This is a genomic window from Nocardioides abyssi (genome assembly GCF_030412915.1).
GTDB lineage: Bacteria > Actinomycetota > Actinomycetes > Propionibacteriales > Nocardioidaceae > Nocardioides > Nocardioides abyssi.
On the sequence record NZ_JAUHJR010000001.1, the window covers coordinates 789,792 to 903,794 of the forward strand.

The 114,003-nt window shown below is 74.4% G+C and carries 107 protein-coding genes and 2 tRNA genes (2 of these 109 running past the window's edge); 73 read left to right on the plus strand and 36 right to left on the minus strand.

Going from position 1 to position 114,003, the window contains the following annotated elements:
• Positions 1–267: the final stretch of a TIGR03960 family B12-binding radical SAM protein gene (locus tag QWY29_RS03905; RefSeq protein ID WP_300959337.1), read on the plus strand. It extends 1,725 nt beyond the left edge of the window; only the last 267 of its 1,992 coding nucleotides appear in the window; its start codon lies beyond the left edge, outside the window; it ends in the stop codon at positions 265–267.
• 46 nt (positions 268–313) lie between these two features.
• Here QWY29_RS03905 and QWY29_RS03910 read toward each other — a convergent pair whose 3' ends face one another.
• Genes QWY29_RS03910 through QWY29_RS03920 form a run of 3 tightly spaced genes read right to left on the minus strand, consistent with a single transcriptional unit; the run spans position 314 to position 3,945 of the window.
• Positions 314–1,672: a glycoside hydrolase domain-containing protein gene (locus tag QWY29_RS03910; RefSeq protein WP_300959338.1), complete on the minus strand. Its 1,359-nt coding sequence runs from the start codon at positions 1,670–1,672 to the stop codon at positions 314–316.
• A 33-nt stretch (positions 1,673–1,705) separates the two neighbouring features.
• Positions 1,706–2,917 (minus strand): MFS transporter, encoded by a 1,212-nt coding sequence (locus QWY29_RS03915; RefSeq protein WP_300959339.1) that lies wholly within the window; start codon positions 2,915–2,917, stop codon positions 1,706–1,708.
• A complete protein-coding gene (locus tag QWY29_RS03920; protein ID WP_300959340.1) occupies positions 2,914–3,945 on the minus strand; it encodes an endonuclease/exonuclease/phosphatase family protein in 1,032 nt (343 codons plus the stop codon). Before QWY29_RS03920 ends, QWY29_RS03915 begins: the two co-directional genes overlap by 4 nt.
• Before the next feature lie 18 nt (positions 3,946–3,963).
• Here QWY29_RS03920 and QWY29_RS03925 point away from each other — a divergent pair, with 18 nt between their 5' ends.
• The 12 genes from QWY29_RS03925 to QWY29_RS03980 all read left to right on the plus strand — a co-directional run bounded on the left by QWY29_RS03925 (position 3,964) and on the right by QWY29_RS03980 (position 17,981).
• Entirely contained in the window at positions 3,964–5,103 is a 1,140-nt protein-coding gene (locus QWY29_RS03925; RefSeq protein WP_300959341.1) for a winged helix DNA-binding domain-containing protein, read from the plus strand.
• Complete coding sequence (locus tag QWY29_RS03930) at positions 5,100–5,552, plus strand: DUF4190 domain-containing protein (RefSeq protein ID WP_300959342.1); 453 nt, start codon at positions 5,100–5,102, stop codon at positions 5,550–5,552. The genes QWY29_RS03925 and QWY29_RS03930 overlap by 4 nt, the downstream gene beginning before the upstream one ends.
• Positions 5,553–5,561: 9 nt before the next feature.
• Entirely contained in the window at positions 5,562–6,290 is a 729-nt protein-coding gene (locus QWY29_RS03935; RefSeq protein WP_300959343.1) for a TIGR03936 family radical SAM-associated protein, read from the plus strand.
• Positions 6,291–6,584: 294 nt separating this feature from the next.
• Positions 6,585–10,103: an Rne/Rng family ribonuclease gene (locus tag QWY29_RS03940; protein WP_300959344.1), complete on the plus strand. Its 3,519-nt coding sequence runs from the start codon at positions 6,585–6,587 to the stop codon at positions 10,101–10,103.
• Between the two features lie 164 nt (positions 10,104–10,267).
• A complete protein-coding gene (gene rplU / locus QWY29_RS03945; protein WP_300959345.1) occupies positions 10,268–10,576 on the plus strand; it encodes a 50S ribosomal protein L21 in 309 nt (102 codons plus the stop codon).
• 43 nt (positions 10,577–10,619) lie between these two features.
• Positions 10,620–10,874, plus strand: a complete 255-nt coding sequence (rpmA, locus tag QWY29_RS03950; RefSeq protein WP_166189404.1) for a 50S ribosomal protein L27 — start codon at positions 10,620–10,622, stop codon at positions 10,872–10,874.
• A gap of 98 nt (positions 10,875–10,972) precedes the next feature.
• Positions 10,973–12,502, plus strand: coding sequence for a GTPase ObgE (gene obgE, locus QWY29_RS03955; RefSeq protein WP_300959346.1), 1,530 nt, complete (start codon positions 10,973–10,975; stop codon positions 12,500–12,502).
• Entirely contained in the window at positions 12,495–13,631 is a 1,137-nt protein-coding gene (gene proB / locus QWY29_RS03960; RefSeq protein WP_300959347.1) for a glutamate 5-kinase, read from the plus strand. Before obgE ends, proB begins: the two co-directional genes overlap by 8 nt.
• A gap of 10 nt (positions 13,632–13,641) precedes the next feature.
• A complete protein-coding gene (locus tag QWY29_RS03965; protein ID WP_300959348.1) occupies positions 13,642–14,646 on the plus strand; it encodes an endonuclease/exonuclease/phosphatase family protein in 1,005 nt (334 codons plus the stop codon).
• Between the two features lie 34 nt (positions 14,647–14,680).
• Positions 14,681–15,868, plus strand: a complete 1,188-nt coding sequence (locus tag QWY29_RS03970) for a cysteine desulfurase family protein (protein WP_300959349.1) — start codon at positions 14,681–14,683, stop codon at positions 15,866–15,868.
• Positions 15,865–16,974 carry a tRNA 2-thiouridine(34) synthase MnmA gene (mnmA, locus tag QWY29_RS03975; protein ID WP_300959350.1) on the plus strand — a complete coding sequence of 370 codons (1,110 nt, stop codon included), beginning with the start codon at positions 15,865–15,867 and terminating at the stop codon, positions 16,972–16,974. Before QWY29_RS03970 ends, mnmA begins: the two co-directional genes overlap by 4 nt.
• On the plus strand, positions 16,971–17,981 hold the full coding sequence (locus tag QWY29_RS03980) for a uroporphyrinogen decarboxylase/cobalamine-independent methonine synthase family protein (protein ID WP_300959351.1): 1,011 nt from the start codon (positions 16,971–16,973) through the stop codon (positions 17,979–17,981). Before mnmA ends, QWY29_RS03980 begins: the two co-directional genes overlap by 4 nt.
• Before the next feature lie 10 nt (positions 17,982–17,991).
• Here the strand turns inward: QWY29_RS03980 and QWY29_RS03985 are convergent, their stop codons facing one another.
• Positions 17,992–19,647, minus strand: a complete 1,656-nt coding sequence (locus QWY29_RS03985; RefSeq protein WP_300959352.1) for an MFS transporter — start codon at positions 19,645–19,647, stop codon at positions 17,992–17,994.
• Between the two features lie 16 nt (positions 19,648–19,663).
• Entirely contained in the window at positions 19,664–20,272 is a 609-nt protein-coding gene (locus tag QWY29_RS03990; RefSeq protein ID WP_300959353.1) for a TetR/AcrR family transcriptional regulator, read from the minus strand.
• 178 nt (positions 20,273–20,450) lie between these two features.
• Between QWY29_RS03990 and ligA the strand changes: the two genes are divergently transcribed.
• Positions 20,451–22,565, plus strand: a complete 2,115-nt coding sequence (gene ligA / locus QWY29_RS03995; protein ID WP_300959354.1) for an NAD-dependent DNA ligase LigA — start codon at positions 20,451–20,453, stop codon at positions 22,563–22,565.
• 19 nt (positions 22,566–22,584) lie between these two features.
• Here the strand turns inward: ligA and wrbA are convergent, their stop codons facing one another.
• Positions 22,585–23,187: an NAD(P)H:quinone oxidoreductase gene (gene wrbA / locus QWY29_RS04000; protein ID WP_300959355.1), complete on the minus strand. Its 603-nt coding sequence runs from the start codon at positions 23,185–23,187 to the stop codon at positions 22,585–22,587.
• Positions 23,188–23,295: 108 nt separating this feature from the next.
• Here wrbA and gatC point away from each other — a divergent pair, with 108 nt between their 5' ends.
• From gatC to QWY29_RS04055, 11 genes are all read left to right on the plus strand, one after another.
• A complete protein-coding gene (gene gatC / locus QWY29_RS04005; RefSeq protein WP_300959356.1) occupies positions 23,296–23,595 on the plus strand; it encodes an Asp-tRNA(Asn)/Glu-tRNA(Gln) amidotransferase subunit GatC in 300 nt (99 codons plus the stop codon).
• A complete protein-coding gene (gene gatA / locus QWY29_RS04010) occupies positions 23,592–25,115 on the plus strand; it encodes an Asp-tRNA(Asn)/Glu-tRNA(Gln) amidotransferase subunit GatA (protein ID WP_300959357.1) in 1,524 nt (507 codons plus the stop codon). Before gatC ends, gatA begins: the two co-directional genes overlap by 4 nt.
• Complete coding sequence (gene gatB, locus QWY29_RS04015; protein WP_300959358.1) at positions 25,112–26,617, plus strand: Asp-tRNA(Asn)/Glu-tRNA(Gln) amidotransferase subunit GatB; 1,506 nt, start codon at positions 25,112–25,114, stop codon at positions 26,615–26,617. Before gatA ends, gatB begins: the two co-directional genes overlap by 4 nt.
• Before the next feature lie 215 nt (positions 26,618–26,832).
• Positions 26,833–28,245: a phospholipase D-like domain-containing protein gene (locus QWY29_RS04020; protein WP_300959359.1), complete on the plus strand. Its 1,413-nt coding sequence runs from the start codon at positions 26,833–26,835 to the stop codon at positions 28,243–28,245.
• 53 nt (positions 28,246–28,298) lie between these two features.
• Positions 28,299–29,039, plus strand: a complete 741-nt coding sequence (locus QWY29_RS04025) for a calcium-binding protein (RefSeq protein ID WP_300959360.1) — start codon at positions 28,299–28,301, stop codon at positions 29,037–29,039.
• 245 nt (positions 29,040–29,284) lie between these two features.
• Positions 29,285–30,658 (plus strand): phospholipase D-like domain-containing protein, encoded by a 1,374-nt coding sequence (locus QWY29_RS04030; protein ID WP_300959361.1) that lies wholly within the window; start codon positions 29,285–29,287, stop codon positions 30,656–30,658.
• 233 nt (positions 30,659–30,891) lie between these two features.
• A complete protein-coding gene (locus tag QWY29_RS04035) occupies positions 30,892–32,517 on the plus strand; it encodes a prenyltransferase/squalene oxidase repeat-containing protein (protein WP_300959362.1) in 1,626 nt (541 codons plus the stop codon).
• A complete protein-coding gene (locus tag QWY29_RS04040; RefSeq protein WP_300959363.1) occupies positions 32,517–33,467 on the plus strand; it encodes a hypothetical protein in 951 nt (316 codons plus the stop codon). The genes QWY29_RS04035 and QWY29_RS04040 overlap by 1 nt, the downstream gene beginning before the upstream one ends.
• Before the next feature lie 18 nt (positions 33,468–33,485).
• Positions 33,486–34,610 carry a CbiQ family ECF transporter T component gene (locus tag QWY29_RS04045; RefSeq protein WP_300959364.1) on the plus strand — a complete coding sequence of 375 codons (1,125 nt, stop codon included), beginning with the start codon at positions 33,486–33,488 and terminating at the stop codon, positions 34,608–34,610.
• Complete coding sequence (locus tag QWY29_RS04050; protein ID WP_300959366.1) at positions 34,607–36,181, plus strand: ABC transporter ATP-binding protein; 1,575 nt, start codon at positions 34,607–34,609, stop codon at positions 36,179–36,181. The genes QWY29_RS04045 and QWY29_RS04050 overlap by 4 nt, the downstream gene beginning before the upstream one ends.
• A 71-nt stretch (positions 36,182–36,252) precedes the next feature.
• A complete protein-coding gene (locus QWY29_RS04055) occupies positions 36,253–37,011 on the plus strand; it encodes an ECF transporter S component (protein ID WP_300959600.1) in 759 nt (252 codons plus the stop codon).
• On the opposite strand, the gene QWY29_RS04060 is transcribed toward QWY29_RS04055, so the two are convergent.
• From QWY29_RS04060 to QWY29_RS04075, 4 genes are all read right to left on the minus strand, one after another.
• The gene (locus QWY29_RS04060; RefSeq protein ID WP_300959367.1) at positions 37,001–38,233 is read right to left on the minus strand and encodes a PQQ-dependent sugar dehydrogenase; all 1,233 of its coding nucleotides are present in this window, start codon (positions 38,231–38,233) and stop codon (positions 37,001–37,003) included. The genes QWY29_RS04055 and QWY29_RS04060 overlap by 11 nt on opposite strands.
• Positions 38,233–39,159 (minus strand): alpha/beta fold hydrolase, encoded by a 927-nt coding sequence (locus QWY29_RS04065; RefSeq protein WP_300959369.1) that lies wholly within the window; start codon positions 39,157–39,159, stop codon positions 38,233–38,235. The genes QWY29_RS04060 and QWY29_RS04065 overlap by 1 nt, the downstream gene beginning before the upstream one ends.
• Positions 39,160–39,413: 254 nt before the next feature.
• Positions 39,414–39,632 carry a hypothetical protein gene (locus QWY29_RS04070; protein ID WP_300959371.1) on the minus strand — a complete coding sequence of 73 codons (219 nt, stop codon included), beginning with the start codon at positions 39,630–39,632 and terminating at the stop codon, positions 39,414–39,416.
• 111 nt (positions 39,633–39,743) lie between these two features.
• The gene (locus tag QWY29_RS04075) at positions 39,744–40,622 is read right to left on the minus strand and encodes an EamA family transporter (protein ID WP_300959372.1); all 879 of its coding nucleotides are present in this window, start codon (positions 40,620–40,622) and stop codon (positions 39,744–39,746) included.
• A 42-nt stretch (positions 40,623–40,664) separates the two neighbouring features.
• Between QWY29_RS04075 and QWY29_RS04080 the strand changes: the two genes are divergently transcribed.
• The 5 genes from QWY29_RS04080 (at position 40,665) to QWY29_RS04100 (ending at position 46,288) form a co-directional block, all read left to right on the plus strand.
• On the plus strand, positions 40,665–41,747 hold the full coding sequence (locus QWY29_RS04080; RefSeq protein WP_300959373.1) for a WD40/YVTN/BNR-like repeat-containing protein: 1,083 nt from the start codon (positions 40,665–40,667) through the stop codon (positions 41,745–41,747).
• A 59-nt stretch (positions 41,748–41,806) separates the two neighbouring features.
• The gene (ilvD, locus tag QWY29_RS04085) at positions 41,807–43,501 is read left to right on the plus strand and encodes a dihydroxy-acid dehydratase (protein ID WP_300959374.1); all 1,695 of its coding nucleotides are present in this window, start codon (positions 41,807–41,809) and stop codon (positions 43,499–43,501) included.
• A 110-nt stretch (positions 43,502–43,611) separates the two neighbouring features.
• Positions 43,612–44,550: an FUSC family protein gene (locus QWY29_RS04090; protein WP_300959375.1), complete on the plus strand. Its 939-nt coding sequence runs from the start codon at positions 43,612–43,614 to the stop codon at positions 44,548–44,550.
• A complete protein-coding gene (locus QWY29_RS04095; RefSeq protein WP_300959376.1) occupies positions 44,547–45,563 on the plus strand; it encodes an LD-carboxypeptidase in 1,017 nt (338 codons plus the stop codon). The genes QWY29_RS04090 and QWY29_RS04095 overlap by 4 nt, the downstream gene beginning before the upstream one ends.
• Positions 45,560–46,288: a GNAT family N-acetyltransferase gene (locus QWY29_RS04100; RefSeq protein ID WP_300959377.1), complete on the plus strand. Its 729-nt coding sequence runs from the start codon at positions 45,560–45,562 to the stop codon at positions 46,286–46,288. The genes QWY29_RS04095 and QWY29_RS04100 overlap by 4 nt, the downstream gene beginning before the upstream one ends.
• Here QWY29_RS04100 and QWY29_RS04105 read toward each other — a convergent pair.
• Genes QWY29_RS04105 through QWY29_RS04115 form a run of 3 tightly spaced genes read right to left on the minus strand, consistent with a single transcriptional unit; the run spans position 46,254 to position 49,689 of the window.
• Complete coding sequence (locus QWY29_RS04105) at positions 46,254–46,913, minus strand: response regulator (protein WP_300959378.1); 660 nt, start codon at positions 46,911–46,913, stop codon at positions 46,254–46,256. The genes QWY29_RS04100 and QWY29_RS04105 overlap by 35 nt on opposite strands.
• Entirely contained in the window at positions 46,906–48,912 is a 2,007-nt protein-coding gene (locus QWY29_RS04110; RefSeq protein ID WP_300959379.1) for a sensor histidine kinase, read from the minus strand. The genes QWY29_RS04105 and QWY29_RS04110 overlap by 8 nt, the downstream gene beginning before the upstream one ends.
• Before the next feature lie 57 nt (positions 48,913–48,969).
• Positions 48,970–49,689, minus strand: coding sequence for a hypothetical protein (locus QWY29_RS04115; RefSeq protein ID WP_300959381.1), 720 nt, complete (start codon positions 49,687–49,689; stop codon positions 48,970–48,972).
• 169 nt (positions 49,690–49,858) lie between these two features.
• Here QWY29_RS04115 and QWY29_RS04120 point away from each other — a divergent pair, with 169 nt between their 5' ends.
• The 7 genes from QWY29_RS04120 to QWY29_RS04150 all read left to right on the plus strand — a co-directional run bounded on the left by QWY29_RS04120 (position 49,859) and on the right by QWY29_RS04150 (position 56,138).
• On the plus strand, positions 49,859–50,275 hold the full coding sequence (locus QWY29_RS04120) for a VOC family protein (RefSeq protein ID WP_300959382.1): 417 nt from the start codon (positions 49,859–49,861) through the stop codon (positions 50,273–50,275).
• Positions 50,272–51,069, plus strand: coding sequence for a 4a-hydroxytetrahydrobiopterin dehydratase (locus QWY29_RS04125; RefSeq protein ID WP_300959383.1), 798 nt, complete (start codon positions 50,272–50,274; stop codon positions 51,067–51,069). The genes QWY29_RS04120 and QWY29_RS04125 overlap by 4 nt, the downstream gene beginning before the upstream one ends.
• A 364-nt stretch (positions 51,070–51,433) precedes the next feature.
• Complete coding sequence (locus QWY29_RS04130; RefSeq protein ID WP_439117382.1) at positions 51,434–53,197, plus strand: acetolactate synthase large subunit; 1,764 nt, start codon at positions 51,434–51,436, stop codon at positions 53,195–53,197.
• Positions 53,194–53,733: an acetolactate synthase small subunit gene (ilvN, locus tag QWY29_RS04135; RefSeq protein WP_300959384.1), complete on the plus strand. Its 540-nt coding sequence runs from the start codon at positions 53,194–53,196 to the stop codon at positions 53,731–53,733. The genes QWY29_RS04130 and ilvN overlap by 4 nt, the downstream gene beginning before the upstream one ends.
• Positions 53,734–53,831: 98 nt before the next feature.
• Positions 53,832–54,860 carry a ketol-acid reductoisomerase gene (gene ilvC / locus QWY29_RS04140; protein WP_300959386.1) on the plus strand — a complete coding sequence of 343 codons (1,029 nt, stop codon included), beginning with the start codon at positions 53,832–53,834 and terminating at the stop codon, positions 54,858–54,860.
• A 49-nt stretch (positions 54,861–54,909) separates the two neighbouring features.
• Complete coding sequence (locus QWY29_RS04145) at positions 54,910–55,629, plus strand: DsbA family oxidoreductase (protein WP_300959387.1); 720 nt, start codon at positions 54,910–54,912, stop codon at positions 55,627–55,629.
• A 41-nt stretch (positions 55,630–55,670) separates the two neighbouring features.
• Positions 55,671–56,138: an MSMEG_6728 family protein gene (locus QWY29_RS04150; protein ID WP_300959388.1), complete on the plus strand. Its 468-nt coding sequence runs from the start codon at positions 55,671–55,673 to the stop codon at positions 56,136–56,138.
• A gap of 13 nt (positions 56,139–56,151) precedes the next feature.
• Here the strand turns inward: QWY29_RS04150 and QWY29_RS04155 are convergent, their stop codons facing one another.
• Together QWY29_RS04155 and yczR are read right to left on the minus strand one after the other, a co-directional pair.
• Positions 56,152–57,675, minus strand: coding sequence for an ABC-F family ATP-binding cassette domain-containing protein (locus QWY29_RS04155; protein WP_300959389.1), 1,524 nt, complete (start codon positions 57,673–57,675; stop codon positions 56,152–56,154).
• Between the two features lie 159 nt (positions 57,676–57,834).
• Positions 57,835–59,271: a MocR-like transcription factor YczR gene (gene yczR, locus QWY29_RS04160; RefSeq protein ID WP_300959391.1), complete on the minus strand. Its 1,437-nt coding sequence runs from the start codon at positions 59,269–59,271 to the stop codon at positions 57,835–57,837.
• Between the two features lie 62 nt (positions 59,272–59,333).
• Between yczR and yczE the strand changes: the two genes are divergently transcribed.
• Positions 59,334–60,026, plus strand: coding sequence for a membrane protein YczE (gene yczE, locus QWY29_RS04165; protein ID WP_300959392.1), 693 nt, complete (start codon positions 59,334–59,336; stop codon positions 60,024–60,026).
• Between the two features lie 139 nt (positions 60,027–60,165).
• Here the strand turns inward: yczE and QWY29_RS04170 are convergent, their stop codons facing one another.
• Positions 60,166–60,735 carry an O-methyltransferase gene (locus QWY29_RS04170; RefSeq protein ID WP_300959393.1) on the minus strand — a complete coding sequence of 190 codons (570 nt, stop codon included), beginning with the start codon at positions 60,733–60,735 and terminating at the stop codon, positions 60,166–60,168.
• Positions 60,736–61,174: 439 nt separating this feature from the next.
• On the opposite strand from QWY29_RS04170, the gene QWY29_RS04175 reads away from it, so the two are divergent.
• From QWY29_RS04175 to cimA, 9 genes are all read left to right on the plus strand, one after another.
• Positions 61,175–61,300 (plus strand): hypothetical protein, encoded by a 126-nt coding sequence (locus tag QWY29_RS04175; RefSeq protein ID WP_300951678.1) that lies wholly within the window; start codon positions 61,175–61,177, stop codon positions 61,298–61,300.
• 11 nt (positions 61,301–61,311) lie between these two features.
• The gene (locus QWY29_RS04180) at positions 61,312–62,403 is read left to right on the plus strand and encodes a 3-isopropylmalate dehydrogenase (RefSeq protein ID WP_300959394.1); all 1,092 of its coding nucleotides are present in this window, start codon (positions 61,312–61,314) and stop codon (positions 62,401–62,403) included.
• 109 nt (positions 62,404–62,512) lie between these two features.
• Positions 62,513–63,598 (plus strand): branched-chain amino acid aminotransferase, encoded by a 1,086-nt coding sequence (locus QWY29_RS04185; protein ID WP_300959395.1) that lies wholly within the window; start codon positions 62,513–62,515, stop codon positions 63,596–63,598.
• 89 nt (positions 63,599–63,687) lie between these two features.
• Positions 63,688–64,800, plus strand: coding sequence for a FecCD family ABC transporter permease (locus QWY29_RS04190; RefSeq protein ID WP_300959396.1), 1,113 nt, complete (start codon positions 63,688–63,690; stop codon positions 64,798–64,800).
• Positions 64,797–65,888 carry a FecCD family ABC transporter permease gene (locus tag QWY29_RS04195; RefSeq protein ID WP_300959397.1) on the plus strand — a complete coding sequence of 364 codons (1,092 nt, stop codon included), beginning with the start codon at positions 64,797–64,799 and terminating at the stop codon, positions 65,886–65,888. Before QWY29_RS04190 ends, QWY29_RS04195 begins: the two co-directional genes overlap by 4 nt.
• A gap of 23 nt (positions 65,889–65,911) precedes the next feature.
• On the plus strand, positions 65,912–66,799 hold the full coding sequence (locus QWY29_RS04200; protein WP_336621821.1) for an ABC transporter ATP-binding protein: 888 nt from the start codon (positions 65,912–65,914) through the stop codon (positions 66,797–66,799).
• Positions 66,800–66,873: 74 nt separating this feature from the next.
• Positions 66,874–67,938, plus strand: a complete 1,065-nt coding sequence (locus QWY29_RS04205; RefSeq protein ID WP_300959398.1) for an iron-siderophore ABC transporter substrate-binding protein — start codon at positions 66,874–66,876, stop codon at positions 67,936–67,938.
• 97 nt (positions 67,939–68,035) lie between these two features.
• Complete coding sequence (locus tag QWY29_RS04210) at positions 68,036–69,640, plus strand: serine/threonine-protein kinase (RefSeq protein ID WP_300959399.1); 1,605 nt, start codon at positions 68,036–68,038, stop codon at positions 69,638–69,640.
• 205 nt (positions 69,641–69,845) lie between these two features.
• Complete coding sequence (gene cimA, locus QWY29_RS04215) at positions 69,846–71,438, plus strand: citramalate synthase (protein ID WP_300959401.1); 1,593 nt, start codon at positions 69,846–69,848, stop codon at positions 71,436–71,438.
• Here the strand turns inward: cimA and QWY29_RS04220 are convergent.
• Positions 71,419–72,024 carry a TetR/AcrR family transcriptional regulator gene (locus tag QWY29_RS04220; RefSeq protein WP_300959402.1) on the minus strand — a complete coding sequence of 202 codons (606 nt, stop codon included), beginning with the start codon at positions 72,022–72,024 and terminating at the stop codon, positions 71,419–71,421. The two genes, cimA and QWY29_RS04220, sit on opposite strands and share 20 nt — an antisense overlap.
• Positions 72,025–72,130: 106 nt before the next feature.
• On the opposite strand from QWY29_RS04220, the gene QWY29_RS04225 reads away from it, so the two are divergent.
• The 4 genes from QWY29_RS04225 to QWY29_RS04240 are packed head-to-tail and all read left to right on the plus strand — an operon-like array spanning position 72,131 to position 75,375.
• Positions 72,131–72,682 carry an NAD(P)H-dependent oxidoreductase gene (locus QWY29_RS04225; protein ID WP_300959403.1) on the plus strand — a complete coding sequence of 184 codons (552 nt, stop codon included), beginning with the start codon at positions 72,131–72,133 and terminating at the stop codon, positions 72,680–72,682.
• Positions 72,683–72,708: 26 nt separating this feature from the next.
• Positions 72,709–74,100, plus strand: a complete 1,392-nt coding sequence (locus QWY29_RS04230; RefSeq protein ID WP_300959404.1) for an amidase — start codon at positions 72,709–72,711, stop codon at positions 74,098–74,100.
• Positions 74,094–74,678 (plus strand): GNAT family N-acetyltransferase, encoded by a 585-nt coding sequence (locus QWY29_RS04235; protein ID WP_439117391.1) that lies wholly within the window; start codon positions 74,094–74,096, stop codon positions 74,676–74,678. The genes QWY29_RS04230 and QWY29_RS04235 overlap by 7 nt, the downstream gene beginning before the upstream one ends.
• A 37-nt stretch (positions 74,679–74,715) precedes the next feature.
• Positions 74,716–75,375: a hypothetical protein gene (locus QWY29_RS04240; protein ID WP_300959406.1), complete on the plus strand. Its 660-nt coding sequence runs from the start codon at positions 74,716–74,718 to the stop codon at positions 75,373–75,375.
• A gap of 37 nt (positions 75,376–75,412) precedes the next feature.
• Here QWY29_RS04240 and QWY29_RS04245 read toward each other — a convergent pair whose 3' ends face one another.
• The 5 genes from QWY29_RS04245 to QWY29_RS04265 form a co-directional block, all read right to left on the minus strand.
• Complete coding sequence (locus QWY29_RS04245; RefSeq protein WP_300959407.1) at positions 75,413–76,336, minus strand: NADP-dependent oxidoreductase; 924 nt, start codon at positions 76,334–76,336, stop codon at positions 75,413–75,415.
• Positions 76,337–76,517: 181 nt separating this feature from the next.
• Positions 76,518–77,780: an HNH endonuclease signature motif containing protein gene (locus QWY29_RS04250; protein ID WP_300959408.1), complete on the minus strand. Its 1,263-nt coding sequence runs from the start codon at positions 77,778–77,780 to the stop codon at positions 76,518–76,520.
• A 430-nt stretch (positions 77,781–78,210) separates the two neighbouring features.
• Entirely contained in the window at positions 78,211–78,822 is a 612-nt protein-coding gene (locus QWY29_RS04255) for a CbiQ family ECF transporter T component (RefSeq protein ID WP_300959409.1), read from the minus strand.
• A gap of 7 nt (positions 78,823–78,829) precedes the next feature.
• The gene (locus QWY29_RS04260) at positions 78,830–79,540 is read right to left on the minus strand and encodes an energy-coupling factor ABC transporter ATP-binding protein (RefSeq protein WP_300959411.1); all 711 of its coding nucleotides are present in this window, start codon (positions 79,538–79,540) and stop codon (positions 78,830–78,832) included.
• Positions 79,541–79,543: 3 nt separating this feature from the next.
• Positions 79,544–80,152: a biotin transporter BioY gene (locus QWY29_RS04265; RefSeq protein ID WP_300959413.1), complete on the minus strand. Its 609-nt coding sequence runs from the start codon at positions 80,150–80,152 to the stop codon at positions 79,544–79,546.
• A 102-nt stretch (positions 80,153–80,254) separates the two neighbouring features.
• Here QWY29_RS04265 and QWY29_RS04270 point away from each other — a divergent pair, with 102 nt between their 5' ends.
• Positions 80,255–80,815: a TetR family transcriptional regulator gene (locus QWY29_RS04270; protein ID WP_300959414.1), complete on the plus strand. Its 561-nt coding sequence runs from the start codon at positions 80,255–80,257 to the stop codon at positions 80,813–80,815.
• On the opposite strand, the gene QWY29_RS04275 is transcribed toward QWY29_RS04270, so the two are convergent.
• The 8 genes from QWY29_RS04275 to QWY29_RS04310 form a co-directional block, all read right to left on the minus strand.
• Positions 80,812–81,411, minus strand: coding sequence for a pentapeptide repeat-containing protein (locus tag QWY29_RS04275; protein WP_300959415.1), 600 nt, complete (start codon positions 81,409–81,411; stop codon positions 80,812–80,814). The two genes, QWY29_RS04270 and QWY29_RS04275, sit on opposite strands and share 4 nt — an antisense overlap.
• Positions 81,408–81,959 carry a 2'-5' RNA ligase family protein gene (locus tag QWY29_RS04280; RefSeq protein ID WP_300959416.1) on the minus strand — a complete coding sequence of 184 codons (552 nt, stop codon included), beginning with the start codon at positions 81,957–81,959 and terminating at the stop codon, positions 81,408–81,410. Before QWY29_RS04280 ends, QWY29_RS04275 begins: the two co-directional genes overlap by 4 nt.
• Complete coding sequence (locus QWY29_RS04285; RefSeq protein ID WP_300959417.1) at positions 81,956–84,325, minus strand: GNAT family N-acetyltransferase; 2,370 nt, start codon at positions 84,323–84,325, stop codon at positions 81,956–81,958. The genes QWY29_RS04280 and QWY29_RS04285 overlap by 4 nt, the downstream gene beginning before the upstream one ends.
• On the minus strand, positions 84,322–85,620 hold the full coding sequence (locus tag QWY29_RS04290) for a lysine N(6)-hydroxylase/L-ornithine N(5)-oxygenase family protein (RefSeq protein WP_300959418.1): 1,299 nt from the start codon (positions 85,618–85,620) through the stop codon (positions 84,322–84,324). Before QWY29_RS04290 ends, QWY29_RS04285 begins: the two co-directional genes overlap by 4 nt.
• Positions 85,617–87,077, minus strand: a complete 1,461-nt coding sequence (locus QWY29_RS04295; RefSeq protein WP_300959419.1) for a pyridoxal phosphate-dependent decarboxylase family protein — start codon at positions 87,075–87,077, stop codon at positions 85,617–85,619. The genes QWY29_RS04290 and QWY29_RS04295 overlap by 4 nt, the downstream gene beginning before the upstream one ends.
• 58 nt (positions 87,078–87,135) lie before the next feature.
• On the minus strand, positions 87,136–88,410 hold the full coding sequence (locus QWY29_RS04300) for a PP2C family protein-serine/threonine phosphatase (protein WP_336621825.1): 1,275 nt from the start codon (positions 88,408–88,410) through the stop codon (positions 87,136–87,138).
• Positions 88,335–89,144 (minus strand): alpha/beta fold hydrolase, encoded by an 810-nt coding sequence (locus QWY29_RS04305; protein ID WP_300959420.1) that lies wholly within the window; start codon positions 89,142–89,144, stop codon positions 88,335–88,337. The genes QWY29_RS04300 and QWY29_RS04305 overlap by 76 nt, the downstream gene beginning before the upstream one ends.
• Positions 89,145–89,341: 197 nt before the next feature.
• Positions 89,342–90,229 carry a 3-methyladenine DNA glycosylase gene (locus QWY29_RS04310; RefSeq protein ID WP_300959421.1) on the minus strand — a complete coding sequence of 296 codons (888 nt, stop codon included), beginning with the start codon at positions 90,227–90,229 and terminating at the stop codon, positions 89,342–89,344.
• Between the two features lie 32 nt (positions 90,230–90,261).
• Between QWY29_RS04310 and QWY29_RS04315 the strand changes: the two genes are divergently transcribed.
• The 5 genes from QWY29_RS04315 (at position 90,262) to QWY29_RS04335 (ending at position 93,799) form a co-directional block, all read left to right on the plus strand.
• Positions 90,262–91,071, plus strand: coding sequence for a fumarylacetoacetate hydrolase family protein (locus tag QWY29_RS04315; protein ID WP_300959423.1), 810 nt, complete (start codon positions 90,262–90,264; stop codon positions 91,069–91,071).
• 23 nt (positions 91,072–91,094) lie between these two features.
• Positions 91,095–92,534 (plus strand): glutamate--tRNA ligase, encoded by a 1,440-nt coding sequence (gltX, locus tag QWY29_RS04320; protein WP_300959604.1) that lies wholly within the window; start codon positions 91,095–91,097, stop codon positions 92,532–92,534.
• Between the two features lie 3 nt (positions 92,535–92,537).
• A complete protein-coding gene (locus QWY29_RS04325) occupies positions 92,538–93,467 on the plus strand; it encodes a type II CAAX endopeptidase family protein (RefSeq protein ID WP_300959425.1) in 930 nt (309 codons plus the stop codon).
• A 67-nt stretch (positions 93,468–93,534) separates the two neighbouring features.
• Positions 93,535–93,606 (plus strand) — tRNA-Gln (locus tag QWY29_RS04330).
• Between the two features lie 117 nt (positions 93,607–93,723).
• Positions 93,724–93,799: transfer RNA gene (locus QWY29_RS04335), tRNA-Glu, on the plus strand.
• Positions 93,800–93,849: 50 nt separating this feature from the next.
• Here QWY29_RS04335 and QWY29_RS04340 read toward each other — a convergent pair.
• Positions 93,850–94,923 (minus strand): LCP family protein, encoded by a 1,074-nt coding sequence (locus tag QWY29_RS04340; protein ID WP_300959426.1) that lies wholly within the window; start codon positions 94,921–94,923, stop codon positions 93,850–93,852.
• Between the two features lie 103 nt (positions 94,924–95,026).
• On the opposite strand from QWY29_RS04340, the gene QWY29_RS04345 reads away from it, so the two are divergent.
• Positions 95,027–96,550 (plus strand): DNA-3-methyladenine glycosylase 2 family protein, encoded by a 1,524-nt coding sequence (locus tag QWY29_RS04345; protein ID WP_300959427.1) that lies wholly within the window; start codon positions 95,027–95,029, stop codon positions 96,548–96,550.
• Positions 96,551–96,552: 2 nt separating this feature from the next.
• Complete coding sequence (locus QWY29_RS04350; protein WP_300959428.1) at positions 96,553–97,026, plus strand: methylated-DNA--[protein]-cysteine S-methyltransferase; 474 nt, start codon at positions 96,553–96,555, stop codon at positions 97,024–97,026.
• 60 nt (positions 97,027–97,086) lie between these two features.
• Here the strand turns inward: QWY29_RS04350 and QWY29_RS04355 are convergent, their stop codons facing one another.
• Entirely contained in the window at positions 97,087–97,809 is a 723-nt protein-coding gene (locus QWY29_RS04355) for an IclR family transcriptional regulator (RefSeq protein WP_154615004.1), read from the minus strand.
• A gap of 96 nt (positions 97,810–97,905) precedes the next feature.
• Between QWY29_RS04355 and leuC the strand changes: the two genes are divergently transcribed.
• The 3 genes from leuC to QWY29_RS04370 all read left to right on the plus strand — a co-directional run bounded on the left by leuC (position 97,906) and on the right by QWY29_RS04370 (position 100,842).
• Positions 97,906–99,330, plus strand: a complete 1,425-nt coding sequence (gene leuC, locus QWY29_RS04360; protein WP_300959429.1) for a 3-isopropylmalate dehydratase large subunit — start codon at positions 97,906–97,908, stop codon at positions 99,328–99,330.
• 17 nt (positions 99,331–99,347) lie between these two features.
• A complete protein-coding gene (gene leuD / locus QWY29_RS04365) occupies positions 99,348–99,953 on the plus strand; it encodes a 3-isopropylmalate dehydratase small subunit (protein WP_300959430.1) in 606 nt (201 codons plus the stop codon).
• 91 nt (positions 99,954–100,044) lie between these two features.
• Positions 100,045–100,842 carry an HU family DNA-binding protein gene (locus tag QWY29_RS04370; protein WP_300959431.1) on the plus strand — a complete coding sequence of 266 codons (798 nt, stop codon included), beginning with the start codon at positions 100,045–100,047 and terminating at the stop codon, positions 100,840–100,842.
• 8 nt (positions 100,843–100,850) lie between these two features.
• Here QWY29_RS04370 and cofC read toward each other — a convergent pair whose 3' ends face one another.
• A complete protein-coding gene (gene cofC, locus QWY29_RS04375; protein WP_300959432.1) occupies positions 100,851–101,507 on the minus strand; it encodes a 2-phospho-L-lactate guanylyltransferase in 657 nt (218 codons plus the stop codon).
• Between the two features lie 50 nt (positions 101,508–101,557).
• On the opposite strand from cofC, the gene QWY29_RS04380 reads away from it, so the two are divergent.
• Both QWY29_RS04380 and QWY29_RS04385 read left to right on the plus strand, forming a co-directional pair.
• Positions 101,558–102,337: a lysophospholipid acyltransferase family protein gene (locus tag QWY29_RS04380; RefSeq protein WP_300959434.1), complete on the plus strand. Its 780-nt coding sequence runs from the start codon at positions 101,558–101,560 to the stop codon at positions 102,335–102,337.
• Positions 102,334–103,353, plus strand: a complete 1,020-nt coding sequence (locus QWY29_RS04385; RefSeq protein ID WP_300959436.1) for an NAD(P)H-dependent glycerol-3-phosphate dehydrogenase — start codon at positions 102,334–102,336, stop codon at positions 103,351–103,353. The genes QWY29_RS04380 and QWY29_RS04385 overlap by 4 nt, the downstream gene beginning before the upstream one ends.
• Positions 103,354–103,496: 143 nt before the next feature.
• On the opposite strand, the gene QWY29_RS04390 is transcribed toward QWY29_RS04385, so the two are convergent.
• Positions 103,497–104,552 carry a trans-sulfuration enzyme family protein gene (locus QWY29_RS04390; protein WP_300959605.1) on the minus strand — a complete coding sequence of 352 codons (1,056 nt, stop codon included), beginning with the start codon at positions 104,550–104,552 and terminating at the stop codon, positions 103,497–103,499.
• Between the two features lie 87 nt (positions 104,553–104,639).
• Between QWY29_RS04390 and QWY29_RS04395 the strand changes: the two genes are divergently transcribed.
• Positions 104,640–105,761 (plus strand): D-alanine--D-alanine ligase family protein, encoded by a 1,122-nt coding sequence (locus tag QWY29_RS04395; protein ID WP_300959437.1) that lies wholly within the window; start codon positions 104,640–104,642, stop codon positions 105,759–105,761.
• Positions 105,762–106,008: 247 nt separating this feature from the next.
• Here the strand turns inward: QWY29_RS04395 and QWY29_RS04400 are convergent, their stop codons facing one another.
• Positions 106,009–106,245 carry an Lrp/AsnC family transcriptional regulator gene (locus tag QWY29_RS04400; protein ID WP_166190128.1) on the minus strand — a complete coding sequence of 79 codons (237 nt, stop codon included), beginning with the start codon at positions 106,243–106,245 and terminating at the stop codon, positions 106,009–106,011.
• A 116-nt stretch (positions 106,246–106,361) separates the two neighbouring features.
• Here QWY29_RS04400 and QWY29_RS04405 point away from each other — a divergent pair, with 116 nt between their 5' ends.
• Entirely contained in the window at positions 106,362–107,336 is a 975-nt protein-coding gene (locus QWY29_RS04405; RefSeq protein WP_300959438.1) for a thiamine-phosphate kinase, read from the plus strand.
• Positions 107,337–107,464: 128 nt separating this feature from the next.
• Here QWY29_RS04405 and rpmB read toward each other — a convergent pair whose 3' ends face one another.
• Complete coding sequence (gene rpmB / locus QWY29_RS04410; protein ID WP_028645381.1) at positions 107,465–107,650, minus strand: 50S ribosomal protein L28; 186 nt, start codon at positions 107,648–107,650, stop codon at positions 107,465–107,467.
• A gap of 161 nt (positions 107,651–107,811) precedes the next feature.
• On the opposite strand from rpmB, the gene QWY29_RS04415 reads away from it, so the two are divergent.
• From QWY29_RS04415 to rnc, 7 genes are all read left to right on the plus strand, one after another.
• The gene (locus QWY29_RS04415; protein ID WP_300959440.1) at positions 107,812–109,470 is read left to right on the plus strand and encodes a DAK2 domain-containing protein; all 1,659 of its coding nucleotides are present in this window, start codon (positions 107,812–107,814) and stop codon (positions 109,468–109,470) included.
• A gap of 28 nt (positions 109,471–109,498) precedes the next feature.
• Complete coding sequence (locus QWY29_RS04420; protein WP_300959441.1) at positions 109,499–111,733, plus strand: ATP-dependent DNA helicase RecG; 2,235 nt, start codon at positions 109,499–109,501, stop codon at positions 111,731–111,733.
• 7 nt (positions 111,734–111,740) lie between these two features.
• Positions 111,741–112,367, plus strand: a complete 627-nt coding sequence (gene rsmD, locus QWY29_RS04425; protein WP_300959443.1) for a 16S rRNA (guanine(966)-N(2))-methyltransferase RsmD — start codon at positions 111,741–111,743, stop codon at positions 112,365–112,367.
• Positions 112,368–112,387: 20 nt separating this feature from the next.
• A complete protein-coding gene (gene coaD / locus QWY29_RS04430) occupies positions 112,388–112,882 on the plus strand; it encodes a pantetheine-phosphate adenylyltransferase (protein WP_300959444.1) in 495 nt (164 codons plus the stop codon).
• A 120-nt stretch (positions 112,883–113,002) separates the two neighbouring features.
• On the plus strand, positions 113,003–113,539 hold the full coding sequence (locus QWY29_RS04435) for a YceD family protein (protein WP_300959445.1): 537 nt from the start codon (positions 113,003–113,005) through the stop codon (positions 113,537–113,539).
• A 64-nt stretch (positions 113,540–113,603) separates the two neighbouring features.
• On the plus strand, positions 113,604–113,789 hold the full coding sequence (gene rpmF, locus QWY29_RS04440) for a 50S ribosomal protein L32 (RefSeq protein ID WP_166189999.1): 186 nt from the start codon (positions 113,604–113,606) through the stop codon (positions 113,787–113,789).
• Positions 113,710–114,003: the start of a ribonuclease III gene (gene rnc / locus QWY29_RS04445; RefSeq protein ID WP_300959447.1), read on the plus strand. 546 nt of this gene lie beyond the right edge of the window; the window shows 294 of its 840 coding nt (coding positions 1–294); it begins with the start codon at positions 113,710–113,712; the stop codon falls past the right edge of the window. Before rpmF ends, rnc begins: the two co-directional genes overlap by 80 nt.

The window sequence follows — 114,003 nt, forward strand, 5'->3', positions numbered from 1 at the left end:
AGCGGGGTCGACCTCGGCTGGTACACCACCCGCGAGCGCGGCTACGACGAGGTCCTGCCCTGGGACCACCTCGACTCCGGGCTCGACAAGGACTGGCTCTGGGCCGACTGGGAGGACGCCCTCGCCGTCGCCGACGGCACCTCCGACGTCGAGGTCGAGGACTGCCGCTGGACGCCCTGCTACGACTGCGGCGTCTGCCCCGAGATGGGCACCGAGATCCAGATCGGTCCCACGGGCCGCCAGCTGCTCCCGCTCTCGGTCGTCTGAGGTCGCCGGTCGGTCGAGCACCGGCCGGCGACGGTGGCGGTCCGGGTCAGCGCCGCCCGCGGCGCAGGGCGGCCCAGGTGTCGGGAGCGACGACGCCGACGGCAGCGAGGCCGACCCGGCGCTGGTAGGTCGCGACCGCCCGTGAGGTGCGCCGGTCGAGCACCCCGGTGACGGGGAGCGTGGCGCCGGTGGCGACGAGCGCGCGCTGGAGGCGGCGCACGGCGTCCTCGGCCGAGCCCTCCTTCAGCAGGGGGGCCTCGCCGCGGGCGAGCAGCGTGATCCACGTGCGGCGGTCGACCTTGCCGGAGACGGGGAGGCCGGTAGCCCGCTGGTAGCGACGCACCACGCGGGCCACGTCGCCGTCGAAGCGACCGTCGACCTTGCCGCGGTAGGACGCCGACTTCCGCAGCAGGCACTGGGCGGTGCGGACGACCTGCCCGCGGCGGCCCTTGGCCAGGGCCGGGTAGGCGGAGCGGTCCAGGCGCACGCCACCGCAGGCCCGCGGCGCACGCGGAGCGGCCGAGCCGCCGCCCACCCGCAGGTAGCTGCGGTCGATGGTGAGCGTGACGCCGCCGTACGTCGCGGTCTCGTCGAGGGCGTACTGGTGCACGCGCTGGCCGGCCCAGCTCCCCGCGCGGACCTTGTCGGAGACGGCGGTGTCGGCGCGGCCGTTGGCCCAGGCGTACCAGACCTGGTCGGGCATCGTGTAGGAGCCGGGCGAGACGTTGTCGGCGTTGTCGAGGGCGTGGATCCCGGCCGCGATGTTGGAGTAGACCCCCGAGCGGTGGCCGAGGTCGTGCAGCGCCTCGGTCCAGCCGGAGAGGAACCGCAGCGCGGAGCGGCGGCAGTCGTCGCCGGCGAGGTCGAAGTCCTCGAGGTCGTACCAGAGCGTGCTGCGCCGGTCGATGCCCAGCGCGCGGGCGCGCTCGGCGGCCGCGGTGGCCTCGGCGCGGCCCTGCGCCTCGGCCGCGGCGTACGCCGCCGCGGGGGACGGGTCGATCCGGTCGGCGTACCCGGAGCAGGAGGCCTGCGGGCCCACCCAGATCGGCAGCACCCGCCAGCCGGCGGAGGTCTGCCGCCGCACCCAGGTTGCGTCGAGGTGCGGCTGCCCCGAGGTCGGGTCGGTCGGGTCGGCCCGGCACGACATCGTCGAGCCGCCGAGGTAGACCCCGACGCCCCAGAACGGCGAGTGCCGGCGCCAGACGTCCATCTCGGCCTGCGAGGGCGCGCAGCGGGCGTCGAAGGCGTAGCCGGTGAACGCACCCGGCGACGGCCGCGCAGCGGGGGCGGCCGCGGCAGCAGCCGGGACCGGGGCGAGCAGCCCGCCGACGAGAGCCACCGCGGCCACCAGGGCGGCGACGAGCGGAGCGAGCGCGGTGAGCAGGGGCCGGAGCGGACCGGTCATCGAAGCCTCCCGAGGGCCTGGGGTCGCGTCACCCTACGACGTGACCCGGGCCACCGGGCGGCGGTCGAGCTGGTCCTCGACGGCCTGCGGCCGCGCGACGTACGCCGCCAGGCCGGCCAACGGCAGGCTCAGCACCAGCAGCAGGGCGACCGGCCAGTCCCACCCGCCGGTGGCGTCGTGGACGATGCCGATCGCGAACGGCCCGGCCGCGGCCAGCAGGTAGCCGGCCGACTGGGTGAAGGCCGACAGCGCCGCGGTGCCCTCGGGAGTGCGGGCGCGCAGCCCGACCAGGGTGAGGATCAGCGGGAAGGTGCAGGCGGCCGTGCCGACGAGCAGCGCCCAGAGCGGGGCCAGCGACGCCGGCGTCAGCAGCATCCCGCCGTAGCCGACCGGGTAGCACGCGATGACGGCCAGCAGCACGCCGATCGGGTGCTCCCGCGAGGCGAGCAGGCGCGGCAGCCACAACGACAGCGGGATGCTGACGCCGGCGATGAGGGCGACCAGCAGGCCGGCCGCGGTCGCGGACCACCCGCTGTCGCGCCACAGCTGCGCGAACCAGCCGAAGACGGCGTACGCCTGCAGCGACTGGAGCCCGAAGAAGACCGCCATCGCGATGCCGAGCGGGGTGCGCGCGACCTCGGCGTAGCGGATCGCGCGGCGCTCAGTCCCGTCGTCGGGGCGCCGGTCGTGCGCGACGAGCCCGAGCCACGGCAGCGCGGCGAGCAGCGCCAGCAGGGCCCACAGGCCGAGCCCGGTCCGCCAGCCGCCGGCGGCCTCGGCCACCGGTACGGTGAGGGCGAGCGAGGCGGTCAGGCCGACGGCGAGGGCGGTCGTGTAGGCCGCGGTCATCGCCCCGATCCGGTCGGGGAAGTGCAGCTTGACCAGCGAGGGCAGCAGCACGTTGGCCATCGCCATGCCGGCCAGCGCGACCAGCGAGAGCAGCAGGAAGAGCGTCTCGCTGCCGGTGACCGCGCGCCCGAGCAGCCCGCCGCCGACCGCGAGCAGCGCCACCAGCGTCACCCGGTGCACGCCGACCCGTCGGGCCGCGGTGGGCGCCAGCGCGCCGAAGAACGCGAACGCCAGCACCGGCAGCGAGGTCAGCAGCCCCGCGGTCGCCCCGGACATCCCGAAGGCGTCACGGACCTCGTCGAGCACCGGCCCGACGCTCACCGCGGCCGGGCGCAGGTTGAGCGAGAGGAGCAGGACGCCGGCGACCAGGAGCAGGGAGGTACGCCGCGCGGTCACCGACCGCACCCGGGTCGCGGCAGGTCGAGGCTCACGCGCACGGCGCGGTGGTCGCTGATCGCCGAGCGCAGCACCTGGGCGCTCGTGGGAAGGAGGTGGGGGGAGTGCAGCACGTAGTCGATCCTCCGCCTCGGCACTCGCGGGGGAACCGTCAGCCCCCTCCCCTCGCCCACGACGGGCCACGGATCCAGGGCGAAGGTGCCCGCGACGGCCATCGCGGGGGAGTCGGGGGTGGCGTTGAGGTCGCCGCCGAGGAGGAACGGCACGTCCGGCCCGGACCGCTGCGCGACGATCCGCCGCACGGCGCGCAGCTGGACGATCCGGATGGTCCCGCGGGTGTGCTGGAGGTGGGTGCCGTAGACGTCGAGCGGCCGGCCGCCGAGGTCGAGGGTGGCGCGCAGCAGCCCGCGCTGCTCGTGGCCGCGCTGGCGGGGGAGCATCCGGTTCTCCCAGCGACGCACCGGGAGCCGGCTGAGCAGGGCCGTGCCGTACTCCGAGCGCGGGGCGCCGCGGCGCTCGGGGGCGCGGACGACGTTGCGGCCGAAGACGACGTTCATCCCCAGGCGGGTCCCGAGCCAGGTGGGCTGGTCGACGAAGCCGGACCGCTCGCGGAACCGGTCGACCTCCTGCAGCAGCACGACGTCGGCGTCGAACGCCTCGATCTCCTGCGCGATCCGCTCGAGGTCGGGGCCGTTGCCGCCGCCGAGAGCGCCGTGGATGTTGAAGGTCAGCGCGACCAGCCGGTCGGGGTCTGGGTCGACGCAGGTCTGGGTGGGCTCGGTCGGCAGCGTCGGTGCGCCCGGGCCGCCGGGACCGCTCGGACCGCTCGGGCCGCTGGGCCGGTCGGTGGGGGAGCCGCTGTCGGTGCCCGAGGGACCGGTGGCCGACGGCCCCGTGGGCTGGGGGATGCCGCTCGGCCGACCGGGCGAGCCGTCCGGCACCCGGTCCGGGCGGGGCCAGAGCACGACGAGCGCGACGATCGTCGCCAGGGCGACGAGCGCGAAGAGCCCGTGGACCCAGCGATGCACTCGTGCAGGATAGGGGCCGTGCGCCACGTGACCGACGCCGAGCGCCGGGCGCGCCTCGCGCTCCGCCACGGCCTGGCCGGGGAGGCGCGGCCCGCCGACGTCGAGACGGCCACCACCGCGATGACGGTGCTGCACGCGACCGAGCCGGCGACGCCGTACCTCTCCCTGTGGGCGCGGGTCCCCGGCTTCGACCGCGCCGACCTCGACCGCGCGCTGGAGGCGGACCGGTCCCTGGTCAAGCAGCTGGCGATGCGCCGCACGCTGTTCGTCCTGCCCCGCGAGCTGCTGCCGGCGGCCTGGGGGAGCGCGTCGGCCCGGGTGGCGGCCGCCGAGCGGGCGCGCCTGGTGAAGGCGGTCGTGCTCGAGGGCGTCGCCGCCGACGGCGAGGCGTGGCTGGCCGCGGTGCGCGCCGAGGTGCTGCGCCTGCTCGCCGAGCACCCCGCCGGGCTGACCGCCGCGGAGCTGCGCGCCGCCGTGCCCGACCTGGGCGGCGCGACCGTCACCGGTCGCGTGCTCACCGGGCTCGGCGCCGAGGCGCGGGTGGTCCGCGGCACCAACACCCAGCACTGGCGGGTCTCCCGGCCGCGCTGGACGTCGATGGCGCACTGGCTCGACGAGGTGCCCGACCCGTTGCCGACCAGGGAGGGGTACGCCGCGCTGGTGCGGCGCTGGCTGTGGACCTTCGGCCCCGGCACCGAGGCCGACCTGGTCTGGTGGCTCGGCGCGACCAAGGGGGCCGTCCGCGCCGCCCTGGCCGACCTCGCGGCGGTCGAGGTGTCCCTCGACGGCGGCGGCACCGGTTGGCTGCTGCCCGACGACCTCGACCCGGTCGCCGTCCCCGAACCCTGGGTCGCGCTGCTGCCGGTGCTCGACCCGACGGTCATGGGCTGGAAGGAGCGCGGGTGGTACCTCGGTCCGCACGCCCCGCTCCTCTTCGACCGCAACGGCAACGCCGGCACCACCGCCTGGGCGGACGGCCGGGTCGTGGGCTGCTGGGTCCAGGACACCACCGGGGCGGTCGCGGTGCGCCTGGTCGAGGACGTCGCACCGGCGGTGCGCGCCCGGTTGGACGCCGAGGCCGCACGGTTGGGGACGTGGCTGGCGGGGGAGCGTGTCGGCACGGTCTACCCGTCGGCCGCGATGAAGGAGAGTCCGTGACCGAGCCGCCGTACCCGTCGTACCCCTCGTCCGGCCAGCCGCAGCAACCGCCGCAGCACCCGCCGTGGGCGCCGCCACCGGGGACGCCGCCGCCCCCGACGCCCGGGCAGGCGACCACCGCGCTGGTGCTCGGGGTGCTCTCCCTGACCTGCTTCGGGTTCCTCACCGGCGTGCCGGCGATGGTGCTGGGCAAGTCCGCCGAGCGGGAGATCACGCGGTCCGGGGGCCGGCTGGGCGGGGCGGGCGTCGCGACGGCGGGGTTCGTGACCGGGCTGGTCGGCACGATCCTGTCCACCATCGGGCTGGTCGTGCTCCTCGCGGCCGTCGTCCTCTTCGGCGTCGCCGTGGACCGGACGATCACCGAGATCGGCGAGGTCGAGCCGAGCCCGGCCTGCGCCCAGGGCACCGACGCCCTCGGCGATCCGCTGCTGGAGGACTGCCCGCCGTAGGATCCGCCCGTGCGCAAGCAGCCCGAGCAGCAGGCCCCGCCCGTCCAGCGGCTGCGGATCCGGTACGCCAAGCGCGGCCGGCTCCGGTTCACCAGCCACCGCGACTTCAGCCGGGCCTTCGAGCGCGCGGTCTTCCGCGCCCGGGTGCCGATGGCCTACTCCTCGGGCTTCAACCCCCACCCCCGCATCTCGTACGCCGGCGCCGCGCCGACCGGGTCGGCCAGCGAGGCGGAGTACCTCGAGATCGGGCTGGCCGAGGTCGTCGACCCCGCCACGATCCACGCCAGCCTGGAGGAGGCGCTGCCGCCCGGCCTCGACGTCCTCGAGGTCGTGGAGTCGGCCGGCGGGTCGCTCGCCGACCTGCTCCACGCCAGCCACTGGTGGGCCGACGTCGCCGCGCAGCCGACCGAGGCCGCGGTCGCGGTCGACGCGTTCCTGGCCGCGGAGTCGGTGGTCGTCGAGCGGATGACCAAGAAGGGCCTGCGCGAGCTGGACTGCCGGGTCCCCGTCGTCTCGCTGGTCGCCGGGCCGGCGCCGGAGGGCTCGGCCGCCGGCGCGCGGCTCGACCTGGTGCTGCGACACGCCGTGCCGTCGATCCGTCCCGACGACGTGCTCAGCGGCCTCGTCGCGGTCTCCGCGCTGGCCGTCGGCCCGGCCCCGCTGCTGACCCGGGTCGCGCAGGGACCGCTGGACCCCACGACCGGAGAGGTCGGCGACCCGCTGCACTCGCGGGCATGACCGCAACGCCGGTGTGGTGTGCGATACTCGGCGACGGTCGACCCCGTCGACCCGACGACGTTCTCGCCTGGTCCGCAGCCTGCGGGCCGGCACGGTGGGTGCAGGTCGTCGCCAGACCGCGACGCGGCCGTGACAGGGCCCGGCGACCGCGGCAGGTGACCTCCCACACCCAGTGACGCACACCGCGGAGGGTGTCGCCGCCACCGAAGGCTTTGCGCCGTCGACCTTGAGCACGCGGGTCCGCGGCGTCTGACCGCCCGGGCACCCTGCGGGGGCCGGGCCGAGGAGCAGCACATGGCTGACGACGACCTGCAGGTCGCCCCCACCGACACCACCGCCGCGGGGGACGCCCCCGCAGACGCCGCGCCGGCCAGGAAGACGGCCGCGCGGAAGACCGCCGCCAAGAAGACGGCGGCCAAGACCACCACGGCCAAGAAGGCCACCGCGAAGAAGGCCCCGGCCAAGCGGACCACCAAGAAGGCCGCCGCTGCCGCGGCCGCCGAGGACACGCCCGCCGCGTCCGTCGACGTGCCGCTCGAGGCCCCGGCCGAGGCGCCCGAGGCGCCGGTCGCGGACTCCGCCGTCGACGCGCCGCTCGAGGTCCCCGGCGAGGCGCCGGCGAAGAAGGCCGCCGCCAAGCGGACGACCAAGCGGACCACCACCAAGAAGGCCGCTGCGAAGAAGACCGCGGCCGCGCCCGCCGAGGCGCCGGCCGACCAGCCCGCCGACCAGGCGCCTGCCGAGACCCCCACCGAGGCCGCTGCCGAGGCCCCCGCCGAGCAGCCGCGCTCGGCCGCCGTACCGCTCTTCCAGGCGCCCGAGCCGGTCAAGGCCCCCGCGCGCCGGACCCGCAAGAAGGCTGCCGCTCCCGCCCCGGAGCCCGTGCTCGAGGTCGCCGAGGACGAGGCCGACGAGGCCCTCGCCGAGGTCGCCCCCGGCGAGCCCACCGTCGAGCCGCCGGCCGAGGACGAGCAGGACGCCACGAGCGTCACCGACGACAGCCCTGCCGACGACGGCTCCACCGAGGACGCCGACGACGACAACTCCGACGACGACTCGGACGACTCGGACGACGACTCCGACGACCGGGACCAGGACGGCGAGGGCAGCGGCGGTGGCCGGCGCCGGCGCCGGCGTGGCGGTCGCCGTCGTCGCAAGTCCGGCGGCGGTGGTGGGGACGACTCCGCCTCCGGCGACCAGGACGGCTCCGACACCCAGGGCGGCGGCAAGGACGCCGGCAAGGACTCCAGCAGCAGCAGCAAGGACGCGGGCAAGGACGACAGCTCCGACGAGTCCGACCAGGGCCCCGACGACGACTCCGCGAGGAGCGACGACGACCAGGAGTCCGGCGAGGGCACGTCCTCGCGCCGTCGCCGCCGTCGCCGTCGCTCCGGCGAGGGCGGCGACAACGCCGACGGCGGCGGGAACGGCGGCGGCAACGGCGGCGGCGGCGAGAGCGACCGTTCCTCCGGCCGTGCGCGCCAGAGCCGCACCGGCGAGGACCAGATCACCGCGGTCTCCGGCTCGACCCGCCTCGAGGCCAAGAAGCAGCGCCGCCGGGAGGGCCGCGAGGCCGGCCGGCGCCGCGCGCCGATCGTGAGCGAGGCCGAGTTCCTCGCCCGCCGCGAGGCCGTCGACCGGGTCATGGTGATCCGCCAGCACGACGAGCTGACCCAGATCGGCGTGCTCGAGGACAAGGTGCTCGTGGAGCACTACGTCGCCCGCGAGTCGCAGACCTCGCTCATCGGCAACGTCTACCTCGGCCGGGTGCAGAACGTGCTGCCCTCGATGGAGGCGGCGTTCATCGACATCGGCAAGGGCCGCAACGCGGTGCTGTACGCCGGCGAGGTCAACTGGTCGGCCATGGGCCACCGCGAGGGCCAGCCCCGCAAGATCGAGTCGGTGCTCTCCTCCGGCCAGTCGGTCCTGGTGCAGGTCACCAAGGACCCGATCGGCCACAAGGGTGCCCGCCTGACCAGCCAGATCAGCCTGGCCGGCCGGTTCCTGGTCTACGTGCCGGACGGCACGACCAGCGGCATCTCCCGCAAGCTGCCCGACACCGAGCGCAGCCGCCTCAAGGCGCTGCTCAAGGAGATCGTCCCGGACTCCGCCGGCGTCATCGTGCGCACGGCCGCCGAGGGTGCCAGCGAGGACGAGCTGACCCGCGACGTGGAGCGGCTCAAGGCCCGCTGGGAGGACATCGAGAAGAAGGCCAAGGGCAGCGCTCCGCAGCTGCTGTACGGCGAGCCGGACCTCACCCTCAAGGTGGTCCGCGACCTGTTCACCGAGGACTTCTCCAAGCTGGTGATCGAGGGGCCGGACGCCTGGGACACCGTCCAGGGCTACGTCCAGCACGTCGCCCCCGACCTCGGCGAGCGCCTGGAGCGCTACGAGGCCTCCGAGCACGACGGCAAGGACGTCTTCGCGACCTACCGCGTCGAGGAGCAGATCGCCAAGGCGCTGGACCGCAAGGTCTGGCTGCCCTCGGGCGGGTCGCTGATCATCGACCGCACCGAGGCGATGACGGTCATCGACGTCAACACCGGCAAGTTCACCGGCTCCGGGGGCAACCTCGAGGAGACGGTCACCAAGAACAACCTGGAGGCGGCCGAGGAGGTCGTGCGCCAGCTCCGGCTGCGCGACATCGGCGGCATCATCGTCGTCGACTTCATCGACATGGTCCTGGAGTCCAACCGCGACCTGGTGCTCCGCCGCCTGGTCGAGTGCCTGGGTCGCGACCGCACCCGCCACCAGGTCGCCGAGGTCACCTCCCTCGGCCTGGTGCAGATGACGCGCAAGCGGATCGGCACCGGCCTGGTCGAGTCGTTCAGCGAGAACTGCGAGCACTGCCAGGGCCGCGGCGTGGTCATCCACGACGCCCCGGTCGCGCCGCGCAACGAGGACGACGGCCGCAGCGGTGGCCGCGGTGGCCGTCGCAAGGGCAAGGGCAAGGGCGACGAGGATTCCTCGCACCAGTCCGGCCGCGGTGGCCAGGGCGGTCAGAACGGTGGCCAGAACGGCAGCCAGGGCGGCGGCGGCAAGGTGCCGACCCCGGCCGAGCTCGCCGCGATGGCGCGCCACGAGGACAGGGCCGACGACCAGGCCGATGGCACGACCGAGGGCCGGGCCGACGCCACGACGGTGCCGCCGTCGGACGTGCAGCCCGACCAGCCGTCCGACCAGCAGCAGCCGGCCGAGCAGTCGGAGCCGGCCCCGCCCAAGGTCGTCACCCGCACGCGCCGCCGGCGCGGTGGTCGTGCGGCCGAGGCCGAGGCCGAGCAGGCCGCGATCGAGCAGGCCCGCGAGGAGCAGGCCCAGCCGGTCCAGGCCGAGCCGGAGCCCGAGCCGGTCCAGGTCGAGCCCGAGCAGGCCCCGGAGGCCCCCGTCGCGGAGGCACCGGCCGAGCCGGCGGCCCCGCGCGTGGTGACCCGCACCCGCCGCCGGGCGGCCAGCCGCCCGGCCGGCCAGCCGGCGACGGTGACCGTGACCGAGCCGGTGGCGATCAGCGAGCCGGCCACGCCCGAGGCCCCGGCGACCGCCGAGGCCGTCGAGCCGGTCGACACCACCACGCCCGCGCCGCCCAAGGTCGTCACCCGGACCCGGGGCCGCAGCGCCACCCGTCCGGCCGGCCCGCCGGCCGGCATCTCGAGCAGCACGGACAGCTCGGGCAGCTCGAGCAGCACCGGCGCCGCGGGCCACGACGGCCCGGCTGACGGCGTGCCCGCGACCGACGGGACCGAGTCGGCCGACGACGCGGACGCGTCCTCGGTCGAGCACGTGCCGGTGAAGAAGAGGGGCCCGCGCAAGCGCTAGGCCCACGGTGGCGGGGCGGCGTACCGACGTTTTGCGGTCGTCGCCCCGCGTCCGTAGTATTGACCCTCGGTGCGCGCTGGACGGCGCGCCCTCTCCCCGTGCGGCGCGCTAACGTGCGCGCCCGGGGACCCGGACGTAATGCACTACCGACGAAGGAGACCGCGGTGTACGCGATCGTGCGCGCAGGCGCCAAGCAGCAGAAGGTTGCCGTGGGCGACGTCATCGAGATCGACAAGGTCACGACGGCCGCCGGTGACTCCGTCACCCTGCCCGTCGTGCTCGTGGTCGACGGCGACACCGTCACCTCCGACGCCGCGGCGCTCGACAAGGCGTCGGTGACCGTCGAGGTCGTCGGCGCCACCAAGGGCCCGAAGATCATCATCCAGAAGTACAAGAACAAGACCGGTTACAAGAAGCGCCAGGGTCACCGCCAGAAGTACACCCAGGTCAAGGTCACCGACATCTCCCTCTGAGCCTCACCGCTCGAGGTCAGCAACCCACACCCAAGGACACGACATGGCACACAAGAAGGGCGCGGCGTCGACCAAGAACGGTCGCGACTCCAACGCGCAGCGTCTGGGCGTCAAGCGCTTCGGCGGCCAGGCCGTCAACGCCGGCGAGATCATCGTCCGCCAGCGCGGCACCCACTTCCACCCGGGCAGCGGCGTCGGCCGTGGCGGCGACGACACGCTGTTCGCGCTGGTTCCCGGTGCGGTCGAGTTCGGCACCCGCCGTGGTCGTCGCGTCGTGAACATCGTCCCGGGCGAGTGACCTGAGGCGACACATCGTCGGTCGGCACGCGCCGACCACCGTAGGGCGCCCCGGTTCCGGGGCGCCCTCCGTCATTTCTCCACGAAGTAGGTAGCACCATGGCCGTCCCCACGTTCGTCGACCGCGTGACCCTGCACGTCGCAGCCGGGCGCGGTGGGAACGGCGTCGCGTCCGTCCACCGCGAGAAGTTCAAGCCGCTCGGTGGCCCCGACGGCGGCAACGGCGGCCCCGGCGGGTCCGTCATCCTCCGCGTCGACCCGCAGATCACGACCCTCGTCGACTACCACCACAGCCCCAAGCGCCGCGCCGAGCACGGCGGCCACGGCGCGGGCGCGCACCGCAACGGCGGCCACGGCTCCGACCTGGTGCTCCCGGTCCCCGACGGCACGGTCGTCAGCCTCCGGGACGGCACCGTCCTCGCCGACCTGGTCGGCGGCGGCACCGAGCTGGTCATCGCCCAGGGCGGCCGTGGCGGGCTCGGCAACGCCGCGCTGGCCAGCAGCAAGCGCAAGGCCCCCGGGTTCGCGCTGCTCGGCGAGCCGGGCGAGGAGCTCGACATCGTCCTCGAGCTCAAGGTCGTCGCCGACATCGGCCTGGTCGGCTTCCCCAGCGCCGGCAAGTCCAGCCTGATCGCCGCGATGTCGCGGGCGCGGCCGAAGATCGCCGACTACCCCTTCACGACCCTCGTGCCGAACCTCGGCGTGGTCACGGCCGGCGACACCACGTTCACCGTCGCCGACGTCCCGGGCCTCATCGAGGGCGCCAGCGAGGGCCGCGGCCTCGGCCACGACTTCCTGCGCCACATCGAGCGCTGCGCGGCGATCGTCCACGTCATCGACACCGCCACCATCGAGCCGGGCCGCAACCCCCTCGACGACCTCGACGTCATCGAGAACGAGCTCACGCGGTACGGCGGTCTCGAGGACCGCCCCCGCCTGGTCGCGCTCAACAAGACCGACGTCCCCGACGGCTCCGACCTCGCCGACATCACCATCGACGACCTCCGCGCCCGCGGGCTGCAGGTCATCGCGGTCTCGGCCGCCTCCGGCGCCGGGATGCGCGAGCTGACCTTCGCGATGGCCGGCATCGTGGAGGCCGCCCGTGTGGCGACGCCGGTCACCGAGACCAAGCGGATCGTGCTGCGCCCGGCCGGTGCCGACGGCGGCGACGACTTCACGATCACCGCGACCAAGGAGGGCTGGCGCGTGCGGGGCACCAAGCCCGAGCGCTGGGTCCGCCAGACCGACTTCAGCAACGACGAGGCCGTCGGCTTCCTCGCCGACCGGCTCAACCGCCTCGGCGTCGAGGACAAGCTGGTCAAGCTCGGCGCGGAGGAGGGCGACACCGTCCTCATCGGCCACCCCGACAACGCGGTCGTCTTCGACTTCAAGCCCGGGATGGAGGCCGGCGCGGAGATGCTCGGCCGCCGCGGCGAGGACCAGCGCTTCGACGAGTCGCGTCCCGCGGCCCGCCGTCGCCGGGAGATCGACGAGCTGATGGACGAGCGCGGCGAGGGCGAGACCCGCGCCGACGTCGCCCGCCGCCTCGACCGGCCGGGCGGCCCGACGTCGTACGAGATCGGCGGCACCGACGACCCCGACTGGGCCGAGGACGACCCGGGTGAGTGAGGCGGTGGGCACCTCGGCGGCCCGCCCGGCGGTCACCGGGGCCAAGCGCGTGGTGGTCAAGGTCGGTTCGTCGTCGCTGACCACCGCCGCCGGCGGCATCGACCCCGAGCGGGTCAGCCGGCTGGTCGACGTGCTCGCGGCGACCCGCTCGCGGGGCACCGAGGTCGTGCTGGTCTCCTCCGGCGCCATCGCCGCCGGCCTGGCCCCGTTGGGCCTGCGCCGGCGCCCGCGCGGGCTCGCCGCCCAGCAGGCCGCGGCGTCGGTCGGGCAGGGCCTGCTGGTGCACCGCTACACCGAGGAGCTGGCCCGCCACGGCGTCGTCGCCGGCCAGGTGCTGCTCACCGTCGACGACGTGACCCGGCGCTCGCACTACCGCAACGCCCACCAGACCTTCGCCAAGCTGCTCGAGCTCGGCGTGCTGCCGATCGTCAACGAGAACGACACCGTCGCGACCACCGAGATCCGGTTCGGCGACAACGACCGCCTCGCCGCGCTCGTCGCGCACCTGGTCCACGCCGACCTGCTGTTGCTGCTCTCCGACGTTGACGGGTTGTACGACGCCGCGCCGTCCGCCCCCGGCAGCCGGCTGCTCACCGACGTGGTCGACGACGCCGACCTGGCTGCCGTCGACATCGGCGGCACGGGCTCGGCCGGGGTCGGCACCGGCGGCATGCGCACCAAGGTCGACGCCGCCCGCATCGCCACCGGCGCCGGCATCCCGGTCGTGCTCACCTCCGCCGACCAGGCCGGCCCGGCGCTGGCGGGGGAGCAGGCCGGCACGCTCTTCCACGCCACCGGCCGCCGCCGGCCGACCCGGCTGCTGTGGTTGGCCCACGCGACCGAGCCGATGGGCTCGCTCGTGCTCGACGCCGGCGCGGTCCGCGCGGTCGTCGAGCGGCGCGCGTCGCTGCTGGCGGCCGGGATCACCGGCGTGACCGGCTCCTTCCACGCCGGCGACCCCGTCGACGTGGTCGGCCCCGACGGTGCCGTCGTGGCCCGCGGCCTGGTCAACTTCGACGCCGAGGAGCTGCCCGGGCTGCTCGGTCGCTCCTCGCACGACCTGGCGCGCGAGCTCGGCGCGGCGTACGAGCGCGAGGTCGTCCACCGCGACGACCTCGTCCTGGTCTGAGGCCCCGCCGGTGGTCCGACGCGCGCTGGCGGCGCTCGGCTGGTGGCTGCGCGACCACGCCGGCCTCGTGCTGGTCGCGCTCCTCCTCCTGCCCGCCGCGGTCCTCACCGGCCTCCGGCTGACCGACGCGTCCTGGGGCCCGGCCGTCCGGCTGACCTCGTTCGTCCCCTACGCGCTGCCGTTGTACGCCGCCGCGCTGGTCGTCGCCGGCATCGGCCACGCCCGGTGGCGCACCCGCGGGCGGCTCGTGCCGGTGGTGCTCGCGGTGGCGGGCCTGGCCGCGCACGGCTGGTGGGTCGCGCCCTACTGGCTCGGCCCCAACCCGCCCGCGCCCGGCGGCGCCGACCCGCTGGTGGTCGTGACGGCCAACCTGTTCCAGGGCGAGGGCGACGCGCTGGGGCTGGTCGAGCTCGCCAGCGCCGAGCAGGCCGACCTGCTGGTGGTCAACGAGGTGACCCGGCCGGCGCTGCGGCAGATGCGCGCGGCCGGCGTGGCCGACGTGCTGCCCTACGCGGTCGGCGGGCCCGAGGCGGACCCCGTCGTCGGCACGATGGTGCTGAGCCGGGTCCCGCTGTCCGAGCCGGTCCGCCTGGACACCCCGCTGGCGTCGTACCGGGTGGACGTCGGGGGACCGGGCGGCCTGACCCTGCTCGCCGTCCACCCGTCGGCTCCGCTCGACGTCGCCGACTGGCGCCGCGACCACCGCACCGTGCGCCGCGCGGCCGTCCGGGTCGACGCCGACCTGGTCGTCGGCGACCTCAACGCGACCCTCGACCACGCGCCGGTGCGCCGGCTGGTGGAGGCGGGCTACCGCGACGCGGTCGAGCTCGCCAACGCCGGCTTCCAGCCCACCTGGCCGGAGAACGGGCTCTTCGGCCCGCTCGGCTTCCTCCCCGCCCTCGTCGCCATCGACCACGTCATGATCGGCGAGGACCTCGCCGCCCGCTCGGCCCGCACCGTCGCCCTCGGCGGCACCGACCACCGCGCCGTCGTCGCCGAGCTCGCCCGCAAGTGAGCGGCGCAGGGGTGCGCCGTAGGCTGGGGGCGTCATGACCAGCAGGACCGTCTACCTCGACCACGCCGCGACCACCCCGATGGTCCCCGCGGCGGTGGAGGCCATGACGAGGCGGATGCTCGAGGTCGGCAACCCCAGCTCGCTGCACGCCTCCGGCCGCACCGCCCGCCGCGTCGTGGAGGAGTCGCGCGAGACGATCGCGCAGGCGGTCGGCTGCCGGCCCGGCGAGGTCGTCTTCACCTCCGGCGGCACCGAGGCCGACAACCTCGCGGTCAAGGGGGTCTTCTGGGCCCGCCGCGACGCCGACCCGCGCCGCACCCGCGTGCTGACCACCGCGATCGAGCACCACGCCGTGCTCGACGCCGTCCACTGGCTCGAGGAGCACGAGGGCGCCGAGGTCGAGCTGCTCCCGGTCGACCACCACGGCGTGCTCGACGTCGAGGCCCTGCGCGCCGCGGTCGAGCGGGACCCCGGCACCGTCGCGCTCGTGTCGGTCATGTGGGCCAACAACGAGGTCGGCTCGCTGCAGCCGCTCGAGGACGTCGTCGCGGTCACCGGCCCCCACGGCATCCCCGTCCACACCGACGCCGTGCAGGCCGTCGGCCAGGTGCCGGTCGACTTCGCCCGGGTGGGCGTCGACGCGCTGACGCTGACCGGCCACAAGGTCGGCGGCCCCTACGGCGTCGGCGCGCTCGTCGTGCGCCGCGAGCTCGGCGTGACCCCGATCGTCCACGGCGGCGGGCAGGAGCGCGACATCCGCAGCGGCACGCTCGACGTGCCCGCGATCGCCGGCTTCGCGACCGCCGTCGAGCTCGCGGTCAAGAACCAGGCCGAGCACGCCGCCCGCGTCTCCGCGCTCCGCGACGACCTGGTCCGCCGCGTCGTCGCGCAGGTGCCCGACGCCCACCTCCACGGCGCCCCGATCGACGGGCCGGGGGTCCGCCGGCTCCCCGGCAACGCCCACCTCGGCTTCCCCGGCTGCGAGGGCGACTCGCTGCTGATGCTGCTCGACGCGCGCGGCATCGAGTGCTCCACCGGCTCGGCCTGCTCCGCCGGCGTGCCGCAGGCCAGCCACGTGCTGCTCGCGATGGGCTGCGACGAGGAGTCGGCCCGCCACTCGCTGCGCTTCTCCCTCGGCCACACCAGCACCGCGGCCGACGTCGACGCGGTCGTCGAGGCCGTCGCGCCCGTCGTCGAGCGGGCACGGGCCGCACGCGCATGAGGGTCCTCGCCGCCATGTCCGGTGGCGTCGACTCCGCCGTCGCCGCTGCCCGCGCCGCCGAGGCCGGCCACGACGTCACCGGCGTGCACCTGGCCCTCTCGCGCAACCCCGCGTCGTACCGCTCCGGTGCCCGCGGCTGCTGCACGATCGAGGACAGCAACGACGCGCGGCGGGCGGCGGACGTCATCGGCATCCCGTTCTACGTGTGGGACATGAGCGAGCGGTTCCACGAGGACGTCGTCGAGGACTTCATGGACGAGTACGCCGCGGGGCGCACGCCCAACCCGTGCCTGCGGTGCAACGAGAAGATCAAGTTCGCCGCGGTGCTCGACCGGGCGCTCGCCCTCGGGTTCGACGCGGTCGCGACCGGTCACTACGCGCAGCTGCGCACCGGGGCCGACGGCCTGGTCGAGATGCACCGCGCGGTCGACGGCGGCAAGGACCAGTCCTACGTGCTCGGCGTGCTCGACCAGGAGCAGCTGCGCCACTCGCTCTTCCCGCTCGGCGACACCCCCAAGGCGCTCGTGCGCGAGGAGGCGGCCCGCCGCGGGCTGCTCGTCGCGGACAAGCCCGACAGCCACGACATCTGCTTCGTCGCCGACGGCGACAACGCCGGCTGGCTGCGCGAGAAGCTGGGCGAGCGCGCCCCCAACCACGGCGGCGACATCGTCGACGACGCGACCGGCGAGGTGCTCGGGCAGCACGGCGGGACCTACGGCTACACGATCGGGCAGCGCAAGGGGCTGCGGATCGGCACGCCCGCGCCCGACGGCAAGCCGCGCTTCGTCCTCGACATCGAGCCGGTCTCCGGCACCGTCCGCGTCGGCCCGCGCGAGCGGCTCGCGGTCACCGGCCTGCACGGCACCCGCCCGCGCTGGTGCGGCACCGTCCCCACCGCGCTCGCGGGCCCCGGCGTGACCGTGCAGCTGCGCGCCCACGGCGACGAGCACCGGGCCCGCGTCGAGGTCACCCCCGACGGCGAGGTCGAGGTCGAGCTGCTCGACCCGGCGTACGGCATCGCGCCCGGCCAGGCCGTCGTCGTCTACGACGGCACGCGCGTGGTCGGGTCGGCCACCATCACCGCCACCGACCGGGTCGCCGCGTGAGGGCCACCGGCGTCGGCTCGCACCCGGGCGAGGACCAGCAGGCCCTCGACGAGGCCGTCCGCGTCGTGCTCGGCGAGCTGGGGGAGGAGCCGGGCCTGCCGTACCTCCCCGAGGTCCCCGGCCGCGGCGCCACGGCCACGATGACCGGTCGCGGCCTGGCCGTGCTCGAGGGCCTCGATGCCGACCTCCAGCCGGCCGGCTGGCGCCTGACCGGGTCGTCGGGCTCGCCGGGCGTCGACCACCGCCGCACCCGCAGCCTGCTGGCCCAGGACCTCGACACCCTCGAGGAGCGGGCCCAGGCCTTCACGGGCACCTTCAAGGTCCAGGTCTGCGGTCCGTGGACGCTCGCCGCGACCGTCGAGCGGCCGCGTGGCGACAAGCTGCTCGCCGACCACGGCGCCCGCCGCGAGCTGGCGCAGGCGCTGGCCGAGGGCGTGCGGGCCCACGTCGCCGACGTACGCCGCCGGCTGTCGTCGCTCGAGCGGCTCGTCGTGCAGGTCGACGAGCCGGCGCTGGCCGCCGTCGTGTCCGGCTCGGTCCCGACCGCCTCCGGCTTCGGCCGCCACCGCACCGTCGACCTGCCCGAGGCCTCGCAGGGCCTGGAGTGGGTGCTCGGCGCGATCGAGTCCTCCGGCGCCGAGCCGTGGGTGCACGCCTGCGCCCCCGGCACGCCCTGGGGGCTCGTGCGCGGGGCCGGTGCGCGGGGGCTGTCGGTGGACCTCGGCGTGCTCGCCGCGGCCGACCACGACGTGCTCGCCGAGGCGCTCGAGGCGGGGGAGTCCGTCGTGCTCGGCGTCGTCCCCGGAACCCGCCCGGCCACCGAGGCGGGCGACGCGCAGGTCACCGAGCGGGTGCTGCGCTGGCTCGACATGCTCGGCCTGGACCCCGAGGAGCTGCCCGGCCTGGTCGTGTCGCCGACCTGCGGGCTGGCCGGCGCGGACGCGGCGTACGCACGCGCGGCGCTCGCCCTGGTCAGGACGAGCGCCGCGAACGTGCAGGCGGGTTGAGCCCCAGCCGCTAGCCGACGTGGACCCCGCCCTCGGGGCCGTCGGTGGCCAGCTCGGTGTGCTTGACGTTGAGCAGCGTCCAGATGAGCGCCGAGCCGATCAGGATCATCACCGAGCCGGTGAGGAACGCCGCCGAGGCGCCGTCGGTGAACGACCCGACGAACGTCAGCCCGCCGATCGCCTCCGGGTCGAGCCGGCCGCCCGAGGCCTGCGCCAGCTGGGGTGCCAGGTCGTCGCCGGTGCGGGTCGCGAAGTGCAGCGAGACGGTGCTGAGGACCGCCAGGCCGAGCGCGCCGCCGACCTGCTGCATGGTGTTGAGCACGCCCGAGCCGATCCCGGAGTCCTCCGCCTTGACGTGGTGCACGGCGGTCAGGGTCATCGGCACGAAGGTCAGGCCCATGCCGACCGCCATCAGCAGGATGAACGGGAACAGCGAGGTCCAGTAGTTGAGGTCCGAGCCGACGTGGCCGCCGGACGCGGCGGCGTCCAGCAGCGCCTTCGCGGAGTCGTTGACGTCGAGCCGGGAGAAGCCGAACAGTGCGACCGCGGCCATCAGCGTGCCGGTGCCGGCGATGTAGCGGGCGTCGATCCGGCTGACCAGGTTCGAGGAGATGCCCGCGCCGAGCACGATGCCCAGCGAGAACGGCAGGAACGCGAAGCCGGTCCGCAGCGGGCTGTAGCCCACGACCTGCTGGATGAACAGGCTGAGGAAGTAGAACATCGCGAACATCGCCGCGGGGACCAGCATCATCACGACGAAGCTGGTGGCGCGGGTGCGGTTCTGCAGGATCCGCACCGGCAGCAGCGGGTGGCTGACCCGCGACTCGACGACCGCGAAGACGACGAGCAGCACGACGCCGGCCGCGAGCGAGGCGATCGTGGTGGGGTCGCCCCAGCCGTGCGCCTCCTCGCCGGCGCGGGTGAAGCCGAACACCAGGGCGAGCAGGCCCAGGGTGCCGGAGAGGGCGCCGGGCACGTCGAGCTGGCCGGGGTGCGACTCGGACTCGGGCAGGAAGCGCGGGGCGAGCAGCGCCGCGGCGATGCCGATCGGGACGTTGATGAGGAAGGTCAGCCGCCAGCCGTTGAGGTCGACGCCGAGCAGGCTGTCGACGCCGAAGACGCTGTCGAGGCCGGTCAGCCAGCCACCGAGGATCAGGCCGACCGCCGCGCCGGCGCCGGACATGGCGGCGTACACCGCGAACGCGCGGTTGCGCTTCGGGCCGGCCGGGAACGTCGTGGTGATCAGCGCCAGGGCGGCGGGCGAGGCGAGCGCCGCGCCGAGGCCCTGCAGGCCACGGGCGCCGAGCAGCAGCGGCTCGTTGGTCGCGAAGCCACCGAGCAGCGAGGCGACCGAGAAGACGAGCAGGCCGAGCATGAAGATCCGACGGCGGCCGTAGAGGTCACCGAGGCGGCCGCCGAGCAGCAGCAGGCCGCCGAAGGCGAGCGCGTAGCCGGTGACGATCCAGGTCAGGTTGGCCTCGTCGATGTCGAGGTCGGCGCCGATGTAGGGCAGGGCGATGTTGGCGATGCTCGCGTCGAGCACGACCATCAGCTGGGCGACCGAGATCAGCACGAGCGCCCAGCCGAGGTGATGGCTGCGTCCCGACGCGGGCTCGGCCACCGCGGTGCCGCCGGCGGCGGGCTCGGTGGTGGTGGGGTCGGACATGGGTGGTCCTTCTCTCTCAGCGGCCGCGGGTCGCGGCGGGCAGGACGATCTGGTCGATGACACGGGCGACGAGCTCGGGTGTGGGCTCGTCGCCGAGGACGAAGACGCGGTGGAGGACGATCCCCGGCAGGGCCGTCTCCAGGAGGTCGAGGTCGACGTCGTCGGCGACCTCGCCGCGCTCGCGGGCGCGCTCCCACACCTGGCGGGAGACGGCGCGCTTGGCGGTGACGACCTGCTCGCGCCATGCGGTGGCGAAGTCGGCGTCACGGGCGATGGCGGTGACCACGCTGCCGAGCAGCGCGACCTGTGCGGGGTCCATCAGCCCGTCGCCGGGGGAGGCCCCGCAGAAGAGCTGCTCGAGGTCGCCGCGCAGGCTCCCGGTGTCGGGCACCTCGGTCGGGGTCTTGGTGGCGTGCAGGGCGTCCACCACCAGCCGGGCCTTGTTGGTCCAGCGGCGGTAGAGGGTCGCCTTCGACGCGCGGGCACGGGTGGCGACAGCGTCCATCGTGAGGCGGTCGTAGCCGACGTCGCCGAGCACCTCCAGGGTCGCCGCGAGGATCTCCTGCTCGCGGTCGCCCTCGACCCGCGGGCGGGCTGCGTTGGCGTCGGTTCCGGCGGGGACCATGGGCTCCTCGTCGCTCTGGCTCGGTGTCTTGGTGGTGTCTTGCTGGTGTCGTGCTGCGGTGATGGAACGGAACCGTTCCGTTCCATCGGGGGTGCAACCGGGCCGCCGCCGCCCGTATTCCGCTGGTCTGGACCGGTGGGTCCGTCGGGTTGTCGGTGGTGACCGGCAGGATGTGCCCATGACCGATCCGACCCCGGCGAGCGAGGACGCGCGCGAGGAGCACCGGCGCCTGTCCGAGGAGATCGACGACGCCCGGTGGCGCTACTACGTGCTGGACTCCCCGACGCTCGCCGACGCCGACTTCGACGTCCGGATGCGCCGGCTCGAGGAGCTCGAGGAGGAGCACCCCGAGCTGCGCACGCCCGACAGCCCGACCCAGAAGGTCGGCGGGGCCGTCTCCACCGAGTTCACCGCGGTCGACCACCTCCAGCGCATGGAGAGCCTCGACAACGCCTTCTCCTTCGAGGAGCTGGAGTCCTGGCACACCCGCCTGCGCCGCGACGGCGTCGACGACCCGGCGCTGCTGTGCGAGCTGAAGGTCGACGGCCTGGCGATCAACCTGCTCTACGAGGACGGGCGCCTGGTCCGCGCGCTGACCCGCGGCGACGGTCGCACCGGTGAGGACGTCACCCCCAACGTCCGCACCATCGACTCGGTCCCCGACCGGCTCACCGGCACCGACGAGCACCCGGTCCCGCGGCTGGTCGAGGTCCGCGGCGAGGTGTTCCTGCCCGTGGACGCCTTCGAGCGGCTCAACGAGGCGATGACCGAGGCCGGCAAGCCCGTCTTCGCCAACCCGCGCAACGCCGCGGCCGGCTCGTTGCGCCAGAAGGACCCGCGCGTCACGGCCACCCGCGCGCTGGGCATGGTCTGCCACGGCCTGGGCAAGCGCGAGGGGTTCGAGCCGCGCGCCCAGTCCGCGGCGTACGACGCGTTGCAGGCGTGGGGGCTGCCGACCTCCGACCGGGTGCGGGTCGTGGAGTCCCTGGCCGAGGCGCAGGAGTTCATCGAGCACTACGGCGAGCACCGCCACGACGTGGAGCACGAGATCGACGGCGTCGTGCTCAAGGTCGACGACGTGGGGCTGCAGCGGCGGCTCGGGTCGACGAGCCGGGCGCCCCGCTGGGCGATCGCGTTCAAGTACCCGCCCGAGGAGGTCAACACCCGGCTGCTCGCCATCGACGTCCAGGTCGGCCGGACCGGCCGCGTCTCGCCGTTCGGGCTGATGGAGCCCACGCGCGTCGCCGGCTCGACGGTGGAGAAGGCGACGCTGCACAACGCCCACGAGGTCCGGCGGAAGGACGTCCGGCCGGGCGACACCGTCGTCCTGCGCAAGGCCGGCGACGTCATCCCCGAGATCGTCGGCCCGGTGCTGGCGCTGCGGCCCGAGGGGCTCGCCGAGTGGGAGATGCCCACCGACTGCCCGGCCTGCGGGACCCCGCTCTACCAGCAGAAGGAGGGCGACCGGGACCTGCGCTGCCCCAACCACCAGTTCTGCCCGGCCCAGGCGCGCGAGCGGGTCTACCACGTCGCCGGGCGCGGGGCGTTCGACATCGAGGGGCTGGGCTACGAGGCCGCGACCGCCCTGCTCGACGCCGAGGTGATCGGCAACGAGGGCGACGTCTTCGACCTGACCGAGGAGGCGCTGCTGCGGGCGCCGCTGTTCACCCGCGCCCCGAAGAAGGGGGAGGGGGACGGGCCCGTCCTCAACGCCAACGGCCAGCGGCTGCTGGCCAACCTCCACGACCGCAAGCAGGTCCCGCTGTGGCGGGTGCTGGTCGCGCTGTCGATCCGCCACGTCGGGCCGACCGCCGCGCGGGCGCTGGCCCAGGAGTTCGGGTCGATGGAGCGGATCCGTGCCGCGTCCGAGGCCGAGCTCGCGGCGGCGGAGGGCGTCGGGCCGACGATCGCCGAGGCCGTCATCGAGTGGTTCGGCGTCGACTGGCACGCCGACATCGTCGAGAAGTGGACGGCCGCCGGCGTCGCGATGGCCGACGAGCGCGACGAGTCCACGCCTCGCACCCTCGAGGGGCTCACGATCGTGGTGACCGGCTCGCTCGCCGGCTTCAGCCGGGACGAGGCCAAGGAGGCCGTCCTCGCCCGCGGCGGCAAGGCGGCCGGGTCGGTGTCGAAGAAGACCGACTTCGTCGTCGTCGGCGAGAACGCCGGGTCCAAGGCCGACAAGGCCGAGCAGCTCGGCCTGCCGATCCTCGACGAGGACGGGTTCCGGGCGCTGCTCGACGGCGGCCCCGCCGCGGTCCGTCCCGCCGACGACGCCGATCCCGGGGCCTGAGCCCCGGGATCGGACGGGCTCAGGCGGCGGCCAGCTTCTCGGCGACCGTCAGCGCGCGGACGACCAGGTGGTCGAGGGCGGCGTGGTCGGTGTCGTCGAGGTCGGTGGACTGGCCGGTGACCTTGCCGACGCCGTACGGGTTGCCGTCGTCGAACTTCAGCGGGTCGGTGTAACCCGGCGGGACGATGATGCCGCCGAAGTGGGCGAAGGTCGTGTGCATCGCGAGCAGCGTCGACTCCTGGCCGCCGTGCTTGGTCTGGGACGAGGTGAACGCGGTGTAGACCTTGTCGGCCAGCTTGCCCTGGCCCCACAGCGGGCCGAGCGTGTCGATGAACGCCTGGAGCTGGCTGGTGACGTGCCCGTAGCGGGTGGGGGAGCCGAAGACGACCGCGTCGGCCCAGTCGAGGTCGTCCGGGCTGGCGACCGGCTGGCCCTCGACCTCGCGGCGGTGGGCCGCCCACGCCTCCTGGCCCTCGACGACCTCGTCGGGGGCGGTCTCCGCGACGTGGCGCAGCCGGACCTCGGCACCGTGCTTCTCGGCGGCCTCCGCGACGCGCTGGGCCATCGCGTGGGTCGTGCCGTAGGAGGAGTAGTAGACGATCGCGAGCTTGGTGCTGGTCACTGGAGCGGTCTCCGTCCGATGGGGATCAGGTCAGATCAGTTCAACCTTCAACCTTCCGGTGCCCGACCGCCCTCCGGGCAAACGAGCCCGGCTCCTAAGATCGACCCCATGCCTGAGATAACGCGTGACGAGGTCGCGCACCTGGCGGACCTCGCCCGGATCGACCTGGACGACGCCGAGCTCGACCACCTCGCGCCGCAGCTGTCGGTGATCCTGGAGTCCGTCGCCTCCATCAGCGGTGCGGCCGGTGACGACGTCCCCCCGACGTCCCACCCGCTGCCCCTCACCAACGTCTTCCGGGAGGACGTCGTGACCCCCTCGCTCACCCCCGAGCAGGCGCTCGCGATGGCGCCCGCCGTCGAGCAGCAGCGCTTCGCCGTGCCGCGGATCCTGGGGGACGAGCAGTGAGCGCGCCCGAGACCCGCACCGCGGCCCAGCTCGCTGACGCGCTCGCCGCGGGGGAGACCACCTCGGTCGCCCTGACCCAGGCCCACCTCGACCGGATCGCGGCCGTGGACGGCGACGTCCACGCCTTCCTCCACGTCGACGCCGAGGCCGCGCTGGCCCAGGCCGCCGAGTCCGACGCCCGCCGTTCGGCCGGCGCGCCCGCCTCGCGCCTGGACGGCGTACCCGTGGCGGTCAAGGACGTGCTGACGACCGTCGGCATGCCCACCACCTGCGGCTCGAAGATCCTCGAGGGCTGGCTGCCGCCGTACGACGCCACTGTCGTCACGCGCCTGAAGCAGGCCGGCCTGCCGATCCTCGGCAAGACCAACATGGACGAGTTCGCGATGGGCTCCTCCACCGAGCACTCCGCCTACGGCCCCACCCGCAACCCGTGGGACCTCGACCGGATCCCCGGCGGCTCCGGCGGCGGCTCGGCCGCGGCCGTCGCCGCCTTCGAGGCCCCGCTCGCGCTCGGCACCGACACCGGCGGCTCGATCCGCCAGCCCGGCGCCGTCACCGGCACGGTCGGCGTGAAGCCGACGTACGGCGGGGTCTCGCGCTACGGCCTGGTCGCCATGGCCAACAGCCTCGACCAGGTCGGACCGGTCACCCGCACGGTGCTCGACTCCGCGCTGCTGCACGAGCTGATCGGCGGCCACGACCCGCGCGACTCCACCAGCGTCGACCAGCCGCTGCCGGCGCTCGTCGCCGCGGCCGAGCAGGGCGCCCTCGGCGACCTGACCGGCCTGCGGGTCGGCGTCATCAAGGAGCTGCAGGGCGAGGGCTACCAGGCCGGCGTCCAGGCGCGCTTCACCGAGGCCGTCGAGTTGCTGGTCAAGGCCGGCGCCGAGGTCGTCGAGGTGTCCTGCCCGAGCTTCGTGCACGCGCTGGCCACCTACTACCTGGTGATGCCGTGCGAGGCGTCCAGCAACCTCGCCAAGTTCGACGCCATGCGCTACGGCATGCGGGTCCTCCCCGACGGCGTCGACAACCCGAGCGCCGAGGAGGTCATGCGCGCCACCCGCGACGCGGGCTTCGGCGACGAGGTCAAGCGCCGGATCATCCTCGGCACCTACGCGCTGTCCAGCGGCTACTACGACGCCTACTACGGGCAGGCGCAGAAGGTCCGCACGCTGATCAGCCGCGACTTCGCCGCGGCGTTCGAGCAAGCCGACGTGCTGGTCTCGCCGACCGCGCCGACCACGGCGTTCAAGCTGGGCGAGAAGCTCGACGACCCGCTGGCGATGTACCTCAACGACCTCGCCACCATCCCCGCCAACCTCGCCGGCGTGCCGGGCATCTCGCTGCCCAGCGGGCTCGCCGACGAGGACGGTCTCCCGGCCGGCTTCCAGGTGCTCGCGCCCGCGCTCGCCGACGACCGGCTCTACCGGGTCGGCGCCGCGCTGGAGGCCGCGCTGCACGAGCAGTGGGGCGGCCCGCTGCTGGCGAAGGCCCCCACCCTCGAAGGAGGCACCCGATGAGCACGAGCACCCGCGAGGCGATGCTGCCCTGGGACGACGTGCTGGCGGCGTACGACCCCGCCCTGGGCCTGGAGGTCCACGTCGAGCTCAACACGGCCTCGAAGATGTTCTGCGGCTGCCCGACGGAGTTCGGCGCCGAGCCCAACACCCAGGTCTGCCCGACCTGCCTGGGGCTGCCCGGCGCGATGCCGGCGGTCAACGGCAAGGCGGTGGAGTCGGCGATCCGCATCGGGCTGGCGCTCAACTGCGAGATCGCCGAGTGGTGCCGGTTCGCCCGGAAGAACTACTTCTACCCGGACATGCCGAAGAACTTCCAGACCTCGCAGTACGACGAGCCGATCGCGTTCGAGGGCTACATGGACGTCGACGTGGACGGCGAGACCTTCCGCGTCGAGATCGAGCGCGCGCACATGGAGGAGGACACCGGCAAGTCGCTGCACGTCGGCGGCGCGACCGGGCGCATCCACGGTGCGGAGTACTCCCTCGTCGACTACAACCGCGCCGGCATCCCCCTCATCGAGATCGTCACCAAGCCGATCCGCGGGGCGGGGGAGAAGGCGCCGGAGATCGCCAAGGCGTACGTCGCGCAGCTGCGCGAGCTGATCGTCGCGCTCGGCGTCTCCGACGCCCGGATGGACCAGGGCTCGATCCGCGCGGACGTGAACCTCTCGCTCGCGCCGAAGGACTCCGGCGCCCTCGGCACCCGCACCGAGACCAAGAACGTCAACTCGCTGCGGTCGGTCGAGCGGGCGGTGCGCTACGAGATGCAGCGCCACGGCGCGATCCTCTCCGGCGGCGGCTCGATCCTCCAGGAGACCCGCCACTGGCACGAGGACACCGGCATCACGACCAGCGGTCGCGAGAAGTCCGACGCCGAGGACTACCGGTACTTCCCCGAGCCCGACCTCGTCCCCGTCGCGCCGTCGCGCGAGTGGGTCGAGGAGCTGCGCGGCACGCTGCCGGAGAACCCGACGCAGAAGCGGGCTCGCCTGCAGGCCGCGTGGGGCTTCTCCGACCTGGAGATGCGCGACACCGTCGGCGCCGGGGCCCTCGGCCTGGTCGAGGAGACCATCGACGCGGGTGCCACCCCGGCTGCCGCGCGCAAGTGGTGGCTCTCCGAGCTCGCCCGCCGCGCCAACGAGGCCGGCACCGAGCTCGCCGGCCTCGGCGTCTCCCCGCTCGACGTCGCCCGGGTGCAGGCCCTGGTCGACGCCGGCTCGATCAACGACAAGCTGGCGCGCCAGGTCTTCGACGGCCTGATCGCCGGCGAGGGCACCCCGGACGAGGTCGTGGAGAAGCGCGGTCTCGCGATCGTCTCGGACGAGGGCGCGCTCTCGACCGCCGTCGACAACGCGATCGCCGCCAACCCCGACGTCGCCGACAAGATCCGCGACGGCAAGGTCGCGGCCGCCGGTGCCCTCATCGGCGCAGTGATGAAGGAGATGCGTGGCCAGGCCGACGCCGGTCGCGTCCGCGAGCTCATCCTCGAGAAGCTGACGTAGGTCGCTGTGGCCGTGAGGTTCATCGGGGCCCCGATGAACCTCACGGTCCCCCGACGAAACTTCATCGGGGGACCGTCAGCTCCGACGGGGCCCCGACAAACCTGACGGCCCGGCCGCGTCCCGGCGTGTGACGCCTGTGACTGGAGTGACGACGGCGTACCCTGGCGGCCGCGGGCGTGGGGGCCCGTTCGTTCTCGCTTGCCGTCAGGAGTGAAGTGTCCGTCGTCCGTCGCACGGGGGGTCTGCTCGCGCTGAGCACGGTCCTCGCCCTGGTCCTCACGCTCACCGTGACGTTGGTGGGGGCGGTGCCGCTCGGCACCGCGGCGCACGCCGCGCCGACCCCTGCGGTCGCCACCGCGCCGCTGTCAGCCGGCCCGTCCCAGGTCCGGGTCCAGACGCGGGCCCAGGCGCTCGCGCCGCTGGTCCGCAAGGGCCGGGGCCAGGGTTGGAAGCCGCGGGCGGGGGTGCTGTTCAACAACCCGCTCGGCAAGCGCCAGCAGCGCCGGCGGATCGTGCGCCAGGTGATCCGGGCGATCGACCACACCCCGCCGCGGGCGGAGATCAAGATCGCCAGCTGGAACGTCCGCAACGCCGGCATCACCCGCGCGCTGGCCTCGGCCCACCGCCGTGGCGTCTCGGTGCGGCTGATCATGTCCCGCGGCAACCTCGGCACCAAGGAGGACCCCAACCCGGGCGTCCGCCGCCTGGTCCACGAGCTGTCGGTCAACGGCAACAAGGCGCGCCGGCAGGTGCGGCGCAGCCACGTGAAGTCCTGCGTGAGCTCCTGCCGCGGCACCACCGGCATCTCGCACTCGAAGTTCTTCCTCTTCAGCCGCACCGGCTCGGCGCGCTGGGTCGTGATGAACGGCTCGTTCAACGCCACCGACCTGGCCTCGAGCAACCAGTGGAACGACGTGTACGTCGTGCGCGGCAAGCCGCGCATCTACCGCGCGTTCCGCACGACCTTCGCCGAGATGTGGCGCGACAAGCCGGTCAAGAAGGCCTTCACCCGCACGCGGGTCGGCCCGGTGACCGCGTTCTTCTACCCCTACGCCGGTCCGCGGGCCAAGCGGCTCGACCCCGCGCTGAGTGAGCTGAAGGCGGTCCGTTGCCGCGGCGCGCGCAACACCTCCGACGGCCGGACGCGCGTGCGCATCGCGATGACGAGCTGGTTCGGCGAGCGCGGCACGCGCCTGGCCTGGCGGGTGCGCCGCATGCAGAACAACGGCTGCGACGTGAAGATCGTCTACGCGGTCATGGGCAACGAGGTGCTGCGCATCCTGCGCCGCGAGGGCCGGCGGCCGGTGCGGCTGCAGCAGGTCGTGCAGGACTTCGACGGCGACGGCGTGTACGACCGCTACCTGCACATGAAGGTGCTGACCATCAAGGGCCGCTACCGCGGCAACCGCAACGCGACCGTCGTCGTCAACGGCTCGGCCAACTGGTCGCCGGCGGTGCTCAACAGCGACGAGGCCGTGCTGCGGATCCGCCGGGCGCCGGTGCTGCGTGCCTACAACCGCCGGATCGACAAGCTCTACCGCAACCCGCCCGACCCCGGCCTGATCGCGCCCGTGCTCGGCCGCCGGCTCGGGATCATCGACCCGTACGCCGAGATCGAGGTCGACTGAGCCACGCGCCGCCGGTCACGGCCGGGGCTCGCGCCGCGGCGTACCGTGACCGCATGCGTGCAGCCCCAGCGGCCCTGGCCGTCGCCGCGACCGTCCTGCTCCTGCCGCTCGCAGCCGGGGCAGCCTCGCCGGCCCGCGTGCTGGCGGGCACGCCCGGCGACGACCGGATAGTCGGCACGAGGGCCGCGGACTCGATCAAGGCCAAGGCCGGCGACGACCGGGTGCGCGGCAGGGGTGGCGACGACGTGCTGCTCCTCAACGCCGGTGCCGACACCGGCGAGGGCGGGGCGGGGGCCGACAAGCTCAACGGGGGTCCGGGGATCGACCTCCTGCGGGGCATGGGCGGCGCCGACCGGCTCGTCGGTGGCCCGGATGCCGACCGCCTGCTGGGCGGCGGTGGTGCCGACTGGTTGCAGGGCAGCGACGGCGACGACGTGGTCGACGGTGGCCCGGGCGACGACCACCCGCAGGGCGGGCCGGGGCAGGACCGCGTCGTCGGGGGGACCGGCGACGACGAGCTCGACGGGGACAAGGGCGACGACCTGATCGACGCCGGCCCGGGCGACGACCAGGTGACCGGCGACGAGGGCGACGACGTGATCCGTCCCGGCGACGGCGCGGACGAGATCTACGGCGAGGAGGGCGACAACGAGGTCATCGCCACCGACGACGGCGTCCGCGACGACATCTGTTGCGCGGCGCTCGGCGGCCCGCCCGGACGGATGACGTACGTCGGCGCGCGCGACCCGCTCGACGTGCTGCGCAACTGCGTGGTCACCGTCGTCCCCGGCTGACCTCACGCGCCGCTCCAGCCCCACGAGCAACATCGCCACGGGCAGTCCTGCACATATCGGGGGAGATCTGCCCCGATATGTGCAGGGGTCACCGGTTAACCGGTGACTCCTGCACCCGCGACCACCCGCGACGCCCGCGGCCGACCTGCCCGGGGGCACCCTGGTCCGCGCGGTGGCGGGCGGCGCTTGTTACGGTCGATCGGCAGCCTTGCCCACGACCGAGCCGATCCCGGGGTGCCTCGTCGATGAACAGCCGCTCGCCCGTCCGACCCGTCCGCGCCACCGTGCCGGGCCTCCTCACCGCAGCGACCGCGGTCCTCGCGACCCTCGCGCTGCTGGTGGGGCCGCTCTCCGTGCCGGCCCAGGCCGCGAAGTACACGCCCAAGGCCGGCGTGCGGGTCAACAACCCGCTCGGTGACCGCGAGGCGCGCCGGATGGTCATCGGCCACGTCATCCGCTCCATCGACGCCGTGCCGAGGAAGGGGCAGATCCGCGTCGCGAGCTGGAACATCCGCAGCGATGACATCGTCGACGCGCTCATCCGGGCCCACAAGAACCGCAAGGTGGGCGTCAAGGTCGTGATGGACCGGCTCAACGCCAACCCCGAGAACCCCAACCGCGGCGTCAACCGGCTGCAGCGCGAGCTGGGCAAGGGCAACGGCTCCCGCAAGGCCGCGCTGCGCAGCGGGCTGCGCAAGTGCGTGAGCGCGTGCCGCGGCCCGGGAGGCATCGCGCACTCGAAGTTCTTCCTCTTCAGCCAGGCCGGCAAGGCCAGGTGGGTGACGATGAACGGCTCGTTCAACGCCACCGACCTCGCCGCCCACGGGCAGTGGAACGACATGTACACCGTGGTCGGCCGCAAGGCGGTCTACCAGGAGATGCGGACCGTGTTCAACCAGATGTGGAAGGACAAGAACGTCAAGCAGGGCTACCGCTACAAGTCCTTCACCAAGGGCCTGGAGACGATGGTCTACCCGTGGCGCGGGTCGGGGACGCAGGGCGACCCCGTGCTGAAGGAGCTGTCGAAGGTCTCCTGCAAGGGCGCCCGCAACACCGGCAACGGCCGGACCAAGCTCCGCATCTCGATGACCTCCTGGCACGGCGACCGCGGGAAGAAGATCGCCTGGGCGGTGCGCCGCAAGCAGAACAGCGGCTGCAAGGTGAAGATCATCTACGCCGTCGCCGGCAACGAGGTGCTGCGCATCCTGCGCCGCGAGGGACCCTCGCCGGTGCCGATGCGCCAGGTCACCCAGGACTTCAACGGCGACGGGGTGTACGACCGTTACCTGCACACCAAGGTGCTCACCGTCCGCGGCCACTACGGCAAGGACCGCAAGGCGACCGTCACCCTCAACGGCTCGGCGAACTGGTCGCCGGCGTCCCTGCCCAGCGACGAGGTCCTCATCCGCCTGCGCGCGCCCGGGCCGCTGAAGAAGTACAACGCCTTCGTCGAGCGGTGGTTCAACAACCCGCCGGCGCGCAGCGTCGCCGCCCGCGGCACGACCGCCCGGTCCGCCGGGCCGTCAGGGGAGGCCGCACCGGTCGAGCTGCCCGAGCACCTGCCGCTCGGCACCCGGATCAACGGCGTCGACCCGTACGCGAAGCTGCAGGCCGGCTGACGTGCAGTAGGCTCCCGCCGACAACCACACATCGTCCGCAACCAGGGGAAGCCGGTCCGAGTCCGGCGCTGACCCGCAACCGTAGGCCGACGGTCCCAGCTCCACGGGGACCACGCGGCGAGCCGGAGCACCTGCTGCGCGACGCCTGATCACACGCTGTCGAGGAACGCAGCGGGTGGCCGAAGCCGGTTCCCCGGCCGAGTCCTCCCGTTGTCGCAGCGGGAAGGACCACCGTGCACCAGCACCTCGCGCGCCGCACCGGCGCGCTGCTCGCCGTCACCGCCCTGGGGGCGGCCGGCCTCGTCGCCTCACCGGGCGCCGCCACCGCCGCACCCGTCCCGGGCGCCGACCCGGCACCCACCACCGCCGCTGCGGGCTGGCTCGCCGGGCAGCTCGAGGGCGGTCTGCTGACCTACACCTCGGGCGGGTTCGAGACCACCGACGTCGGGCTCTCGATCGACACCGCGCTGGCCCTGCGGGAGGTCGGCGGCCAGGACGCCGCCGTCACCGCGGTCCGCGACGCGGTCGCCGCCGGGCTCGACGGCTACATCTCCGGTGACGCGTTCGGCGACCCCGGCAGCACCTACTCCGGCGCGGCCGGCAAGGCGCTGGTCCTGGCCACCGCCACCGGCGGTGACCCGGAGGCGTTCGGCGGCACCGACCTGGTCGCCCGGGTCGAGTCCGTCACGGACGACGCCACCGGCCGGACCGCCGACGTCAGCCAGTACGGCGACTACGCGAACACCCTCGGCCAGTCCTTCGCGGCGCGGGGGCTGGCCGCGGCCGGCAGCCCCGAGGCCGCCGCGGCGACCGACTTCCTGCTCGACCAGCAGTGCGAGGCCGGGTTCTTCCGCCAGGCGTTCTCCGACGCGGATGCCGCTGACCAGACCTGCGACGGCACGGACGGCGCGGTGCCCAGCGTCGACGCCACCGCGACCGCGGTGCTGAACCTGCTGGCCCGGGACGACGCCGCCGACGAGGCGATCGCCGACGCGGTCGACCGGGCGGCCGCCTGGCTGGCCTCCGCGCAGCGCCCCGGCGGAGCCTTCGGCGCCGACGACCAGATCGAGACCCCCAACGCCAACAGCACGGGCCTCGCCGGCTGGGCGCTCGGCCTCGCCGGCAACGCGGAGCCCGCCGAGAGGGCCGCGGCCTGGCTGCGTGCCCACCAGCTGACCAACGTCGGGGCCTGCACGCCGTTCCGCGCCGCCGACGTCGGTGCCGTCGCCTACGACGACGGAGCGCTGGCGGGCGCCCGCAAGGACGGCGTCACGACCGGCACCGAGGGGCAGTACCTCCGCGCCACGGCGCAGGCCCTGCCGGCGCTCCAGTGGGCGCCGGACCGCGGGATGTACGGGGTCGTGGAGATCGACCGCACGCGCACCGTCCGCGCGGGCAAGAAGGTCCGGGTGCAGTTCCTCGACTTCGGGCCCGGCAGCAAGGTCTGCATCGCGCTCGGCAAGCAGCGGCGGCTCTCCGACGTCGGGTTCACCGGCCTCGCCTCTGTCGACCTGACCATGCCGCGCGGCACCGCGAAGCGGACCGTGACGGCGACGGCCGAGGACGGCAGCACGCTGCGCCGCACGTACCAGGTCCTCGACGCAACACGGCTCAAGGTCACTGCGAAGAAGCAGCGGGTCGCCCGCGGCGCCGTCCAGGTCGTCAAGGTCCGAGGCCTCACCGCCCGAGAGCCGGTGCGGGTCCTGGTCGCCGGCCGGACCGTCGACACGGGCCAGGCCAACGCCAAGGGGCGCTTCACCGCTCGCTTCAAGGCCGCCGGCAGCGGTCGCACGACGGTGGCCGTGCAGGGCCGGTTCGGCAACCGCAAGGGCACCGCGACGTACCGGGTGACCCGCTGATGCTCCGCGGCCTCCTGGCCCGCCTCGCCGCCGCGACCCTCGTGGTCGCGGCCGGCGGGGCGGTCGCCGCGCCCGCCCCGGCGTCGGCGGCCGCCTGCACGAGCAGCACGGGCGTCACCGTGGTCGTCGACCACAACGAGCTCGGCGGCGGCGTCCAGCAGGTCTGCGTCGCTGGCGGCGGCGGGGACACGGCCGCCGCGTCGTTCGGCGCAGCGGGCTACCCGCTCACCTACGCCCAGCGCCAGCCCGGCTTCGTGTGCCGCGTCGGCGGCGTCCCGGCGAGCGACCCGTGCGTGAACACCTCGCCGACCGACGCCTACTGGGCGCTCTACTGGTCCGACGGCACGAGCGGTTCCTGGACCTACGCCTCTCTCGGCGCCGGGAGCCTGACCGTGCCGGACGGGGCGTACGTCGCCTTCTCCTGGCAGGGCTCGTCGACCAAGAGCCCGCCGAGCGCCACGCCGGCGCCGCACCGCCCCGCGGCCTCGCCCACCCCCTCGACCGGACCGACCACGACGCCCGGCCAGGCCGGGCAGGGCGGTGGGTCGGGTGCCTCCGGTGGCTCGCGCGGGCCCCGGGGCTCGGGCACGACGCCGGCGACCCCGGCCGGCCCGGGCGCGACCACCCCGGCGTCGCCGTCGGCCTCGGCATCGACGGGGCCGGACGCCGGCACCGACGGCCGCGGCCAGGGCGGCCGGAAGGGCGACAAGACGAGCGACAAGGGCGGCAAGAAGGGCGACCGGTCCTCGGGCGACGCCCCGACCTCGTCGACCTCGGAGTCCCCGGGGGTCGACCCTGGCGAGCCGACCGAAGCCGAGACCGCGCCGGCGGCCGCGGTCGAGGACCCTGACGACGGGCTGCCCGCCTGGGTGCCGCTGGTCTTCGTCGTGCTGCTGCTCGGGGCGGTCGTCGTGGTCGTCCTGCGTCGGCGGGTCGGCACCGAGGGATGAGCTGGAGCTGAGCACGAGATGAGCGCGACGACGAGCGGGCTCCGCAGCCGGGTGGAGGTGGCGCGGCTGCCGCGCGACCTCCACCCGCTGGCGTGGTACGCCTGGGCGATCGGCCTCGCCGCCGCCGCCTCGTCGACGACCAACCCGCTCGTGCTCGGCCTGCTGCTCGCGGTGGCGAGCCTCGTGGTCGTGGCCCGCCGCTCCGACCAGCCCTGGGCAGCGTCGTTCCGGCTCTACCTCTGGCTGGCCCTGCTCGTGGTCGTGCTCCGCGTGGTCTTCCGCATCGTCTTCGGCGGCACCTATCCCGGCACGGTCCTGCTCGACCTGCCCGAGGTGCCGCTGCCGGACTGGGTGCTGGGGGTGACCCTGCTCGGCGCGGTCACGCGCGAGGGCCTGCTGGGCGGGGTGTACGACGGGCTCCGGCTCGCAACGATCATCGTCTGCATCGGCGCCGCCAACGCGCTGGCCAACCCCAAGCGGCTGCTCCGCTCGGTGCCGCCGGCGCTGCACGAGGTCGGCACCGCGCTCGTCGTCGCGGTGACCGTGCTGCCGCAGCTGGCCGACAGCGTCCGCCGGGTGCGGGCCGCCCAGCAGCTGCGGGCCGGCGAGCAGCGGCGGGTCCGCGGCCTGCGCCGCGTGCTGGTGCCGGTGCTCGAGGACGCCCTCGAGCGGTCCCTGGCCCTCGCCGCGGGCATGGACGCCCGGGGGTACGGCCGGGCGCCGGGTCAGACCCGGCGCGAGCGGTGGACGACCGGTGCCTTCCTGCTCCTCGGCCTCGGCGGCATCTGCGTCGGGGTCTACGGCGTGCTCGACCGGACGGCACCGCGGGTGCTCGCCGCCCCGGTGCTCGTGCTCGGCCTGGTCGCCGCCGTCGCCGGCCTGACGACCGCCGGCCGGCGGGTGCGGCGCTCCCGCTACCGCCCCGACCGCTGGCGCTGGCCCGAGCTCGCCGTGCTCGGCTCCGGCGTGGTCGTGGCCGCGGTCGGGGTGTGGGCGAGCCGCGAGCAGCTGACCATCGCCTACCCCGACCTCACCGGCGTGCCCGAGATCAGCCTGGCCCTGCTCGTCGGCGTGCTGGTCGGTGCCGTGCCGGCGCTCGTCGCCCCCGAGCCCGTCTCCCGCACCAGGGCGGTGGCCGCGTGATCGAGCTGCGCGACATCTCCTTCCGCTACGACGAGGCCTCCGCACCGGTGCTCGACGGCGTCGACCTGCTCATCGAGGAGGGCGAGCTGGTGCTGGTCAGCGGCCCGACCGGGGTCGGCAAGTCGACCCTGCTCGGTGTGGTGACCGGGCTGGTGCCGCGGTTCTCCGGGGGCGTGCTCTCCGGCGACGTCCTGCTCGACGGTGCCAGCGTCGTCCGCGCGGCCCCGCGCGACCGCGCCCACGTCGTCGGGTACGTCGGCCAGGACCCGGCCGCCGGGTTCGTCACCGACACCGTCGAGGAGGAGCTCGCCTACGGCATGGAGCAGCTCGGGCTCCCGCCGGAGACCATGCGCCGCCGGGTGGAGGAGACCCTCGACCTGCTCGGCATCGCCGCGCTGCGCGACCGCGACCTGCGCACCCTCTCCGGCGGCCAGCAGCAACGGGTGGCGATCGGCGCGGTGCTGACCATGCACCCCCGCCTGCTCGTGCTCGACGAGCCGACCAGCGCGCTCGACCCCACCGCGGCCGAGGAGGTGCTGGCGACCCTCACCCGGCTCGTGCACGACCTGGGCGTCTCGGTGCTGCTCGCCGAGCACCGGCTCGAGCGGGTCGTGCCCTTCGCCGACCGGATGGTGCTGCTCGACGGCTCCGGCGCGGTCCGGGTGGGGGAGACCGCAGAGCTGCTCGCGACCTCGCCGGTGGTGCCGCCGATCGTCGAGCTCGGCCGGCTGGCCGGCTGGCACCCGCTGCCGCTCAGCGTCCGCGACGCCCGCCGCCGCGCCCGGTCGCTCACCCTCGCCGCGCCGCAGCCGACCGCCGAGCCGCAGCCCACCGGCGTACCCCTCCTCGGCGCGCGGGCGCTCACCGTCGTCCACGGCCGCACCACCGCGCTGCGCGAGGTCGACCTCGACCTCGACGGCGGGCGGGTGACCGCGCTGATGGGACGCAACGGCGCCGGCAAGTCCTCGCTGCTGTGGGCGCTGCAGGGCAGCCGCAAGCGGCGTGCGGGCAGTGTCGACGTCGCCGGCCGCGACCCCCAGCGACTCGCGCCGGCCGACCGGCGGGCCGTGGTCGGGCTGCTGCCGCAGGACGCCGCCGACCTGCTCTACCTCGAGACCGTCGCCGAGGAGTGCGCCGCCGGCGGGCCCGGCACGCGGGCGATCCTCGCCTCGCTCGTGCCGGACGTGCCCGACGACGCCCACCCCCGCGACCTCTCCGAGGGCCAGCGCCTCGCGCTCGCGCTCTCGCTGGTGCTGGCCGCGCGCCCGCAGGTGCTGCTGCTGGACGAACCGACCCGCGGGCTGGACTACGCCGCGAAGAAGGTGCTGGCCGCGACCCTGCGCCGGCTCGCGGCCGAGGGCCACGCCGTGCTCGTCGCGACCCACGACGTCGAGTTCGTCGCCCAGGCTGCCGACCAGGTCGTCGTGCTCGCCGAGGGCGAGGTCGTCTCCTCCGGGCCCGCCGACCGGGTGCTGCCCGAGTCGCCGTCGTTCGCGCCCCAGGTCACCAAGGTCCTCGGCCCGCCCTGGCTGCGGGTCGACCAGGTCGCGGCCGCGCTGGAGTCGGCGTGAGCACGACCGGGGCGGTGCGGGTCTCCCGGCGCTCGGCGCTCGTGCTGGCGGTGGCGTCGCTGGCCGGGCTGATGATGCTGTGCTGGCCGCTGCTGCTGCAGGCGCCCGGCGAGGCGCGGGTCGACCCGCCGTTCCTCTTCGTCGCGCTGCTGCCCGTCGTGGTCGCGGTCGTCCTCGCCGAGCTCACCGAGGGCGGGCTCGACGCCCGAGTGCTGGCGATGCTCGGCGTGCTCAGCGCCGTGCAGGCGGTGCTCCGCGCGGTCTCCGCCGGTACGGCCGGGGTCGAGCTGGTCTTCTTCATGCTGGTGCTGGCCGGGCGGGTCTTCGGCCCCGGGTTCGGCTTCGTGCTCGGCTGCACGTCGCTGTTCGCCTCGGCGCTGATGACCGCCGGCGTCGGCCCGTGGCTGCCCTTCCAGATGATGTGCTCGGCCTGGCTCGGCATGGGGGCCGGGCTGCTGCCGCGGCGGGTGCGCGGGCGGTGGGAGATCGCGATGCTGGCGGCGTACGGCGTCGTCGCGGCGTACCTCTTCGGCGCGCTGATGAACCTCTCGTCGTGGCCGTTCCTGCTCGGCGTGCAGGTGCCCGGCCACGAGGGGTCGCTGGCGTTCGTGCCCGGGGCGCCGCTGCTCGACAACCTCTCGACGTTCCTCGTCTACACGCTGGTCACGTCGACCGGCAGCTTCGACACCGTCCGGGCGGTCACCAACCTGGTCGCGATCGTGCTGCTCGGGCCGGCGGTGCTCACCACGCTGCGCCGGGCCGCCCGGCGCGCCACCGTCGTCGGGACCGTGCGGTCCGCGGACGACGCGCAGGAGCCCGTCAGGGCTTGAGCACCAGGATCCGGTCGTCCTCGTCGGCCGGGTCGCCGCGCCCGTCGCGGTTGCTGGTGGTCAGCCACAGCCGGCCGTCGGGCGCGAGGGCGACGGTGCGCATCCGGCCGAGCTCGCCGACCAGGAACGCCTCCGGCTCGCCCGCGCCGTCGCCGTCCACCGGCACCCGCCAGAGCCGCTCGCCGCGCAGCGCCGCGAGGTAGAGGTGGCCGTCGGCGTACGCCAAGCCCGAGGGGGAGGCCTCGTCGGTGCTCCACTGGGCCTGCGGGTCGACGAAGTCGCCGCTCGGGCCGCCCTCGACGGTGCCCTCGGCGCGGCCCTCGGCGCGGCCCTCGACCTCGGGCCAGCCGTAGTTGGCGCCCTTCTCGATGAGGTTGAGCTCGTCCCAGGTGCTGTCGCCGAACTCCGAGGCCCACAGCCGACCCTCGCCGTCGAACGCGAGGCCCTGGACGTTGCGGTGGCCCCACGACCACACGGGGGAGCCGAACGGGTTGCCGGGCGCCGGGTCCCCGTCGGGGGTGATCCGCAGGATCTTGCCGCCGAGGTCGTCGCGGTCCTGCGCGCGTGCGGGCTCGCCGATCTCGCCGGTGGAGACGTAGAGGTGGCCGTCGGGGCCGAAGAGCAGCCGGCCACCGTCGTGGATGAAGCCATTCGGGATGCCGGTCAGCACGTCCTCGGTCGGGCCGAGGCGGTCGCCGTCGAGCTCGGCGCGCACCACCCGGTTGTCCTCGCCGGTGGTCACGTAGAGGTAGACCAGCCGGTCCTGCTCGAAGTCCGGCGAGAGCGCTACGCCGAGCAGCCCGGCCTCGCCCTCGGGCGCGGCGGCGTCGACGGCGCCGAGCTCGGTCACCTCGCCGTCCGGGGAGACCCGCAGGACGCGGGTGGTGTCGCGCTCGGTCACGATCGCGTCGCCGTCGGCGAAGAAGTCCAGGCCCCAGGGCGCCTCGAGCCCCGTGACCGCCGTGGCCACGACCCGCGGCCGCCTCGACGTCGGCAGCTCGACCTGCTCGCCACCGGCGGAGCCCGCGGACGGGTCGGTCGAGGGACCGGCGGAGGAGCTGCCCGACGAGCTCGCGGACGGGCTCGCCGGCGCGGTGCCGGTGACGTCGATGTCGACCTCGTCGCCGCCCTGGCCGCAGCCGGCCAGGACGACCGGCAGCACGAGCGCGCCGACGGCGTACGCCGCGAGCGTGCGGCGGGTGCGCCGGTGCGGGTCGCGCATCAGGCGGCCCGCTCGTCGCCGACGCGCGCGACCAGCTCGAGGAGCAGCCGGTGCACCTCGTCGGGGTGCTCCATCTGCACGAAGTGGGAGCCGGGCAGCTCGACGTAGGTGCCGTCGGCGACCCGCGCGGCGGCCGTCTCCATGTGCCGGGCGCCGGCCAGCAGGTCCCACCGGCCCGCGACGAAGACGCACGGCACGCCGACCCGGCTCAGCGGGACGCGGCGGTGCTGGGCGGTGGTGAGGGCCATGTGGAAGTACCAGTCGATCGGCGTGCTGAGGAACTCCTTGACCGCCGCGGCCGTCAGCTGCGGGTCGGCCACGGGGAACATGAAGCCGGTGTGGCTGAGCACCGCCACGGTCTTCTCGCCGATCGGCAGGCGGGACGTGACCGGCGTGATCGCGCGGCCGACGACCTTGACCGCCCGGGTGATGCCGGTCGTCGCGACGCGGGCGGCCACCCGCGGCAGCCGCAGCGGGCCGAGCATCGTGGAGAACGTGTCGCCCGGCACGCCGGCCACGGCGAGGAGCCCGCTGACCCGCTCGGGGTGGTCGACGGCGAGCTGGAACATCGTGTTGACCCCGATCGACCAGCCCATGACGACCGCGCGATCGAGGCCGAAGTGGTCCATCACCGACAACGCGTCCTCGACGAGCTCGTCGACGCCGCACGCGTCGGGGTCGGCCGGGCGGTCCGAGCCGCCGGTGCCGCGGTGGTTCCACGACACGACCCGCACGCCGCAGTCGGGCTCGAGGAGGGCCGGCCAGGCCAGCGGGTTGGTGCCCAGCCCGTTGCACAGCAGCACGGTCGGCCCGGCGATGCGACCCTCGGGGTCGTTGGTCCACGCGCGCAGCCGGGTGCCGTCGTCGGAGAGCACGTCGCGGAACGCGATGGTGGCGGCGGGCGCGGTGCGCGCGGTCGACTGCATGGCTCCAGCGTGCCAGAGCAGCCCTCCGCCCGGCCGCCGTTCGTGGTGGAGGTAACGGGATGGCCGCGGAGCGGGAACTTCCCAAGTTGACTTGGGATCCTCACGCTCCGCGGCCGATGCAGTGGCAGGGAAGCGGGAGGAATGGCCGCGAAGTGACCCCACCGGTCACACCAGCACCACCCAGCGCCGCCGGTCGAGCGAGGTCGGAAGAGGTCGCCGGCCCGAGGCCCCGAGAGCGGCCCCGGCCGGCGACCTCAGCCGTGCGCGACGCGACGGGTCGGGGCCGCCGGGGCGGCCGTCCCCGCCCGGGCGGCCAGGAACTCCTCCACCTCGGTGCGCTCGGCACGGCGTTGGGCCAGCGCGGTGGAGGCGACCATGGCGTTGCGCCTGGCCTGCCGCTGCGACTCCTCGGGCCACTCCCGGACCCGGCGGACGAGGGTCGGGAGGAGCGGGACGGTCGCGCGGAGGGCCATGGCTCGACGCTAGGAGGCCGCGGCGACGCCCGGGTCACCCGCGTGTGACGAGCCGGTGAACGGGCCCGGGCCGGCCGGGCGGGCGGCCGAGCGGGCGGCCGAACCGGGGAGCTAGTCGGGCACCGGATCGGCCAGCGTGCGGCCCGACCGGGTGGCCCCGACGCTCGCCACCACCACGCAGGTCATCGCGAGCCACTGCACGGGGGCCAGCAGCTCGCCGAGCACGAGGATGCCGGCGAGTGCCGCGGCGGCCGGCTCCAGCGACATCAGCACGCTGAAGACCGACGGGCTGATCGACCGGAGCGCCACGAGCTCGCAGGTGTAGGGCACGACTGAGCTGAGCAGGCCCACCAGCGCACCGATCGCGACGACGTGCAGGTCGGCCAGCTGGTCGCCGTACCTCCCCAGCGCGACGGGGGAGAGCAGCAGCGTCGCCACGACGCTCGCCACCGCCAGCCCGTCGAGGCCGCGCCAGCGCGCGCCGGTCTCCGCGCTGAGCAGGATGTACGCCGCCCACGCGGCGCCGGCGAGGACGGCGTAGGCCACGCCGGCGAGGTCGAGGTCGGTGCGCTCGAAGCCGAGCAGGAGCACCCCGATGCCGGCGAGGCCGACCCAGGCGAGGTCGCGCAGCCGGCGCGACCCGAGCACGGCGAGCGTCAGGGGGCCGACGAACTCGATGGTGACCGCCAGCCCGAGCGGGATGCGCTGGAAGGACTGGTAGATCGCCCAGTTCATGCAGCCCAGCGACGCGCCGTACCCCAGCACGACCAGCCAGTCCTGCCGGGTCTTGCCGCGCAGCGCCGGCCGGGCCACCGCGACCAGCACCAGCGCGCTGGTCACCAGCCGCAGCCAGACGATCGTGCTGGGCGAGACCTCGTCGAAGAGCGACTTGGCGACCGAGGCGCCGAGCTGCACCGAGGCGATGCCGACGAGGACGAGCCAGACCGGGGAGACCGACCGGACCGGCGCCGATGAGTTCGTCCGCGTCACCGGGTCAAGGTAGGGGACACGCCCACGGCGGGAGGAGCGGGGATGGCACGCGGCACGGTGGTGATGGTGGGGACCCGCAAGGGCCTCTGGGTCGGGCGCTCGGACGAGGCCCGCGAGCAGTGGACCCTCAGCGGTCCGCACTTCGCGATGGAGGAGGTCTACTCCTGCCTGGTCGACACGTGCGGCGGGCGGGTGCGGCTGCTGGCCGGCGCGTCGTCGACGTGGCTGGGCCCGCAGGTGTGGCGCTCCGACGACCTCGGCGAGACCTGGGAGCAGACGCCGGGCGGGGCGGTGCGCTTCCCCGAGGACGTCGACTCCTCGGTCGAGCGGGTCTGGCAGTTGGTGCCTGGTGCCGAGGAGGGCGTGGTCTGGGCCGGCACCGAGCCCGGCGCGGTCTTCCGGTCGACCGACCACGGCGAGACCTTCACGCTCGAGCGGGCGCTGTGGGACCACCCGCACCGCGCCCAGTGGGGCGAGGGCTTCGGCGGCCAGGCGTTCCACACCGTGCTGCCGCACCCGACCGACCCCGCGTCGGTGACGGTCGCGATCTCGACCGGCGGCGTCTACCAGACCTCCGACGGCGGCGCGTCGTGGCGCCCGCGCAACGTCGGCATCAAGGCGGAGTTCCTGCCCGAGGGCGAGCAGTTCCCCGAGCTCGGGCAGTGCGTCCACAAGGTGACCCGCCACCCGGCACGGCCCGAGCGGTTCTACCTGCAGAACCACGGCGGGGTCTACCGCTCCGACGACCACGCCGCGACGTGGACCTCGATCGCCGACGGCCTGCCCAGCGACTTCGGCTTCCCGGTCGTCGTGCACCCCCACGACCCCGACACCGTCTACGTCTTCCCGCTCGGCGACGGCCGGTTCCCGCCCGAGGGCCGGGCGCGGGTCTGGCGCTCGCGCGACGCGGGGGAGTCGTGGGAGGAGCTCGGCGAGGGGCTGCCCGACGGGGTGTGGGCCGCGGTGGTGCGCGACGCGATGTGCACCGACGAGCACGCCGAGGCCGGGGTGTACGTCGGCGCGCGCAACGGCACCGTGTGGTGCTCCACCGACGCGGGCGACACCTGGCGCACCCTCGTCGCGGACCTCCCGGACGTGGTGGTGGTCCGCGCCGCGGCCGTCTGACCGGTCACACCGGGTGGGACGGGCCGGGGGCCGTCGGAGGCCGCGACTAGGCTGCCGCCATGACCCAGCAGGACCCCCAGAAGCCCACGCCCGACATCAAGCCCCGCTCCCGCGACGTCACCGACGGCCTCGAGCGGGCCGCGGCGCGAGGGATGCTGCGGGCGGTCGGGATGGGCGACGACGACTGGGAGAAGCCCCAGATCGGCGTCGCGTCGAGCTGGAACGAGATCACCCCCTGCAACCTGTCGCTGGACCGCCTGGCGAAGGCCGTCAAGGGCGGCGTGCACGCGGCCGGCGGCTTCCCGATGGAGTTCGGGACGATCTCGGTCTCCGACGGCATCTCGATGGGCCACGAGGGCATGCACTACTCGCTGGTCTCCCGCGAGGTCATCGCCGACTCGGTCGAGGTCGTCATGAGCGCTGAGCGCCTCGACGGCTCGGTGCTGCTGGCCGGCTGCGACAAGTCGCTGCCGGGGATGATGATGGCCGCGGCCCGCCTCGACCTCTCCAGCGTCTTCCTCTACGCGGGCTCGATCATGCCGGGCAACGTGGACGGCAAGGACGTCACGATCATCGATGCCTTCGAGGCCGTCGGCGCCTGCTTGGCCGGCAAGATCTCCCGCGAGGAGGTCGACAAGGTCGAGCGCGCGATCTGCCCCGGCGAGGGCGCCTGCGGCGGGATGTACACCGCCAACACGATGGCCGCGGTCGCCGAGGCGATCGGCATGTCGCTGCCCGGCTCGGCCGCGCCCCCGGCCGTCGACCGCCGCCGCGACGGCTTCGCCCACAAGTCCGGCGAGGCCGTGGTCAACCTGCTGCGCCAGGGCATCACCGCCCGCCAGATCATGACCAAGGAGGCGTTCGAGAACGCCATCACCGTCGTCATGGCCCTCGGCGGCTCCACCAACGCCGTGCTCCACCTGCTGGCCATGGCCCGCGAGGCCGAGGTCGACCTGACCATCGACGACTTCAACCGCATCGGCGACAAGGTGCCGCACCTCGGCGACCTCAAGCCGTTCGGCAAGTACGTCATGTACGACGTCGACAAGGTCGGCGGCATCCCGGTCGTCATGAAGGCGCTGCTCGACGCGGGCCTCATGCACGGCGACTGCCTCACCGTCACCGGCAAGACCCTGGCCGAGAACCTCGCCGACCTGGCCCCGCCGGACCTCGACGACGACGTCATCCGCAGCCTCGACCGCCCGATCCACAAGACCGGCGGCCTGACCATCCTCAAGGGCTCGCTGGCCCCCGAGGGCGCGGTCGTGAAGTCGGCCGGCTTCGACGAGTCGGTCTTCACCGGCACCGCCCGGGTCTTCGACGGCGAGCGCGCCGCGATGGACGCCCTCGCCGAGGGCCGCATCGTCGCCGGCGACGTGGTCGTCATCCGCTACGAGGGCCCCAAGGGCGGCCCCGGCATGCGCGAGATGCTCGCGATCACCGGGGCGATCAAGGGCGCCGGCCTCGGCAAGGACGTCCTGCTCCTCACCGACGGCCGCTTCTCCGGCGGCACGACCGGCCTCTGCGTCGGCCACGTCGCGCCCGAGGCCGTCGACGGCGGCCCCATCGCGTTCGTCCGCGACGGCGACCAGATCACGCTCGACGTGCTCAACCGCAGCCTCGAGGTCGAGATCGACGACTGGGAGGACCGCAAGGTCGGCTGGACCCCCAACCCGCCGAAGTACACCCGTGGCGTCCTGGGCAAGTACGCCGCCACCGTCCGCTCCGCCGCGCACGGCGCGGTCACGAGCTGACGGGCGCCTCGACCGGGTCCCGGGCCGAGCGGCTCCTGCGGGAGCTGCTCGGCTTCGGGCCGCACGCCGGCGCGCACCGGGTCGCCGCCCGCGCCGGGGTCTCGGTGCTGGTGCCGCTGCTGGTCCTGCTCGCCGCCGACCGCGTCGAGTGGTCGATCTACGCCGCGTTCGGCGCGTTCACCTCGCTCTACGGCCGCGAGCGGGTCGGCCCCCTGCGGGTCCGCCTGCAGACCGAGGTCGGGGTCCTGCTCACCGGCGTGGTGGCCGCGGGCGTCCTCGTCGGCTCCTCGTCGCACCGCGCCTGGTTGGCTGTCCCGCTGGCCGCGCTGCTCACCGCCGGCGCTGCCCTGCTCTCGGACCGCCAGCGCTGGCACCCGCCCGGCGCCCTCTTCCCGGTCTTCGCCTTCACCGCGTGCGCGTCGATCCCCAGCGACCCGGCCGACGCGCTGGTCGCGGCGCTCGTCGCCGGCGCCACGGCGGCGTACGCCCTGCTCGTGGGGAACGCCGGCGCCTGGCTCCGCCGCCAGTGGGGGTACGCCGCCGTGCGGCCGCCCGCCGACCGGACCACGGGCCTGTGGCGCCACGTCGGGCCGAGCGCGCTCGCGGTGCTGCTGGCCGGGTCGCTGGCGACCGGGCTGGGGATCGGCCACCCCTACTGGGCGATGGTCTCGGCCGTGGTGCCGCTCGTGGCCGCCGACCCGCTGCGGCAGGTGGTCCGCGGGGTGCACCGCGTGCTGGGCACCGCGGCCGGGCTGGCGCTCTCCGGCATGCTGCTCGCCCTCGACCTGGCGCCGCTCGGCACGGTGCTGGTCGTCGTGGCGCTCCAGGTGGCGGCCGAGCTGCTCATCGGCCGCAACTACGCGGTGGCGCTGGTGGCCGTCACCCCGCTCGCGCTGCTGATGATCCACCTCGTCTCCCCGGTGCCGACCTCGACGCTGCTGCTCGACCGGGGCGTGGAGACCGTGATCGGCGTCGTCGTCGGCCTGGTCGTCGGTGGCGGCGCCCGCGCCCTGGCCCTCCGGGGGCGACGGGGCAGGATGGCGGGATGAGCCTGCGCTTCCCCCGCCCCCTGCGCCCCGGCGACCGGATCGGCGTGACCGCGCCGTCGGCGGGCGTCCAGCCCTCGATGCGCGGCCGTCTCGACGCGGCGGTCGCCGCGCTGGCCGACCGCGGCCTCGAGACGGTGCTCGGGGAGTGCCTCGGCACGCCCGGGGTGACCTCGGCGCCCAAGGAGCGCCGCGCGGCCGAGCTGACCGCGATGCTCTGCGACCCGACGATCGCCGCCGTCGTGCCGCCCTGGGGCGGCGAGCTCGGCATCGACCTGCTCGACCTCCTCGACTGGGACGCGCTGGCGCAGGCGGAGCCGACCTGGCTGGTCGGCTTCAGCGACACCTCGCTGCTGCTCGTCGCGCTCACCACCCGGCTCGGGTGGGGCACGCTGCACGGCGGCAACTACATGGACAGCCCCTACGACCCGCCCGAGGGGCTGCTGCACTGGGTCGACGTGGCGTCGGCGACCGGGCCGGTGGCCCAGCGCAGCCCCGGGCGCTACCGCTCGACCGGCTGGGACGACTACGAGGCCGACCCCGGCGTGCGGACGATGACGCTCGACGCCACCGGCTCCTGGTCGGTCCTCGGCGGGGGCGGCGCCGACGTGACCGGCCGGCTCATCGGCGGCTGCGTGGAGATCATGGGCCCGATTGCCGGCACGCCGTACGGCGACGTCGCGGCGTTCGGCCGCGAGCACGCCGACGAGGGGCTGCTGGTCTACCTCGAGGCCTGCGAGGACGGCCCGTTCACGATCGGTCGGATGCTGCACGGCCTCCGCCTGGCCGGCTGGTTCGAGCACGCCAACGCGGTGCTGGTGGGCCGCACGGCCGCGCCGGACCACCCGTCGATGAGCCAGCGCGAGGCGGTCGCCGACGCGCTCGGCGGCCTCGACGTGCCCGTCGTGCTCGACGTCGACCTGGGGCACGTCCAGCCGCAGGCCCCGCTCGTCAACGGCGGCCGGGCCCGGGTCGTCGTCGACGGCACCCGCCACGAGGTGGTGCAGGAGTGGTGAGCGAGCCGGCGCGTCCCGTCGGCGAGGTGGTCCCCGGCTGGACGCCCCGCCCGCTGCCGCAGTCGGTGACGATGACGGGCCGCTACGTCCGCGTCGAGCCGCTGGCCCTCGACCACACCGAGCCGCTGCACGCCGCGCTCGGCCGGCCCGAGCACGCCCCGCTGTGGACCTACCGCCCCACCGGCCCGCCCGACGACGCCGCCGGGATGCGCGACCTGCTGCGCCCGCTGGTCGAGCACCCGGAGGCGCGGACGTACGCGATCGTGCCGACCGAGGGTCCGGCCGCCGGCGAGCCGGCCGGCCTGGCGACGTACTGGCGCGTCGAGCCCGTCCACGGCGTCGTCGAGATCTCCAGCGTGCTCTTCTCCCGCCACCTCCAGCGCACCCGCGCCGCGACCGAGGCGATCCACCTGATGGTCGCGCAGGCGGTCGAGGAGTGGGGCTACCGCCGGGTGGAGTGGAAGTGTGACTCCCTCAACGAGCCGAGCCGGCGGGCGGCGGCGCGGCTGGGGTTCACCTACGAGGGGCGCTTTCGGCGGCACATGGTCACCCGGGGCCGCTCGCGCGACACCGACTGGTTCGCGGTCGTCGACGAGGACTGGCCGCACGTGCGGGCCGCCCACGAGCGGTGGCTCGACCCGGCCAACTTCGACGACGCCGGCCGCCAGCGCACCCGCCTGGCCGTCGAGCTCACTCCCCGCCCAGGCCCGCCCTCCGCGCGGTGATCATCGCCTGGGCGCGGTCGGGGACGCCGAGCTTGGCCAGCACGTTGGAGACGTGGTTGCGCACGGTCTTCGGGCTCAGCACCAGCCGCCGGGCGATGGTGGCGTTGTCGTAGCCGCGGGCCACCAGGTCCAGCACCTCCCGCTCGCGGTCGGAGAGCTCGGGGAAGGGCACCTGCACCGACGTCCGGCTGCCGGTCAGGCTCGCCATCGCCCGCGCCGCGACCTGCGGGCCCATGATCGCCTCGCCGTTGGCGACCGCCCGGATGCCCCGCTCGACCTCCTCGGGGGACGCCGACTTGAGCAGGTAGCCCCGCGCGCCGGCGCGGACCGCGGCCACCACCGACTCGTCGTCCTCGTCCATCGTGATGACCAGGACCGCGAGGTGCGGCAGGGCGCGGACGAGGGTGCGGGTCGTCTCGATCCCGGAGTCCTCGCCGAGGTGGAGGTCCATCAGGACCACGTCGACCTCCTCGGTGACCCGCTCGACGGCGCGAGCGGCGTCCTCGGCCAGGGCGACCACCTCGATGCCGTCGAGCGAGCCGAGCAGCCCGGCCATGCCGAGCCGGAAGACGGGGTGGTCGTCGACGACCGCGACCCGGATGGGGCGGGTGGTGGGCTCAGTCATGGCGCTCCTCCGGGTGGGTCGGCTCGACGGGCAGGACGGCGCGGACGACGGTGCCGCCGCCGGGCGCAGGGGTGACGTGGAGGCTGCCGCCCTGCTCGAGTGCGCGCTCGCGCATGGAGCGCGACCCGACGCCCGCGACGGCGTCCGGGGCGATGCCGCGGCCGTCGTCCACGACCTCGAGCACGAGCCCGCCGTCGCTGCGCTGCGCCATCACCCGGCAGCGGGAGGCGCCGGCGTGCCGCACGACGTTGGTGACGGCCTCCGAGGCGATGCCGTACGCCGCCGCGGCGACCAGCGGGTGCAGCTGGTCGAACCGGTCGGTCACCACCTCCACGCGCAGGTCGCCCGCGCCGTGGCGGGCGCCCAGCTCGGTGAGCGCCGCGCCGAGCCCCAGCTCGTCCAGCACGGGTGGGAGCAGGTGGTGGGAGAGGCTGCGGACGCCGGCGACCGCGGCGTCGACCTCGCCCTGGAGGTGGCCGAGCAGCTCGGTGGCCGCGGCCGGGTCGGTGGCCAGCAGGTTGCGCGCCCCCTGCAGCCCGAGCCGGATGCCGGCGAGCGAGGGACCGAGCCCGTCGTGGATCTCGCGGCGGATGACCCGCCGCTCCTCCAGCCGCACCGACGCCAGCCGCACCCGCAGCGCGTCGACGTCGGCCGCGGCCCGGGCGACGGCCACGGACGCGGCCAGCACGGAGCCGAGGTCGGCGAGGGTCGCGAGGTCGCGCGGCGCCAGCGACTCCCCGGGCCGCGGGGTCACCTCGAGCGAGCCGACCCGCTCGCCGCGGTGGCGCAGCGCCAGCTCCTGCGGCTGCTGGGTGGGTCGGCCCCAGCGGACCGGCTCCATCCCGTCGGCGAGCACCGCGACCGACTCCAGCCGGGCCGACCGGCCGACGTCCTCGGCCAGCGACGCGAGCAGCTCGGCGACCGGCGCGTCCCCGACCAGCTGCGAGCCGAGCCGCCGCACGACGCGATCGGGGTCGGCGGCGTCGCCGTACACCAGCCGGTGCACGCGGCGGGCCAGCACGATCCGCGCCGGCTGCACGGCCACCGCGACCGACGCGGCCGCCACCAGCTGGGCCGTGCCCTCGCCGGGCAGGACACGCGTGAGCAGCACCACCACCAACAGGTAGAGCCCGACCAGGCCGGTCGCCAGCAGGCCGGCGAGCACCGTCCGGCTGACGACGAGGCCGAGGCCCCACAGCCGGTTGCGCAGCACCACGACGAGGACCGCCGCGGGGAAGACGGCCTGCGAGGCCAGGTGCATCGCCGGGGTCACCCAGATCGGCAGGGTCACCGACGTGACCACCAGCGGCAGGAACGACAGCGCGAGCACGAGCGTGCCGAGCGCCAGCCAGCCCAGGCCGGTGCGCTCCTCGACCGGGCCGCGTCGCCGGCGCACCTCGACCGCCAGCGCGGCCACCACCCCGAGCGCGATCGCCAGGCGCACCCAGTCGAAGAAGTGCGGGTCCAAGCGGTAGGACGCGACCGGCAGCCACACCGCCAGCGCCGCACCGGCGGTCACCGCCACCCACTCGACCGGCCCCAGCGCGCGGTCGCGCACCAGCCAGGGCACCACGAGGAAGAGCGCGAGCGTGCCCGGCATCCACGCCGTGCCCTGGAGCGTCGAGACCTGCTCGACCCACGGCAGCCCGGCGTGGCGCAGGTCGAGCATCGAGTACGTCGCGCCGAGCGCGGCCAGTCCGCCGCCGACCGCCGCCACCGCGAGCAGCCACGGCACCGGGTGGGAGCGCCGGGCCAGCGTCACCGCCGCGACCGTGCCGTAGACGCCACCCACGGTCAGGTCGACCAGCAGGAACCACATCCGCTCGTCGACCGGCGGGCGGGCCAGCGCGAGGAGCACCAGCGCGGCCACGACCAGCGCCCAGGACACGACCGCCACGGCGCCGGCCACCAGCGGGCGCCCCACCGGCCGGGTGCCCGGCGCGGGCAGGGGGAGCAGCGGGGCGGTGGGCGGCTGCAGGCCCGTGTCGAGGGTCGACATGGCGCGCAGCGTAGGCGGCGCCGGGGCCGCCGCGCGGGGGTTCGGCACGTTCTTCCCTCAGGCGCGGCGTGGCCGGTCGCCGCGGTCGCCCAGCGCGAAGCCCAGCCCGAGGACCAGGACCAGGACGGGGCCGGGCATGCCGGCGAGGTACTGCAGCGGCGACATCCCGGCGACCAGCGTCAGCCCGCCCAGCACGGCGCAGACCCAGCCGAGCCACCGCGGGGCCGCGGCGTGGCGCAGCGCGGCCACCGCGACGGCGACGCCGGTGACCCCCGCGCCCACCCACAGCCACGGCACGGTGCCGACCCAGTGCGCCACGACGGCGGCGAACTCGGTGGTCAGCGGCCACTCCTCGTCGCCGACCGCGAAGATCGTCTCGGTCGTGAACGCGGAGCCCATCAGCGCGACGACGCTCGTCAGCAGCAGGCCGCCGGCCGCCACGTCCGGCAGCAGGCTGCCGGCCGGAGCCTGGTCCTGCAGCCGGCGGCGCAGGCCGGCCGCGACGACGAGCAGCAGCACGCACGCCACCATCGAGGCGACGTGCAGCACGACCAGCTGCGGCACCTGGTCGGCCAGCCGGTCGGCGATCGCCTCGGCGCCGCGGGCGTCGTCGGAGTACGCCGCGTCCACCCGCATCGAGGACTGCACCGCCACGACGCCGGCCAGGCCGGCCACCGCCCCGGCCGCGCCCCAGGCACGGCCGCCCCGCGGCGTACGTCGGGAGGGAGAGGTGGTGGGGCCGGGGGGCGGGGTGGTGAGGGCGTCGATCGCGGTCATGGTGGGCTCCTGGAGGCAGGGGAGGGGTGCTGCTCGGTCGCCCCGAGCCTGGTGCGCCTGCCGTCCCGGCCGGGAGGGCGGGGCGTCCCGAGTCGCTGGGCAGTGCCGGGAGGTGTGTCGGCCGGTGGTGTCGGCGGGTGCTGTCGGCGGGTGGTGGCAGGGTCGGCCCATGGACCAGCGGATCAGCTTCGTGACGCTCGCGGTGGCCGACCTCGGCGCGAGCCGCGCCTTCTACTGCGACGGGCTCGGGTGGGAGCCGGCGCTCGAGGTGCCCGACGACGTCGTGATGATCGGGGTGGGGGAGCGGCTCGTGCTCTCGCTCTGGGCGCGTGCGGCGTTCGAGGCCGAGGTCGGCCCGATCGCGACCGGGCCCGGGGTCGCCCCGTTCACCCTCGCCCACAACGTCGCGACCCCGGCGGAGGTCGACGCAGTGCTGGCCACCGCCCGCGCCGCCGGCGCCGACCCCGTGCAGCCGGCGCAGCCGCGGGCGTGGGGCGGTTACACCGGTTACTTCGCCGACCCCGACGGGTATCGGTGGGAGGTCGCGCACAACCCCGGACCCATCGGACTGAAGGTGCTGCCATGAGCGATCCCCGTGACGAGTCGGAGCCGGGCGCGCAGGGTGGCCCGCACCCCGGCGCCCAGGTCCACGGCGAGACCACGGTCGAGCCGACCACCCAGGCGATGAACGCCGCTCCCGGCGCCGGCGGGCAGGACGACCGCACGGTGCTGTCGGGCCACGAGGTGGAGGCCGAGCTGCTCGCCGACTGGCGGGTCATGTTCGACCAGCTCCACGCCCGCTTCGACACCGGCGACTTCGCGACCGGCCTGCGCCTGGTCGCCGCGATCGGCGAGCTCGCCGAGGCGGCCGACCACCACCCCGACGTCGAGCTGACGTACGCCGCGGTCGTGGTCCGCCTGGCCAGCCACGACGTCGGCGGGGTGACCCAGCGCGACGTGCGGCTCGCCCGCAGCATCAGCGACGCGGCCGGCCGGGTCGGCGCGACGCCCGAGCCGCACCGGCTGTCGGTCCTGGAGCTGGCCCTCGACACCCACGACCTCGAGGCGGTCCGCCCGTTCTGGGCGGCGCTGCTCGGCTACGAGGGCGACGACGAGACTCCCGACGAGCTGCGCGACCCCACCGGACACGGGCCCACCCTGTGGTTCCAGGAGTCCGAGCCGCGCACCCCTGGCGACGTCGAGCAGCGCTTCCACCTCGACCTGCGCGTCCCGCCGGAGGTCGCCGAGGCCCGCGTCCGCGCCGCCGTCGAGGCCGGCGGCACGCTCGTGGACGACGGTGCCGCCCCGCGGTTCTGGGTCCTCGCCGACGCCCAGGGCAACCGGGCGTGCATCACCACCTGGCTCGGCCGCGACGCCTGACGGTCGCCCGGGCACCCGTGAGGTTCATCGGGGACCCGATGGACCTCACGGTCCCCCGATGAAACTTCGTCGGGGGACCGTCAGCTTCGCCGGGGCCCCGACGAAGCTGACGCCCGCGACCCCGGCCCAACATGTGGGACTTGCGTCCCGTATGCTGGGACGGCAGCCGTGACCGGGTGACGGGCGCGGGGCCGGGCGGCTACCGTGGTCGCATGCGCCAGGACCTCCTTGTACGCACGCGACGCGTGGGCTGAGCCAGACGGCTCCCGCCAGCGCGTCACCCCTCGCCGCCTGCGGCCGAGGGGTTTTTTGTTGGGCAGGCACAGGCAGCACCAGGCACCACCACCGGAACGGGGAAGCAGGAATGACCGAGCAGATCACGGGCGCACAGAGCCTGGTCAGGTCGTTGGAGGCCGCGGGGGTCACCGACATCTTCGGCATCCCGGGCGGCGCCATCCTCCCGGCGTACGACCCGCTGATGGACTCCTCGATCCGCCACGTCCTCGTCCGCCACGAGCAGGGCGCCGGCCACGCCGCGCAGGGGTACGCCGCGGCGACGGGCCGGGTGGGCGTGTGCATGGCGACCTCGGGGCCGGGCGCCACGAACCTCGTCACGCCGATCGCGGACGCCCACATGGACTCCGTGCCGATGGTGGCCGTCACCGGCCAGGTCGGTGCGGCGATGATCGGGACCGACGCCTTCCAGGAGGCCGACATCCGCGGCATCACGATGCCGATCACCAAGCACAACTTCCTGGTCACCGATCCCGCGGACATCCCGCAGCGGGTGGCCGAGGCCTTCCACATCGCCTCCACCGGCCGCCCCGGCCCGGTCCTGGTCGACATCGCGAAGTCGGCGCTGGAGGCGGCGACGTCGTTCCGCTGGCCGACCGAGCTGCAGCTGCCCGGCTACCGCCCGGTGACCAAGCCGCACGCCAAGCAGATCCGCGAGGCGGCCAAGCTCATCCTCGAGTCGCGCCGGCCGGTGCTCTACGTCGGAGGCGGCACGATCCGCTCCGGCGCGTCGGCCGAGCTGCGGGCGCTCGCGGAGCTGACCGGCATGCCGGTCGTCACGACGCTGATGGCGCGCGGGGCGTTCCCCGACAGCCACCCGCAGCACCTGGGCATGCCCGGCATGCACGGCTCGGTCTCCGCCGTGGCCGGCCTGCAGAAGTCCGACCTGATCATCAGCCTCGGCGCGCGCTTCGACGACCGGGTCACCGGCCGGCTCGACTCGTTCGCCCCGGGCGCCAAGGTCATCCACGCCGACATCGACCCGGCGGAGATCGGCAAGAACCGGCACGCGGACGTCCCGATCGTCGGCGACTGCCGCGAGGTCATCGCCGACCTGGTCACGGTGCTCAAGGCGGAGGCCGACGCCGGGCACACCGGCGACTTCGAGGCGTGGGCGGAGTTCCTCTCCGGGATCAAGCGCCGCTACCCGCTGGGCTACGAGACCCCGGCCGACGGCAGCCTCGCGCCGCAGTACGTCATCCAGCGCCTCGGCGAGATCGCCGGCCCCGACGCGATCTACACCTCCGGCGTCGGCCAGCACCAGATGTGGGCCGCGCAGTTCATCGGCTACGAGAAGCCGATGACCTGGCTCAACTCCGGCGGCTTGGGCACGATGGGCTACTCGGTGCCGGCCGCGATGGGCGCCAAGGTCGGTGCGCCGGACACCACGGTCTGGGCGATCGACGGCGACGGCTGCTTCCAGATGACCAACCAGGAGCTGGCCACCTGCGCGATCAACGACATCCCGATCAAGGTCGCGATCGTCAACAACGAGTCGCTCGGCATGGTGCGGCAGTGGCAGACGCTCTTCTACAACGAGCGCTACTCCAACACCGACCTGCACTCCAAGCGGATCCCCGACTTCGTCAAGCTCGCCGAGGCCTACGGCTGCGTCGGCCTGGCCTGCGAGACCCCGGCCGACGTCGACGCGACCATCGAGAAGGCCATGTCGATCAACGACGTGCCCGTCGTCGTCGACTTCCGCGTCAACCGCGACGCGATGGTCTGGCCGATGGTCGCCGCCGGCAAGAGCAACGACGAGATCAAGTACGCACGTGACCTCGCACCCGACTTCGACCGGGTCGAGGACGACTGGGAGGTCCGCCCCGCATGAGCAAGCACACCCTGAGCGTCCTGGTGGAGGACAAGCCCGGCGTGCTCGCCCGGATCGCCGGCCTCTTCAGCCGCCGCGGCTTCAACATCGACTCGCTCGCCGTCGGCCCCACCGAGCACGCCGACGTCTCGCGGATGACCATCGTCGTCAACGTCGAGTCGTCCCCGCTGGAGCAGGTGACCAAGCAGCTCAACAAGCTGGTCGAGGTCATCAAGATCGTCGAGCTCGACCCGACCGCATCGGTCGACCGCGAGCTCGTCCTGGTCAAGGTCGCCGCCACCGCGGAGACCCGGGGCCAGGTGCTCGACACCGTCCAGCTCTTCCGGGCCAAGGTCATCGACGTCGCCCCCGACGCCGTCACGATCCAGATCACCGGCAACGCCGGCAAGATCGCCGACTTCCTGCGCGTGCTCGAGCCGTTCGGCATCCGCGAGCTCGTGCAGTCCGGGATGGTCGCGATCGGCCGCGGCTCGCGGTCGATCTCCGAGCGCAGCCTGCGCCCGGTCACCGTCCCCGCCCGCCCCGCCGCCGGCTGACCGCCGACCCCGGCCCGCCGGCGTACCCCTCACCGGACCAGCACCACCGACACCGACTGCCGCCAACCGGCAGGACCCAACCAGAAGGAGAAGCCCTCGTGGCTGAGATGTTCTACGACGACGACGCCGACCTGTCCCTGATCCAGGGCAAGAACGTGGCCGTCATCGGCTACGGCAGCCAGGGCCACGCCCACGCGCTGTCGCTCCGTGACTCCGGTGTCGACGTGCGCGTCGGCCTGCAGCCCGGCTCGAAGAGCCGTGAGAAGGCCGAGGCCGAGGGCCTGCGCGTCGTCACGCCGGCCGAGGCCGCGGAGGAGGCCGACGTCATCGTCATCCTCGCCCCCGACCAGCACCAGCGGAAGATCTACGCCGAGGAGATCGCCCCCCACCTCGCCGAGGGCGACACCCTGGTCTTCGGCCACGGCTTCAACATCCGCTTCGGCTACATCACCCCGCCCGAGGGCGTCGACGTCTTCATGGTCGCGCCGAAGGGCCCCGGCCACCTCGTGCGTCGTGAGTACGTCGACGGGCGCGGCGTGCCCGTGCTCGTCGCCGTCGAGAAGGACGCCTCGGGCACCGCCTGGGACCTCGCGCTGTCCTACGCCAAGGGCATCGGCGGCCTGCGTGCCGGCGGCATCAAGACCACCTTCACCGAGGAGACCGAGACCGACCTGTTCGGCGAGCAGGCCGTCCTCTGCGGTGGCGCCTCGCAGCTGGTGCAGTACGGCTTCGAGGTCCTCACCGAGGCCGGCTACCAGCCCGAGGTCGCCTACTTCGAGTGCCTCCACGAGCTGAAGCTGATCGTCGACCTGATGTACGAGGGCGGCATCGCCAAGCAGCGCTGGTCGGTCTCCGACACCGCCGAGTTCGGTGACTACGTCTCCGGCCCGCGCGTCATCGACGAGCGCGTGAAGCAGAACATGGTCGCCGTCCTCGAGGACGTGAAGAACGGCTCGTTCGCCGAGCGCTTCATCACCGACCAGGAGAACGGCTCGCCGGAGTTCAAGAAGTTCCGCGAGCAGGGCGAGCAGCACCCGATCGAGAAGACCGGGCGCGAGCTGCGCAAGCTCATGGCGTGGGTCAAGAGCCACGACTCGGACTACACCGAGGGCACCGCCACGCGCTGACGCGAGCCGCACCAGGAACAAACGCGGGCAGGCGACGCGTTCCGGTCTCATGCGCATCGAGATCTGGAGCGACGTCGTCTGCCCGTGGTGCTACGTGGGCAAGCGCCGTCTGGAGAAGGCCCTCGCGGGCTTCGAGCACCGCGACGCCGTCGAGGTCGTCTACCGCTCCTTCGAGCTGGACCCCTCCGCCCCGCGGCACGGCCACGAGTCGACGCTGAGCCAGCTGGCCAAGAAGTACGGCCAGTCCGAGGAGCAGATGCGCGCCGGCATGCAGTCGCTCATCGAGACGGCCGCCGGCGAGGGGCTGGACATGAAGCTCTTCGACAACGTCCACACCAACACCGTCGACGCCCACCGCCTGCTGCACCTGGCGCTCGAGACCGGCGGCCCCGCGCTGCAGCGCGAGCTCAAGGAGCAGCTGCTGGCGGCGTACTTCCTGCGGGCCGAGGACGTCGGCGACCACGACGTCCTGCGCGCCGCGGCCCGCACCGCCGGGCTCACCGCGGCGGCGGGGGAGGAGCGCGTGGACGCGGTCCTCGCGAGCCAGGAGTACGCCGACGCGGTCGCCGCCGACGTCGCCCAGGCCCGGGCGTACGGCGCCACGGGCGTGCCGTTCTTCGTCGTCGACCAGCGCTACGGCGTCTCCGGCGCCCAGCCCACCGAGGTCTTCGAGCAGGTGCTCACCCAGGCGTGGGCCGAGGCCAACCCGGTCCTCACGCCGGTCGGTGGCGACGCCGACGCCTGCGGCCCCGACGGCTGCGCCATCTGAGCGTCGGGTTCTCCCGGACGGCGGCGGGGCACCGGGGCGCCGTGCAGACCTTCCTCCCGTACGCCGACTTCGACCGCTCGGCCCGCGTGCTCGACCAGAAGCGCCTGGGGAAGCAGCGCGTTGAGTGCATCCAGGTCATCCGCGGCCTGACCTACCCGACGTACGGGTGGCGGAACCACCCGGCGGTCAAGATGTGGCGCGGCCACCTCGAGGCGCTGGGGCGCTACTCCTTCGCGTGCTGCGAGGCGTGGGTGGAGCTGGGGTACGGCGACACCTGCGCGGCCACGATCGGCACCGACCTGGCCTCCGCGGGCGTGCGCGACGTGCGCACCCAGGCCGAGCTGGCCGACGCGGGCGCGCTGCCGCCGTGGCTCGGCGACGAGGCGCTGCACCGCAGCCACCAGTCCAACCTGGTCCGCAAGGACCCCGACTTCTACGGCCCGCTCTTCCCCGAGGTGCCCGACGACCTGCCCTACGTCTGGCCGGGCGACCCGACCGCGGCGGCCTGACCCACGAGCCGGCTCAGGCCTGGGCCCCCAGGTCGACCAGCCGCTCGACCCCGAGGTCCTCGAGGAACCGCTGGTCGTGGCTGGCCACCACCAAAGCCCCGCGGTAGGACGCGAGCGCCGAGACGAGCGCGTCGTACGACGCCAGGTCCAGGTTGTTGGTCGGCTCGTCGAGCAGCAGCAGCTGCGGGGCCGGGTCGGCCAGCAGCAGCGCGGCCAGCGTCGCGCGGAACCGCTCACCGCCCGAGAGCACACCGACCGGACGCTCCGCGGCCCGGCCGCGGAAGAGGAACCGGGCCAGCCGCGCCCGCACCTCGCCCGGCTCGTGACCCGGCGCCCGGGCGGCGACGTTGTCGGCCACGCTGAGGGCGTCGTCGAGCAGGTCGAGCCGCTGGGTGAGGAAGGCGACCGGCACCAGCGCCTCCTCGGCCAGCTGGCGCAGCAGCGTGGTCTTGCCCGACCCGTTGGGCCCGACCACCGCGACCCGGTCCGGCCCGCTGACCGGCAGCACGCCGTCGAGCACGACCCGGCCGCGCGGCACCTCGGTCCCGGGCAGGTCGATCCGGATCTCCCGGTCCTCCCGCAGGCGGGACTCCGCCTCGTCGAGCCGCCCGCGGGCGGCGTCCAGCCGCTCCTCGTGCACCTTGCGGTAAGACGCCGCCGATCGCTCCGCAGCGTTGCGCTTCCTCCCCGCGAGGATCGGCGGCAGGCTGCCGGACAGCTGGACGGCCCGGCCCTGCCGCCGGCGCTGCGCCAGGACCCGCTCCGCCTCGACCCGGTCCGCCTGCTGACGCCGCAGGTCGGACCGGGCCGCGGTGACGGCCCGCTCGGCGGCCTCCTGCTCCGCGGCGACCTTCGCGGCGTAGGACGACCAGCCTCCGCCGTACCACCGCACGGAGCCGTCGCGGAGCTCGCCGATCCGGTCGACGCGCTCGAGCAGCTCGCGGTCGTGGCTGACCACGAGCAGGGTCCGGTTCCAGCCGGAGACCAGGTCGTGGAGGTGGCCGCGGGCCTCGGCGTCGAGGTTGTTGGTGGGCTCGTCGAGCAGCAGCACGTCGGGACGGTCGAGCAGGACGCGCGCGAGCCCCAGGCGGGTGACCTCGCCGCCGGAGAGCTCGCCGAGGCGGCGGTCGAGCACGTCGGCGGGCAGGCCGAGGCGGGCCAGCTCCGCCACCGCTCGGTCCTCGGCGTCCCAGTCGTCGCCGACGACGTCGTAGTCGGCCTGGTCGAGCGACCCGGCCTCGACGGCGCGGAGGGCACGCCGCAGCGCCGTGAGGCCGAGGAGGTCGGCGACCGGTCGGGCGGGGTCGGCGGTGAGGTCCTGGCGCAGGTGGCCGACCTCGCCCGCCACCGTGACGTGACCGCGGGTGGGTCGCAGCTCGCCGGCGGCGAGCCGCAGCAGGGTCGACTTGCCGGAGCCGTTGAGGCCGACCAGGCCGGAGCGGCCGGGCGGGACGAGCAGGTCGAGCCCCCGCAGCGCGGGGGTGCCGTCGGGCCAGGTGAGCTCGACGGAGGAGAAGGTGACGACGGACGCGGGCATGGTGCTCCCGGGGAGGCGAGGACGGTGCGTCGCAGCGGCCGGACGGCTCGGCAGCGGCGCGAGGATCCACCTCAGAGGAGCAACGGGGGTCCTGTCGTTCGGGGATGGGACGGGCCGAACCCTACGACCGCGTCGCCGGCCCCTCCACCGGTTTTCGGCTCAGGCCACCATCACCCGGCCGGTGCGCCGGCCCGCGGCACCGGCGGGGCGGTCGCGCACGGCCGCCCACGCCGCGGCCAGGCGGCGCACCGCCTCCTCCAGCTCCGGGGCGGGGCGCGTCCACGGGATGCGCACGAAGCGGTCGAGCCCGCCCGAGACGGCGAAGACCGGCCCCTCCGCGACGATCACGCCGCGCTGCTCGGCCTCGGCGGTGACGGCGGTGGCGAGCGGCCGCGGCAGCTCGCACCACACCGCGAGCCCGCCGCCGGGTAGCCGGAACCGCCACTCCGGCAGGTGCTCGGCGAGCGCCGCCGCGAGCGCGTCGCGCTGTTCGCGCAGCCGGGTGACGTGGTCGGGCAGCACCGGGCCGTCGGCCAGCAGGCGCGCCAGCACGAGCTGCTCGAGCACCGGTGCGCCGAGGTCCATCGCCACCCGGGCGTGGGTCAGGTCGGCCATCCGCTCGTGCGGCGCGCGGATCCAGCCCAGCCGCAGGCCGCCCCAGAAGCTCTTGCTCGCGCTGCCGATCGTGATCGTCCCCGGCGCGTGCGCGGCGAACGGCCGCGGCATCGCCTGCCCGTCGAGCGCCAGCGCCTGGTGCGCCTCGTCGACCACCGCGACCGTGCCCGCCCGGCGCAGGTGGTCGGCGTACTCCTCGCGCTGGGCGTCGCTCATCAGGTGACCGGTGGGGTTCTGGAAGTCCGGCACGAGGTAGGCCATCCCCGGCCGGGTCTGGCGCAGCACGGCGCCGACCGCGTCGAGGTCCCAGCCATCGGGGTCGACCGGGGCCTCGACCAGCCGCGCGCCGGTGCGCCGCAGCGCCTGCGTCGCGTTGGGGTAGACCGGCGACTCCACCAGCACCCGCTGACCGCGACCCGTGAACGCCGCCGCCACGATGCCGGCCGCGCTCAGCGCCCCGGGCGTGACCATCACCTGCGCCGGGTCGGTCGGCAGGCCGCGCGCCTCGTAGGTCGCCGCGATCGCCGCCTGCAGCCGGGGCAGGCCGGCGGGGAAGTAGCCGTGGCCGCCGAGGTACGCCGGCAGGTCGGCCGCCGCGTCCGCGTACGCCGCCGCGAGCCCCGCCGGGGCCGTGGCCGCCGCGCAGTTCAGGTCGATCGCCGCGTCGTCGCCGGGCCGGGGGAGCAGCGCCCGGTCGTGGGACCTGGCGCGCCCGCCCGGGACCCGGGTGAAGGTGCCCGCGCCCTGGCGGGCCTCGGCGTACCCGCTCTCGCGCAACGCGGCGTACGCCCTGGTCACCGTGGTGCGAGACACCCCCAGCGCGTCGGTGAGCTCGCGCTCGCTCGGCAGCCGCGCGCCCAGCGGCACGCGGCCGTCCCCGATGAGCAGGGTGAGGGCGTCGGCCAGCCCGGCGTACGCCGGCGTCCGGCTGAACCCGGTGACGAGCGTGGCGACCCGGGCGGCGCTGACGGTCTGCTGCATGCAGACCACTCTCGCACGATTGGCTATTGGTGAGCAGTCCAATCGGCGCGCATGCTGGACCGGTGACCGACCTCGCCGCCCGCCCCGTGCTCGCCGACCTCGGACCGCTCGCCCAGCTCCGGGCCGGCCGGCTCCCGCGACGGCTCGTGCAGCTCTACGTCGGGCTGGTGCTCTACGGGGTCTCCCTGGGGATGATGGTCCGCTCCGACCTCGGCCTGGCGCCGTGGGACGTGCTGCACTCCGGCCTGATCCGCTACCTGCCGATCACGCTGGGCCAGGCCGTCGTGCTGATGAGCTTCGTGGTGCTGCTGCTGTGGATCCCGCTCCGCGAGGTGCCCGGCCTCGGCACGGTCAGCAACGCGGTCGTCGTCGGCCTCTCCGCCGACGCCACCCTCTGGGCGCTCGACCGGCCCGACTCGCTCGTCCTGCGCGTGCTGCTCGTCGTCGGCGGCGTCGCGCTCTGCGGGTACGCCGGCGCCATGTACATCGGCTCCCAGCTCGGCCGCGGCCCCCGCGACGGCCTGATGACCGGCCTGGCCCGCCGCACCGGCCGCTCCATCCGCCTGGTCCGCACCGGCATCGAGGTCACCGTCGTCCTCGTCGGGCTCCTCCTCGGCGGCGTCCTGGGCCTCGGCACCGTCCTCTACGCCCTCGCCATCGGCCCGCTGACCCAGGCCTGGCTCCCCGGCTGGACCATCGCGCTCGACCCCTCTGCGCGCTCGTTGTCCACAGGCGGGCGGCCGTCGCGGGGGTAGTCCGTGACGTTCGGCAGGTGAAAACGCCGGATCCGCCTGCGGGACGTCACGGACTACCCCGCCACCGCGCTCGCCCAGCTGGTCCCGGCTGGCCGACCCCGGCGGGCCCGAGCCCGGTCGCGGGGCGGGGAGGAGCCGGCTACCGCTTGGTGGCGATGAGGGTGGAGGCGTCGGAGGCGACCATGACCTCGACGGCGGTGAAGCGGTCGTCGGTGAGCCACTGCTCGCGGAGGGTGTCGACCCGGCCGTCGGCGACCGGGGGCCACAGCTCGCAGGGGGTGAAGTCGTCGAGCACGACGATCCCGCCCTCCTCGACGAGGTCGGCCACGGCGTCGACGCCGACCTCGGTGGGCTCGCCGGAGTCGAGGAACAGCAGCGAGAACGGCCCCTTGTCGAGCAGCGTCGACCAGTCGGCGGAGAGCACCTCGACCTGGGGGTCGTCGACGAAGATCTCGGCGGCGGCGCCGGCCAGGCGGGGGTCGAGCTCGGCGGTGACGATGTGGGTGTCGCTGCCGCGAACCCCGGAGCGCAGCCAGGCCGTGCCGACGCCGCAGCCGGTGCCGAACTCCGCCATCGTGCCGCCGCGGGTCGCGGCGAGGGTGGCGAGCAGCCGGCCGGTCTCGTTGCGGCAGAAGGACACGTAGCCCGAGCGGCGCGAGACCGCGAACGCACGGGAGACCACGTCGGGCAGGTCGGGCGGCGCGCTCATGCCGGGGAGTCTCCCATCCCGGGACGGTCGTCTCGGATCGCGGACGGTTCGGTGATACCTGTGGCGCGGTCGCGGAGGGCGGGTCTAGCCTCGGCCCATCATGCGGAGCGTCTTCGTACTCATCGAGCGCCGCGGCGAGGCCCAGCAGTAACCACTGCACCGTGAGGCCCCTCTCGCCGCGGTGGTCGGCGTTTGCTCCCGGGCCTCACCCCCTCTCGATCGAGAGCTGCACGACCCGAAGACGCCACCGCGGCGGATCAGCCCCAGCACGTGCGCGATCCGCATCCCTGTCGGTCTCCTCGGCCCACGCGACCCGTGGGCCGGCCGCTCCTCCGTGGCGGCGTCTCCCGGGACAGCACCACACCCACCCCGAGACGGCCAGCCGCGGGACGACCCGTCCGCAGCGGCCGTCACCGAGACGACACGAGGAGAACCAGCGATGTACGACATGTATCCCGAGTGGGGCCCCGCGAGCCACGACCCGGAGAACCCCCGCAGCCACGAGGCGGTCCAGCGCTCTCTCGACCTGCGGGACAACGGCGGCCAGCGCCCCGACGACAACTAACGTCCGGCCCCATGACCACCCACACCACCAGCCCCACCAGCGGCACGGTCCGGCTCGCCGTCATCCCCGGCGACGGCATCGGCCCGGAGGTGACCGCCGAGGCCCTCAAGGTCCTCGAGGTCGCCTCGCCCGACGGCGTGAAGTTCGAGCAGACCCGCTACGACCTCGGCGCCGAGCGCTACCTCGCGACCGGTGAGGTGCTCCCGGACTCGGTGCTGGCGGAGGTCCGCGACCACGACGCGATCCTGCTCGGCGCGGTGGGTGGCAAGCCGAACGACCCGAACCTGCCCCCGGGCATCCTCGAGCGCGGCCTGCTCCTGCGCCTGCGCTTCGAGCTCGACCACTACGTCAACCTGCGCCCCTCGCGGATCTTCCCGGGCAGCGTCTCGCCGCTCTCGGACGCCGTGACCGGCCGCGGCGAGGTGGACTTCGTGGTCGTGCGCGAGGGCACCGAGGGCCCCTACACCGGCAACGGTGGCGCGCTGCGCGTCGGCACCCCGCACGAGGTGGCCACCGAGGTGTCGGTCAACACGGCGTACGGCGTGGAGCGGGTCGTGCGTGACGCGTTCGCGCGCGCCGAGCGCCGTCCGCGCAAGAAGCTCACCCTGGTCCACAAGACCAACGTGCTCGTCAACGCCGGCTCGGTGTGGTGGCGGCTGTTCGAGCAGGTGGCCGCCGAGCACCCGGACGTCACCACCGACTACATGCACATCGACGCGGCGATGATCCACCTGACCACCGACCCGCAGCGCTTCGACGTCGTCGTCACCGACAACCTCTTCGGCGACATCATCACCGACCTGGCCGCCGCCATCACCGGCGGCATCGGGCTCGCGGCCTCCGGCAACGTCAACCCCGACCGGACCGCGCCCAGCATGTTCGAGCCGGTCCACGGCTCGGCCCCCGACATCGCGGGCCAGCAGAAGGCCGACCCGACCGCCGCGATCCTGTCCGCGTCGCTGCTCCTGGACCACCTCGGCCACGCGGACGCAGCGAAGGTCATCGAGGACGCCGTCGTGGCCGACCTCGCCGAGCGTGACCCCGCCACGCCGCGCACGACCTCGCAGGTCGGCGACGCGGTCGCCGCGCGAGTAGCCGGCTGACCGCCGGTCCTCGGGCGCACAGCTCGAGCCGGCGGCGTCCCGCGACCCCACCCGGTCCACCCGACCCGGCCCCGCCGGCCCGAGCTCCCCGAGGACTACCGTGACCCCCATGCAGATCCGCACGACGCGCAACGAGCACCCCGTCGCCGAGGACCGTCTCGCCGAGATCCTCGCCGACCCCGGCTTCGGCAAGCACTTCACCGACCACATGTTCACCGTGGAGTGGACCCCCGACGCCGGCTGGCACGACGCGCGGATCGAGCCCTACGGCCCGATCAGCCTCGACCCCGCCACGGCGGTCCTGCACTACGCGCAGGAGACCTTCGAGGGCATGAAGGCCTACCGCCACGCCGACGGCTCGGTCTGGTCCTTCCGGCCGGAGGAGAACGCCAAGCGCATGGTGCGCTCCAGCCACCGCCTGGCGCTGCCCGTGCTCGAGGTCGAGGACTTCATCGCCGCGGTCGACGAGCTGGTCCGCGTCGACGAGCGCTGGGTCCCGACGACGACCGAGCCGGGCACGGGGGAGAAGAGCCTCTACGTGCGGCCGTTCATGTTCGCCTCGGAGAAGTTCCTCGGCGTCCGCCCCTCCCAGCACGTGACGTTCATGGTCATCGCCAGCCCCGCGGGCTCCTACTTCAAGGGCGGCGTCAAGCCGGTCACCCTGTGGCTGACCGAGGAGTACACCCGCGCCGGCCGCGGCGGCATGGGCGCGGCCAAGACCGGCGGCAACTACGCCAGCTCGCTCGTCGCGCAGCAGCAGGCGATCGCCCAGGGCTGCGACCAGGTCGTCTTCCTCGACAGCCAGGAGGGTAGGTACGTCGAGGAGCTGGGCGGCATGAACATGTACTTCGTCTACGACGACGGCCGCATCGTCACCCCCGCCACCGGCACGATCCTCGAGGGCATCACCCGGGCCAGCATCATCGAGCTGGCCGGCAAGCTCGGCCACCAGGTCGAGGAGCGTCGCTTCTCGATCGACGAGTGGCGCGAGGGCGTCACGAGCGGGGCCATCCGCGAGATCTTCGCCTGCGGCACCGCCGCGGTCGTGACGCCGGTCGGCGGCCTGAGGTGGGACGGCGGGGAGGTCCCGGCGCCGCCGGAGACCGAGCTGACGATGAAGGTCCGCCAGGCGCTGGTCGACGTGCAGTTCGGCCGCGCCGAGGACACCTTCGGGTGGCTGCACCGCATCGTCTGACCGACGGCTGTCGCGCCGTGGCAGCGGAGGTTACCCTTACCTAAGTACGTCGCGCGCCGGGCGCGACCGACCGGGTGAGGGGGCCGCGCGTGAGCGTCGTGCTCGAGCCCGCCACGCCTCCGTCCGGCCCGAACCGCACCGACCCGTCCGGGTCCGGCCGTCCTCCTGGGCCGAGCTCGGGTGGGGGCTCGGCCAGCGGCTCGGGCAGGATCTCGGGCCCGGTCGCCGTGGCGTTCCTGGTCGTCGGCCTGCTGCTCGTCTCGCTGGCCAGCCTCGTGTGGGGGGCCCGCGACGTCGCGCCGTCGGCGGTCTGGGACGCGTTGGTCGCACCGGTCGCCGGCGACAACGACCACCTCGTCGTGCGCGACCTGCGGGTCCCGCGGACGCTTATCGGCCTGGTCGGCGGTGCGGCCCTCGGCGCCGCCGGGGCGCTCATGCAGGGCGTGACCCGCAACCCGATCGCCGACCCCGGCCTGCTCGGCATCAACGCCGGCGCCTCGCTCGCGGTCATCGTGGCGATCGCCGGCTTCGGCATCGGCTCCACCTCCGGCTACCTCTGGTTCGCCTTCGCGGGGGCGGCGGTCGCCGCCGTCGTCGTGTACGGCGCCGCCTCGCTCGGGTGGGAGGGCGTCACGCCGGTGAAGCTCGCCCTCGTCGGTGCGGCCTTCACCGCCACGTGCACCTCGGTCATCACGGTCGTGCTGCTCACCGACACCCGGACGCTGGGGGAGTACCGCTTCTGGCAGGTCGGCTCGCTGGCCAACCGGCCGCTCGACGTGCTCGGCCCGGTGCTGCCGTTCGTCGTGGTCGGCCTGGTCCTGGCCCTCGCCGCGGGCCGGGTGCTCAACGCGCTCGCGCTCGGCGACGACGTCGCCCGCGGGCTGGGCCAGGACGTCGTGCGCGGCCGGCTCCTCATCGTGACCGCGGTCGTGCTGCTGTGCGGCTCCGCGGTCTCGCTGGTCGGCCCGATCGCCTTCGTCGGCCTGGTCGTGCCCCACGTCGCGCGGGCGGTCGTCGGCCCGGACTATCGCTGGATCGTGCTGCTCTCCACGCTGCTCGGCCCGGTGCTGCTCCTGGCCGCCGACGTCGCCGGCCGCCTGGTCGTGCGGCCCTCCGAGCTCGAGGCCGGCCTGGTCGTCGCGGTGATCGGCGCGCCGGTCCTCATCGCCCTGGTCCGCCGCTCGCGGGCGGTGGCGGCATGAGCGCCCCGTCCCTCGCCCGGACCAGCCCCGACCTGCCCGACCGCGACGAGCGGCACCGAGCCGCGGGCGCGGGGCTGCGGGCCTCCCGCCGGCGACGGCTGCGGCGCCGGTTCGTCGTGACGACGGTCCTCCTCGCCCTGGCCGTGGTGGTCTCGGTGGCCGCGCTGATGCTGGGCGACTACCGCCTCTCGGTCGCCGAGGTGCTGCGCACGCTCGCGGGGGAGGACCAGGGCGCGGCCCGGTTCATCGTGGTCGAGCTGCGCCTGCCGCGGCTGGTGCTTGGCGTGCTGGTCGGCGTCGCGTTCGGCCTCGCTGGTGCGCTGTTCCAGTCGGTGCTGCGCAACCCGCTGGCCAGCCCCGACGTCATCGGCATCTCGCAGGGCGCCAGCGCCGGTGCGGTCGTCGCGCTGCTCGCGGTCGGTGCCACCAGCGGCTTCGTCGTACCCCTCTCCGCCCTCGCCGGCGGGACCCTCGTCGGCCTGCTGCTGTACGCCGTGGCGTGGCGCGGCGGGATGACCGGGCATCGCTTCGTGCTGGCCGGCATCGGCGTCGCCTACGTGTGCACCAGCGTCATCGGCTACCTGCTGACCCGCAGCGACGTGAAGGAGGCGCAGCTCGCCCTGCTGTGGATGACCGGCAGCCTCGGGCAGGCCGACTGGTCGCTGGTGCGCACCCTCGCGGTGGCGCTGGTGGTGCTCCTGCCGCTCGTCGCGCTGGTCGCCCGCGGGCTGTCCCTGCTGCTGCTCGGCGACGAGCAGGCCGGCAGCCTGGGCCTGCGCCCGGAGGTGACCCGCGCGTGCGTCGTCGCGCTCGGTGTCGCGCTGGCCTGCGTGGCGACGGCCGCGGCCGGCCCGGTGGCGTTCGTCGCCTTCACCGCCGCCCCCGTCGCCCGCCGCCTGCTCGGCGACGGCACGCTCGCGCTCGTGCAGGCGGCGCTGGTGGGCCTCGTGCTGGTCGTGGGCGCCGACGTCGTCGCCCAGCACCTGCTGCCCGCCGACCTGACCGTCCCCGTCGGTGTCGTCACCGGCGCCGTGGGCGGCCCCTACCTGATCTGGCTGATGGCCAGTGGACGCGCCCGGACCGCCTGATGGCACCGACCGAAGGAGAACCCGTGAGCCTCGTCGCCGACCCGGAGACGCCCGTCGCGCACCTGCCCGTGGACGCGCTGCAGCACCACGACCCGGTCAGCCTGGTGGCCCGCGGCGTCTCGCTGGCCTACGACCAGCGCACCGTGGTGCACGGCGTCGACCTGGCGATCCCCGCCGGGGCCGTGACGGTCATCGTCGGCGCCAACGGCTGCGGCAAGTCCACGCTGCTGCGCGGCCTCGGTCGCATCCTCAAGCCCACGTCCGGCACGGTCGAGCTCGGCGGGCGCGACGTGCAGCGGATGCGTCCGCGCGAGGTGGCGGGCCTGCTGGGCCTGCTGCCGCAGCAGCCGGTGGCACCGGAGGGGATCACCGTCGCCGACCTCGTCGGCCGCGGCCGCCACCCCCACCAGGGCGCCTTCCGCCGCTGGAGCGCCGCCGACGCGGACGCGGTGGCCACGGCGCTCGCGCTCACCGACACCCAGGACCTCGCCGGTCGCCGCGTCGAGGAGCTCTCGGGCGGCCAGCGCCAGCGGGTCTGGGTCGCGCTGATGCTCGCCCAGGACCCGAGCATCATGCTGCTCGACGAGCCCACGACGTACCTCGACATCGCCCACCAGGTCGACGTCCTCGAGCTCCTGGCCGAGCTCAACGAGGAGCGCGGGACGACGGTGGTCATGGTGCTGCACGAGCTCAACCTCGCGGCGCGGTACGCCGACCACCTCGTCGTCATGTGCGAGGGGCGGGTGCTGCGCGAGGGCGCGCCGGCCGACGTGCTCGACGCCGCCTGCGTCCAGGAGGCGTTCGGGCTGGACGCCCAGGTCGTGGCGGACCCGGTGACCGGCTCGCCGCTGGTGGTGCCGGTGGGCCGCCGTGCCGTCCGCCGCGGACGTGCGCTCGACACCGCCGTCTGAGACGTGTGTAAGGTGAGCCTCACCTAAATTCGTTCGACCGGATCTCGGCCGGTCCCGCACCATGAGGAGTGGACGTGACGTCCCTTCGTCCCCTGACCCGGCGCCGCCGGGTCTCCCGCCTGGCCCTGCCGATCGGCGCGCTCCTGCTCGCCCTGCCTCTCGCGGCCTGCGGCTCGGAGTCGGACTCCGACGACGAGGCGAGCGGCGGCGACAGCCCGGCCGCGGAGTCCTTCGAGCCGGTCACGATCACGCACGCCTTCGGCGAGACCGAGATCACCGAGCAGCCCGAGCGGGTCGCGACCTGGGGCTGGGGCAGCGGCGACGCCGTCCTCGCGCTCGGCGTCACCCCCGTGGCGATGCCGGCGTACTCCTACGGCGCCGACGAGGACCAGCGGATGCCGTGGCAGTCCGAGGCGATCGAGGAGCTCGGCGGCGAGGAGCCGGCCCTGCTCAGCGAGACCGCCGAGCCGCCGATCGAGGAGATCGCGGCCACCACGCCCGACCTCATCCTGGCCAACTACTCCGGCATCACCGAGGCCGACTACGAGAAGCTCTCGAAGATCGCCCCGACCGTCGCCTACCCCGACCAGCCGTGGGCGACCCCGTGGCGCGACGTCATCACCACCGTCGGCGAGGCGCTGGGCAAGGGCCAGGAGGCCTCCGACCTGCTCGACGACATCGACGCGCAGGTCGCCGAGGCCGCCGAGGCGCACCCGGAGTTCGAGGGCAAGAGCATCGCCGCCGTGGCCATCGACCCGCAGGCGTTCTACGTCTACCGCGGCGCCGACCCGCGCGTGGAGTTCCTCGAAGACCTCGGCTTCACCCTCGCCCCGAGCGTCGACGAGCTCGACACCGAGGAGACGACGTTCTACTACACGATCTCCACCGAGGAGGCCGACAAGCTGACCTCCGACGTGCTGGTCTCCTACGCCCCCGACGAGGACGCCGCCGCGACCGTCGCCGGGAGCGCGGGCGCGAAGGCCATGTCGCAGTTCCGCGACGGCACCGTGGCCGAGGTGACGGGTGCCTCGCTGGTCTCGTCGGTCTCGCCGCCGACCGCCCTGTCGCTGACCTGGGGCCTCGAGGACTTCATCGACGTGCTGGTCCCGGCCGTCGAGAAGGCCGACGCCGCGGGCTGACCCCCACCTGCTCGACCCGCTCCACCTCGTCGACCGCGTCCGGTGCTCCGGGCGCGGTCGACGCGTTCTGGGGCCCGGTGACAAGTAGATTGCCCCGGTGACGACGCAGCAGGCCGTGGTGGGTGACTACACGCTCCTCACCAAGATCGGCGAGGGCGGCATGGGTGTCGTCCACCTGGCCCGCAACCCGGCCGGTGACCGCGTCGCGCTCAAGGTGCTGCGGCCCCACATCGTCGGCGACGACGAGGCCCGCCACCGGCTCGCCCGCGAGGTCAGCTCGCTCTCGCGGGTGCGCTCGCGGTGGGTCGCGGAGATCGTCGACGCCGACCCGTGGGCGGTCGTGCCGTTCGTCGCCACCCGCTACGTCCCCGGCCTGTCGTTGCACGACCACGTCGTCGAGGAGGGCCCGATCACGGGCGCCGACCTCGTCTGGTTCGCGACCTCGCTGGCCGAGGGGCTCGCGTCGGTCCACGCGGCCGGGGTGCTGCACCGCGACGTCAAGCCGTCGAACGTGCTGATGGAGGGCCGCACCCCGATCCTCATCGACTTCGGGCTGGCCCGCGTCGCCGACGACCCCAAGCTCACCCACACCGGCTGGCTGCTCGGCACGCCGGGCTACCTCGCGCCGGAGATCCTCTACGGCGACGACGCCACGACCGCCTCCGACGTGCACTCGTGGGCGGCGACGGTCGTGTACGCCGGCACCGGCCGCCCGCCCTTCGGCCGCGGCCCCGCGATGGCGATCATGGACCGCGTGCGCCGGGGCGAGCACGACGTCTCAGGCCTGCCCGACGACCTCGCGGCCGTCGTCGAGGCCGCGCTCGACCCCGAGCCCGGCCGCCGCCCGACGCTCGACCAGCTGCTCGCGTGGCTGCGGCCGCAGGTCGGCCGCGGCCGCCGCGTCCCGCCGCCGGTGCTGGAGCCCGAGCCCGGGCCGGTGCTCGAGCCGGCCGTCGAGACGCTGCCGGTGATGCTGGACCGGCCCGACGTCGACAGCACCCACACGCGGCCCTTCGAGACCCTCGTCGACCACGACGCGCGGGTGGCCGGCGACGAGCCGACCGTCCACGAGTGGGACGTCGCGGAGTACGTCGTCCCGCGGCCGTCCCTCGCCGAGCGGTTCCGCCGCGGCACGCTGCTCGTCGGTGGCGCGCTCGCCGTCGGCGCCGGCTTCGCGGCGTACCCCTGGGTGGCGACGACGCTGGTGCTCCTGCTCGTCTGGCTGCTGCGCAGCGGCTCGCTGGCCGCGAGCAAGGCCGGCGACCGGCGGCGCCTGCGCGGGCGGCGGTGGTACGACGGCCCGCTGCTGCTCCTCGGCGCCCCCTGGGACCTGGTCCGCTCGATCCCGGGCACCGTCGTCCTGCTGCTGTGGAGCCTCGGGCTGGCGATCGCCGGCGCGCTGCTCTGCTACGCCGTCGCGGCTTCGATCCCGGCGACGCTGTTCGTCTGCGGCACGCTGCTGGCCGCCGCGCTGTGGCTCGGCCCCGGCGGTTCCCGCGTGCGCGGCCCGCTGTCGCGGGTCGTCGACCCCGCCGGTCGCAGCGTCCGCGGCTGGCTGGGCGGGCTGGTGCTGGTCGCGATCGTGGCCTGTGGTCTCGGCGCGCTCGTGCAGGCCTCCGGCACGTCGTGGGCGCCCGACGACAGCCGCCCGTTCGATGGCCTCTCGCTCACCGGCGACGGCGGGATCCTCGGCAGCCGCTGAGCCCGGCCGTCGACCCCTCGGCGGCCCGGGTGCTGAGACGAGCGTCCCGAGCAGCGGACACCCGTGACACGATGAACCCGTGCAGCACGCCCGCATCATCATTCGCTAGCGCGTCGAGACCCCTCGACGCGCCGACCTCTCGCACCCCGAGAGGTTTTTTTGTGCCCGCACCAGCCACGCACGCCAGCACGGAAGAGACAACCCGATGGACCTCCACGGCTCGTTCCACGTCTACGACACGACGCTGCGCGACGGCGCCCAGCAGGAGGGGCTCAACCTCTCCGTCGCCGACAAGCTGTCGATCGCCGCGCAGCTCGACGAGCTCGGCGTGGGCTACATCGAGGGCGGGTGGCCGGGGGCGAACCCCAAGGACACCGAGTTCTTCCGCCGGGCCGCCCACGAGCTGGACCTCAAGCATGCGCGGCTCGCGGCGTTCGGGGCGACGCGCCGAGCCGGGACACGGGCGGCCGACGACCCCATGGTCGCCGCGCTGCGCGACAGCGGCGCGGGCGTCGTGACGCTGGTGGCCAAGTCGCACGACCGCCACGTCGAGCTGGCGCTGCGGACCACGCTGGAGGAGAACCTCGCGATGGTCCGCGACACCGTCAGCCACCTGCGCGAGGAGGGCCAGCAGGTCTTCCTCGACGCCGAGCACTTCTTCGACGGCTACCGCGCCAACCGGGCCTACGCGCTGGAGGTGCTGCGCACGGCGTACGAGGCGGGCGCCGAGGTGGTCGCGCTGTGCGACACCAACGGCGGGATGCTGCCGACCTGGGTCTCCGACGTGGTGCACGACGTCGTCGAGACGACCGGCGTGCGGGTCGGCATCCACTGCCACAACGACACCGGCTGCGCGGTCGCCAACACCCTCGCCGCGGTCGAGGCGGGCGCGACCCACGTGCAGGGCTGCATCAACGGCTACGGCGAGCGCACCGGCAACGCCGACCTGGTCACGGTCGTCGCCAACCTCGAGCTCAAGCTGGACCGCGCGGTCCTGCCACCGGGCCTGCTGCGCGACGCCACCCGCATCGCGCACGCCGTCGCCGAGGTGACCAACGTGCCGCCCGCGTCGCGCCAGCCGTACGTCGGCACGTCGGCCTTCGCCCACAAGGCCGGCCTGCACGCCAGCGCGATCAAGGTCGACCCGAACCTCTACCAGCACATGGACCCGGTGGGCGTCGGCAACGACATGCGGCTGCTGGTCTCCGACATGGCCGGCCGGGCCTCGATCGAGCTCAAGGGGCGCGAGCTCGGCTTCGAGCTGGACGCAGGCACGCCCGAGGGCAAGGAGCTCATCACCCGGATCACCGACCGCGTGAAGGTGCTGGAGTCGCGGGGCTACACCTTCGAGGCGGCCGACGCGTCGTTCGAGCTGCTGCTGCTCGAGGAGGTCGAGGGGGCGCGGCCGTCCTACTTCGACGTCGAGTCGTGGCGGGTCATCACCGACTCCAAACCGGCGGACGAGGCGCTCTCCGAGGCGACGGTCAAGCTGCGGGCGGCGGGCGTGCGCTACGTCGTCACCGGCGAGGGCAACGGACCGGTCAACGCGCTGGACCAGGCGCTGCGCGCGGCGATCGGGCAGGCGTTCCCCGAGGTCGCGAAGTTCGAGCTGATCGACTACAAGGTGCGCATCCTCGACCAGGGCCACGGCACCGACGCGATCACCCGCGTGCTCATCGAGACCTCCGACGGCGAGTCGTCGTGGGTGACGGTCGGCGTCGGCGCGAACGTGATCGAGGCGTCGTGGGGTGCGCTGGTCGACGGGCTGACGTTCGGCCTCAGGCGCCAGGGGGTCTGACGACCCGGCGGGCGAGGTCCTCCCAGCCCGCGGCGACCCGCTCGAGCGGGAACGCCTCCACGCTCAGCTGCTGCTCGAGCACCGGCACCTCCAGCGGGGCGAGCAGGGCGGTGGCGAGGATCGGCAGGTCGCCCGCGACGTGCAGCTCGCCGAGCAGGTACCGCACGTGCATCGCGGTGAACGACCACGCGGCGTACGACCTGGAGCCCGCGCGTCCCGCGGCGCGGATGAGCTCGGCGTGCCGCATCGTCGTCGTCAGCCGGGACCGGCCGAAGGCCAGGAGCCGCTCCATGGGGTCGGCGCCCGGGCCGAGCGGGGGAGGCCCGGAGATGACCGCGGCCTGCCAGACGGTCTCCGAACGGTCCAGCAGCGCGGCCATCAGCCCCTCGCGGGACTCGAACCGGCGGAAGACCGTGCCCTTGCCGACCCCGGCGCGCGCGGCGACCGCCTCCATCGTCACGTGGTCGACGCCGCAGGAGTCGACCAGCTCCTGGGCCGCGACGAGCAACGCCTCGCGGTTGCGCGCGGCGTCGCGCCGCTCGGGCGGGGGACCGCCGAGGAGCGGGAGGAGGACGGGGTCGGACATGGTGCCGCCACTGTAGGGACCGGGCCCTCGACCGGGGACGGGAATAGAAACGGACCATGGTCCGTTTGGGCTGCTGACCGTCCGATCACCGTCCTCAGGAGCACCCATGTCCCAGACCCGCGTCGCCGTCCTCGTCGGCAGCCTCCGCGCCGACTCGCTCAACCGCAAGATCGCCGAGCTGCTCGCCGCCGAGGCCCCCGAGGGCGTCGTCCTCGACATCGTCGACGGCCTCGAGCACCTGCCGTTCTACAACGAGGACATTGACGGCGAGACCGCCCCCGAGGCCGCCACCCACGTGCGCCGCCAGGTGGCCGCGGCCGACCGCGTCCTGGTCGTCACCCCGGAGTACAACGGCACGATGCCGGCCGTCCTCAACAACGCCATCGACTGGCTCTCGCGCCCCTACGGCGCCGGCGCGCTGGTCGCCAAGCCGTTCGCGGTCGTCGGCACCACGCCCACGCCGTACGGCGGTCGCTGGGCCCACGCCGACGCCAACCGCTCCGCCAACGTCGCCGGCGCCGTCGTGCTCGAGGACGTCACCGTGTCGCAGCCGGGTGTCGAGGTCGACGTCCTCCACGACGACGAGGTGCTCGGCAAGCTGCGCGGCGCGCTCGCCGCGCTGGTGGCCTACGAGGCCGCCCCCTCGACCGCCGCCTGAGCGAACGGCGCACTAGCGTCGGCCCCATGGCCGACCTCCACGACCTGACCGCCCTCGAGCAGGGAGCTCTCGTGCGTCGGGGGGAGGTCTCGAGCCGCGAGCTGGTGGACCACTACCTCGGACGCGCCGACCGTCTCGACACGGTCGGCGCGTTCGTCACGCTCACGCCCGAGCAGGCCCGCTCGCGGGCGGAGTCCGCGGCCACCGCACCCGGGCCGCTGGCCGGTGTGCCGACGGCGGTCAAGGACCTCAACCCGACGGCGGGCGTGCGCACGACGTTCGGCTCGGCGGCGTACGACGACTTCGTGCCCGAGACCTCCGACGGGGTCGTGCTGTCGCTCGAGGCGGCGGGGCTGGTGAGCCTCGGCAAGACCAGCACCCCGGAGTTCGGCTCGCCCTGCTACACCGAGCCCGAGGGCCGGCCGGCCGCGGTGACGCCCTGGGACCGGTCGCGGATGGCGGGCGGGTCGTCGGGCGGGGCCGCCGCGGCGGTGGCGGCCGGGCTGGTGCCGGTCGCGCAGGGCTCCGACGGCGGCGGGTCGATCCGGATCCCCGCGTCCTGCTGCGGCCTGGTCGGGCTCAAGCCGTCGCGCGGGCGGGTCTCGGGGGCGCCGATGCACGGCGACCCCGTCGGCCTGGCCACGCCCGGACCGATCGCCCGCACCGTGCGCGACGCGGCCGCGCTGCTCGACGTGCTCGCGGGCCGGCGACCGGGTGACCCGTCGTGGGCCCCGGCGCCCTCGGGGACGTTCCTCGCCGCGTGCGACCGGCCGCCGGGCCGGTTGCGGGTGGCGCGCTTCGTCGAGCCGGTCATCGCCGACACCGAGGTGCACCCCGAGGTAGTGCAGGCCTGGGAGGACGCCTCGCGGCTGCTCGAGTCGCTGGGCCACGAGGTCGAGGACGTCGCCGTCCCGCTGCCGCGCGAGGCGGTGCCGGTCTTCGAGACCTGCTGGGCGGTGCTCACCGCGATGTCGGCCGCGCCGGAGGGCCGCGAGCACCTGCTGCGCCCGCTGACCCGCTGGCTCTCGGAGCGTGGGCAGGCCGTCACAGGGCCCGAGCTGGGCCTCGCCATCGGCGGGATGCGCCGCCACGCCGCCCAGGCGCTGGAGTCGCTGGCGCCCTACGACCTGGTGCTGACCCCGACGGTGGCCGCGCCGCCGCTGCCGGTCGGGGCGCTGCGCGACGACGCCGACCCGGCAGCGGACTTCGAGGCGCAGAAGCGGTTCACGCCGTGGACGTCGGCCTGGAACGTCACCGGCATGCCCGCCGTCTCCCTCCCGCTCCACCAGGCCGCGGACGCGCTGCCGGTCGGCGTGATGCTCGCGGCTCGGCCGGCCGAGGAGGAGCTGCTGCTCGCCGTCGCCGCCCAGGTCGAGGAGGCGGCCCCGTGGGCGCACCGCCGGCCGCCGCGATGGTGAGGGTCGCGCACACGGCGCAGCTCGACCCGGCCGATCTGGCCGACGCGCGGGCGCTGATGGACGTCGCCTTCGGCGAGCCCGTCTCAGGCGAACCTGTCTCGGACGACGACGCGTTCGAGGACGCCGACTGGACGCACGCGCTGGGCGGCATGCACGCCCTGGTCCGGGTCGACGGGCTGCTGGTCGCGCACGGGTCGCTGGTGCCGCGGCGGCTGCTGCTCGGGTCGGGGCCGGACGCCCGCTCGCTGCGCTGCGGGTACGTCGAGGCCGTCGCCACCCACCCCGGCCACCGACGCCGGGGGTACGCGGCTGCGGTCATGGCCGCGCTGGAGGCGTTCGCGCCGGCGTACGACGTCCTCGCGCTGGGGGCGTCCGACGACGGCGTCCCGCTGTACGCCGCCCGCGGCTGGGTGCCGTGGCGCGGGCCGACCTCGGTCCTGGGCCCGACGGGTCCGCGGCGGACTCCGGACGACGACGGCTCGGTCTTCGTGCTGCTCGGCGACCCGGCGCCCCACACCCCGCCGATCGACCTCGGCGCGCCGCTCGCGTGCGACTGGCGGGACGGGGACGTCTGGTGACGGGCAACTTCTCCGGACGGCGCGCCGTCCCACCGGCATGACCGCCTCGGGACGTCTCCGCACCCTGGCCGCCGCCGCGGCCCTCGCCTCGCTCGCCACCCTCGCTGCGTGCGGCTCGTCGGGCGGCGCCGCCTCGGAACCGACGGCGCCGCCGGAGGCTCCCGCGTCCACCCCAGCCGCGTCGTCGTCGGCCGCGCCCGAGGCGCCCGGTCGCGAGCGCGCCGAGCTGCCGCTGCCCGGTGGCTCGGACAAGGTGGGGGAGTGGGAGGACGGCCCGGTGGCCGGTGAGGTGGTCGTGCTCAGGCGGGTCGGGCCGTACGACGAGGTGCTGTACGCCGCAGGCTCCCCGGCCGCCGTCGCGGTCGGGCTGCGGGACGGCGACCGCGTCCTCCGCACGATCACCACCTCGACGCCGGAGGGCGACGCCATGCACCTCTACGGCGGCGAGCGGATGCCCGATGGGACCTTCCGGGTCGTGGGCGCCGTGCCGGGCGACGTCGCGGTCACGGTCGGCGAGGGCTCGTCGCCCGTTCGGCCGGCGACCGGCGCGAGCGACCAGGTGCTGCCGGGGTGGACGGTGTTCCACGAGCAGGGCCCGTGGGACGACCGCTGGGACCCGTTGCAGCTCGCCCCGCTGACGATCACGACCGACGACGGCCGCTCCGTCGACGTACGCCGCCGGAGCTGGACCGGGTGAGCCGGACCAGTCGAGCCGCCGTCAGGTCGGGCCGCCGCTAGATCGTGACGGCGATCTTGCCGCGGGTGCGGCCGTCCTCGTTGGCGCGGTGGGCGTCGCCCATGCGCTCGAGCGGGTACGTCGCGGCGAGGTCGACCCGCAGCGTGCCGTCCTCCGCCATCGCGCGCAGCGCGTCGAGGTGGTCGCGCTCGGGCCGGACGAACACGTAGTGACCGCCCATGCCCAGCACCGTCTCGGCGTCGACGACGGAGGCGACGCGGGCCGTGTCGCGGACCTGGTTCGGCGCGTCCTCGAGGGCGTCGCCGCCGATGAGGTCGACGACGGCATCCGCCTTGGCGGTGAGCTGCGCGCCGACCGGCCCCTGCGTGTGGTCGACGAGCTCGTCGACACCGATGCTGCGCAGGTGGTCGTGCTTGTCGGGCCGCGCCGTGCCGATGACGGTCGCGCCGCGCGCCTTGGCGATCTGCACGGCGAACTGGCCCACGCCGCCCGCCGCCGCGTGCACCAGCACCCGGTCGCCGGCGCCGACCTCCAGCGCCTCGACGACGAGCTGGTACGCCGTCAACCCGGCCAGCGGGATCGCCGCGGCCTCCTCGAACGACAGGTTCACGGGCTTACGGGTCACGGTCCGCTCGGGCGCCGGCACCAGCTCGGCGGCGGTGCCGAAGCAGACGTCGTCGCGACGGACGTACGCGTAGACCTCGTCGCCCGGCCTCAGCCCGGTCCGCACCGAGGGGCCGACGGCCTCGACCACGCCGGCGACGTCCCAGCCGGGGATGATCGGCAGGTGGTGGGGGTAGGCGCCCTGCAGGTAGCCCTCGCGGACCTTCCAGTCCACCGGGTTCACGCTCGTCGCCCGCGCCCGGACCAGCACGGTGTCCGGTCCCACCGGGGGGTCGTCGACCTCGCGCACCTCGATCACGTCCGCCCCACCGAACCGGTCGTACACCGCTGCTCGCACGTCGTCCCTCTCTCACGTCGTCTGGTCCCCGGCCGGTGCCCGCCCACCCCACCCCCATGCGCCGTCCCGCGCCGCCGCTGGTCGAGCGGCGTGCCCTGGCCGGTGGGTCGAGGAGCGCGCCAGCGCCGTCTCGAGACCGAGCGTCGACGAGACCGACCCGCTGGTCGAGCAGCGGGCCGACCTATGTCCGCATGTGGAACGAGACGCCGCCGTCAGGGTGGTGGGTGGTCTCGAAGCGTGGGTCGTGGATGCGGGCGTGGTGGCGGGGGCAGAGCAGGCGGCCGTTGGCGAGGTCTGTCCTCCCGCCGTGGAGCCAGCTGTCGTCGTGGTGGGCGTGGCAGAGGTGCGCGGGCCAGTCGCATCCGGTGGCGGTGCAGGTCTGCTGGGTGATCGCGAGCCCGCGGCGCTGAGCGCCGGAGAACAGGCGGGCGGTGCGGCCGAGGTCGAGGAGCTCTGACTTCCCACCGAGGACGGCGGGGAGGAGGCCGGCCTCGCAGGCCATCCGCCGGGCGAGCGAGGCGGTGATGGGTGCGCCGGACTCGAGGGTGGCGCGACCGGTCTCGCTCGTGAGGTCGGTGTAGTCGATGAGGACGACGACGGAGGCGTTGAGGCCACCGAGCTTCGGCAGCTTGTCGGCGGGGAGGCGTTCGAGGAGCTCGCAGAACGCGTCGCCCATCCGCTCGGGAGACGGCCGGCGCTCGAGCACCTCCGTCGCCTCCTCGCCCTTGACCGCGGCTTGGTGCTTGGGTGCGGCGAACGCGAGCAGCATCTTCTTGAGCATCTCGCCGTGCAGGGTGGGGATGGAGAATTTTCCGCGCACCGAGCCCTTGCCGTCGGGACACATGGTGAGCCAGGCGTTGGCGCGCGCTTCGCGCTCTTCTCGTTCCAGGGCGCGGGCGTCGCGTTCCTCGCCGATCTCGGGTGCGATGACGGTGAGGACGTGCTTGGCCAGGACGGCCAGTGTCTTGGGGTCGCGGTCGAGCGCCTCGTTGAGCAGGTGTCTTTCGGCCCGCTCCGGGATGGTCGGGTCGGGCAGGTCGTCGGGAAGCTTGTCGATGCAGTCGGTGATGACTCGGGCGTGGTCGACGCTGATCGCACCCTCCGCGAGCGCCGCTGATGTCGGGGCGTGACGGTCCAGCGACTCGGCCAGCCGCATCCGCCGCTTCGTGGCCGGCCGGTCCTGACGGGTCTCGTGGGACCACCACGACGCCGTGTCGGTGGCGCCGACCTTGTCACCGATCCCTCGCCGGTCCGCCTCCGCGGCGAGACGGAGCTCGAGAGCCTCGACCTGCGCGCGCAGCCGGGTGGCCTCCACCAGGGTCGCGGCGACCTCGCGGTCGGAGAGCTGCCAGAGCTGGGAGGCGCAGGCCGAGCGGGTCTTCTTGCGGGACTTCGCGACCGCGCGGCACACCGGGTGCGCGTGGTGTCGGGAGTCCTTGGCCATGGCTCTACTCAAGCAGCGACCACCGACAGTCCCGGGGCTGTTTCCCCAGGTCAGACCACTATTCGGACAGCAACTTCGACGAGTTTCTCGGCGGGTCTTGAGACAGGCGCTGAGCGCCTTCCTCAACCGACCGGAGGCCGGCGACGGCGCCCGACCCACGGCGTACCTCTCCTCATAGCTGCCTCCACCGCGACCACCCACGACCCGGAGGCTGAAGGCCGGCTGCCGGGAGTTTCGGCGACGCTCGGCTTCGAGACAGGCGCTGTGCGCCTTCCTCAACCAGCCGGAGGCCGGCGGCGGCGCGCGAGCCACGGCGTACCTGTCCCTCATCGCTGCCCCCACCGCGACCACCCACGGCCCGCACCCCGAAGCTCGGCCGCCGGGGGTCTCGTCGACGCTCGCGAGGACTCGCTTCTCGACCAGCGGAAGATCAGTCGCCGAGCCCGCGGGCGTGGAGGGCGTCGCCGGTCTCGTGGGCGCGGGCGACGACGCGGACGACGAAGGGGGTGAGGTAGGCGCGGGGGTGGCGGCCCAGGCCACGGGCGCGAGCGGCGTCGCGGGTCTCGAGGGCGAGGGCAAGCGTTGCGGGGAGGGCGGCGATGGCGAGGGAGAAGGCGAGGGCGACCCGTTCGGGGTCGACGCCGAGCCGGCGCAGCGGGCCGAGCCAGCGGACGATCGCGTCGAGGAGGGCGTTGACCGGGGTCGTGGTGGTGAGGACGAGGGCGGCAACGGCGAGCGCGACCAGGTCGAGGGTGGTCTCGGCGGCGCGGGCGAGGCCGTTGACCCACCACTGCACCGCCGAGACGACGACGAGCAGCACGGCGAGGCCGCGCACCGCGCGGAGCACGGCGCCGAGCGGCACCCGCCCGACGAGGGCGGCGGCGACGACGAGCGCGAGGCAGACCCCCGACGCCGGCAGCGACCGGAGCAGCACGACGACGAGGCTGAAGACGGCGAGGAGCAGCACCTTCGGCCCGACCGGCAGCCGGTGCAGGGGAGTCCGCCCGGGCCGGTAGGTGCCGACGAGGAGCACCTGGCTCACGACGACCTCACGGGCCGGTCACCGCGGCGACGTAGTGGTCGACGGCGGCGTCGGGCGCGCCGTCGTGCGCCACGGCCCCGTCGAGCACGACGACCACCCGGTCGCAGCGGCGGGCCAGGTCGAGGTCGTGGGTGACGAGCACGAGCTGCTGGGGGAGGGAGAACAGCAGGTCGGCCACCCGACGGGAGTTGGCCAGGTCCAGCAGCGTCGTCGGCTCGTCGGCGACCAGGACCTCCGGCGACGTGGCCAGCACGCCGGCGAGCGCGAGCAGCTGCTTCTGCCCGCCCGAGAGCGCGTGCACCGAGGTGTCGGCGTGGTCGGCCAGCCCGTGCTCGGCGAGCACCTCCAGCGCCCGGGCCCGCCGCGGGCGGGGGTCGCGCACGGAGCGTCGCAGCGACAGCTCGACGTCCTCCACGCAGGTCGGCATCACCAGCTGCGCGGAGGGGTCGGTGAAGCAGAACCCCACCCGACGACGTACGGCGCTGCCCGCCCGCGCCACGTCGAGGCCGTCGACCAGCACCCGCCCGGCGGTGGGTGCGACGAGCCCGTTGAGCAGGCGCGCGAGGGTGGACTTGCCCGACCCGTTGGCGCCCACGACGCCGACCCGCTGCTCGGTCAGCGTCAACGTGGTGGGCGCGAGGACGACCCGGTCGCCCTCGGCGGTCGGGACGACGACCGAGGCGGCGTCGAGCTCGATCCGCACCGGCGGCTCAGCCACGACTCATCGACGGCGGCCGTGCAGCAGCTGCGGGAACGCCCGGTGCACCTCGGCCGCGACGAGCGCGACGAGGGCGGCCTTGAGCACGTCGCCGGCCCAGAACGGAGCGTCGTAGCCCCAGGCGACCGACCACGGGACGTCGTACCAGTACTTCATGCCGACGATCCCGAGGAGGTGGTTGACCACGACACCCGGCACGGCGCAGCAGAACACCCAGAACGCCCGCGACTTCCGCACCCGGCCGGCGACCCGGCTGACGAGCAGGCCGGCGAGGCCCGCCACGAGCGGGAACGACCAGAGGTAGCCCAGCGTCGGCCCGGTGAAGGTCCCGAGCCCGCCCTCGCGGCCGGAGAACACCGGGAGCCCGATCGCGCCGAGGCCGAGGTAGAGCAGCACCGCGAGGAACCCCCGGGTCGGGCCGAGCACGCAGCCGGCGAGCAGGATGCCGAAGGTCTGCAGGGTGATCTCGACCCCGGCGCCGCCGACGGGGATCCCACCGACGAGGGCGCACGCGGCGATGAGCGCGGCGAAGGCCGCGACGAGCGCGAGGTCGGTCGTCGTGAGCCGGCGGCGCGGGGTGGCGACGGACGCGGTCGGGTCGGTCATGGTCATCGAGGAGTCCTTCGGAGGTGGCGCGACCTGAACGCTGGTCAGGTGAACGGCGTTCAGGTTAGGGTCGGCCCGTCCGGAGGTCAACGGGGAGGAGCCAGTGACGTGCGCAACCACCGCGCCGACGTCGTCGACCAGGCCCTGCGGGTGCTGGACACCCACGGGCTCGGCGACCTGACCATGCGGCGGCTCGGCAAGGAGCTCGGCGTCCAGCCCAGCGCGCTCTACCACCACTTCCCGAGCAAGCAGGTCCTGCTCGCCGCTGTCGCCGACGAGCTGCTCGCCCGCGGCGCGCGCCCGGCCCCGACCGGCCCCTGGGAGGACCGGGTGCTCGCCCGCTGCCTGGAGCTGCGGGACGCGATGCTCGCCTACCGCGACGGGGCCGAGGTCGTCGCCACCGTCCACGCCTTCGGCCTCGGGGCCGAGGCCCCGGAGCGCGCCCTGGCCGAGGCGGTCGCGGGCTCGGGGGCGCCGGGCGACCTGGTCCGCGCCGCCACCCGCACCCTGCTGCACCTCGTCTTCGGCCACACCACCGACGAGCAGACGCACCTGCAGGCCGGCAGCGCCGGCGCGATCGACGACGAGCCGCGCGAGGGCTCGGACCTCGAGGTCGGCGTCGGCCTGGTCGTCGACGGCATCAAGGCCCGGACCGCGGCGCGGCGCTAGTCGACGAGGGCCCCGTGCAGCTCGGCGAGGTGGACGGCACCCGCCAGGTCCAGCTTCGTACGCCGCAGCCGAGCCGTCGTGAGGTCGACCCCGTCGAGGGTCGCCCCTCGCAGGTCCGCGCCGTCGAGCACCGTCTCGCGCAGGAGCGCGTCGTCGAGCCGGCAGTCGCGGAGCACCGTGCCGGTCAGGTCCGACAGCGACAGGTCGGCCTCCCGCAGGTCCAGGCCGGTGAGGTCGAGCCCTGCCAGGCGGGTGCCCCGCAGGGTCACGCCGCGCCACACCCCGCCGACCACGCGCAGCGGCCGCAGCGTGCACTCGCTGAACACCGACGCGGTCAGCTTGCAGCCCTCGAGGGTCGCGTCGAAGAACGACACCCGCCGGAATTCGCACGCCACGAAGGCGGTCGAGACGTGGGTGGAGGCGTTGAACCGGCCGCCGTGGAAGGTGCACCGCTCGAAGACCGCCCCGGCCGTCCGGGCGTCGGTGAGGTCGACGTCGGTGAAGGTGCAGCCGACGTACCGCACGGCGCCGAGGTCCTCGCCGTACAGGTCGAGCTCGCGCAGGTGCTGGTCCTCGACGTCCTCGGAGCTGCTCACGGTGCCGAGCCAAGCACAGGGCTCCGACGGCCGAGCGGCCACCGGTGGAGGAGCCGACAGCCGTCCGCCTCGTACCAGGCGAGGTCCAGCAAGTCCGCCCGGCAGTGAGCCGGCACCAGGTCGCCGAGCAGCGCCCGGGTCGACTCCTCCGAGACCTCGGGCGAGCGCAGGTCGAGGGTGAGGTGGGGGACCGGCGCGAACTCCCCGGCGTACGGCGGACACTGCGGGAACGCCTCGGCCAGTCGCGCGGTCAGCGTCCGGAACCCCCCGTCCGGCTCGGGCACGAGGTGGACGATGCCGCTGTCGAACGTCGCCACCCGCTCCAGCACGAACGCGAACGGCTCGACCGACGCCGCCACTTCCGCGACCGCGGCCAGGTCGACCGGCGACGGCTCGGCGAGCCACGGACCGAGCGCGGTCACGTGCGCGTGCACGAAGGCGGCGTCGGCGGAGACCCACGCGGGGTCGTAGTGCGCGTGCCGGCCCCGCACGAAGCCCTCCAGCGGCTGGACCGGCACCTGCAGCACGCTGTGCCCCGGCCACGTCACGCCCCGGAGTCAACCACCGCCAGGGGGTTGGCCAGCGTGCCGGCGTACATCAGCGACTCCGCCTGGTCGGTGAGGTCGACCATCTGCAGGGTGTTGCGCAGCTGGAGCCGGTTGAGGCAGCTGTGGCGGAACTCCGCGCGCAGCAGGTCGTACGCCGCGTGCCGCTCCGCCAGCTCGGGGTGGTCGTCGCGGTGGCGCACGAGGCAGTCGCGCACCTCGCCCCAGAACGCCGACTCGGCCAGCACGCCGTCGCGGTGCAGGATCGCCGCGACGTGCCGCAGCACCCCGTCGAGCACGTCGGTGTGCAGCGCCAGCGCCCGCACGTCCTGCGGCACGTCGGCGCGGATCCGCTCGACCGCGGGCGGCAGCGGCTGGTCGTCCATGACGGCGACCTCCTCGCCGACGTCCTTCATCAGCACCCGGTCGACGACGCCGTCGCGGAGCACGAGGACGAGGTTCTCCCCGTGCGGCATGAACGCCAGCTCGTGCGCGACCAGGCAGTGCGCGACCGGCCGGACGTAGGCGTCGAGCCACCGCCGCACCCACTCCGTCGCCGACAGCCCGGACCGCTCGACCAGCGCGGTGACGAACGCCCGCCCGTCGCCGTCGCGGTGCAGCAGCGAGGCCATCGTGGCCAGCCGCTCGCCCTCGGCGAGCCGGGGGAGCGGGCTCTCGCGCCAGAGGGCGGCCAGCATCTTCTGGTACGGCGACCGCACGCCGGCCCTGTCCGCCAACCGGTGGTAGGAGTCGCCGGTGTAGCCGATCGCGGCGCGCTCGCGGAGCACGGAGAAGCCGCACGCCCGCAGCTCGGGGTCGGCCTCGACGAGGTCGGCGACCCAGTCGTTGATCGCCGGCGTGGGACCCATGTAGGCCGGGGACAGCCCGCGCAGGAACCCCATGTTCTGCACCGCGAGCGCCGTCTTCACGTAGTGCCGCTCGGGCCGGCTGGTGTTGAAGAACGTCCGGATCGACTGCTGCGCCTGGTAGCCGTCCGGCCCCTCACCGAGCGGCACCAGGTCGCGGCGCGCGACGTCGGGGGCGAAGGTGACCGCGACCTTCGACCGCCACTGCCAGGGGTGCAGCGGCAGGTAGAGGTAGTCGGCCGGGTCGAGCCCCAGGTCGCGCAGCCGCTTCTCGAAGCCGTCGCGCGTGGTGTCGTCGAGCTCGGTGTCCCACAGCTGCTCCTCGGTGAGGTCGGCCGACAGCGAGAGCCGGGCGTGCTCGCGCCGGGCGGCGACCCAGACGAGGCGGACCGGGGCGCCGGCCTCGGGGGAGTACGCCGCGTGGTCGTCGACCCCGAAGCCGATCCGCCCGTTGTTGGCCAGGAACCCCGGGTGGCCCTCGGTCATCGCCGACTCGACCACCTGGTAGCCCGTCGCGGCCGGGCCGTCGAGCGCCGCGAGCAGGTCGTCGACGCCGAGCGTGGAGTGCTCGAGCTTCCAGGCCGCTGAGGCCAGCGTGGCGGCGAGCTCCTCGAGGTAGGTCGGCAGCAGCCCGTCGGGGATGCCCAGCAGGGGCGTCAGCTCCACGACCAGGTCCTGCACGTCCAGCGGCGCGGGCGACCCGTCGACCGTGCGCTCCACGCTGGCCGGCTCGACCGCCCAGTGCTCGAGCGCGAGCCGCTCGGCGCGGAACGTGTAGCGCGCGCGACCGCCGGGGGCGACCAGCTCCCAGCGGCCCTCGTGCGGGTCGCCGACCGGCGCCGGCGACAGCAGCCGCTCGTGGGAGAGCTCGGAGATGGCCTTGGTCACCAGGTGGCGCTGGGCGCGGGCCAGGTGGTCGGGGGTCAGGTGGTCCGCGGAGAAGTCGGCAGGCGGAGCGGTCGCCGCGGGCGGGGTGGGGCGGTCGAGGACGGACAGGACGGCCTCCTTCTCGACGGGGGTGGTCAGGTGGACGGAGCGGACCTCGCGGAAGCCGAAGGCGGTGTTCATCGCGCGGATCGCTGCGTTGCGGGCGTCCGGCTCGACGACGACCCGGCGCACGTCGGGGTCGGCGAAGCAGTGGTCGAGCACCGCGCCGAAGACCCGGCGGGTGAACCCCGGGACCGGGTCGCCGGTCGGCGGCGCGACGAGCACGTGCATCCCGAGGTCGCCGGGACGCAGGTCGGACAGGTCGCGGAGCGGCGAGTGCGTGGAGAGCGCCGGGTCGTAGGTCTCGGCGAGGAACGCCGGCTCGCCGTCGACCCGCCCCAGCCACGCCTGGTGGTGCGGGTCGGCCGCGACGGCGGCGTACTCCTCGCGGACGTCGGCGACGCTCGCGCCCTGCATCAGCCAGAAGGCCGAGCGGGGGTGGGTGACCCAGGCGTGCAGCAGGGCGAGGTCGCGGTCGAGGTCGAGCGGCTCGAGGGTGGTGCGCGGGTCGCTCACGGCACGCTCCGCAGGTGGTCGGGGACGCCGAAGGACTGCACGGCGATCCGCTTCTCGACGGGGTAGACCTCGCGGCCGGTCAGCGCTGCGATGATCACCGAGCTGCGGTGGGCGCCCATCCCGAGGTCGGGCGCGACGAAGCCGTGGGTGTGCTCCTCGCCGTTCTGGACGTAGACCTCGCACCCGGCCCGGTCGACGGCGTAGGTCGCCGACGCGAGGTAGCGGCCCTGCTCGTCGAGGCGCAGCCGGTCGCGGACGGGGTCGAGGAAGGCCGGGACGCCGGCGGCGTACCCGGTCGCCAGCACCAGCCCCTCGGTGCGCACGGAGAAGTCCTCGGCGGTCTCGTCGTGGTGCAGGCCGAGGGTGTACGCCGTGCCGTCCCAGGTCGCGTCCACGACGCTGGTGTTGGTCAGCATCGTCGTGCGCGGCCCGTCGCCCTGCACCCGCAGCCGGTAGTGCAGGTCGAAGATCGCGTCGACCAGGTCGCCGCTGATCCCCTTGTAGAGCGAGCGCTGCTCGCGCAGGAGCCGCTCGCGGGTCTCGCCGGGGAGGCCCTGGAAGTACGACGTGTACTCCGGCGAGGTCAGCTCGAGGGTGAGCTTGGTGTACTCCATCGGGAAGAACCGCGGGCTGCGCGTCAGCCACACCAGCTCGTAGTCGTGGTCGGGGCTCTCCGAGAGCAGGTCGTGGTAGACCTCCGCCGCGCTCTGGCCGCTGCCGACGATCGTGATGCGCGGCTGCCGCTGCAGCTCGGCCTTGTGCGCGAGGTAGTCGGCCGTGTGGACCGCCGGCCCGCCGGCGTCGCGGACGCAGGGCAGCACCCGCGGCTGCGTGCCGGTGCCGAGCACGACCTTGCGGCCGCGGAAGGTCTCGCCGCGCGCGGTGGTGACGACGTACGTCGCCCCGTCGTGCTCGACCGAGGTGACCGCCCGGCCGAAGCGCACCGAGCCCAGCCGCTCGGCGGCCCACCGGCAGTAGTCGTCGTACTCCCGGCGCAGCGGGTAGAAGGACTCGCGGATGTAGAAGGGGTAGAGGTTGCCGGTCTCCTTGAGGTAGTTCAGGAACGACCAGCGCGAGGTCGGGTCGGCCATCGTCACCAGGTCGGCGAGGAACGGCACCTGCAGCGTCGCGTCGTCGAGCATCATCCCGGGGTGCCAGGCGAGCGTCTCGCGGGCCTCGAGGAAGACGCAGTCGAGGTCCTCCACCGGCTCGGCCAGGCAGGCGAGCCCGAGGTTGAACGGGCCCAGCCCGATGCCGACGACGCCGTGGACGTGGGTGCCACGGGGAGCGCTCATGCGGCCACCTCCGCGGTGAGCTCACGACCGATCGCGGCGACGGCGTCGGTGACGGCGAGGACGTCGTCGAGGGTCGCCATCGGGTTGAGCAGCGTCAGCTTGAGCCAGCAGCGGCCGTCGACCTTGGTGGCCGCCACCATCGCGGTGCCGCGCTCGTAGAGCGTCGAGCGGATCCGCCCGGCGAGCAGGTCGGCGGTGTCCTCGGTGAGGCCGGTCGGCCGGTAGCGGAAGACCACGGTCGAGAGCTGCGGCGTCGCGGCCAGCTCGAGCTCGGGGTGCTCGGCCAGCCGCTCGCCGACGGCGGTGGCGAGGTCGACGACGTCCTCGACGTAGCCGCCGATCACGTCCGGCCCCATCACCCGCAGCGTCAGCCACAGCTTCAGCGCGTCGAAGCGGCGGGTGGTCTGCAGGCTCTTGTCGACCTGGTTGGGGTGGGCGGCGTCCTTGGGGTTGAGGTAGTCCGCGTGCCACGTGACGTGCCCGAGGTGCCGGCTGTCACGGACCAGCAGAGCGCTGGACGAGACCGGCTGGAACCACGTCTTGTGGTAGTCCACCGTCACCGAGTCAGCCCGCTCGATGCCGACGAGCCGTGGCCGCAGCCGGGCGGAGGCGAGCATCCCGCCGCCGTACGCCGCGTCGACGTGCAGCCACGCGCCGTGCGCCTCGGCCAGCGCGGCGACGGCCGGGAGCGGGTCGACCGCGCCGAAGTCGGTCGTGCCGGCGGTCGCGACGACCGCCATCGGCACCAGCCCGGCGGCCCGGACGCCCGCGAGCGCGCAGCCCAGCGCCGCCGGATCCATCCGGTGGTCCGCGTCGACCGCGACGGTGACGACGGCGTCGGGGGCGAGGCCGAGCAGCTTCGCGGCCTTCTGCACGCTGAAGTGCCCGTCGGCCGAGGCGAGCACCCGCAGGTCCGCGGCGGCGTGGCCGGCCGCCAGGGCGGCGTCGCGGGCCAGGTGCAGCCCCTGGAGGTTGGACTGGGTGCCGCCGCTGGTGAAGACGCCGTCGGCGGTCGGGCCGAAGCCGATCCGTCCGGCGGTCCAGTCGATGAGGTGCCGCTCGACGAAGGTGCCCCCGACGCTCTGGTCGAAGGTGTCGAGGGAGGAGTTGACCGCGGAGACGAACAGCTCGGCCAGCAGGGCGGGCACGACGACCGGGCAGTTGAGGTGGGCGACGTACGACGGGTCGTGGAACCACACCGCGTCGTCGAGCCAGACCCGGCTCATCTCCGCCAGCGCGGCGCCGGCGTCGCCGAGCGGGCGGTCCAGGTCGACGTCGACGACGCTCTTCGCCGCCTGCTCCGGCAGCACGCCGGTGGCAGGGCCCGAGCGGGCGTCCTGGTCACGCAGCGCGCCGGCGAGGTGGTCGAGCCCGAGCCGCATCGTGGCGAGGAACTCGTCGAGGTGGGCGGGGTGGAACAGGTGCCGGGTGTCGCCGGCGGCCGAGGCAAAGGGCACGGGCCTTCCTTCCGAGTAAGGTAAGGCTCACCTTAGTGATGCGTGCTCCGTGCGCAACTCACCCCGTCTCGGGATCCGGCCCGAGATCCGCATCCGGGTCGGGGTCCGGCGTGGGGGACACCGCCACGATCGCGATGTCGTCGCCGGTGACCCCGGACTGGAAGGCGACGACCTCCTCCTCGAGCTCCGCCACGAGCCCGGGCACGTCGCGGGCGCCGACCCGGTCGAGCGTCGCGTGCAGCCGCACCTCGCCGAAGAGCTCCCCGTCGCGCCGGGCCTCGGTCACGCCGTCGGTGTAGAGCACCAGCACCTCGCGCGGCGCCAGCCGCAGCTCGGTCTCGCCGTACTCCTGGTCGGGCAGGATCCCGACCAGCGGCCCGTGCACGTCGACCTCGACCGCCGGCTCGTCCGGGCGCAGCAGCAGCGGGGGCGGGTGTCCACCCGCAGCCACGACGACCCGCCACGCGCCGTCGGGCTCGCGCCGCATCCGCAGCACGACCGCGGTGCAGAACCGCTCGGTCTCGTGGGTGCCGACGATGTCGTTGAGCTCGGCCAGCAGCGACGAGGGACGGTGGTGCAGCACCGCCAGCGCCCGGACGGTGTTGCGGACCAGCGAGGTCACCACCGCCGCGTCGACGCCCTTGCCGGAGACGTCGCCGAGGACCACGACCTGCTCGTCGGGCCCGGTCGGGAAGACGTCGTAGAAGTCGCCCCCGACCTGCGAGCCGTCGCCGGAGGGGCGGTACGTCGCCGCGAGGGTCAACCCGCGCACCCGCGGCGGCACGGGCGGCACCAGCGTCTGCTGCAACGTCCGCGCGAGCGTCATCGCCCGGGCCTCGGCGCCCCGTGCCTCGTCGTGCGCGCGCAGCAGCTGCCGCTCGTAGCGGCGCCGCTCGGTCGCGTCGAAGACCGCCACCAGCACCTCGCGCTCCGCGCCGTGCTCGTCGCGGCTCAGCGTCGCGTTGAGCAGCACCGACAGGCGCGAGCCGTCCCCGCAGCGCAGGTCGACCGCGATCTCGTGCACCGAGCCCTGCATCCGGAGCATCGGGGCGTAGTGGGTCTCGTGAAAGATCCGGCCCCCGGGCGTCAGCAGGTCGACCAGCCGCCGGCCCACCACCGCCTCCACCGGCCGGCCGGTCCAGCGCAGGAACGTCGCGTTGACCCGCAGCACCGTCCCGTCGGGCGCGGTCGTCAGGAAGCCGCACGGCGCCTGGTCGAGGAGCCGTTCGGCGTCGTCGCGAGCGCCCTGCCCGGTGGTCAGGCCGCGGCCCGCCCGTCCAACCAGGTGCCGATCGCCTCCGCGGTCAACACCGGCGCGCTCAGCTGCGGGCAGTGGCCGGTGGCCTCCAGCACGACGAACGTGCTGTCGGGCAGCTGCTCGGCGACGTACTCACCGACCTCCATGGGCGCGATGATGTCGTCGCGGCACTGCAGCACCAGCGTCGGCACCGGCACGCGGGGGAGGTCGTCGCGGTTGTCGGAGAGGAACGTCGCCTCCGCGAACCGTCGTGCCACCTCGGGGTCCATCCGGCAGAACGCCTCGGTCAGCTCGTGACCCAGCTCGGGCCGGTCGGGGTTGCCGACGATCGCGGGCGCCATCGCGGCCGACCAGCCCAGGTAGTTGCTCGACAGCGACGTCAGCAGCTCGTCGATGTCCTCGCGCCCGAAGCCCCCGATGTAGTTCTCGTCGTCGACGTACCGCGGCGAGGGGCCGACCATCACCATCGAGGCGAACCGGTCGGGCTCCGCGATCGTCGCCATCGCGCCCACCATCGCCGCGACGGAGTGCCCGACGAGCACCACGTCCCGCAGGTCCAGCGCGCGGACGACGTCCAGCAGGTCGGCGCGGTAGCCGTCGAGGGTGGCGTACTTGTCCGGGTCGTACGCCGCCGGGTCGCTGCCGCCGCCGCCCACGAAGTCGAACGTCACCACCCGGTAGCGGTCCGCGAACGCCGGCGCCACGTGCCGCCACATGCTCTGGTCGCACCCGAACCCGTGGGCGAACACCAACGGCTGGCCGTCCGCGGGCCCGAGCACCGTCACGTTGTTGCGGGCGAGCACGTCCATGTCCCGGACCCTAGTGAAGCCCGGTCGCCTTGTCTCCTTCCCCGAACCCACCCCGCTGGTTGAGGAGGTTGCGCTAGCGCACTCCCCGCTGGTTGAGGAGGTTGCGCTAGCAACCGTCTCGAAACCCGGTGACCGTGGATACAGCCCTGCGCCCCTCGCTGGGTCTCGACACGGTCGGCGCTGGCGCGCCTCCCGGCTCAACCAGCGACGACGACGGCGGCGACGGCAAGCAGCCGCTCGCACTCCTCGACGAGGCGGCGACGCAGGGGAGCGCCGCGCTCGGCGAAGGCGCGCTGGGCGGCGACGTACTCCTGCTTGCCCTCGGGTGTCTCGATCCGCACCGGCTCGTAGCCGAGGTCGCGCAGGTCGTAGGGGGCGGCGCGCATGTCGAGCTCCCGGATGTCGCGGGCGAGCTCGAAGCAGTCGGCGACGAGGTCGGAAACGATCATCGGGCTGAGCCGGAAGGCGTGCTTGTAGAGGTCCATGCCGGCGTGCAGGCAGGCCGGCTGCTCGAACGCGGGCCGGTCGGCGCTGGTGGGGCGCAGGGTGTTGAGCGGCCGGGCCGGCTCGGTGAAGAACCGGTAGGCGTCGAAGTGCGAGCAGCCGATCCGGTGCGACTCGACGACGGCGTCGGTGCCGTCGGCCCCCAGGCGCAGCGGCCAGTCCGCGTGCCGGGTCTCGTCCTCGGAGAGCCGGTAGACCATCGCCCACTCGTGCAGCCCGAAGCACCCGAAGTTCGCGGCCCGGCCCGCGGTGGCGGCGAGCAGCGCGCGCAGCGAGGCGAGCAGCGGCCGCTGCGAGGCGACGTACGCCGGGTCCACGGCGACGACGCCGTCCGCGCCGGGCACGGCGGCGTACCCCTTGAGCGAGGCGTGCTCGGCCGCGTCGCGGAGCCCCACCCCGGAGCCCGGGTGCCACCGCCGCAGCTGGGCGGGCCGCTGGGAGTAGTAGGTGAAGAGGAAGTCGTGCACCGGGTGCTTGACCCGCGACTCCCGGCGCGCGAGGTGCGGGGCCACGAACGCGTCGACGCGGGCCGCGTGTGCCGCGGCTCTCGCCTGCCACTCGGCCGGTTCCAGCACCTCCACGGCGCCCGATGCTAGGTCGATAGTGTCGAGTCGTGCGCATCGCGAGATTCACCACCGGCGAGGACCCCCAGTACGGCGTCGTGACCGGCGACCTGGACGAGTTCGGGCAGCCCGACGAGGACGCCGTGGTCGTGGCGCTCGCCGGCGACCCGTTGTACGTCGGGGTGAAGCTGCTCGACCAGGAGCACAAGCTCTCCGACGTCCGCCTGCTCGCGCCGGTCCTGCCGCGCAGCAAGGTGGTCGGCATCGGCCGCAACTACGCCGCCCACGCCGCCGAGATGGGCAACGACGTGCCGACCGAGCCGCTGATGTTCCTCAAGCCCAACACCAGCGTGGTGGGGCCGGGCGACCCGATCTTCTACCCGTCGCAGACGCAGAACCTGCACTTCGAGGGCGAGCTGGCCGTGGTCATCGGGCGGATCTGCCGCGACGTGCCGCCGGAGCAGGCGACCGACGTCATCCACGGCTACACGATCGGCAACGACGTGACCGCGCGCGACCTGCAGAAGGGCGACGTCCAGTTCACTCGCGCGAAGGGCTTCGACTCCTTCTGCCCGCTCGGGCCGTGGATCGAGACCGACCTGGACCCCCAGCACTTCGCCGAGGGGGTCCGGGTGCAGACCTTCCTCAACGGCGACCTGAAGCAGGACGGCAGCACCGCCGACCTGATCTTCGACGTCCCGACGCTCGTCTCGTACGTCTCGAGCGTGATGACGCTGCTCCCCGGCGACGTCATCCTCACCGGCACCCCCGAGGGTGTCGGTCCGATGGAGGTGGGCGACGAGGTCGAGGTCTCGATCGCCGGCCTCGGCACTCTCACGAACAAGGTGGCCCAGCGTTGAGCAACACCCCCGTCCGCGTCCGGATGGCCCCGTCCCCGACCGGCAGCCCGCACGTCGGCCTGGCCCGCACCGCCCTCTACAACTGGGCGTTCGCGCGCAAGCACGGCGGCACCTTCGTCTTCCGCATCGAGGACACCGACAAGGAGCGCAACACCCAGGAGTCCTACGACTCGCTCATCGACCTGATGCAGTGGCTGGGCCTGGAGTGGGACGAGGGCGTCGTGGTCGGCGGCCCGTTCGGCCCCTACCGCCAGTCCGAGCGCACCGACGTCTACACCGACGTGCTGGCCCGTCTGCGTGAGTCCTCCTACACCTACGACTGCTTCTGCACGACCGAGGAGGTCGAGCAGCGCCGCAAGGCCAGCGGCTCCAAGGTGATGGGGTACGACGGCTTCTGCCGCGACCTGTCCGCGCAGCAGCGGGCGGCGTTCGAGGCCGAGGGTCGCTCGCCGGTGGTGCGGTTCCGGATGCCCGAGGGCGAGATCACCTTCGACGACCTGGTGCGCGGCGAGATCACCTTCCAGACCGAGCACGTGCCGGACTTCGCGCTGGCCCGCGCCAACGGCGACCCGCTGTACACGCTGACCGCGCCGGTCGACGACGCCACGATGGAGATCACCCACGTGCTCCGTGGTGAGGACCTGCTCTCGAGCACGCCCCGCCAGATCGCGCTGTTCGAGGGCCTCAAGGCGATCGGCGTCGCCAAGGAGACCCCCGCGTTCGGCCACCTGCCCTACGTCATGGGGGAGGGCAACAAGAAGCTCTCCAAGCGCGACCCGCAGGCCCACATGGCGCTCTACCGCGAGCAGGGCTTCATCCCCGAGGGCCTGCTCAACTACCTCGCCCTGCTGGGCTGGTCGATCGCGGCCGACCGCGACGTCTTCACCCTCGAGGAGATGGTCGAGGCATTCGACCTCGGGGACGTCAATCCCAACCCGGCGCGCTTCGACCTGAAGAAGGCCGAGGCGATCAACACCGCGCAGATGCGCCTGCTCTCCGTGGAGGAGGTCACCGCGCGGGCGCTGCCGTTCCTCGTCGACGCGGGCGTGGTCGACGCCGACGACGAGGCCGACCGGGCGCTCCTCGCGCAGGCCATGCCGCTGGTGGCCGAGCGGATCAACAAGCTCACCGAGGCCGTCGACATGCTCGGCTTCCTCTTCGTCGACGAGGCCGACTTCGCCCGCGACGAGGCGGACGCCGCCAAGCTGCTGGACGAGAAGGGCGTCGAGGTCGTCCAGGCGGCGTACGACGCCGTCGAGCCGCTCGCGGACTGGACGACCGAGGCGATTCAGGGCGCGCTCCAGGCGAAGCTCGTCGAGGAGCTCGGCCTCAAGCCGCGCAACGCCTTCGGGCCGGTGCGCGTGGCGATCACGGGTCGCCGGGTCAGCCCGCCGCTCTTCGAGTCGATGGAGCTGCTCGGCCGCGACCGGAGCCTCGCCCGGCTCCGCTCCGCGCTGGGCTGACCTGTGGAGCTCACCTACGAGCGGCTGCACCGCCTCGGCCGCACCGGGTGGTGGCGGCCGCTCGTGGGCGTGCTGCTGCTGGTCCTGCTCGTCCTGGTCCTCCAGACGGTCGCGACCGTCGTGCTGGCCATCTACCTGGTCGCGCGCGGTGTCGGCGTCGACGAGGCGCTGGACAAGCTCTCGGGCGACCCGGTCACCCCGTCGTTCCTGGCCCTGGTCAACGTCGGCTGGGCGCTGGCCATCCCGGCGGTCTGGCTCGTCGGCTACGCGCTGCACCGCATGCGGCCCGGCTGGGTCTCCTCGGTCGGCCTGCGGCTGCGCTGGCGCTGGTTCGCGGTCTGCTTCGCCGTGGCGTTCCTCGCGCTGCTGCTCACCCTCGTCGTCTCGGCGCTGCTGCCCTCGCAGGGGGCCGGCACGGAGGTGTCGACCGACGTCAACGAGTTCACCCGGACCACGCGCGACTTCGCGCTGGTCGTGCTGCTGCTCACGCCGCTGCAGGCCGCGGGGGAGGAGTACGCCTTCCGCGGCTACCTCACCCAGGCCTTCGGCGGGCTGGTGCGGTGGCGCTGGGTGGCCGTGGTCGTGCCGGCGTTCGTCTTCGCGCTGGCCCACGGCGTCGGCCAGGACCTGCCGATCTTCTTCGACCGGTTCGCCTTCGGCCTGGTCGCGGGCACGCTGGTGATCCTCACCGGCGGCCTCGAGGCGGGCATCGCGATGCACGTGCTGAACAACTGGCTGGCCTTCGGGATCGCGCTCACGTTCGGCGACATGACCTCGGCGCTGAACCCCTCCGGCGGCACCTGGTGGAGCCTGCCGGTGACCCTCACCCAGTCGCTGGCGTTCCTCGGCCTGACCCTGCTCGCGGCGCGCTCGTTGGGCATCCGGACCACGGCCGAGCCGGCCGTTTTGGAGCGCCGAAACACTCCCGTGTAAGGTTCTCGACCGTGCCCACCGCCACGGCGGAGGGCACGAAATGACCGGCATAAGTCTTGTCGGTCAATGGGATATGGTGTAATTGGCAGCACGACTGGTTCTGGTCCAGTTAGTCTAGGTTCGAGTCCTAGTATCCCAGCGGATCGAGGGTTCTTCCCCGCGGAGAGCCCCCGATTTTGTGCGGAGGACAGCCACGGCTAGAGTTCCGCAGGCCGCTCGCGAGAGCGGTCGAGCACCACAACTGCACACCATGCATGCCCCGTTCGTCTAGCGGCCCAGGACGCTGGCCTCTCACGCCGGAAGCACGGGTTCGAATCCCGTACGGGGTACCAACGGAAGGCCCAGGAGATCACCTCCTGGGCCTTCTGCTTTTCCGGGCAGCTCAGCCGCAGAGACCGTTGGCCTCGGCGTCCGCACCGGAGCCGCCGGGCCGGCTGCCGCTGATCGCGCCGCGGCCCAGGTCGCCGAGCGGCCGGTCGGCGACCACACGCGCCCACAGCTCCTCGGCGTCCTCGGTCAGCCGCACGCGCCCCCAGTCGGGGTCGTCGCGGGGCGGCTCGACGACCGGTGCCGTGACGAAGCGGATCTTGCCGAGGCGGGCCTTTCGCAGCGACGCGGCGAGGTCCACGATCTCGGAGACGCCGGCCAGGTCGGGGTCGGTCTGGATCGAGCCGGCGACGGCGCTGGCGAAGGAGAACAGCCGGTCGGGACGGGTCAGCGTCCGGGCGGAGAGCACCTTGGCGATCATCGACGCGACGAACGCCTGCTGGCGGCGTACCCGGCCCAGGTCGGCGTTGGGCGTCGAGGTGCGCTGCCGCACGTAGGCCAGCGCGTCCTCGCCGCCGAGCACCTGGGTGCCGGCGTCGAGGTGGATGTCGTGCTCGTCGTCGTCGACCGCCTCGGGGAGGCAGACCTCGACGCCGCCGACCGCGTCGACCATCTCCTGGAAGCCGCCGAAGTCGACCACCACGTAGCCGTCGACGTAGATCCCGGTCACCGCCTCCAGCTGCGCGACCGCGCACGCCGGGCCCCCGACGGCGAGCGCCTCGTTCCAGACCGCGTCCTGCTCGCCGGGGACGACCTCGCCGTCCACCTGGCAGTCGGGCCGGTCGACGAGGGTGTCCCGCGGGATCGACATGCCGTACGCCGCCCGGCGGCCGTCCGCGACGTGCAGCAGCATCGTCACGTCCGCGCCGCCCCCGCCGGACTCGCGGTCGATGCCGCAGCCGTCGCACCCGCGCTCGTCGGTGCCGAGCACGAGGATGTTGAGCGGGCCGGTGGGCAGCTCCGGCTCCGGCCGCTCCACGCCGGCGTGGCTGATCGGGGCGCCGGCGTCGATGCGCCGGTCGACGTGGCGGTAGGCCAGCACCACGGCGACGGCGGTCACCAGGGCCAGGCAGAGCTGGGTGACGAGGACGACCCGCCAGACCGTGCGGCGGTGCGAGCGTCGGTCCACCCCGTCATCGTGGCAGGTGGGCCGTCCGGGCGGGGGTGAACGGCGCGGCCGCGGTGTCCGAATCCCGCCAGCCACTCCCTCGGGCGTGGGGGAGGATGGTCCCGTGACGACGACCCGCGAGCGACGGCTGGACCCGGAGTCCTGCTACCGCGCCGTGACGTCGCGCGACCGGCGCTTCGACGGGGTGTTCTGGACGGCCGTGCGGACCACCGGCATCTACTGCCGGCCCTCCTGCGCGGCCCGCACCCCGGCGTACGGCAACGTCAGCTTCCACCCGAGCGCTGCGGCCGCCCAGGCGGCCGGCTACCGCGCCTGCAAGCGGTGCCTGCCCGACGCCACCCCCGGCAGCCCCGACTGGGACGTCGCGGCCACCGTCGCCGGCCGCGCGATGCGGCTCATCGCCGACGGCGTCGTCGACCGCGAGGGCGTCGAGGGGCTGGCCCAGCGCCTCGGCTACACCCCGCGGCACCTCTCGCGCCTCCTGCTGGCCGAGCTCGGCGCCGGTCCGCTCGCGCTCGCCCGCGCCCGTCGCGCGCAGACCGCCCGGGTGCTCATCGAGACCACCGACCTCGGCTACGCAGACGTGGCGTTCGCCGCCGGCTTCGCGAGCGTGCGGCAGTTCAACGACACCGTCCGCGAGGTGTACGCCGCGTCCCCGACGCAGCTGCGCGGCCGCCGGGGCGGCCGGACGGGCGGCGGCACGGTGACGATGCGGCTGGCGGTGCGCACGCCGTTCGCCGGCCGGGCGCTGCTCGACTTCCTGGCCTACCACCTCGTGCCTGGCGTGGAGGTCGCCGGCGGCGGGTGGTACGCCCGCACCCTCGACCTGCCGCACGGCCCCGGCACGGTGCGCCTGGAGATGGCCGACGAGCCCCAGCCGGGTCGCACCGCCTTCGTGACCGCGACCTTCACCCTGCACGACCTGCGCGACACGACCGCCGCCGTCGAGCGGGCCAGGCGGCTGCTCGACGCCGACTGCGACCCGACGGCGGTCGCCGCCCACCTCGGCACCGACCCGGTCGTCGGCCCGCTCGTGCGCGCCCGGCCCGGGCTGCGGGTGCCCGGCCAGGTCGACGGCGACGAGACGGCGGTCCGCACGGTCGTCGGCCAGCAGGTCAGCGTCACCGGGGCGCGCACCGTGACCGGACGCATCGTCGCCGAGCACGGGCGGCCGGCGGTCACCGACGTCCCCGGCCTGACCCACCTCTTCCCCGACGCCGCCACGCTCGCCGAGGTCGACCCGGCCGGGCTGCCCATGCCGCGCGCCCGCGGTCGCGCGCTGGTCGGGCTCGCCGCGGCGCTGGCCTCCGGCGACGTGGTGCTCGACCGCGGCGCCGACCGTGACGACGTACGCCGCCGGATGCTCGCGCTGCCGGGCATCGGACCGTGGACGGCCGACTACGTCGCGATGCGCGCCCTGGCCCACCCCGACGTCTTCCTGCCCACCGACATCGGTGTCCGCAACGCCCTGCGCGGGCTCCCGCACCTCCCGGACCGCGACGACGGGGCCGTGGCCCGAGCGATCGCGGGTGCCGACGCCTGGCGCCCGTGGCGCTCCTACGCGCTGATGCACCTGTGGAGCACCCTCATGCCGCCCGTGGCGGCCGACCGACCCGAGGAGACCTGACCATGTGGACCGTCATCGAGAGCCCCGTGGGCGACCTGCGCCTCGTCGTGCACGAGGGTGCCCTGACCGCGATCGAGTTCGCGCCGTTCGCCGAGCGGCACGTGCTCGGCGAGCGCGACGACACCCACCCGCTGCTGGTCGAGACGGCGCGGCAGCTGGCGGCGTACTTCGACCGCGACCTGAAGGAGTTCGAGCTGCCGCTCGCGCCGGTCGGCAGCGACTTCCAGCAACGGGTGTGGGCCGAGCTGGGCCGGATCGGCTACGGCGAGACCGCGTCGTACGGCCAGGTCGCCACGCGGCTCGGCATGACCGCCGCGGCCTCGCGCGCGGTGGGGCTGGCCAACGGGCGCAACCCGATCCCGATCGTCGTGCCGTGCCACCGGGTGATCGGGGCCAACGGCACGCTCACCGGGTACGCGGGCGGCCTGCCGCGCAAGCAGCTGCTGCTCGAGCTGGAGTCCGACGCCCTCTTCTGACCGCCTCGTGCTGCTGGGCGTGCGTCCTGGCGCACGCTGGGCAGCACGAGGCGGGGCTAGTCACTCCGCGGCGGCGCGGCGCAGCGACTCCGAGAGCCGCTCGGCCGCGGCGAGCACCGCGGGCGCGTGCATCCGGCCGGGCTGGCGGGAGAGCCGCTCGAGCGGCCCGGAGACCGACACGGCGGCGATGACCTTGCCGCCGGGGGAGCGGACCGGGGCGGAGACCGAGGCCACGCCCTGCTCGCGCTCGCCGACCGACTGGGCCCAGCCGCGGCGGCGGATGCCGGAGAGGGCGGCGGCGGAGAAGGCGGAGTTCTGCAGGCCGCGGTGCATGCGCTCGGGGTCCTCCCAGGCGAGCAGCACCTGGGCGGCGGAGCCGGCGCGCATCGTCAGCTGGGAGCCGACCGGGATGGTGTCGCGCAGGCCGGAGGGGCGCTCCGCGGCGGCGACGCAGACGCGGTGCTCGCCCTGGCGGCGCCACAGCTGGGCGGACTCGCCGGTGATGTCGCGCAGCCGGGCCAGGACGGGGCCGGCGGTGGCGAGCAGGCGGTCCTCGCCTGCGGCGGCGGAGAGCTCGGCGAGCCGCGGGCCGAGGACGAAGCGGCCCTGCATGTCGCGGGCCACCAGCCGGTGGTGCTCGAGGGCGACGGCGAGCCGGTGCGCGGTGGGGCGGGCCAGGCCGGTGCCGGCGACGAGACCGGCCAGCGTGGCCGGGCCGGACTCGAGGGCGGTGAGCACGAGTGCGGCCTTGTCGAGCACGCCGACTCCGCTGGTGGTGTCCATATGGCAATACTGCCGTCTCGCATCATGGGATGCAAGCGTCTACAGTGGGTCCCGCACCGAGAAGTACGTCACGAGCACGTCACGAGGGAGACAACCATGGGTCGGACGCTGTCCGAGAAGGTCTGGGACGAGCACGTCGTCCGCTCGACGCCGGGAGAGCCGGACCTGCTCTACATCGACCTCCACCTCATCCACGAGGTGACCTCGCCGCAGGCCTTCGACGGCCTCCGGCTCGCCGGGCGCCAGGTCCGCCGGCCCGACCTGACCCTCGCCACCGAGGACCACAACGTCCCGACGCTGGACTGGGACAAGCCGATCGCCGACCCGGTCTCGCGGACCCAGGTCGAGACGCTGCGGCGCAACGCCGAGGAGTTCGGCGTCCGCCTGCACCCGCTCGGCGACCTGGACCAGGGCATCGTCCACGTCGTCGGCCCGCAGCTGGGCCTGACCCAGCCGGGCATGACGATCGTGTGCGGCGACAGCCACACCAGCACCCACGGCGCCTTCGGGGCGATCGCCTTCGGCATCGGCACCTCCGAGGTCGAGCACGTGCTCGCGACCCAGACGCTGATGCAGGCCAAGCCCAAGACCATGGCCGTCACCGTCACCGGCAGCCTGCCCGACGGCGTCACCGCCAAGGACCTGGTGCTCAACCTGATCGCCCACACCGGCACCGGTGGCGGCCAGGGCTACATCGTGGAGTACCGCGGCCAGGCCATCGAGGAGCTCTCGATCGAAGGCCGGATGACGGTCTGCAACATGAGCATCGAGTGGGGCGCCAAGGCCGGCATGATCGCGCCGGACCAGAAGACCTTCGACTACATCCAGGGCCGCCCCGAGGCGCCGACGGGCGCCGACTGGGACGCCGCCGTCGAGCACTGGACCAGCCTGCGCACCGACGACGACGCGGTCTTCGACAAGGAGATCGTGCTCGACGCCAGCACGATGACCCCGTTCGTCACCTGGGGCACCAACCCCGGCCAGGGCGTGCCACTGGGCGCCTCGGTCCCCGCGCCGGAGGACTTCGAGGACGTCAGCGACCAGGTCGCGGCGCAGAAGGCCCTGGAGTACATGGGTCTCGAGGCCGGCACCCCCATGCGCGAGGTCAAGGTCGACACCGTCTTCGTCGGCTCCTGCACCAACGGCCGCATCGAGGACCTCCGCCTCGCCGCCGACATCATCAAGGGCCACCACGTGGCCGCCGACACCCGGCTGCTCGTCGTCCCCGGCTCGGTCCGGGTGCGCCTGCAGGCCGAGGAGGAGGGCCTCGACGTGGTCTTCAAGGAGGCGGGCGCCGAGTGGCGCGGCGCCGGCTGCTCGATGTGCCTGGGCATGAACCCCGACACCCTCCAGCCCGGCGAGCGCAGCGCCTCGACCTCCAACCGCAACTTCGAGGGGCGCCAGGGCAAGGGCGGCCGCACGCACCTGGTCTCGATCCCGGTCGCCGCCGCCACCGCCGTGCGCGGCACCCTCTCCTCGCCGTCCGACCTCGAACCCGTCGCCGCGCCGGCGACCGTCTGAACCGGAGCCTGAAGACCATGGAGAAGTTCACGACCCACACCGGCGTCGGCGTGCCCCTGCGCCGCAGCAACGTCGACACCGACCAGATCATCCCGGCCGTCTACCTCAAGCGGGTGACGCGCACCGGCTTCGAGGACGGTCTGTTCGCCGCCTGGCGCAACGACCCGGCGTTCGTGCTCAACAACCCGGCGTACGCCGCCGGCTCGGTGCTCGTCGCCGGACCGGACTTCGGCACCGGCTCGTCGCGCGAGCACGCCGTCTGGGCGCTGCAGAACTACGGCTTCAAGGCCGTCATCTCCCCGCGCTTCGCCGACATCTTCCGGGGCAACTCCGGCAAGGCCGGGCTGCTCGCCGCGCAGGTCGACGAGAAGGTCGTCCAGCGCATCTGGGACCTGCTGGAGTCGCAGCCGGGCGCCGAGGTGACCGTCGACCTCGAGACCCGCACCGTGCGGGCCGGCGAGGGCGTGGACGCGATCGAGGACTCCTTCGACATCGACGACTACACCCGCTGGCGGCTGCTCGAGGGGCTCGACGACATCGGCATCACGCTCGGCCACGACGCCGACATCGCCACCTACGAGGCCTCGCGCCCGCGCTGGAAGCCGGTCACCCAGCACGCCTGAACCGTTGTGAGCGGGGCCACTTGTCCCTAGCGTGCGTCCTCGAGGGTCGAGCACGAGCTCGGCGTCCTGGGTCCGTCCGAAGGGAAGCCAGATGAACAAGTCCGAGCTCATCGACACGCTCGCCGAGCGGTTCGACGGGAACAGGAAGGCCGCCGCGCACGCGCTCGAGTCGGTCGTCGACACGATCACCCGCGAGGTCGCGAAGGGCAACAAGGTCGCGATCACGGGCTTCGGCTCGTTCGAGAAGCGGATCCGCGAGGCGCGCTGGGTGCGCAACCCGGCGACCGGCGAGCGCGTGCAGGCGAAAAAGACGGCCGTGCCGCGCTTCAAGGCCGGCTCCCAGCTCAAGGACGTCGTCTCGGGTGCCACCAAGCTGCCCAAGCTCACCGTCGCCGCCTCCGCCGGTGCGGCCCGCGCCGCTGCGGGGGCGGCGCTGAAGGCGGCGCCGGGTGGGGGCGGCAAGGCGGCCTCGAAGCCCGCCTCGAAGTCTGCCTCGAAGTCGGCCTCCAAGGCGGCCTCGAAGCCGACGGCGAAGTCCGCTGCCGCTGCGACGGCCACGACGTCGGCCTCGACCTCGGCCAGCAGCACCAGGGCCGCCGCGAAGAAGTCGCCGGCGACCAAGGCGGCCCCGGCGAAGACGTCCTCGGCGAAGAAGTCTCCGGCCAAGAAGTCTCCGGCCAAGAAGGCTCCGGCGACGGCGGCAAAGAAGTCGGCGACCACGAAGGCGGCGGCTAAGAAGTCGGCGACCACGAAGACGGCGGACGCCACGACCGCCGCCAAGAAGTCGACCGCCACGAAGTCGACCGCCACGAAGGCGACGGCGACGAAGGCACCGGCCAAGAAGTCGCCGGCCAAGAAGTCGACCGCGAAGAAGTCCGCCAGCAGCTGACGGTCGGCTCAGGCCAGGCCGAGCTCCTGCGCGAGCGGCGCCGTCCTCGGGCCCAGCCCGAGGACGGCGGCCGCCCGCAGGTCGTCGAGGTCGTCGACGTCGCGCCGCAGGGTCGGCAGCTCGCCGGCCACCTCGAGCGCCCCGGCGGCCAGGTGGGCCGCGCGCGACCCGCCGCCGAAGCGCGGGTCGAATTCCGCGTGCGGCGCGGTGTAGAGCGTGGTGCCCACCCCGTCGGCGTCGGCCACGAACGACGGGCCGCCGGGCACCAGCGAGCCGAGCGCCGCGTCGAGGTCCGCGGCACGCAGGGCGGGCAGGTCGGCGCACAGGGCGACCGGCTCGAGCTCCGGCCACCGCCGGTGTGCCTCGCGGGCCGCCTGTCGCAGCGCGGCGTTCAGGTCGTTGGTGTCGCCGTCCGGCACAGCGGCGCACCCCAGTGCGGTGAGGCGGGCGGCGAAGCCCGCGTCGTCGGTCGCGACGAGCACCGCGCCGACCGACCGCGCGGCCAGGCAGGCCGCGGCGGTGTCGAGCGCGAACGCTGCCGCCAGGCGCCGCCGCTGCTCGTCGCCGAGGCCGCCGAGGCGCGACTTGCCGAAGGCGGGCGGCTTCACCGGCACGACCACGGCGAAGCGGGTGGGGGAGCCGTTCCCGGGAGGCTGCGCAGACATCCCTCCGATCCTCTCAGGCCCGGTCGGTGCGGGCGAGTAGCCTGCCCGTCGTGACGGTCCGCAAGCTGCAGCAGAAGCGAGGCTGGGCGTGGAACATCGCGGTCGCGATCGTGAAGCCCACGCTCCTCGCCACGACCCGCCACGAGTGGGACGGCGGGGAGCGGATCCCCGAGCGCGGCGGCTGCATCGTGGTCCTCAACCACATCTCCCACGTCGACCCGCTCACCGCGGCGCACATCGTCTACGACCACGGCCGGATCCCGCGCTACCTCGCCAAGTCCGGCCTGTTCCGCAACAAGGCGCTCGGCTTCTTCCTCACCGCCGCCGGCCAGATCCCCGTGGAGCGGCTGACCCGCAACGCGGTCGGGGCGTACGACGCTGCCGTGGCCGCGGTGCGCGCCGGGGAGTGCGTGGTCGTCTACCCGGAGGGCACGATCACCCGCGACCCCGACCTCTGGCCGATGACGGGGAAGTCGGGAGCCGCGCGGATCGCGCTGGAGACCGGATGTCCCGTGATCCCGGTGGGCCAGTGGGGCGCGCAGGAGCTGCTGGCGCCGTACGCGAAGAAGCCCGACCTGTTCCCCCGCAAGCTGGTGCGGATGAAGGTCGGTGACCCGGTCGACCTCGCCGACCTGCTGACCCGCCCGCGGAGCCCGGAGGTCGTCCAGGAGGCGACCGACCGGATCATGGCGGCGATCACCACGCTGGTTGAGGACGTCCGCGGCGGCACCGCTCCCGCGGAGCGCTACGACATGCGCAAGCACGGGGTCCGGCCGACCGGCGACCCCCGCCACGAGACGCGTCACGAGATCGGTGAGGACCCCGCATGAGCACACCCCCCAGCGGCCGCAAGGTCGCCGTCTTCAGCGCCGGGTCGTGGGGCACGGCGTTCTCCATCGTGCTCGCGGACGCCGGCAACGACGTGACCTTGTGGGCGCGCCGGCCGGAGGTGGCCGAGGCGATCGTGGAGCGGCGGGAGAACCCCGACTACCTTCCGGGCGTCGAGCTGCCGCCGGCGGTGACCGCGACCGCCGACGTGGAGCAGGCGCTGCACGGCGCGGACCTGGTCGTGCTGGCCACCCCGAGCCAGTCGCTGCGGGAGAACCTCACCGCGTGGGCGCCGTACATCGAGCGCGACGCGGTGCTCGTCTCGCTCATGAAAGGCGTGGAGCTCGGCACGCTGGACCGGATGAGCGAGGTCATCGGCCAGGTGACCGGAGCCGGCCCCGAGCGGATCGCCGTCATCAGCGGCCCCAACCTCGCCAAGGAGATCGCCCGCCGCGAGCCGGCCGCCTCCGTGGTCGCCTGCGAGGACGAGGCGGTCGCGCAGATGCTGCAGCAGCGCTGCCACAGCGCGGCGTTCCGGCCCTACACCAGCACCGACGTGCTGGGGTGCGAGCTCGGCGGCGCCTACAAGAACGTCGTGGCGCTGTCGGTCGGCATGGCGGTCGGCCTCGGCTTCGGCGACAACACCACCGCCTCCGTCATCACCCGCGGGCTGGCCGAGACCGCCCGGCTGGCGATGAAGCTCGGCGCCAACCCGCTGACCCTGATGGGCCTCGCCGGCCTCGGGGACCTCGTCGCCACCTGCTCCTCGCCGCTCTCGCGCAACCGCACGTTCGGCGAGCGGCTGGGGCAGGGGATGAGCACCGAGGAGATCTACGCCTCCACCAAGCAGGTCGCCGAGGGCGCCAAGTCCTGCTCGTCGCTGCTGGCCCTCGCCGGCCGCACCGGCGTCGACGCCCCCATCGCCGAGCACGTCGACGCCGTCGTCGCAGGCCGGATGACCGCGAAGCAGATGATGGAGTCGTTCATCGCCCGCGACACCAAGTCCGAGATCTACTGACCGCCGACCGACCCTCCGCTGGTTGAGCGTGTCGAAACCCGGTGAGAGACGCAGGGCGGTGCGCACCTCACCGAGTCTCGTTCGGCCTCCGGCTGGTTGAGGAGGCGCGCCAGCGCCGTCTCGAAACCCGCCGGAATGCCGCGTCAGCCGACGAGGTCGTCCAGGGCCACGCGGAGGTCCTCCCAGAGGTCGTCGACGTCCTCGATGCCGACCGAGAGGCGGACGAGCGCGTCGGGGATGGTGGCCGGCTCGGACTTCCAGCGGCGGCGCCGCTCGAAGGTCGACTCGACACCGCCGAGCGAGGTGGCGTGCACCCACAGCCGGGTCTTGTGGGTGAGCAGGTCGGCGGCCATCGCGCCCTGGGCGAGGACGATCGCGACGATCCCGCCGAACCCGGGGTAGCGGACCTCGCCGACCGCGGGGTGCTCGCCGAGGCGCCGGGCCAGCTCCGCGGCGTTGGCCTGGGCCCGCTCGACGCGCAGGTGGAGGGTGCGCAGGCCACGCAGCGCGAGGTAGGTCTCGAACGTGCCGGGCACGGCGCCGATGAGGTCGCGGCGGCCCTTGAGCACCGAGAACAGCTCGTCGTCGCGGGTCACGACCGCGCCCATGAGGACGTCGCTGTGGCCGGCGAGGTACTTCGTCACCGAGTGCACCACCAGGTCCGCGTCCGACTCGAGCGGGCGCTGGAGCAGCGGCGTGGCGAAGGTGTTGTCCACGACGGCGTACGCCCCCGCCTCGTGCGCGGCGGCGATGATCGTCGGCAGGTCGGCGACCTCCAGCGCGGGGTTGGTGGGGGACTCCAACCAGACGAGCGCGGCGTCCTCGCACGCCTTGACCACCGCGTCGGTGTCGGTGACGTCGACGAGCTCGGTGCGCAGCCGCCCGCGTGCCTCGAGGTCGGCGAGCTGCAGGATCGTGCCGTTGTAGCAGTTGCGGGGCGCGACGACCTTCGCCCCGTGGCCGACCAGGTCGAGCACGGTGGCGACCGCGGCGAGGCCGGAGGAGAACGCCAGCGCGCGGCCGCCCTCGAGCCCGCCCAGCGCGGTCTCGAAGGCCGCCCAGGTGGGGTTGCCGTAGCGGCCGTACTCCCGCTCGCCGCCGGCCACGAAGGTCGACGCCGGCGTGATCGGCTCGTTCAGCGGCTGGTCCGGCTCGTGCGCGGGGCGGCCCAGGTGCACCGCGCGGGTGCCGGCGCCCATGGCGGCGAGGTGGTCGGCGAGGGTCGAGGTGCTCGTGTCGGGCGCGTCCGCGGTCATGGGTCAACCCTAGGTCGATAGGTTGGACCGGTGAGCCGCAAGCCCCGCGTCGCTGTCGTCTTCGGTGGCCGTTCCAGCGAGCACGCCATCTCGTGCGTGACCGCCGGGAGCGTGCTGCCGGCCATCGACCGCGAGCAGTACGACGTCGTCCCCGTGGGCATCGCCCGGGACGGCCGCTGGGTGCTGGAGTCCGGAGACGTCGAGCGCCTGCGCATCGGTGCCGGCGACGGCGAGGACCGGCTGCCCAGCGTCGACGGCGACCGCGCGACCGTGACGCTCGCGCCCGACGTCTCCACCACCGACCTGGTCGTCACCGAGCCGTCGGCGCCGCCGCGGACGCTCGGCGAGGTCGACGTGGTCTTCCCGCTGCTGCACGGGCCCTGGGGCGAGGACGGCACGATCCAGGGGATGCTCGAGATGGCCGGGGTGCGGTACGTCGGCGCCGGGGTGCTCGCCTCCGCGGTCTCGATGGACAAGGCGTACATGAAGGTCGTCCTCGCCGCCGCCGGCCTGCCCGTCATGCCGAGCGTGGTCGTGACCGACCGCGAGTGGACACGTGACGCGCAGGACTGCCGCGACCGGTCGGCCGCGCTCGGCTACCCGCTCTTCGTCAAGCCCGCCCGCGGCGGCTCGAGCATCGGCATCTCCAAGGTCAAGGAGCCCGCCGACCTCGACGCCGCGATCGAGGAGGCGCTCCGCCACGACCCCAAGGTGCTCGTCGAGGTCTGCGCGACCGGCGCCCGCGAGGTCGAGTGCGGCGTGCTCCAGTCGCTCGATGGCGCGCCGGAGACCAGCGTGCCCGCCGAGATCCGGATCACCGGCGACCACGAGTTCTACGACTTCGAGGCGAAGTACCTCCCCGAGGAGGCCACCGAGCTCGACGTCCCGGCGGTCCTGCCCGACGGCGTCGGCGACCGGCTGCGCGAGCTGTCGGTCCGCGCGTTCGAGGCCGTCGGCTGCGAGGGCCTGGCCCGGGTCGACTTCTTCGTGTTCCCCGACGGCTCGCTGGTCGTCAACGAGATCAACACGATGCCGGGGTTCACCCCGCTGTCGATGTTCCCGCGGATGTGGGCCGCCAGCGGCCTGGACTACCCGGCGCTCGTGGACCGGCTGATCCGCCTCGCGCTCGCCCGCGGCACCGGCCTGCGCTGACCCACCGCCCTGCCCCCCGAGCGCGCTGATCCCGGGGCCGGCGCCACGGGACGGACGGCGGGGTAGTCCGTGACGTTCGGCAGGCGGATCGGCCGTTTCTCCTGCGAAACGTCACGGACTACCCCCGCGACGGCTGGCAGCCTGTGGAGAACCCGGGGGCGGTCCGGGCCGCGAGGGGGAGCGGACACGACGACGCCCCGCACCCGGACCGGGTGCGGGGCGTCGTGCTGGTGCCGGTGGGTCTACCTCAGATGTGGACGACCGGGCAGGTCAGCGTGCGGGTGATCCCGTCGAGGGTCTGCACCTTGGCGACCACGAGCTTGCCGAGCTCGTCGACGTTGCGCGCCTCGGCGCGCACGATGACGTCGTAGGGGCCCGTGACGTCCTCGGCGAGGGTGACACCCTTGACCTGCGCGATCTCGCGGGCGACCTCGGCGGCCTTGCCGACGTCGGTCTGGATCAGGATGTACGCCTGGACGACCATCGTGGTGCTCTCCCTGCTGGTGGACGGAGGTTCGGCGGTCAACCTACCCCCTGCCCGGCGGCGGACGACAGCCCGGCGGGCACCGGCGCGGGCGTGGCGTCTGGTGGGATGGGGGCATGGCTGCTCCTGATCCGTTCCCCGCCGGCGCGACCCTCGCCGACGTCGGTGAGTTCGGCCTGATCGGCGAGCTCACCCGGATCTTCGAGCAGGGCGAGCACGTGCTCGTCGGTCCCGGCGACGACGCCGCCGTGCTCCGGGTGCGCACCGGCCACGTCGTGGTCTCCACCGACCTGATGGTCGAGGGGCGGCACTTCCGCCGCGAGTGGGCCAGCGGCGAGGACGTCGGGCACCGCGCCGCCGCGCAGAACCTCTCCGACATCAACGCCATGGGTGGCCGCGCCACCTCGCTGACCGTCGGCCTGGCCGCGCCGGCCGACCTCGAGGCGCAGTGGGCGCTGGACTTCGCCCGCGGGTTCGCCGACGAGTGCGCGCTCGTCGGCGCCAGCGTCGTCGGCGGCGACCTCACCCGCGCCGACCAGGTCGTCGTCGCGGTCACCGTGCTCGGCGCCTGCACGGTCTCCCCGGTGCTGCGCTCCGGCGCCCGCCCCGGCGACGTCCTCGCGCTGCACGGCCGCCAGGGCTGGGCGGCCGGCGGGCTGGCCGTGCTCGGCCGCGGCTTCCGCTCCCCGCGCGTGCTGGTCGAGGCCTACCGCCGCCCCGCACCGCCGTACGACGCCGGGCTGGTCGCCGCCGAGGCCGGCGCGACCTCGATGATCGACGTCTCCGACGGCCTGCTCGCGGAGGCGGCCCACCTCGCGTCGGCCTCCGGGGTGGCGATCGACGTCCGCCGCGGCGCGTTCGAGGTGCCCGAGCCGCTCCACGCGGTCGGGGCCGCGCTCGGCGCCGACCCGCTCTCCTTCGTGCTCGGGGGAGGGGACGACCACGCGCTGCTGGCGACCTTCGAGCCGTCCGGCGTGCCCGACGGCTGGGCGGTCGTCGGCGAGGTCACCGAGCCCGGCGACGCCGGCGCCGGGGCGGTCACCGTCGACGGGGCGCCCTACGACGGCCCCACCGGCTGGACCCACTTCTAGTCCGGCCGGCTGGGGCCCAGACTCAACCCAGCCGATGCCCCAGCCGGTGCCGGAGCCGGTGGTCCCGTCGCCGGACATGGAAGGAGGCCGCCACCCACAGGGTGACGGCCTCCGGAGATCGACTCGCGTCAGCGAGAGACCTTGCCGGCCTTGAGGCAGCCGGTGCAGACGTTGAGCCGCTTCGGCGTCCCGTTGACGGTCGCGCGCACCCGCTGGATGTTGGGGTCGAAACGACGCTTCGTGATCTTGCGCGACCACGGCCGGTTGTTGCCGAAGCCAGGCTTCTTGGCGCAGATGTCGCAGACGGCAGCCACCGTGAACTCCTGATGATCGATTGCGTGTGAGGGGCCCGGCGAGCGGGCAACCGGACGAGAATATCCGACACCCGGGTCCGCCGGGAAATCGCGGCCCGAGGCCATACCCTGTCCCCTCATCATCCCCTCAGGGGCCGCTCACGACCAAGCCGAGGACGCCGATGGAGGAAGTGCCGGGCCGCGGCGCCATCTCGCTGGCGGTCGTGCTGCGCTTCGTCGACATCGCCGTCGAGGCCCTCGCCGAGGCGCGCGAGGAGGTCGACGCCCTCAACGTCTACCCGGTGCCGGACGGCGACACGGGCACCAACATGTGGCTCACGGTGTCCGCGGCGCGCGACGCCGTGCGCGAGGCCACCGGTGGTGACCCGTCCTCCGCGCTCGGGCCGGCGCTCGCCGCGCTCGCCCGCGGCGCCCTGCTGGGGGCGCGCGGCAACTCGGGGGTCATCTTCAGCGAGATGCTCGGCGCGATCGCGCGCCGCCTCGCGGCCGGCTCGCCGCAGGAGCGCAACGCCGTGGTCATGGCCGAGGCGCTGCGGCAGGCCAACGAGGCGGCGTACGCCGCGGTGGGGGAGCCGGTCGAGGGCACGATGCTCACCGTGGGCCGGGCCGCCGCCGACGCCGCCGCCGAGCGGGCCGCGCAGCCGGACGCCCGGGCCCGCGACGTCTTCGCGGCGGCCGCGGAGGCCGCCCGCACCGCCCTGGCGCGTACGCCGGAGCAGCTGGCCGTCCTGCGCGACGCCGGTGTCGTCGACGCCGGCGGTCGCGGGCTGAGCGTCGTCCTCGACGCGGCCGAGACGGTGCTGACCGGCCGGCGACCGGTGCCGGTGACCGCACCGCTGGGCAGCCACGCGATCCCGCAGCCGGTGGCGGTGCGGCACGACCTGTCGCCGGACGGACCGTCGTACGAGGTGATGTACCTCCTCGACGCCGCCGACGACCGCATCCCGCCGCTGCGCAAGGCGCTGGCCGACCTCGGCGACTCGCTCGTCGTCGTCGGCGGCGAGGGCCTGTGGAACGTCCACGTGCACGTCGACGACGTCGGTGCCGCGATCGAGGCCGGCATCGAGGCGGGCCGCCCGCACCGCGTGCGGGTCACCCACTTCGCCGACCAGCGCGCGGAGAACCGCCGTCGTGCGCCCGCCCGCACCGGTCGCAAGGTCGTCGCGGTCGCGGCCGGGCCCGGCCTGGCGCGGCTGTTCGAGGAGGCCGGCGCGGTGGTCGTGCACGGCGGTCCCGGCCGCCGGCCGAGCACCGGGGAGCTGCTCGAGGCGATCACGTCCTGCGGTGCCTCCGAGGTCGTCGTGCTGCCCAACGACCACGACTCGGTCCGGGTCGCGCAGGTCGCGGCGAGCACCGCCGAGACCGACGCCCACGGCGGCCTGCGGGTGGCGGTCATCCCGACACCGGCCCAGGTCTCCGGCCTCGCCGCGCTGGCGGTGCACGAGCCGGGGCGCTCCTTCGACCAGGACGTGCTGGAGATGACAGCGACCGCCCGGCACGCCCGCCAGGGCGCGGTGACCGTCGCGGCCCGGCGCGCGATGACGATGGCCGGCCCCTGCGAGGTCGGCGACGTCCTCGGCGTGGTGGCCGGCGACTTCGTGGTGGTCGGCGACGACCTGCTGGACGTCGCCACCCAGGTGCTCGACCGGCTGCTCGGCGGCGGTGGCGAGCTCGTGACGATCGTCGCCGGGGCCGAGGACGCCCACGGCGCGCTGGCCACCCGCTGCGCCGGCTGGGTCGAGGAGCGGCACCCCGCTGTCGACGTCGTGGTGTACGACGGTGGCCAGGAGCGCTACCCGCTGCTGGTCGCGGTGGAGTGAGCGCACGGGTGAGGGGAGCAGCCACCGCGTGATCACCGTCGACAGCCCGGTCGCCGCCGTGCTCGGCGACCGCAAGGGCAAGCGCGCCAAGATCGAGGACAAGCTCGGCATCCGCACGGTCGGGGACCTGCTGCACCACTTCCCGCGGCGGTACGTCGAGACCAAGGAGCTCACCAAGGTCGACGAGCTCGAGCCCGGCCAGGTGGTCACGGTCGTCGGCGAGGTCGTCTCCTCCGACGTGCGCACCTACACCGACCGTCGCACCGGCCGCACGGCGTACCGCCTCGACGTCGTGCTGGCCACCGACGGCCCGCGGCTGCGGATGTCGTTCTTCGCCAAGGGCCGCGGCGCCGCGGAGTGGAACGCCCGGCGCCTCGTCGTCGGCCGGCGGGGGCTGTTCGTCGGCGGCGCCAGCGTCTTCCGCAACGAGTGGCAGCTGACCAACCCCTCGATGGTGCTCTTCGGCGAGGGCCCCGGGGCCGACCCGGGGCCCGGCGGGCCGGACGACGCCGAGGCCGAGGCCGACGCGATCGGTGCGCTCTACCCGATCTACCCGCTGACCGCCGGCGTGGAGTCGTGGGACCTCCAGCGTGCGATCACCTTCGCCCGCAGCGTCGTCGACGAGGTGCCCGACCTGCTGCCGGCCGAGGTCCGCGAGGCGCACGACCTGCTCCCGGCCCGCAAGGCGCTGGACTGGGTGCACGCCCCCGACGACCGCGGGCAGGTCGGCGCCGCGATGAAGCGCTACCGCTTCGAGGAGGCCCTGGTCACCCAGCTCGTGCTGGCCCGGCGCCGCCGGGCGGTGCGGGCCCTCGGCGCGCAGGCGCGCACCGGCGGCGGGGGCCTGCTGGCGGCGTTCGACGCCCGGCTGCCCTTCGAGCTCACCGCCGGCCAGCGCGCCGTGGGGGAGGAGGTCGAGCGCGACCTTGCCGAACCCCACCCGATGAACCGGCTGCTGCAGGGCGAGGTCGGCTCCGGCAAGACCCTCGTCGCGCTGCGGGCGATGCTGCGCGTCGTCGACTCCGGCGGCCAGGCGGCGCTCCTCGCGCCCACCGAGGTGCTCGCCCAGCAGCACCACCGCTCGATCACCGCGATGCTCGGCGACCTCGCGGCCGGCGGGATGCTCGGCGGCCCGGCCGAGGCGACCGCCGTCGACCTGCTCACCGGGTCGATGACCAAGGGCCAGCGCCGCGAGCCGATGCTGCGCATCGCCACCGGCGAGGCCGGCATCGTCATCGGCACCCACGCCCTGCTGGAGGAGGACGTCAGCTTCGCCGACCTCGGCCTCGTCGTCGTCGACGAGCAGCACCGCTTCGGCGTCGAGCAGCGCGCCGCGCTGACCGACAAGGCCGGCACGCCGCCGCACGTGCTCGTGATGACCGCCACCCCGATCCCGCGGACGGTCGCGATGACGGTCTTCGGCGACCTGGAGACCTCGACGCTCTCCGAGCTGCCCGCGGGCCGCGCGCCGATCCAGACCAACGTCGTCCCGGTCGCCGAGCACCCCGGCTGGATGGGCCGGGTCTGGGAGCGGGTGCGGGAGGAGGTCGCCGCGGGCCACCAGGCGTACGTCGTGTGCCCGCGCATCGCCGGCGACGAGCCGGAGCAGGGCGAGCAGGACGAGCAGGACGCCCCCGCCGAGCCGCAGGGCGCGCCACTCGCCGCGGTCGAGGACGTCGTGGCCGACCTGACCGACGGGGCGCTGGCCGGGCTCCGGGTCGCCGCGCTGCACGGGCGGTTGGCGCCGGAGGCCAAGGACCGCACCATGCGCGCCTTCGCGGCCGGTGAGATCGACGTGCTGGTCGCCACGACCGTCATCGAGGTCGGCGTCGACGTCGCCAACGCGACCACGATGGTGCTGCTGGACGCCGACCGGTTCGGCGTCTCCCAGCTGCACCAGCTGCGCGGCCGGGTCGGCCGTGGTGGGCTGCCGGGCCTGTGCCTGCTGGTCTCCCGCGCCGAGGCCGGCACGCCCGCGCGCCAGCGGCTGGACGCGGTCGCGGCGACCACCGACGGCTTCGAGCTCAGCCGCGTCGACCTCGAGCAACGACGCGAGGGCGACGTGCTCGGCAAGCACCAGTCGGGCTTCCGCTCCAGCCTGCAGACCCTCCGCGTGCTGCGCGACGAGAAGACCATCGTCGCCGCGCGGCGGGCGGCCGAGGAGCTGCTCGACCGCGACCCCGACCTGGCCGGCGCCCCGGACCTCGCCGCCGCCGTCCGCGACATGGAGCTCGCCGCCGGCGAGTTCATCGAGAGGTCGTGACCGGCCCGTGACGAGGATCATTGGCGGTGCCGCCGGCGGCCGGCGCATCGCGACCCCGCGCGGTGCGGCGACCCGCCCCACCAGCGACCGGGTGCGCGAGGCCCTCTTCTCCGCGGTCGAGGCGTGGTGCGGCTCGCTGCAGGGCCTCCGGTTCCTGGACCTGTACGCCGGGTCCGGCGCGGTCGGCCTCGAGGCGTGGTCCCGCGGGGCCGGCGTCGTGACGCTCGTCGAGCAGGACCGCCGCACCGCGGCGCTGGTGCGGGACAACGCCCGCACCCTGGGGTTCGCCCGCGCCGACGTCGTGGCCGCCTCGGTCGGCGCCACCCTCCACCGGCCGCCGACCGCGCCGTACGACGTGGTCTTCAGCGACCCGCCGTACCCCCTCGACGAGGCGAGCGTGGCCCGCGACCTCGCCGCGCTGGTCGAGCACGGCTGGCTGGTGCCCGACGCGCTGGTGGTGGTCGAGCGGTCCGCCCGCACGCCCGAGCCCGCCTGGCCGGAGGGCATCGAGCGGGTCCGGGAGCGCCGCTACGGCGAGACCGTGCTCTGGTACGGTCGCGCCGCCCACGCCACGGACGAGCCGTCCACCGACGACGCGTCAGCCGACGCGTCCGACGACGGGTCGCCCACCTGAGCACCAGAGCGGAGCCGCACGTGCGCCGAGCCGTCTGCCCGGGGTCCTTCGACCCGGTCCACCACGGCCACCTCGACGTCGTCGGACGGGCCGCGGTCCTCTTCGACGAGGTCGTCGTCGCCGTCGGGGTCAACGCCTCGAAGAACCGGCTCTTCGCCCCCGAGGAGCGCCTCGCGATGCTCGAGGAGGCGTGCTCGGCGTGGGACAACGTCCGCGTCGACGGGTTCACGGGGCTGCTGACGACCTACTGCACGGAGAACGACGTCCGCGCGGTCGTCAAGGGCCTGCGCGGCGCCGGCGACTTCGAGTACGAGCTGCCGATGGCCCACATGAACTCCTCGCTGACCGGCGTCGACACGGTCTTCGTGCCGACCCGTCCCGAGTGGTCGTTCCTGTCCAGCAGCCTGGTCAAGGAGGTCGCGGCCTTCGGCGGCGACGTCGCGCCGTTCGTGCCCCCCGCCGTGCTCGAGCGGCTCACCGCGCGGCTGGCCGAGCGGCGGTCGGCCGGTGCGTGATCGTGCCCCTGATCAGCGTTTTGTCCGATCGTCGGCCCGACGGTTAGGCTTCTCGCTGATCTGTACGTGCCCGGACCCGGAAGTGATCTCCTGAGAAGCCTGGACCCGAGAGCGCCGCTCGTGCTCGACACCCGCGAGCTCGGCCGCCGCCCGGGGTCCCAGCGACAGGTGACGCGGACGGTGCCGGCACCGCCAGATCTGGGCATCGAAGTCCTCAAGGTCACCGAGGGATCGCCGGTCGAGCTCGACCTGCGCCTCGAGGCGGTCATGGAGGGTGTGCTGGTGACGGGCACGGCGCGAGCCGTGCTCGAGGGCGAGTGCGCACGGTGCCTGGAACCGATCGAGGACGACACCGAGGTCACGTTCCAGGAGCTGTTCGTCTACGACGACCCTGCTCACCGGGGCGACCCCGACGAGGACGACGAGGTCAGCAAGCTCGAGGACGACCTGCTCGACCTCGAGCCGCTGCTGCGGGACGCGGTGGTGCTCGCACTGCCGTTCCAGCCCTTGTGCGAGGACGACTGTCCCGGCCTGTGCACCGAGTGCGGTGCACGCCTGGCCGACGACCCGGACCACTCGCACGAGGCGCCGGTCGACCCGCGGTGGGCCGGCCTCGCAGCCCTGAAGGAAGACAGCACCACCCGCTCGCAGGACTGAACCCGGTCCGCGAGCACGACCAGGAACGGCCGGCACCAACCGGTCCCAAACCGAGGAGAGAACAGTGGCAGTCCCGAAGCGGAAGATGTCGCGCAGCAACACGCGTCACCGTCGGTCGGCCTGGAAGGCCGTCGCGCCCACCCTGGTGACCTGCGCGAACCCCGCCTGCGGTGCCAAGCACCTCCCGCACCGTGCGTGCGGCGAGTGCGGCCAGTACGGCGCTCGCGCCGACCGTCGTCAGGTCATCTGAGACCGGTCCACTGACCAACTACAGCGAGCTGCGCGCGGCGCTCGGGGATCCGGAGCTGGACCCCGAGCTGCTGGAGCGTGCGCTCACGCACCGTTCCTACGCGTACGAGAACGGCGGCCTGCCGACCAACGAGCGCCTGGAGTTCCTGGGCGACTCGGTGCTCGGCGTCGTCGTGACCGAGACGCTCTACACGACCCACCCCGACCTCTCCGAG

Bases quoted from the DNA above. Each gene is read 5' to 3' on its own strand.
- QWY29_RS03910 (WP_300959338.1), bottom strand. From the start codon at position 1,672: ATGACCGGTCCGCTCCGGCCCCTGCTCACCGCGCTCGCTCCGCTCGTC.
- QWY29_RS03940 (WP_300959344.1), top strand. From the start codon at position 6,585: ATGGCTGACGACGACCTGCAGGTCGCCCCCACCGACACCACCGCCGCG.
- rpmA (WP_166189404.1), top strand. From the start codon at position 10,620: ATGGCACACAAGAAGGGCGCGGCGTCGACCAAGAACGGTCGCGACTCC.
- obgE (WP_300959346.1), top strand. From the start codon at position 10,973: ATGGCCGTCCCCACGTTCGTCGACCGCGTGACCCTGCACGTCGCAGCC.
- QWY29_RS03970 (WP_300959349.1), top strand. From the start codon at position 14,681: ATGACCAGCAGGACCGTCTACCTCGACCACGCCGCGACCACCCCGATG.
- mnmA (WP_300959350.1), top strand. From the start codon at position 15,865: ATGAGGGTCCTCGCCGCCATGTCCGGTGGCGTCGACTCCGCCGTCGCC.
- QWY29_RS03985 (WP_300959352.1), bottom strand. From the start codon at position 19,647: ATGTCCGACCCCACCACCACCGAGCCCGCCGCCGGCGGCACCGCGGTG.
- QWY29_RS03990 (WP_300959353.1), bottom strand. From the start codon at position 20,272: ATGGTCCCCGCCGGAACCGACGCCAACGCAGCCCGCCCGCGGGTCGAG.
- ligA (WP_300959354.1), top strand. From the start codon at position 20,451: ATGACCGATCCGACCCCGGCGAGCGAGGACGCGCGCGAGGAGCACCGG.
- gatC (WP_300959356.1), top strand. From the start codon at position 23,296: ATGCCTGAGATAACGCGTGACGAGGTCGCGCACCTGGCGGACCTCGCC.
- gatB (WP_300959358.1), top strand. From the start codon at position 25,112: ATGAGCACGAGCACCCGCGAGGCGATGCTGCCCTGGGACGACGTGCTG.
- QWY29_RS04025 (WP_300959360.1), top strand. From the start codon at position 28,299: ATGCGTGCAGCCCCAGCGGCCCTGGCCGTCGCCGCGACCGTCCTGCTC.
- QWY29_RS04030 (WP_300959361.1), top strand. From the start codon at position 29,285: ATGAACAGCCGCTCGCCCGTCCGACCCGTCCGCGCCACCGTGCCGGGC.
- QWY29_RS04040 (WP_300959363.1), top strand. From the start codon at position 32,517: ATGCTCCGCGGCCTCCTGGCCCGCCTCGCCGCCGCGACCCTCGTGGTC.
- QWY29_RS04045 (WP_300959364.1), top strand. From the start codon at position 33,486: ATGAGCGCGACGACGAGCGGGCTCCGCAGCCGGGTGGAGGTGGCGCGG.
- QWY29_RS04055 (WP_300959600.1), top strand. From the start codon at position 36,253: ATGATGCTGTGCTGGCCGCTGCTGCTGCAGGCGCCCGGCGAGGCGCGG.
- QWY29_RS04060 (WP_300959367.1), bottom strand. From the start codon at position 38,233: ATGCGCGACCCGCACCGGCGCACCCGCCGCACGCTCGCGGCGTACGCC.
- QWY29_RS04065 (WP_300959369.1), bottom strand. From the start codon at position 39,159: ATGCAGTCGACCGCGCGCACCGCGCCCGCCGCCACCATCGCGTTCCGC.
- QWY29_RS04070 (WP_300959371.1), bottom strand. From the start codon at position 39,632: ATGGCCCTCCGCGCGACCGTCCCGCTCCTCCCGACCCTCGTCCGCCGG.
- QWY29_RS04080 (WP_300959373.1), top strand. From the start codon at position 40,665: ATGGCACGCGGCACGGTGGTGATGGTGGGGACCCGCAAGGGCCTCTGG.
- ilvD (WP_300959374.1), top strand. From the start codon at position 41,807: ATGACCCAGCAGGACCCCCAGAAGCCCACGCCCGACATCAAGCCCCGC.
- QWY29_RS04095 (WP_300959376.1), top strand. From the start codon at position 44,547: ATGAGCCTGCGCTTCCCCCGCCCCCTGCGCCCCGGCGACCGGATCGGC.
- QWY29_RS04105 (WP_300959378.1), bottom strand. From the start codon at position 46,913: ATGACTGAGCCCACCACCCGCCCCATCCGGGTCGCGGTCGTCGACGAC.
- QWY29_RS04110 (WP_300959379.1), bottom strand. From the start codon at position 48,912: ATGTCGACCCTCGACACGGGCCTGCAGCCGCCCACCGCCCCGCTGCTC.
- QWY29_RS04115 (WP_300959381.1), bottom strand. From the start codon at position 49,689: ATGACCGCGATCGACGCCCTCACCACCCCGCCCCCCGGCCCCACCACC.
- QWY29_RS04120 (WP_300959382.1), top strand. From the start codon at position 49,859: ATGGACCAGCGGATCAGCTTCGTGACGCTCGCGGTGGCCGACCTCGGC.
- QWY29_RS04125 (WP_300959383.1), top strand. From the start codon at position 50,272: ATGAGCGATCCCCGTGACGAGTCGGAGCCGGGCGCGCAGGGTGGCCCG.
- QWY29_RS04130 (WP_439117382.1), top strand. From the start codon at position 51,434: ATGACCGAGCAGATCACGGGCGCACAGAGCCTGGTCAGGTCGTTGGAG.
- ilvN (WP_300959384.1), top strand. From the start codon at position 53,194: ATGAGCAAGCACACCCTGAGCGTCCTGGTGGAGGACAAGCCCGGCGTG.
- QWY29_RS04145 (WP_300959387.1), top strand. From the start codon at position 54,910: ATGCGCATCGAGATCTGGAGCGACGTCGTCTGCCCGTGGTGCTACGTG.
- QWY29_RS04155 (WP_300959389.1), bottom strand. From the start codon at position 57,675: ATGCCCGCGTCCGTCGTCACCTTCTCCTCCGTCGAGCTCACCTGGCCC.
- yczR (WP_300959391.1), bottom strand. From the start codon at position 59,271: ATGCAGCAGACCGTCAGCGCCGCCCGGGTCGCCACGCTCGTCACCGGG.
- QWY29_RS04170 (WP_300959393.1), bottom strand. From the start codon at position 60,735: ATGAGCGCGCCGCCCGACCTGCCCGACGTGGTCTCCCGTGCGTTCGCG.
- QWY29_RS04175 (WP_300951678.1), top strand. From the start codon at position 61,175: ATGTACGACATGTATCCCGAGTGGGGCCCCGCGAGCCACGACCCGGAG.
- QWY29_RS04180 (WP_300959394.1), top strand. From the start codon at position 61,312: ATGACCACCCACACCACCAGCCCCACCAGCGGCACGGTCCGGCTCGCC.
- QWY29_RS04185 (WP_300959395.1), top strand. From the start codon at position 62,513: ATGCAGATCCGCACGACGCGCAACGAGCACCCCGTCGCCGAGGACCGT.
- QWY29_RS04195 (WP_300959397.1), top strand. From the start codon at position 64,797: ATGAGCGCCCCGTCCCTCGCCCGGACCAGCCCCGACCTGCCCGACCGC.
- cimA (WP_300959401.1), top strand. From the start codon at position 69,846: ATGGACCTCCACGGCTCGTTCCACGTCTACGACACGACGCTGCGCGAC.
- QWY29_RS04220 (WP_300959402.1), bottom strand. From the start codon at position 72,024: ATGTCCGACCCCGTCCTCCTCCCGCTCCTCGGCGGTCCCCCGCCCGAG.
- QWY29_RS04225 (WP_300959403.1), top strand. From the start codon at position 72,131: ATGTCCCAGACCCGCGTCGCCGTCCTCGTCGGCAGCCTCCGCGCCGAC.
- QWY29_RS04230 (WP_300959404.1), top strand. From the start codon at position 72,709: ATGGCCGACCTCCACGACCTGACCGCCCTCGAGCAGGGAGCTCTCGTG.
- QWY29_RS04235 (WP_439117391.1), top strand. From the start codon at position 74,094: ATGGTGAGGGTCGCGCACACGGCGCAGCTCGACCCGGCCGATCTGGCC.
- QWY29_RS04240 (WP_300959406.1), top strand. From the start codon at position 74,716: ATGACCGCCTCGGGACGTCTCCGCACCCTGGCCGCCGCCGCGGCCCTC.
- QWY29_RS04250 (WP_300959408.1), bottom strand. From the start codon at position 77,780: ATGGCCAAGGACTCCCGACACCACGCGCACCCGGTGTGCCGCGCGGTC.
- QWY29_RS04265 (WP_300959413.1), bottom strand. From the start codon at position 80,152: ATGACCATGACCGACCCGACCGCGTCCGTCGCCACCCCGCGCCGCCGG.
- QWY29_RS04290 (WP_300959418.1), bottom strand. From the start codon at position 85,620: ATGAGCGCTCCCCGTGGCACCCACGTCCACGGCGTCGTCGGCATCGGG.
- QWY29_RS04305 (WP_300959420.1), bottom strand. From the start codon at position 89,144: ATGGACGTGCTCGCCCGCAACAACGTGACGGTGCTCGGGCCCGCGGAC.
- gltX (WP_300959604.1), top strand. From the start codon at position 91,095: ATGGCCCCGTCCCCGACCGGCAGCCCGCACGTCGGCCTGGCCCGCACC.
- QWY29_RS04350 (WP_300959428.1), top strand. From the start codon at position 96,553: ATGTGGACCGTCATCGAGAGCCCCGTGGGCGACCTGCGCCTCGTCGTG.
- QWY29_RS04355 (WP_154615004.1), bottom strand. From the start codon at position 97,809: ATGGACACCACCAGCGGAGTCGGCGTGCTCGACAAGGCCGCACTCGTG.
- leuC (WP_300959429.1), top strand. From the start codon at position 97,906: ATGGGTCGGACGCTGTCCGAGAAGGTCTGGGACGAGCACGTCGTCCGC.
- leuD (WP_300959430.1), top strand. From the start codon at position 99,348: ATGGAGAAGTTCACGACCCACACCGGCGTCGGCGTGCCCCTGCGCCGC.
- QWY29_RS04370 (WP_300959431.1), top strand. From the start codon at position 100,045: ATGAACAAGTCCGAGCTCATCGACACGCTCGCCGAGCGGTTCGACGGG.
- cofC (WP_300959432.1), bottom strand. From the start codon at position 101,507: ATGTCTGCGCAGCCTCCCGGGAACGGCTCCCCCACCCGCTTCGCCGTG.
- QWY29_RS04385 (WP_300959436.1), top strand. From the start codon at position 102,334: ATGAGCACACCCCCCAGCGGCCGCAAGGTCGCCGTCTTCAGCGCCGGG.
- QWY29_RS04390 (WP_300959605.1), bottom strand. From the start codon at position 104,552: ATGGGCGCCGGCACCCGCGCGGTGCACCTGGGCCGCCCCGCGCACGAG.
- QWY29_RS04400 (WP_166190128.1), bottom strand. From the start codon at position 106,245: ATGGTCGTCCAGGCGTACATCCTGATCCAGACCGACGTCGGCAAGGCC.
- QWY29_RS04405 (WP_300959438.1), top strand. From the start codon at position 106,362: ATGGCTGCTCCTGATCCGTTCCCCGCCGGCGCGACCCTCGCCGACGTC.
- QWY29_RS04415 (WP_300959440.1), top strand. From the start codon at position 107,812: ATGGAGGAAGTGCCGGGCCGCGGCGCCATCTCGCTGGCGGTCGTGCTG.